General features: G+C 34.6%; 98 protein-coding genes and 1 pseudogene (2 of these 99 cut by a window edge). 23 read left to right on the top strand and 76 right to left on the bottom strand.

The window, feature by feature from the left end:
• The 6 genes from HC728_RS10090 to HC728_RS10065 all read right to left on the bottom strand — a co-directional run.
• Positions 1-1724: the 5' portion of a glycosyl hydrolase family 18 protein gene (locus HC728_RS10090; protein WP_190395409.1), read on the bottom strand. Its footprint begins 403 nt before the window's first position; 1724 of the gene's 2127 nt are visible here — the first part of the coding sequence; its start codon is at positions 1722-1724; the stop codon falls past the left edge of the window.
• Positions 1725-1797: 73 nt separating this feature from the next.
• The gene (locus HC728_RS10085; protein WP_190395408.1) at positions 1798-4056 is read right to left on the bottom strand and encodes a glycosyl hydrolase family 18 protein; all 2259 of its coding nucleotides are present in this window, start codon (positions 4054-4056) and stop codon (positions 1798-1800) included.
• Positions 4057-4155: 99 nt separating this feature from the next.
• Positions 4156-11868: a Tc toxin subunit A gene (locus HC728_RS10080; protein ID WP_190395407.1), complete on the bottom strand. Its 7713-nt coding sequence runs from the start codon at positions 11866-11868 to the stop codon at positions 4156-4158.
• A 500-nt stretch (positions 11869-12368) separates the two neighbouring features.
• Positions 12369-12920, bottom strand: coding sequence for a glycosyl hydrolase 108 family protein (locus HC728_RS10075; RefSeq protein ID WP_188863793.1), 552 nt, complete (start codon positions 12918-12920; stop codon positions 12369-12371).
• Positions 12921-12967: 47 nt separating this feature from the next.
• Positions 12968-13150 (bottom strand): hypothetical protein, encoded by a 183-nt coding sequence (locus HC728_RS10070; protein ID WP_190395406.1) that lies wholly within the window; start codon positions 13148-13150, stop codon positions 12968-12970.
• Complete coding sequence (locus tag HC728_RS10065) at positions 13128-13340, bottom strand: hypothetical protein (protein WP_188863791.1); 213 nt, start codon at positions 13338-13340, stop codon at positions 13128-13130. Before HC728_RS10065 ends, HC728_RS10070 begins: the two co-directional genes overlap by 23 nt.
• Positions 13341-13655: 315 nt before the next feature.
• Between HC728_RS10065 and HC728_RS10060 the strand changes: the two genes are divergently transcribed.
• Positions 13656-14540 (top strand): hypothetical protein, encoded by an 885-nt coding sequence (locus HC728_RS10060; protein ID WP_188863790.1) that lies wholly within the window; start codon positions 13656-13658, stop codon positions 14538-14540.
• A 47-nt stretch (positions 14541-14587) separates the two neighbouring features.
• On the opposite strand, the gene HC728_RS10055 is transcribed toward HC728_RS10060, so the two are convergent.
• The 11 genes from HC728_RS10055 to HC728_RS10005 form a co-directional block, all read right to left on the bottom strand.
• On the bottom strand, positions 14588-15577 hold the full coding sequence (locus tag HC728_RS10055) for a glycosyltransferase family 9 protein (RefSeq protein WP_190395405.1): 990 nt from the start codon (positions 15575-15577) through the stop codon (positions 14588-14590).
• A gap of 63 nt (positions 15578-15640) precedes the next feature.
• Positions 15641-15880, bottom strand: a complete 240-nt coding sequence (locus tag HC728_RS10050) for a hypothetical protein (RefSeq protein ID WP_188863788.1) — start codon at positions 15878-15880, stop codon at positions 15641-15643.
• A 111-nt stretch (positions 15881-15991) separates the two neighbouring features.
• Positions 15992-16615: an EAL domain-containing protein gene (locus HC728_RS10045; RefSeq protein WP_054775976.1), complete on the bottom strand. Its 624-nt coding sequence runs from the start codon at positions 16613-16615 to the stop codon at positions 15992-15994.
• A gap of 150 nt (positions 16616-16765) precedes the next feature.
• The gene (locus HC728_RS10040) at positions 16766-17068 is read right to left on the bottom strand and encodes a helix-turn-helix domain-containing protein (protein WP_054775975.1); all 303 of its coding nucleotides are present in this window, start codon (positions 17066-17068) and stop codon (positions 16766-16768) included.
• 406 nt (positions 17069-17474) lie between these two features.
• Positions 17475-17948, bottom strand: a complete 474-nt coding sequence (locus tag HC728_RS10035; RefSeq protein WP_188863787.1) for a hypothetical protein — start codon at positions 17946-17948, stop codon at positions 17475-17477.
• A gap of 45 nt (positions 17949-17993) precedes the next feature.
• Complete coding sequence (locus HC728_RS10030; protein WP_054775973.1) at positions 17994-19352, bottom strand: DUF1552 domain-containing protein; 1359 nt, start codon at positions 19350-19352, stop codon at positions 17994-17996.
• Positions 19352-24934: an Ig-like domain-containing protein gene (locus HC728_RS10025; protein WP_190395404.1), complete on the bottom strand. Its 5583-nt coding sequence runs from the start codon at positions 24932-24934 to the stop codon at positions 19352-19354. Before HC728_RS10025 ends, HC728_RS10030 begins: the two co-directional genes overlap by 1 nt.
• 180 nt (positions 24935-25114) lie before the next feature.
• Complete coding sequence (locus tag HC728_RS10020) at positions 25115-28228, bottom strand: hypothetical protein (protein WP_190395403.1); 3114 nt, start codon at positions 28226-28228, stop codon at positions 25115-25117.
• Positions 28229-28379: 151 nt separating this feature from the next.
• Positions 28380-28691, bottom strand: coding sequence for a helix-turn-helix domain-containing protein (locus HC728_RS10015; protein ID WP_054775968.1), 312 nt, complete (start codon positions 28689-28691; stop codon positions 28380-28382).
• A gap of 219 nt (positions 28692-28910) precedes the next feature.
• Positions 28911-30788, bottom strand: coding sequence for a methyl-accepting chemotaxis protein (locus HC728_RS10010; RefSeq protein ID WP_190395402.1), 1878 nt, complete (start codon positions 30786-30788; stop codon positions 28911-28913).
• A gap of 107 nt (positions 30789-30895) precedes the next feature.
• Positions 30896-31615: a DUF4344 domain-containing metallopeptidase gene (locus HC728_RS10005; protein ID WP_190395401.1), complete on the bottom strand. Its 720-nt coding sequence runs from the start codon at positions 31613-31615 to the stop codon at positions 30896-30898.
• Positions 31616-32208: 593 nt separating this feature from the next.
• On the opposite strand from HC728_RS10005, the gene HC728_RS10000 reads away from it, so the two are divergent.
• The 3 genes from HC728_RS10000 (at position 32209) to HC728_RS09990 (ending at position 36618) form a co-directional block, all read left to right on the top strand.
• Positions 32209-34173 carry a hypothetical protein gene (locus HC728_RS10000; RefSeq protein ID WP_190395400.1) on the top strand — a complete coding sequence of 655 codons (1965 nt, stop codon included), beginning with the start codon at positions 32209-32211 and terminating at the stop codon, positions 34171-34173.
• A gap of 68 nt (positions 34174-34241) precedes the next feature.
• Positions 34242-35447, top strand: coding sequence for a hypothetical protein (locus HC728_RS09995; protein WP_190395399.1), 1206 nt, complete (start codon positions 34242-34244; stop codon positions 35445-35447).
• Between the two features lie 22 nt (positions 35448-35469).
• Positions 35470-36618 carry an anthrax toxin-like adenylyl cyclase domain-containing protein gene (locus HC728_RS09990; RefSeq protein ID WP_190395398.1) on the top strand — a complete coding sequence of 383 codons (1149 nt, stop codon included), beginning with the start codon at positions 35470-35472 and terminating at the stop codon, positions 36616-36618.
• Between the two features lie 132 nt (positions 36619-36750).
• Here the strand turns inward: HC728_RS09990 and HC728_RS09985 are convergent, their stop codons facing one another.
• From HC728_RS09985 to HC728_RS09940, 10 genes are all read right to left on the bottom strand, one after another.
• Positions 36751-37527 carry a hypothetical protein gene (locus HC728_RS09985; RefSeq protein WP_190395397.1) on the bottom strand — a complete coding sequence of 259 codons (777 nt, stop codon included), beginning with the start codon at positions 37525-37527 and terminating at the stop codon, positions 36751-36753.
• Positions 37528-37637: 110 nt separating this feature from the next.
• Positions 37638-38798: an outer membrane beta-barrel protein gene (locus HC728_RS09980; RefSeq protein WP_190395396.1), complete on the bottom strand. Its 1161-nt coding sequence runs from the start codon at positions 38796-38798 to the stop codon at positions 37638-37640.
• Between the two features lie 24 nt (positions 38799-38822).
• A complete protein-coding gene (locus HC728_RS09975; protein ID WP_190395395.1) occupies positions 38823-39260 on the bottom strand; it encodes a lipoprotein in 438 nt (145 codons plus the stop codon).
• Between the two features lie 350 nt (positions 39261-39610).
• Positions 39611-40308, bottom strand: a protein-coding gene (locus HC728_RS09970) for an IS1 family transposase (protein WP_190395394.1) whose coding sequence is annotated in 2 segments (ribosomal slippage) — positions 39611-40059 and positions 40059-40308 — 699 coding nt in all. Because the reading frame shifts where the segments join, the coding sequence is not laid out codon by codon here.
• A gap of 170 nt (positions 40309-40478) precedes the next feature.
• Complete coding sequence (locus HC728_RS09965) at positions 40479-41648, bottom strand: EAL domain-containing protein (RefSeq protein WP_190395393.1); 1170 nt, start codon at positions 41646-41648, stop codon at positions 40479-40481.
• Positions 41641-42501, bottom strand: coding sequence for a helix-turn-helix transcriptional regulator (locus HC728_RS09960; protein WP_190395392.1), 861 nt, complete (start codon positions 42499-42501; stop codon positions 41641-41643). Before HC728_RS09960 ends, HC728_RS09965 begins: the two co-directional genes overlap by 8 nt.
• Positions 42502-42657: 156 nt before the next feature.
• Positions 42658-44979 carry a hybrid sensor histidine kinase/response regulator gene (locus HC728_RS09955; protein WP_190395391.1) on the bottom strand — a complete coding sequence of 774 codons (2322 nt, stop codon included), beginning with the start codon at positions 44977-44979 and terminating at the stop codon, positions 42658-42660.
• 9 nt (positions 44980-44988) lie between these two features.
• On the bottom strand, positions 44989-45321 hold the full coding sequence (locus tag HC728_RS09950; protein WP_190395390.1) for an Hpt domain-containing protein: 333 nt from the start codon (positions 45319-45321) through the stop codon (positions 44989-44991).
• Positions 45322-45463: 142 nt separating this feature from the next.
• The gene (locus HC728_RS09945) at positions 45464-46087 is read right to left on the bottom strand and encodes a hypothetical protein (RefSeq protein WP_190395389.1); all 624 of its coding nucleotides are present in this window, start codon (positions 46085-46087) and stop codon (positions 45464-45466) included.
• A gap of 43 nt (positions 46088-46130) precedes the next feature.
• On the bottom strand, positions 46131-47633 hold the full coding sequence (locus HC728_RS09940) for a hypothetical protein (protein WP_190395388.1): 1503 nt from the start codon (positions 47631-47633) through the stop codon (positions 46131-46133).
• 187 nt (positions 47634-47820) lie between these two features.
• On the opposite strand from HC728_RS09940, the gene HC728_RS09935 reads away from it, so the two are divergent.
• Entirely contained in the window at positions 47821-48738 is a 918-nt protein-coding gene (locus HC728_RS09935; RefSeq protein WP_190395387.1) for a helix-turn-helix transcriptional regulator, read from the top strand.
• Between the two features lie 48 nt (positions 48739-48786).
• Here HC728_RS09935 and HC728_RS09930 read toward each other — a convergent pair whose 3' ends face one another.
• From HC728_RS09930 to HC728_RS09850, 17 genes are all read right to left on the bottom strand, one after another.
• The gene (locus tag HC728_RS09930; RefSeq protein ID WP_190395386.1) at positions 48787-50643 is read right to left on the bottom strand and encodes a methyl-accepting chemotaxis protein; all 1857 of its coding nucleotides are present in this window, start codon (positions 50641-50643) and stop codon (positions 48787-48789) included.
• Between the two features lie 144 nt (positions 50644-50787).
• Positions 50788-51717, bottom strand: coding sequence for an EscU/YscU/HrcU family type III secretion system export apparatus switch protein (locus tag HC728_RS09925; protein ID WP_190395385.1), 930 nt, complete (start codon positions 51715-51717; stop codon positions 50788-50790).
• On the bottom strand, positions 51717-52373 hold the full coding sequence (locus tag HC728_RS09920) for a flagellar biosynthetic protein FliR (protein WP_190395384.1): 657 nt from the start codon (positions 52371-52373) through the stop codon (positions 51717-51719). The genes HC728_RS09925 and HC728_RS09920 overlap by 1 nt, the downstream gene beginning before the upstream one ends.
• 196 nt (positions 52374-52569) lie before the next feature.
• Entirely contained in the window at positions 52570-53214 is a 645-nt protein-coding gene (locus tag HC728_RS09915; RefSeq protein WP_190395383.1) for a flagellar biosynthetic protein FliP, read from the bottom strand.
• Between the two features lie 33 nt (positions 53215-53247).
• Positions 53248-54138: a hypothetical protein gene (locus HC728_RS09910; protein WP_155660149.1), complete on the bottom strand. Its 891-nt coding sequence runs from the start codon at positions 54136-54138 to the stop codon at positions 53248-53250.
• Between the two features lie 2 nt (positions 54139-54140).
• Complete coding sequence (sctE, locus tag HC728_RS09905) at positions 54141-54641, bottom strand: type III secretion system translocon subunit SctE (protein WP_190395382.1); 501 nt, start codon at positions 54639-54641, stop codon at positions 54141-54143.
• Positions 54642-54649: 8 nt separating this feature from the next.
• Complete coding sequence (locus HC728_RS09900) at positions 54650-56557, bottom strand: FHIPEP family type III secretion protein (RefSeq protein WP_190395381.1); 1908 nt, start codon at positions 56555-56557, stop codon at positions 54650-54652.
• Entirely contained in the window at positions 56554-57090 is a 537-nt protein-coding gene (locus tag HC728_RS09895) for a hypothetical protein (protein ID WP_190395380.1), read from the bottom strand. The genes HC728_RS09900 and HC728_RS09895 overlap by 4 nt, the downstream gene beginning before the upstream one ends.
• On the bottom strand, positions 57087-57605 hold the full coding sequence (locus HC728_RS09890; protein ID WP_190395379.1) for a hypothetical protein: 519 nt from the start codon (positions 57603-57605) through the stop codon (positions 57087-57089). Before HC728_RS09890 ends, HC728_RS09895 begins: the two co-directional genes overlap by 4 nt.
• Positions 57562-58914 carry a hypothetical protein gene (locus HC728_RS09885; RefSeq protein ID WP_190395378.1) on the bottom strand — a complete coding sequence of 451 codons (1353 nt, stop codon included), beginning with the start codon at positions 58912-58914 and terminating at the stop codon, positions 57562-57564. Before HC728_RS09885 ends, HC728_RS09890 begins: the two co-directional genes overlap by 44 nt.
• Positions 58911-59456, bottom strand: coding sequence for a hypothetical protein (locus tag HC728_RS09880; protein WP_190395377.1), 546 nt, complete (start codon positions 59454-59456; stop codon positions 58911-58913). Before HC728_RS09880 ends, HC728_RS09885 begins: the two co-directional genes overlap by 4 nt.
• A gap of 54 nt (positions 59457-59510) precedes the next feature.
• Positions 59511-60464 (bottom strand): hypothetical protein, encoded by a 954-nt coding sequence (locus HC728_RS09875; RefSeq protein ID WP_190395376.1) that lies wholly within the window; start codon positions 60462-60464, stop codon positions 59511-59513.
• Positions 60465-60470: 6 nt separating this feature from the next.
• Positions 60471-63107: an Ig-like domain-containing protein gene (locus tag HC728_RS09870; RefSeq protein WP_190395375.1), complete on the bottom strand. Its 2637-nt coding sequence runs from the start codon at positions 63105-63107 to the stop codon at positions 60471-60473.
• Positions 63107-64102 carry an OmpA family protein gene (locus HC728_RS09865; protein ID WP_190395374.1) on the bottom strand — a complete coding sequence of 332 codons (996 nt, stop codon included), beginning with the start codon at positions 64100-64102 and terminating at the stop codon, positions 63107-63109. Before HC728_RS09865 ends, HC728_RS09870 begins: the two co-directional genes overlap by 1 nt.
• Position 64103: 1 nt before the next feature.
• Positions 64104-64325, bottom strand: a complete 222-nt coding sequence (locus tag HC728_RS09860) for a hypothetical protein (RefSeq protein ID WP_190395373.1) — start codon at positions 64323-64325, stop codon at positions 64104-64106.
• A gap of 1 nt (position 64326) precedes the next feature.
• Complete coding sequence (locus HC728_RS09855) at positions 64327-64539, bottom strand: EscF/YscF/HrpA family type III secretion system needle major subunit (protein ID WP_155660138.1); 213 nt, start codon at positions 64537-64539, stop codon at positions 64327-64329.
• Between the two features lie 3 nt (positions 64540-64542).
• The gene (locus HC728_RS09850) at positions 64543-65073 is read right to left on the bottom strand and encodes a hypothetical protein (RefSeq protein WP_190395372.1); all 531 of its coding nucleotides are present in this window, start codon (positions 65071-65073) and stop codon (positions 64543-64545) included.
• Positions 65074-65220: 147 nt separating this feature from the next.
• Here HC728_RS09850 and HC728_RS09845 point away from each other — a divergent pair, with 147 nt between their 5' ends.
• Both HC728_RS09845 and HC728_RS09840 read left to right on the top strand, forming a co-directional pair.
• Positions 65221-65400 (top strand): hypothetical protein, encoded by a 180-nt coding sequence (locus tag HC728_RS09845; RefSeq protein ID WP_190395371.1) that lies wholly within the window; start codon positions 65221-65223, stop codon positions 65398-65400.
• 269 nt (positions 65401-65669) lie between these two features.
• Entirely contained in the window at positions 65670-65960 is a 291-nt protein-coding gene (locus tag HC728_RS09840; RefSeq protein ID WP_190395370.1) for a hypothetical protein, read from the top strand.
• Positions 65961-66066: 106 nt separating this feature from the next.
• On the opposite strand, the gene HC728_RS09835 is transcribed toward HC728_RS09840, so the two are convergent.
• Positions 66067-66858: a RecX family transcriptional regulator gene (locus HC728_RS09835; RefSeq protein ID WP_190395369.1), complete on the bottom strand. Its 792-nt coding sequence runs from the start codon at positions 66856-66858 to the stop codon at positions 66067-66069.
• A gap of 634 nt (positions 66859-67492) precedes the next feature.
• On the opposite strand from HC728_RS09835, the gene HC728_RS09830 reads away from it, so the two are divergent.
• Together HC728_RS09830 and HC728_RS09825 are read left to right on the top strand one after the other, a co-directional pair.
• Positions 67493-68209, top strand: coding sequence for an ABC transporter ATP-binding protein (locus tag HC728_RS09830; RefSeq protein WP_190395368.1), 717 nt, complete (start codon positions 67493-67495; stop codon positions 68207-68209).
• Positions 68209-69081: a hypothetical protein gene (locus tag HC728_RS09825; protein WP_190395367.1), complete on the top strand. Its 873-nt coding sequence runs from the start codon at positions 68209-68211 to the stop codon at positions 69079-69081. Before HC728_RS09830 ends, HC728_RS09825 begins: the two co-directional genes overlap by 1 nt.
• A gap of 52 nt (positions 69082-69133) precedes the next feature.
• On the opposite strand, the gene HC728_RS09820 is transcribed toward HC728_RS09825, so the two are convergent.
• The 3 genes from HC728_RS09820 to HC728_RS09810 form a co-directional block, all read right to left on the bottom strand.
• Positions 69134-70429: a hemolysin family protein gene (locus HC728_RS09820; RefSeq protein WP_012534626.1), complete on the bottom strand. Its 1296-nt coding sequence runs from the start codon at positions 70427-70429 to the stop codon at positions 69134-69136.
• A 191-nt stretch (positions 70430-70620) separates the two neighbouring features.
• Positions 70621-71172 (bottom strand): sugar O-acetyltransferase, encoded by a 552-nt coding sequence (locus HC728_RS09815; protein ID WP_012534807.1) that lies wholly within the window; start codon positions 71170-71172, stop codon positions 70621-70623.
• Positions 71173-71280: 108 nt separating this feature from the next.
• A complete protein-coding gene (locus tag HC728_RS09810) occupies positions 71281-72651 on the bottom strand; it encodes an MATE family efflux transporter (protein WP_065603598.1) in 1371 nt (456 codons plus the stop codon).
• Positions 72652-72854: 203 nt separating this feature from the next.
• Here HC728_RS09810 and HC728_RS09805 point away from each other — a divergent pair, with 203 nt between their 5' ends.
• Complete coding sequence (locus HC728_RS09805) at positions 72855-73298, top strand: dCMP deaminase family protein (protein ID WP_190395366.1); 444 nt, start codon at positions 72855-72857, stop codon at positions 73296-73298.
• A gap of 40 nt (positions 73299-73338) precedes the next feature.
• Here the strand turns inward: HC728_RS09805 and fre are convergent, their stop codons facing one another.
• The 7 genes and pseudogenes from fre to HC728_RS09770 all read right to left on the bottom strand — a co-directional run bounded on the left by fre (position 73339) and on the right by HC728_RS09770 (position 80396).
• Complete coding sequence (fre, locus tag HC728_RS09800) at positions 73339-74049, bottom strand: NAD(P)H-flavin reductase (protein ID WP_190395365.1); 711 nt, start codon at positions 74047-74049, stop codon at positions 73339-73341.
• Positions 74046-75188: a long-chain fatty acid--CoA ligase gene (locus HC728_RS09795; protein ID WP_190395364.1), complete on the bottom strand. Its 1143-nt coding sequence runs from the start codon at positions 75186-75188 to the stop codon at positions 74046-74048. Before HC728_RS09795 ends, fre begins: the two co-directional genes overlap by 4 nt.
• An 80-nt stretch (positions 75189-75268) precedes the next feature.
• Positions 75269-76249 carry an alkanal monooxygenase gene (locus HC728_RS09790; protein ID WP_190395363.1) on the bottom strand — a complete coding sequence of 327 codons (981 nt, stop codon included), beginning with the start codon at positions 76247-76249 and terminating at the stop codon, positions 75269-75271.
• Between the two features lie 38 nt (positions 76250-76287).
• Positions 76288-77352, bottom strand: coding sequence for an alkanal monooxygenase (locus HC728_RS09785; RefSeq protein ID WP_005423453.1), 1065 nt, complete (start codon positions 77350-77352; stop codon positions 76288-76290).
• A 30-nt stretch (positions 77353-77382) separates the two neighbouring features.
• Positions 77383-78306, bottom strand: a complete 924-nt coding sequence (locus HC728_RS09780) for an acyl transferase (RefSeq protein WP_190395362.1) — start codon at positions 78304-78306, stop codon at positions 77383-77385.
• Between the two features lie 15 nt (positions 78307-78321).
• Positions 78322-79761: pseudogene (locus HC728_RS09775) on the bottom strand (aldehyde dehydrogenase family protein).
• A 53-nt stretch (positions 79762-79814) separates the two neighbouring features.
• Positions 79815-80396: an acyl-homoserine-lactone synthase gene (locus tag HC728_RS09770; RefSeq protein WP_005423459.1), complete on the bottom strand. Its 582-nt coding sequence runs from the start codon at positions 80394-80396 to the stop codon at positions 79815-79817.
• 218 nt (positions 80397-80614) lie between these two features.
• Between HC728_RS09770 and luxR the strand changes: the two genes are divergently transcribed.
• Positions 80615-81367 carry an autoinducer-binding transcriptional regulator LuxR gene (gene luxR / locus HC728_RS09765; RefSeq protein WP_238933800.1) on the top strand — a complete coding sequence of 251 codons (753 nt, stop codon included), beginning with the start codon at positions 80615-80617 and terminating at the stop codon, positions 81365-81367.
• 41 nt (positions 81368-81408) lie between these two features.
• Here the strand turns inward: luxR and HC728_RS09760 are convergent, their stop codons facing one another.
• The gene (locus tag HC728_RS09760; RefSeq protein WP_190395411.1) at positions 81409-82239 is read right to left on the bottom strand and encodes a mechanosensitive ion channel family protein; all 831 of its coding nucleotides are present in this window, start codon (positions 82237-82239) and stop codon (positions 81409-81411) included.
• A gap of 484 nt (positions 82240-82723) precedes the next feature.
• Between HC728_RS09760 and HC728_RS20285 the strand changes: the two genes are divergently transcribed.
• The 5 genes from HC728_RS20285 to HC728_RS09740 all read left to right on the top strand — a co-directional run bounded on the left by HC728_RS20285 (position 82724) and on the right by HC728_RS09740 (position 88229).
• Positions 82724-82858, top strand: coding sequence for a hypothetical protein (locus HC728_RS20285; RefSeq protein WP_255507826.1), 135 nt, complete (start codon positions 82724-82726; stop codon positions 82856-82858).
• Positions 82859-82945: 87 nt separating this feature from the next.
• On the top strand, positions 82946-85498 hold the full coding sequence (locus HC728_RS09755) for a dermonecrotic toxin domain-containing protein (protein WP_190395360.1): 2553 nt from the start codon (positions 82946-82948) through the stop codon (positions 85496-85498).
• Positions 85499-85890: 392 nt separating this feature from the next.
• Positions 85891-86628, top strand: a complete 738-nt coding sequence (locus tag HC728_RS09750) for a nucleoside recognition domain-containing protein (protein ID WP_005423467.1) — start codon at positions 85891-85893, stop codon at positions 86626-86628.
• Complete coding sequence (locus HC728_RS09745; RefSeq protein ID WP_155688780.1) at positions 86628-87095, top strand: YjiG family protein; 468 nt, start codon at positions 86628-86630, stop codon at positions 87093-87095. Before HC728_RS09750 ends, HC728_RS09745 begins: the two co-directional genes overlap by 1 nt.
• Before the next feature lie 9 nt (positions 87096-87104).
• Positions 87105-88229, top strand: coding sequence for a M20 family metallopeptidase (locus HC728_RS09740; RefSeq protein WP_190395359.1), 1125 nt, complete (start codon positions 87105-87107; stop codon positions 88227-88229).
• Between the two features lie 103 nt (positions 88230-88332).
• Here the strand turns inward: HC728_RS09740 and HC728_RS09735 are convergent, their stop codons facing one another.
• The 3 genes from HC728_RS09735 to HC728_RS09725 all read right to left on the bottom strand — a co-directional run bounded on the left by HC728_RS09735 (position 88333) and on the right by HC728_RS09725 (position 90148).
• Positions 88333-89118: a helix-turn-helix transcriptional regulator gene (locus HC728_RS09735; RefSeq protein WP_190395358.1), complete on the bottom strand. Its 786-nt coding sequence runs from the start codon at positions 89116-89118 to the stop codon at positions 88333-88335.
• A 23-nt stretch (positions 89119-89141) separates the two neighbouring features.
• Complete coding sequence (locus HC728_RS09730) at positions 89142-89660, bottom strand: YbhB/YbcL family Raf kinase inhibitor-like protein (protein WP_065595240.1); 519 nt, start codon at positions 89658-89660, stop codon at positions 89142-89144.
• Between the two features lie 257 nt (positions 89661-89917).
• The gene (locus tag HC728_RS09725; RefSeq protein ID WP_238933799.1) at positions 89918-90148 is read right to left on the bottom strand and encodes a hypothetical protein; all 231 of its coding nucleotides are present in this window, start codon (positions 90146-90148) and stop codon (positions 89918-89920) included.
• Positions 90149-90383: 235 nt separating this feature from the next.
• Here HC728_RS09725 and HC728_RS09720 point away from each other — a divergent pair, with 235 nt between their 5' ends.
• Complete coding sequence (locus tag HC728_RS09720) at positions 90384-90773, top strand: nitrous oxide-stimulated promoter family protein (RefSeq protein ID WP_072054118.1); 390 nt, start codon at positions 90384-90386, stop codon at positions 90771-90773.
• Entirely contained in the window at positions 90770-91651 is an 882-nt protein-coding gene (locus HC728_RS09715) for a LysR family transcriptional regulator (RefSeq protein WP_190395357.1), read from the top strand. The genes HC728_RS09720 and HC728_RS09715 overlap by 4 nt, the downstream gene beginning before the upstream one ends.
• Before the next feature lie 69 nt (positions 91652-91720).
• Here the strand turns inward: HC728_RS09715 and HC728_RS09710 are convergent, their stop codons facing one another.
• The 4 genes from HC728_RS09710 to HC728_RS09695 all read right to left on the bottom strand — a co-directional run bounded on the left by HC728_RS09710 (position 91721) and on the right by HC728_RS09695 (position 93802).
• Positions 91721-91894, bottom strand: coding sequence for a hypothetical protein (locus tag HC728_RS09710; protein ID WP_190395356.1), 174 nt, complete (start codon positions 91892-91894; stop codon positions 91721-91723).
• Between the two features lie 8 nt (positions 91895-91902).
• Positions 91903-92190: a hypothetical protein gene (locus HC728_RS09705; protein WP_190395355.1), complete on the bottom strand. Its 288-nt coding sequence runs from the start codon at positions 92188-92190 to the stop codon at positions 91903-91905.
• Positions 92191-92380: 190 nt separating this feature from the next.
• Positions 92381-93034, bottom strand: a complete 654-nt coding sequence (locus HC728_RS09700; RefSeq protein ID WP_155657487.1) for an HAD family phosphatase — start codon at positions 93032-93034, stop codon at positions 92381-92383.
• Positions 93035-93187: 153 nt separating this feature from the next.
• The gene (locus HC728_RS09695) at positions 93188-93802 is read right to left on the bottom strand and encodes a LysE family translocator (RefSeq protein ID WP_190395354.1); all 615 of its coding nucleotides are present in this window, start codon (positions 93800-93802) and stop codon (positions 93188-93190) included.
• A 77-nt stretch (positions 93803-93879) separates the two neighbouring features.
• On the opposite strand from HC728_RS09695, the gene HC728_RS09690 reads away from it, so the two are divergent.
• Positions 93880-94404 (top strand): outer membrane beta-barrel protein, encoded by a 525-nt coding sequence (locus HC728_RS09690; protein WP_011263758.1) that lies wholly within the window; start codon positions 93880-93882, stop codon positions 94402-94404.
• Positions 94405-94478: 74 nt separating this feature from the next.
• Here HC728_RS09690 and fruA read toward each other — a convergent pair whose 3' ends face one another.
• The 3 genes from fruA to fruB are packed head-to-tail and all read right to left on the bottom strand — an operon-like array spanning position 94479 to position 98363.
• The gene (fruA, locus tag HC728_RS09685) at positions 94479-96212 is read right to left on the bottom strand and encodes a PTS fructose transporter subunit IIBC (RefSeq protein ID WP_065639900.1); all 1734 of its coding nucleotides are present in this window, start codon (positions 96210-96212) and stop codon (positions 94479-94481) included.
• Positions 96213-96242: 30 nt separating this feature from the next.
• Entirely contained in the window at positions 96243-97223 is a 981-nt protein-coding gene (pfkB, locus tag HC728_RS09680; RefSeq protein ID WP_065622531.1) for a 1-phosphofructokinase, read from the bottom strand.
• A 3-nt stretch (positions 97224-97226) separates the two neighbouring features.
• On the bottom strand, positions 97227-98363 hold the full coding sequence (gene fruB, locus HC728_RS09675; RefSeq protein WP_190395353.1) for a fused PTS fructose transporter subunit IIA/HPr protein: 1137 nt from the start codon (positions 98361-98363) through the stop codon (positions 97227-97229).
• A gap of 285 nt (positions 98364-98648) precedes the next feature.
• On the opposite strand from fruB, the gene cra reads away from it, so the two are divergent.
• A complete protein-coding gene (gene cra / locus HC728_RS09670; RefSeq protein ID WP_190395352.1) occupies positions 98649-99626 on the top strand; it encodes a catabolite repressor/activator in 978 nt (325 codons plus the stop codon).
• Positions 99627-99670: 44 nt separating this feature from the next.
• On the opposite strand, the gene HC728_RS09665 is transcribed toward cra, so the two are convergent.
• The 6 genes from HC728_RS09665 to HC728_RS09640 all read right to left on the bottom strand — a co-directional run bounded on the left by HC728_RS09665 (position 99671) and on the right by HC728_RS09640 (position 106475).
• Positions 99671-100288: a DUF2931 family protein gene (locus HC728_RS09665; protein WP_190395351.1), complete on the bottom strand. Its 618-nt coding sequence runs from the start codon at positions 100286-100288 to the stop codon at positions 99671-99673.
• Positions 100285-102087: a DUF2235 domain-containing protein gene (locus HC728_RS09660; RefSeq protein WP_065621484.1), complete on the bottom strand. Its 1803-nt coding sequence runs from the start codon at positions 102085-102087 to the stop codon at positions 100285-100287. Before HC728_RS09660 ends, HC728_RS09665 begins: the two co-directional genes overlap by 4 nt.
• Positions 102084-102884 carry a DUF4123 domain-containing protein gene (locus HC728_RS09655; protein ID WP_190395350.1) on the bottom strand — a complete coding sequence of 267 codons (801 nt, stop codon included), beginning with the start codon at positions 102882-102884 and terminating at the stop codon, positions 102084-102086. The genes HC728_RS09660 and HC728_RS09655 overlap by 4 nt, the downstream gene beginning before the upstream one ends.
• Positions 102885-102888: 4 nt before the next feature.
• On the bottom strand, positions 102889-104925 hold the full coding sequence (locus HC728_RS09650; protein WP_190395349.1) for a type VI secretion system tip protein VgrG: 2037 nt from the start codon (positions 104923-104925) through the stop codon (positions 102889-102891).
• 142 nt (positions 104926-105067) lie between these two features.
• Complete coding sequence (locus HC728_RS09645) at positions 105068-105586, bottom strand: Hcp family type VI secretion system effector (RefSeq protein WP_005423511.1); 519 nt, start codon at positions 105584-105586, stop codon at positions 105068-105070.
• A gap of 238 nt (positions 105587-105824) precedes the next feature.
• On the bottom strand, positions 105825-106475 hold the full coding sequence (locus HC728_RS09640) for a tRNA (adenine(22)-N(1))-methyltransferase TrmK (RefSeq protein ID WP_065596970.1): 651 nt from the start codon (positions 106473-106475) through the stop codon (positions 105825-105827).
• Between the two features lie 100 nt (positions 106476-106575).
• Here HC728_RS09640 and yidA point away from each other — a divergent pair, with 100 nt between their 5' ends.
• Positions 106576-107385, top strand: a complete 810-nt coding sequence (gene yidA, locus HC728_RS09635; protein ID WP_190395348.1) for a sugar-phosphatase — start codon at positions 106576-106578, stop codon at positions 107383-107385.
• A gap of 90 nt (positions 107386-107475) precedes the next feature.
• Here yidA and HC728_RS09630 read toward each other — a convergent pair whose 3' ends face one another.
• The 4 genes from HC728_RS09630 to HC728_RS09615 all read right to left on the bottom strand — a co-directional run bounded on the left by HC728_RS09630 (position 107476) and on the right by HC728_RS09615 (position 113061).
• Positions 107476-108774 carry an MFS transporter gene (locus HC728_RS09630; RefSeq protein WP_005423518.1) on the bottom strand — a complete coding sequence of 433 codons (1299 nt, stop codon included), beginning with the start codon at positions 108772-108774 and terminating at the stop codon, positions 107476-107478.
• Positions 108775-108815: 41 nt separating this feature from the next.
• Positions 108816-109559: a glycerophosphodiester phosphodiesterase family protein gene (locus HC728_RS09625; protein WP_005423519.1), complete on the bottom strand. Its 744-nt coding sequence runs from the start codon at positions 109557-109559 to the stop codon at positions 108816-108818.
• Positions 109560-109930: 371 nt separating this feature from the next.
• Positions 109931-111901 (bottom strand): GGDEF domain-containing protein, encoded by a 1971-nt coding sequence (locus tag HC728_RS09620; RefSeq protein ID WP_012534790.1) that lies wholly within the window; start codon positions 111899-111901, stop codon positions 109931-109933.
• Positions 111898-113061: an extracellular solute-binding protein gene (locus HC728_RS09615; protein ID WP_190395347.1), complete on the bottom strand. Its 1164-nt coding sequence runs from the start codon at positions 113059-113061 to the stop codon at positions 111898-111900. Before HC728_RS09615 ends, HC728_RS09620 begins: the two co-directional genes overlap by 4 nt.
• A 257-nt stretch (positions 113062-113318) precedes the next feature.
• On the opposite strand from HC728_RS09615, the gene HC728_RS09610 reads away from it, so the two are divergent.
• Both HC728_RS09610 and HC728_RS09605 read left to right on the top strand, forming a co-directional pair.
• The gene (locus tag HC728_RS09610) at positions 113319-114845 is read left to right on the top strand and encodes a YjjI family glycine radical enzyme (protein ID WP_065596973.1); all 1527 of its coding nucleotides are present in this window, start codon (positions 113319-113321) and stop codon (positions 114843-114845) included.
• Between the two features lie 8 nt (positions 114846-114853).
• On the top strand, positions 114854-115343 hold the 5' portion of the coding sequence (locus HC728_RS09605) for a YjjW family glycine radical enzyme activase (RefSeq protein WP_017019709.1). Its footprint extends 422 nt past the window's final position; 490 of the gene's 912 nt are visible here — the first part of the coding sequence; it begins with the start codon at positions 114854-114856; the stop codon falls past the right edge of the window.

Below are 115343 nucleotides of genomic sequence, written 5' to 3'. Positions count from 1 at the left end.
GGGAGCTCGTTAAATCCACCAATAGCATAATAATCCTCTAACGAATCAACACCACGTAATTGATAATAAGGTTCCATATTAATGTTAGCTTCATTAGGGGTAAGACCTAATCCCTCCCAGGCAGCATTAGCCAATAAGCCATTATCTTGATCCCCAGTCCAAATAAATAAACCTCCTAATCCATTATTTTTTACATATTCTGCTTTTGCTTTCACTGTTCGCGGCGTTTCAATTGACATAAACAGGCCAGTTTCTGGATTATGTAAAAAATCGGCATCGGCAATAGTATCAGTACATAGTACAAAACCAGTCGCAGCAAATTGAGCTTTATTAGCCTCAATAATATCATCAGTATCTTTTAAAACGGCCAGCATCCCTTCTAAATCTAAATAATTACTGAGCAAGTCAGGAAGCTCAGTAACACCATGCTCAAAAGTGCCAACAGTTAACTGTCCCTGAGTGTCAAAATTTCCGCTTAACGGTGAAACATTAGTTAAGGTTGAATTACGAGCATTACGAGTGTAACCAGCAAAACCAATAAAAATATTAGCCTTATTCACTCCACACTCAATTAGATACTCAACAGCAGCTTCTGTTGAATGTTCGGATGAACCATTACCAGAAGGCTTCTTAAGATTTGTATGATGTCCAATCGCACCACGCTCTCCTGCCGCCCCAATAGTAAATAAATCGTAAGACATGAGATTAAAACGCACACCGCAATTATTTAGTCTCTGGGCTGTCTCGTCAATTTGAGCAGCCGCTAAAGTATCAAGATTGGCCGATACCGCAATGCTGATCCCAAGATCAATGCTTGTTTCTTCGCAAGCTGCAGTTAACTCTTCAATAAATGTTGCAAAATATACCCCATCGCCCTCTTTAAATGGATTTCCAGCTCCACGGCTACCAGGGTACTCCCAATCCAGATCAATATGAGTAAACATTGGAAATTTATTTTTAATTGTTAAAATACTCTCGACTAATGTATTTCGCAAAGAAGCACTAGAACAAATATCACTAAAAGCATAACTCATGCTCCAGCCACCTAAGCTAAATGACAGCGACTTACCTTCATTATAATGAATAACTCTTAATGCTCCCAAAAGGCCTTGACAGTTATCTTGATCATATTCAGAGCCTGGAGCAGCCATCCAGTATTTAAATCCACAATTACGGTAGTTGCCAGCATCCCCATCAGGATCAGTAAATGTAGCACTGCCTTTCGTTCTAACACCAAAATGCTGGCCAGCCTCACTCACTTTTTCTGGCATGTCTCCAAGGTCATCAAATCCAACATGGCCAAGAAATCCCATCACGATTTTATTATAAGGTAGTGTTCCTAACCGGGTATAATCAAAACCACGGCCACCCACAACTTCACAAAAATCTTCATAACGGTCATCATATTGCGCCCAATCACCTACATAACAAAATACGCTGTGAGCCGAATTTTTTGTATCATAAGTATTAGGTACCATCTTTAATTTACGAGCAGACGTATAACTAAGGTAAGGATCACTGTCTTTATCGCTTTGCCAAGGTTCAGGGTTACTAGGAGCATCATCATGTGATCTAATACCTGGTGGATCCGTTCTTGGATCAAATTGATTACGTTCATAAGTTTTCTCTGTCGCACCAATTGCCTCTGAACCATGACCATTACTATCTGTACCAGGATCTGAATCATGTATTAAATCGGTTAAATTAATATGTGGTCTAGCCATCTTTTTTTCCTTTAAAATATTTCAAATAGGCAGGACTAATAAAATCTAATCCTGCACTTACCGTATTTTCTTACTACTGGAGAAGCCACGAGCCATTTTTGAAAACAAATTCAATAGTGTGACCACGAGTTATTCTTGATTTTTGACCATTGTAATGAATGTCCGAGTATAAGGCAGCTCTTGAAGTAAAAACTACAACTTTACCCTCATCAACATTTTCTGGTAGATAGAAATTACGAGTCCAAGCACCATCTTTTGTAGAAATAAATAATTTTTCATATTGTGCAATAAGGGCAGTAAAATTATCTTTTAGCTGCTGAATCGCATAGTTACTTGATACATAACCATATAAATCAGTAACCGGAGTTAGAGCACACTCCTCCCCTGGGTTATATAGCGGCCCCATATCAATCACTTCTTCATTTGCCAAGTAACCAGCCCCTTCACGAGCTGCATTTGCTAGTAAGCCATTATCCTGATCTCCTGACCAAGAAAATATACCACCAAGCCCTTTATCCTTAGCGTATTCCGCTTTCAATTTAACGGTACGAGGGGTATCTAGAGAGATAAAATGTTTTTTATCACTATCTTTACTATAAAGAAAGTCAGCATCCATTGTTGTATCAGTCATTAAGGTAAAGCCATTTTTGCCATAAGCTAATTGCTGATTCAAATTCAAATAATTGTTTACAATATCAAAAAACTCAGGAGCTCCATTTTCAAATGTTCCAACAGAGTTTTCTGCTCCTGCAACAGTATTATCGTATAAGCGAGTATGCAAATCAGCGCCTGTACATGCACGACCATAATTGGCATATCCTAGGTTAATCTTACTTGGAGGGATCCCTTCATGTTCAATCAAATAACAAATAGCTAAATCTGAGGATAAATCCTCTTCCGTATCAGCTGATGTACCCTCAGGGCTATACAAGTTCGTATGATGACCAATGTGAGAGGCCCAAGGAGTACCAAAAAGATCATAACTCATCAAATAAATGTTATCGACGCCATTATCAGACAACTCTTTTAAGTTCGACCTTTCCATCTTAGCTTTAACGGCACTGCAAGCGACACTTATCTCCTTACGATTACTACCTTTAAAACTATTATCTAGCGCGATACGCAATTCATTAATTAACAAGGCATAATTAGCACCATCTTTTTCTTCATCAAAAACTTGATATCGCTCATCAGGCTCAAGATGGTCTGTTGCAGTATTATCATACATCCCCCCTCCGCCAGGATATTCCCAATCAATGTCCACACCAGTGAACATCGGAAAACGAGTGAAAAAGTCAATAATACTATTTATAAACTCTTTGCGTACTTCTGAATGAGCCGCCATATGAGAAAAATAACTAGATAAACTCCATCCGCCAATACTGAAAGCCAATTCTAATTTATGGCCTTCTCGACGTGCCTGTTCTTTAAGGTCTCGTAATCCCCCTAATAACCCCGATGCTTTCTCCTGCTTGTAATAAGGAAGAAATGTTCCATAATCAACGTCGGTATGAGCCTCACCACCACCAACATTACGACTGCTTCCTAAGTCCCCATAAGGATCTACAGGTACAATATGACCGACTTTAATTTTATCATTTATGTCATCAACCTGCGCATTCCACCCATCCATTGCTCGCTGAACTTTATCATCAGAAAATAATCTATCTCCAGCAACCCCCATAAAACTAAATATCAACTTGTCGTAAGCTGTACATGGAATATTACCTAAATCAAATCCTCGACCAAAATCGGCACTTTTATCTGCTGTAATATCATCTAACTCTAAATCTAAACGCCCATCAAATTGACACCAATCCGTAATATACGCACAAACTTTTGGTCGACGAGTTGCAGGTTCACCAGGTTTAGGATCTGGATCATTACGATTCGGATCTGAGTCATACCGATTATACATATCATGGCACACCCTGCTTGCTGTATAAGATAAGTTTTCCCCACTCCCATCAGAGATAAATCCCATCACCTCGTACGTTTTATTTGTTTTGCCATCATTCGCTAATACCCCACTGTTACTTGAATCGATTGGCGACAAATCTACCTCCTCAGGAGACACATTTCCGATAATATTAATTTCTTCCGGTTCCGCATCGCGCAAATACTCCCACGCGTTATGAGGTGTTGCGGTTTCTTTTCCATTAGGGACATGCCAACGCTCAACCCAATATTTATTTTGGTACACTTTACCATCAAAAATAACGTTAAATGTTTCTCCACCTGACTGCTGCTCCCAAAGCTCTAGCTGTGAACCAATCTCACAAGTAGCATTAGACATCGCTCTAACAGATGTATAGGTATATTTAATGCTCATAGCATTCTCCCTCATTAAAAATCTAATTACTCAGTTAAAAATATATAAATTAATAGTAAGTTAGCTGGGTGCTAATCACACCCAACTAGTATTTATGGTTTAGCGAGTTCTGGCTGTATAATTTACGTGAAAGATCACATCATTTAAGCTTTCGTAAATATCTTGCTGCGCTTGGTTTGTATTGCTAAATGTTAATGACCATGTAGAAACAACTCCCGTACCTTCAAAAGGTAAAAAGCGTTCATCATCATAATTCAGCGTAAACAAACCGTTATCTTCAACTCCATGAGACAAGACCACCTGCTTACTTTCCGTTCCGATACTGCCATCAATTGTGCTTGACTTTTGGGTTAAAGTGGCACAAATATCTTGATAAGGTCCAATCAATGCTGGTAGTGATACCGCTACCGATTTGATTCTAAAGTTCGTCAAATCAGGGAAATCGTTAAAGTCATTATTTGTAAAACTAAACTCCATGCTTCCTGTATTCTTCAAACTATCAAAACTTACCTGGCCATTCTTCTCACAATGCTCCTTCAATGAAATAGTTTTTGTTATCTCCTGACGACGAGAGTTTTGATAAGTAAAGGCTTGCTCCATCTGCACCAACCCTAACTTCATACTTTCTCCGACTAAAAGCCCTTGATACAAATCATTCCACACTCCTGGTTGAACAAAATTACTATCAAATTGACCTATCTCATATTGCCAAGCTGCTTCCGTTGTTAAGCATATCGACATCACTGAGTCATACGCTTTTAAGTACAGACTTGATAACTGACTCGTCATCCAAGTATAAAGATTTTCATTCGTAAAACGGCGACTAAAATACTCAAATAAAGTCTGAGCTTGGTCATATTCTGTTTTAATTTGTTCCAGTTGCGTTTGTGCAGCCTTCACTTGACGCTGCTGAACTAGAATCTGCTTATCAATCGTATTCATTTCTAATTCAGCTTGCTGATATTGAATTTGCCACTCTTGGCGTCTACGACGATAAGATTCAGAAACGCTTAAACTATCCGCTTTAGTACTATCAGAATGATAATTGATCATCGTTCCTTCGGCTAAAGCGTTTAACGGTGCTCCCCATTGCATACCACCAACGGCTAGTCCGAACATATTAGGCATCATATCCAACACTGCTGCAGAAGTTCTCAAAGCTTGAGCTGTAATAATATTACTAGCAGCACTAGATTGTAGCTGAATAACATCTTGCTCTGTTCGTGAAATATCCTCATCATATAGTTTCTTATAATGTTGATAGCGTTGCTCTGCTACTTCACGGCCAGCTTCACTCGCTTCTAATTCTGCCTCACTAATCTCAATTGCTTGTTGTTGTAAATTGATAGTAAAACTATACATACTCAGATGTTGATTCATTTGAAAACTATCAAAATTCAATCCATCTTTACGCTCCAATAAACTTAGCAATGTACTGCCAAATTGAATAAGAGTTTCCACCCCATTCATTGCCTTATTTAGCATAGAAGCAAAACGATAGTTAGGAACAACAAATTTAGAAGCTCCAGCATTATTTAAAGCAACCACTCTTTGATAACGTTTAGATTGTAACGCCATAGGATCCATAACAGTGTCATAGAGCTGAGTTGACATCTCTTTACCATCAATAGTTAAATTATGACGTAAATTGTAAAGTCTACGCTCTAGCGTATCCCAAAGCTCAGTTAACTTAGAGTTAAATGGATCTAAAAATAATCCATTATCCTGATTAGAAACAGACGCATCATGAGTTACAGGAAGTAACTTAAGTGATGTTGTCTCTCTCTCCAACATACGACGTTCACTGTCGTTATTATTTGCTGCATCTAATAAAGAGCAAGTCTCCCAATTAGATATCAACTGCGTATCCGGTCTCTGATCTAGTAACGCACCAGCTGTATCATAACTTAAACGAGCAACTATCTTTGAAGTTGGAGATTGTTGACGGTACGCTTTATCCCCTTCATCGATAAGATTATTTACATAGAATCGAAAAATAGACTTACGATAATGAACAGGATCTGATTCAGCAATAGCATCAGGATCTGAAGGTTGCATTAAAGCACGCCCAAGACTTTCATCTTCTAATGGACTTAATGGACGACAATTCCAATAACGAGGTTTCCCCTCCTGTAAATCCAACAAATCTAGCGTCTCATTAGGATTAAAAATATAGTTTATCCATTCAGCCGCTTCTTCATAGCGCTGTTCTATATTTAAGCGCCAAGCGACTAAATAAGGCATATGGAAAAATAATTCCCAGAAGTAAATACCGTTCGCCCCATTAAAATCAATAGGTACTGATTCACTATTTGTTGTCACTGGTGGCTCAATTAAATTCTGTGTTTCCCAATCAAGTACATCACTAATACCTTTATTTGCTCTAACAATAAGCTCCTTAGCAAATAATGTATTTAAGCGAATAGTTCCTTGGGTCTTACCTCCTTGATACTCTTTTGGAAACTGTAAATACTCAACTTTTTTATTACGCTTATTTTGCAATAAAGGTCGCATCTTTTTGCCAACATAATAAGTTGATGTATAACGACCACCAGGATCATCAAAGTAAGGAGTAGTATTAGGATCCCAATTTTCATTATCCTTAACAAGACTAAAACCACTTTGAATAACTACCTCACCCCAACCAGGCTCAAGCTCTAAGGTCGTGGTTAATGTTAAAGAACCATTTTCGGGATAGGCTTTAGTCCCAGGTAAAACACCAGCCTCTGAGGTACTATCACTATAAGCTTCATATTCTACATAACGTAACTTTCCGTTATTAAGTCGATTTTCACTATTAGTGTCTCCCTCAATAGGTGACCCTTTTTCCCAAACCCAAATACACAATAAAATCGTATCAAGATTTTCAGATCCAGTCGTCGGTTCTTTAAAATAATGATAATCATCACATTTAACAGTGATATATAATTTATTAATATTATCATCAACATAACTTACCGTCTGAGTTAAATTATTAGCCCCTAGCTTACCCGATAACCCATCAACAGAGCCATTTATAAGGGTTGGGTCACTAATAATAAAGTCTGACACATTCACATATGGATAAAGTATTAACTCTCTTGCCACCTCTCTACGCGCGTAAGCTTCATCAGGCGTTGTTGCTGAATGCCCTCCGTCCGGATATAAATTTCCGTGATCACGAGTATAAAACCACGCAAGTTTATCGCTATAGTAATCAATATCACTTACCCCTTCTTTACCAGAAGGAGGAAAATCAGTTGACTCAACAAGCATAGTGTCACAAGCATAAGAAAAATAAGTTGCATAATCATAAAACTGATTGTTATTACTCTCATCATAGCCAGTTTTCATTGCATAGCTGACTAACATCAATTTATCTTCAGCTCGTGTCGTATCCATTACCGCAATAAGATCTGTTATCTTATCAGCTAGCTTAGCTTGCTTTAATAAATTAGGTGTACTCCAACTGCCATCAAATTTTAAATGAGCAAGCTGCATCTTAGTGATAAATTCTGGTGCAGTATTATCCTCTTTTTCTTCTTCTGACGTTTCTATCCAAGCGATATATAAACGGTCATTTAAAATCACAGGACGCACAGTTCTTGGTTCAGCAGCATCAAGCGGCAAATCAATCTTTTTCCATTCTTCCCAAGCACTAGGATAAAGATCTAAGCTGTGAGCATCTCCCTCGCTCATATCCAACGAACGCCAATAATAAACATATGGCTGAGTTCTCGTTTTAGCGACAAAAAAGATTTTATCTTTATCAATTTCAACGCCAGTCTCATAACCTGACAATACCTCTAAATTACTGACCTCTTCAAAATTATTTAAATAGCCTAAAACAGCCCCTTTTACAGTATCGTCGTTCAATTTCCCTTGATTTAACACTGACTCCAACTGAAAAAATAAATCCGTTTTTCCTAATCTCAATGTAGGGTCAATATACACTTCAGGATAAATTTTAAGTTGTTGATTCGCAGCCCAAGAGCCATAACGATTAGCAAAATTACGCCAATTCACTGTTTCTTCAAGTGTTGTACTTAATCCTGGTTCAAGGTTAAGAGTTATCCTATTTATATACTGTTGTAGACTCTTCGTTACATTAGCAACTCCTGCGGTCTTTACTTTATAAGAAACTTGCGTATCTAATAATAAAAAATCATAAAGTTCATCTACACTTCTTAACCTATCTCGATATTCAACCATATCAGGATCATTAGGCACTAATTGATCTAAATAATAACCAACTAAAGCATCACGCAAAGTTTCAGCAAGTTGCTCCGCTAGAAGCTCATTTTCATCTTTACTTGCCGCAACCACATTTTCTGCTATAGATTTTAATTCTTTACTCGTGGAGGCGCTATTTAACTGCGATGCAGAAATGATAGATAAAGCAGAGATTCCAACTTTTGCCGACAGCTTTTGAACTTCTCTTAACCAATTAACCTGTAACAAAGTCTTAGCACGCCCATCAGCAAGCATTTTGGTCGAATTTAAAACCTCTTCGCCCTCCCATGCTAAAATATCAGCCAATAAATTTGCACATCCTAAAGGTTCTAAAGTCTCATCCAAATTAGCACTAGCGAAATAAGCTTGCACTTCCTCTTCAGTATAAGAGCTACTTACTAACAACTTTTTATAATCATTCCATAACCAAAGTTCAGCCAATGTAAGATCCGAGGTTAATACCTCCTCTACCCCATCTGACTTATCTAAATTTAACCACTCCGGCTTCGATAAACGCATAAATAACGCATCAAAACTCAAGTTAAATTGAGAAACAACTGTCGTACGTAATAGTAAATCATAAGCAAACGTAAATAATGTTTCTGAAATAGCTATGGAAGGATCCGTAACTAGCAATTCCGAACAAAGCTTCATTACACTTGTTTCACACCAACTTAAAAGTGGATTAACTAATTCGCGAGAAACTCCATATTCATTAGCGACAGCCGTTGCTACCAAATTATCTTGAGTCGACTTTGCCTGAGTAATAATTTGCTCAAGAACAGCCACTGTATCAGCAGAAGTCTCCTCACCTAGGCCCATTGATCCTACAATTACCTTTAATTCTTCTTGCAAATACTGAGCATCAGTTTGCCCCCAAACTTCAGGGTAAGGAGTAACCAAACCATCAGCTGTAATTAAATCAGATAACGAACTCATCCAACTACTGGAAAGCAGAGGAAGATCTGGACGCATAAAGCTCTCTTCACTCAGAAGTACCTCACTAGTTAATTGCTTTTTCATGCTATTAAAAAAGTTAACCATTCCCTGAGTTGCGACCAAAGGAGAAGGAGATACCTTCAATAAAAGCATAAGATCAGATGTTGTAAAACCAGAGCTTTTCATAAAATCAGATAACTGTTCTAACTGAAGAACAACATCAAGCGTATCCCACTCTCCATCAATTATCTGAGGATGAATAATGAAGTTCTTTACAAATGTTTTATATTCATTTTCATTTTCATTCCATTTGTCGTTCACGTTAAGCTTCAATGATAAGACTTTACTTAAGATCTTTAATAAATCCAGCCCTTCTTCTGGTGATAAATTAAACAAAGCAGGTAACTTAACTAACCGATACAAAGAAGATAAGACAGATGCAGAGCGTCTTAATGTATTTTTATCTAACTCAAGCGCCTCAGACACTAATGGCGCCAACAATAAAAATGTAGTTGTCGATATAGATAATCCAGAGCAAATTTGCTTAACACTAGGGTCTAACGGATCTGTATAATCAAAGGCTTCATCATCTTGAATAAACGGCGTATCAAATAGCTGAGGTTGATTAAATATATAATCGAAAAATGAAATTTCAGGACTAATACTATAAACGTTAATTACATCAAACATCGCACTAAAAGCTTCTGGTAATACAGAATATTTGTCATTAAGGTAACAAAATAAACCATACCCCCTTACTGTACGCTCGGTAATAATTCCTAATTCTTCAGCCCCCTGCTCTGCTTGCATAATTGAGCTAAGCAGTAAGTCCAATTTATCATGAGGCAATTCTGCCCAACGCGCAAAACGCAAGAACCGATTAATCCTTTCATACCTAGCCTCTGAGGTTCCACCAATTTCTCTCCATCCATTATCACCGTTCCTTACAATTTCAATTGATAAGGGAGAAGACTCAGCATTGTTTATATATTTAGCACCATAATGATAAGAATCAGGAAAAACTAGATCTGATGATTCATTATTAAATATGCTATTTTTAAATACCACATTTGGGGATACTTTAGGCTGATAATCACCTTGAGCTAATAACTGCTCAACTTCAATAGCAGAACCATTTATAGACTGGCTAAAGGTTGTTACCTTTTTTAGGTCATTATACTGTTCTAAATGCACACCATAATTATCATAAAAGTATTGATCAGCTTTCGGCCATAAGTCACTAGAATCGATATTTTCATCAGCGATTGCAAAAGCAAAATGAAGTTGTGAAAAAGAACTTTCTTCATCAAGAGCTTGTGCATTAATATCCAATTTCCCAAAATAAGGACCATCACTTAAATTAGATAGATTATCATCAAGAGTTAACCTCAACTGCCGATGGTAAGCGGTCTTGTTTTCGTTATCATCATTTATTTCAAATGGCACCATACGCGCTTTTACACGATGGTAAGTAAGCACACTTTCACATTTTAATGTAATATTAATCGTGTTAGAACCGTCTTCATTCGTACAAGGCACAACGATATTTTCAAAGTGCTGAGGAAGAATATCTTTCGACGCACTTCGCAACACTAAAGTGGTTGGTCCCCCCAAACCTTGAGAGCCTACAATATAACCATGCTGCTCTAAATTAGCATTTGGTAATATTTCAGTTGTGCTACTACTCTCAAAACCATTTGTTTTCAAATCATCTATTGTTAATTGATATTGAGAAAATACAGCACCTTCAATTAAAAGATTACACTCACTTTGACTTAGTTTCGTCGCAGATAACAATACATTATTACGTTGCTCTTTACTTATATCCCATGGAAGGTATTCAAATGATTCTTCTGTTTTAACTAACTCACTTAACGTAGAACCCTTTACAGATAAACCTAAATGAACTTGATCATTTGAAAAACTATAAGGTAAAGAAAAAGGGAAATGACAGCTTTCTAAAGCTTGATAAACATCTCCTCCTTGCAAAAAGTTTTGAATACTAAGCATCAAAATAACATTAACCAAATCGAGTTCAGGCAACTCTTGATAAGTGCTATCATAATTTAGTGGAAGCTGAGCGATATCTGGTCTACGTTTAGCTAACGTAATCGAATCCGAGCTACCATCAGCCTCAATTTCTTGTATAAAACGAAAAAGATCGACTAAGTAACTAACAGGGGAGTCAATAGACTCAACAGAGTTCTCTCTACAAAAATCTAACCATGATTCAGGAAATAAATCCGCATAGCAAGGTAAATCAGCTGTACTCGTATCACTATCATTCGTAGCTGTAAAATTACGACTTCTAACATTTTGAGATTTATTAATATTATTGCGTAATTTCTGCTTTCTATACTTATGAATTACTTGATTGGTAAAACTTGCAGCACGATCATATATTTCACCAGCGTTACCACGCAACTGCTCATCGTAACGGAAAATAAAACGAGAGCGAGATAATCGAGTAATATCAAATATCGAGGTATACCCCATCTTAGTTAAAGTATCTAACAAATTCTCATCTTTCTTAAATGACTTAGCAGATGATCGACTCATCGGAAGAACTGGCATTAAAGACTCAGGAATAGATGCCTTTAATAATGAAGACATTGGTAATTTAGAAGGTGATTTATTATAATCACTAATTGTACTACTCATGTTGTACATCCTTTCGTTGCCTATAAATAAAGGTAGTAAACTTGCTATTAAAAAATAGGAGTCATACCTTAATTTATATGAATATATGATGATTTTTAACTAAACTTCTTATAAAGAGAAATATTTAATTAATTATCAATAAAAGTTTCATTGTTTTTCTAAAGCAGCTTAGTAAATCAAGCTATTGCCTACTTAGCTTTTTGTTATACTTTTCAGCTTCGTTATACAACCTTTTAGCTTCCAAAAAAGAAAAAACATCTCTTGTATTCTCACGAAATTTATAAAAACTATCAGATGTTATATCAAGAACAGTATAATAATTTTTAGATATTAACTCTTTATAATACAAGTTAAAAAGTTGAAAACTAAATAAAGTCATAAATCTCCTTTTCATAGTTATAATTAAAGAAAATATATAGTATCTTTTTATCGCACTTAACAAATAGCACTCTAAATTGTATTTCAGTCCCACCATGCTAAGAACATAAGCAATAACATTATTAATCTCTAAGACTTAAAATATCTTCAGCAGCATAATGTAAGTTCTTCGCAACCCTTCGAACCCAACCACGTCCAAATACATCATATGAACTTAAATCTGTAAAAAATCGAGTCCTTACAGCTAAAAACTTCATCAAAACATACTCTACATTAAAAGATAAGACACTACGCATAGTTATGATTCCTATAATTCCATCATCTTTAACCCCAACAGCACGCTGTAAGAAACGATTAGCCCACTTTTGACCATGATTAAAAGCAGCATCAAATAATTGATATTGTAATGGCTCCCTAAATTGATAAATTTTAGATTTTTGATACCATTTAAAATATTCAACTTTTGCTTCTTCTAATGTTATCGATTTTATATCCCAGTTAGGATAAGAATGTGCCGATAACCCATATTTAGTACCATTTAGCTTCCCCTTATTAACCTTTCCCCCAGTCCAATTACCAGGATCTTGTGAATTACATTGATATTCACCTTCATGCTCAATAACGCGTTTAAAAATCTTTAAAAAAATGGATGGGTACTGATTAATTTCATTCATTATTTTTACTCTTCATATTCAATGTTAATCATGAAATTTTAATAAATTTAAGTATTATGAAAAGTTCTTCGCTCTAAATCTCGAATTCTCACTTCTTGATCATTTAATCTATTTTTAATCCATGTAACATCATTTTTTAACGTTGTCACTATAACACTTCCCGAGACCATTCCAGTTCCAACAGAAATAGCAGCGGTTAACAAAATACTAATTACTTGCTCTTTTTTCATTTTTAAACTCATCTCTGATTGCTTCATAAGCGCCAATTACAAAAGGAACAGCAAGACCGATAACACCACCAAATTGAATAGAATTCTCATGACTTAAATCTAAACTAAATAGATGCCCATAACCAGTTGCTGCCGCGATAACACTACCAATTAAACTTAAACCTTTAATCGTAGAAGGTTGAATTTTCATATTAAATATCCTTACATGCTTAAATAAGATGAGTATTATAAAAAGCAATTAATAATTTAATGTAGCATCAAAATAAAAATTTCATTTACTAATGCCAAGATTCACAATAATGAAGCGATTAATAACAAAAAAACAGAAGAAATAATTATTATTAATTTAATGTCGCGAGATAAAATAAAAACCTATAACACATTGAAACAAATAACCTAAAGGTAATAAAATAAGCAAAAAAAAACAAATATAATTATATAATGCTAACTTTAATAAAAAACAAAAATATAAAGTTAATTATCAATTTAAAACTAGGCTTTAATTATGAAATTTAGCGAATACTTATTGTTAATGATAAACAAAAACAAAAAAAAACAAAAAGAAATGATTTGCGATCTAAATTTAAAATATAAAAAATTAAACTCACTTGATGAAGTTACGTTTAGTCGCTGGATTAACTCTAAGACCTCTCCCTCCTTAGAAAAACAGTTATTAATCGCACACTATTTAGAAAAAGGGGCTATCAAATTTATAAAAAATATAGATATACCTAAAAATAAAAAGGCTGTAGAGGTAGCCAAAAAAGATGCTTTTATGAAAATAAACAACAAATATCATGATATTTATTATAGTAAGCCATTAAAAAAAGAAGAATCGCTCCATTTAATTTATGTAAATAAAAATATGCATATTCCATCACTTGAGTTTTTTTACAACCCTTCCAATTTACATCGTTTACTATTATCACATAAAGAAAATTCAAATATAAATATCACAGTTCTTGCAATAAAAGACAAATGCTCATTTATTGGTCATTTAACATTAATAAGAAAGATACACAATGCACATTTATTTTTAAAAGAAACTAATATAAAACCTAACGAAGACTCAATTTTAATAGATTTTGGTTACTTTCCTGATGAATCAACATTTTCATTACTTATTGGACATATGTTTGCTCATCTAATGTCGGAAAAATTAAAAAACCATGATGTATACATCATGTTAAGAGGGAAAAACTTTATCAATCTTTTAGAAAAACTCGGAGGTATACTAATAACAGCAATAAAAGAAGATAATTATGGAAATATTTTCATATTAAAATTCAATTTTATAAAGCTATTAAGTGAACCATTTATACTTAAAAAAGTTCAATTATGTTATGAACATCATAATGAATTAAAAGAAAAACTTAAAATTAAAATATAAAAAAAAGCTTAGATACTAGTTGTATCTAAGCTTTTTTTATATCTCATTTATAAAAACTGTCTAAAATCTAGATTATCAATATCTTCTATTTGAACATTATGTGATAGTTCATTTAATACCCCGAATACTTCAGGATCTGTTTTATTATATAAACCAAGGCAGCGACAATTAGACGCATCGGCTAAATGCAAAGGTCCTGTATCACAACTAATAAATATATCAACATTTTTTAAGAAACTCGATAAAATACGCATGTTTGAATTATAATAATATAATGAATCATCATTCAAAGGACTTGTTATATCTGGGCTTAATATCTCTATCCATTTAACTTTCTGTTCTAAATCATGTTCAATTTTAGATAAAATCTCTCGCCATTGTAAGTCAGATAATCTTTTTGCTCCTCTTGCTCCTCTAAAGTAAGCAATACATAATTCATTACCATCATATACATCTTGCCTGTCTAACAGACCAGTGACTAATTCTTTATCAGTTAACTCAAGAAAATGAGATACATTTTTACATTCAAAACCTAGCTCTGAAATTAAATATAACCGACTCAGCGCAGCATGCTTTAATTTATCTCTTTTCTTAAAAGTATGAGTAAAAACAAAATTTCGGCGCTTGTGAAAAGGAGCTATTTTATTTCTAGCACTAAGCATAGAACAGATCAAGGTATCTTCAACAGATGAATAAGGCTGAAAAATAAGATCGAACTTTTTTCTTCTTGTTTTTATAATAGAAGAAATAAACTTAAATGCAGCTCTAGCAGAGAAATGAGAAAAAACAAATTCATCAACTCCCATACCAAGAAAAATCTCTCTCTGCCATTCATACTTTAACATTAGTGTGATATGTGCATCTGGATAATTTTTTCTTATCTCCTTAACAAAGGGAATAAGAAAATACATATTCCCAATTCTTTTATTATTCCTTACGATAAGGATATTTTTAACGACGTCAGGATTTAATAAAGATACATCATTATATTTTTTATTATTAAAAATATAAAATAAAAAAGGTTCCATCCACTTCATTTTATCTCTACGTACTTTATCCAGTTTACGCAGTAAATCATTAAACAAAACCATAATATCCAACTATTTTTTTTTAACTTGGTGATAGTACTTCAAACGTTTATTATTATAAATATTTGAAATTATATAATCTTTTCTACCTTCACCTAAAAAATCAATCGCTTTTCGCATTAAAATTCTATCTATGTAATTCAGGTAATAAATTTTATTCATAATTACCTTTATTCCATTATTTACTGTTAAGCCTTCCTTTTGCAAACATTTCAATATCTCCATATCTAACTCAGTCAAATCATCAAACATCTTTCACCAATTTTATAAAAAACAATAGAGTATTGATTCTACTAATCATTAAAAGCTTGTCACATAGCACTTATAAAAAAAACATAACAAAAAAGCCTATAACATACTATTTTATGAATAATAATTTCCGATACCAAAACAATAGTGCTTTGAAACAAAATCTAGCATAAGCTCATTATTAATACCTGAAACAATGAGTGTAATATTTTGGGCTCTTAGTGCTTTAATTACATCTGATAATAGTGATTGATTAAACTGAAACATTTCTTCAACAAAAGCCTGACTAAGCTTTACAACATCAAATGCTTTTACTTTCTTTATAAAGCCAAGGTTAGTTTCCTTATGGCCAAAATTACCCATCCAAATCTGGAAACCTTTTGTTTTTAAATTCAATATTTCAAAATCATAACGCGCTACAGATAAAGTATCCTCACCTATAAATTTAAGTGAAACCATCAGATCATTTTCCGTTTTTAAGGCTTCTAAAATAGGTAAATACTCAGAATTAAACCAATCAAGCTTTAACAACCTTAAATTAACATTTATGCTGATCAAGCATTCTCGAAAAGTGGACAAATACTCAACCTGTTCAATTAAAATTGTTTTGAACTCCATATCTGAAAGATAGGAAAAATCTACAACTTCAAGATTATTTAAAATAACTAATAAATCATAGGCCAATACTTTTCCAGAAGAAGAGTATATTTTATTTACTTTATATGTATACTTTGACATTTTTCTATCTTATACTTTTATATTCGAAATAACTATCGCACAAAAGAAAAAAAGTATACATAGCACATTAATTTACAAATAAATAAAAACGCCTAAAGTCACCATAAGTATTGAATTCAATAATATAATTTAAGCCTTTAGGTGATAAATTTACTCCTCTAACACAAAGTAGCCTACACCTCTTACATTATAGACTTTTACATTTTCTGGTAAAACTCGCCTTACATTGTGAATCAATAACAATAAGCTGCTTTGACTTACAATAGAATCAGGCCATACTGCTGCATATATGTCATCATAAGAATGTATATGTCCTACTGGTTGACTTAACATAAGAGACATAAAACGACACACCTTCTTATTAACATATACAGTGGAGGCTAAACAACTAATACTGCTATCTTCTTTTCTTTCTAAGCATGTCGTACACATACTTTTTAAACGACCTTCCATTTAGCGCCTACTAACATTCTAATATACAAATTAATAATAATATTTATTGATTTTATTAAACGAAGCATTTAACAAAACCATCACGATCAAATTACGATTTTATCTATATCTCTACAACACCAAAAGCTAATAATTATTATTATAACAAAGACAAACAAATAGCACAGTTTAGTTGCGAAAATTAAACCATTAAAATCAAAAACTTAAACACATAGTTGTACTTTTTAAATATCAGATTAAATTATAAAATAAATAAAATGCCTACATGGAGAGTGAGTTGCAAATTCAATCTGAATTTATTTATATAAAAAAACCAGCACTTTGTTAAATAACAATGTACTGGTTAGTATGATTTATACATATCAAATATTAATTAGAGCTTTATCATAGATATAGTTACTTTTAATCACTGAACAATAAAGTTTAAAGTATAGTCCTTTATTAATGAAGGGAGCTTAGCTTTCATTTTATAATTCTCCCATAACGTCTTGCCGTCTTTTTTAGCCTCAATATGTACAAATAAAAATGCTTCTTTATCAAACTCTTTCGTATTTATTGTCAAACTATATCGACCAACAAATCCTGTTTCATATGTTGCTTTAACATTTTGCTTCACTATAGTTTCAACTTTTCCTTGTTTATCCATACTCTGAATAGATGCTATCGCAGGCACTTCAACGAACGGTAAACTTTTATCTTGTGTATAAAATGTACCATTAATTGTAATTAATCTATGACTCCTCCCGCTATCATTTTCTAGAGCACTTACTTTTTTATTCTCCATCATCTGATTTTTAGTTTCTCCTTTGGATAAAGCAGAGATATCTTCACATCCAAACAGCAACCACGCATAAAATACAATAATTAATTTCTTTTTCATCCTTTGAAAAAGGCCAGACAGTAACTACTGACTGGCCCAACCTCCTTAAGTCACATTATTAAAAATACCAGGGATAACACTTACGTCACCACTGTAAGGAACATTTGTTCCCATCGCTTGTGCTAATGTTGCCCAAACACGTTGAAAATCGACCTGTTTACCTGCTTGCCAATGGTTTCGGTCACCATATTGAGAAATGTTATAATAACGCCCATTTCCAGTACCATTATTAAGTAACCCAGATGCTCCACCAACCATAAGCATTGGCATATTATATTGATGTTCTGGTGCACCATCTGACATCTCAGAAGTAATAACCACTAATGTATGATCAAGTAAAGAATCTCCAGGGACATCAGGATCCGCATGACTTGCTAATTCATCTAAAAATAATTTAGCTTGCCTTGCATACCACTTACGGCAGTCTTTCCATTCTTGTTCACTTTTATAACGGTGTGCTAAATCATGTGGGTTCGCATTCAAACTTGCATCTTTAATAACAATTTGGTCTGCTGAACGTCCAACTTGGATTGTCGCCACTCGCGATACTCCGCAGCTTAATGTCGTTGCTACCACTTGGTGATGACTTTGTTGAACAACATTACGATAATCAGGGGACATTATTGGACTATCCGCTGGCGGAATAGGGTTACATTGCGCGGTAATTTCTCCTGTATTATTCATATCCGTGACGACCTTTTCCATGGAATCCAAATGGGTATCCAGTTTCTGCTTTTCAGCCCCACTCACTTTACTTCTTAACAGCTGAATGTCTTCATTAATAGGATCAAACAAGTGTGTTCCTTTTGAGCCAGTTGAGCCTGCCGTTTTATTTTCATTGATATAATTCACACCAAATACATTTTCAAACATCAATCTAGGGTTCGCATGAGGTGTACGTTTATTCCCACCATTCCACGAAACATACCAATTAGTATGATCCACAGCATGAGGGCCTGCAAACAGACTTCTTTGGGATGGATCGGTTCCAACCATTGACTCCCCAAGTATGACATCAATTGAAGATTGGCTTTTATTTCTATCACGTAATACCTCAGCCCATCCTCCATGACCAGCATTCCCTCCACCAAGCATCATTCCTTGTAAATATAAAGATTGACTTTGATAAGCTGCTAATTCTTGACTCATCTCATTTAGTAAAAAGTTTTCAGACTCTACTGCGTTCCCTATATTTTTAGGAAACCATAAGCCTTCATTATATTTCCCTTGAAAGCTATCGGTAGCAAAACCATCTCCAATAACAAAGAAAACAACTTTTGTCTTTGCCTTTCCCGTTGTTGATGCTTGCGCCATACGGGTTAACCCACCTAATGATAGCGGAGCCACCACACTTGATGTAGCAGCAGCTTGTAGAAAACGTCTACGGCTCTTTAAAAATGTCATTATTCATCATCCTTTTTAAATTTAAACATATGAGAAGTGGCTAAAGTTTTGAGCATTTCATGAATCGATCCACTTTCCTTTAACTCTTGGGTCATATCTTGAATACCAGCGGTTGATTCTGCATCAGCTTCTACTCCCATAGCGTAACGGAAGTAACTGTCAGCTAAACATTGCATAACTGTTGTATTTGTTGGGAAGTGAGCAGAAATATCTCGTGCATTCTCAAACTCTAAAATCACGTTCATTCCTGTATTGTCACGTAATGGACCTGAAGCATCGATTGATAGTACTGTACCTGGTTCGTTATATGCCACTTCTTCTGTTCTCCATTCACCAGTTTGACTATAGTTTTCCAAAGAAGCTCCCGTATCATTCATAAACTGATGACATTCCCAGCATTGACCGGCAGAAGCAAACTCTCCGTTAATCGTATCCCAACGCTCACGTGTGGTTATTGCTGTATCTGGTAACTCAATAGAATCTGGGTCGACATCAACCGGCACTCCAATAGTTCGGCATAGTAGATTTTGACGAATCATTAACCCACGTTTAACTAAAGAAGTCGCAGCATAATCCGAGTTAATCACTTGTGTTAAACCATGATGCAATAAGCCACCACGCTGACCTTCTTTTGAGCCTACTTTTTCAAACTCATCACTCACTACCCCATCAATACCATAATGTTTAGCAAGGGTCTCATTAACAAAAGTAAAGTTAGGATTAAACAACTCTGTAAGTGTTCCTTCTCCTTCCGTTAAAAAGTAACGAATAAACTCAGCTTGCTCTTGAACCATCGCATTCACAACATCAGGAGTTAACCCAGGTTTCTCTGGTAGCTCCTCAACTTTGGTATTAATGTAATATCCAATGAAATCAGTAAAGCGCTTTATGCCTTTTTCACTTTGCATCATAGAAGCAACTTGATCGGCAATCTGAGTATCTGTGTCTAATTCACCTTTCGAAGCTTTAATAAGCAATGATGTACTTGGTGTTGTACCTAAGAAACTGTATGACAAAGCAGTCGCTAATTCATACTGAGATAACTCATATGCTGATTCGTCTGAATTCCACGAACCTAATTCTGAACGATACAAGTAATTTGGTGACAGCAACATAGCAGCAACTAAATCACGCGCATCATATTGAGATAAGAAAGAAACAAAACGCGACGTTTCAGCACTATCTAACGGTCTACGATAGACCTTCAAACCAATTTGGTTCACAAAGTCAGTTGCATTGATATTCTCGGAATAACCTATTGACTCTAAATCTAAGCGATCCGCAATATCTACCGCCATACTATGGTATTGCTTCATATCTTCTGGGAGAATAACACCATGATTTGCCTGACCTGCGAATATAAATTCACGCTCATATTTATCTTTTGGTAACTTATTTTTATCAATAGTAATATTAAATAAATCTTTAATACTATTAGAATATTCATAAGCAGTTAACAAACGTACTTGTCGATTACCAAATGAGTCTGTTGCATTTAAATAATCATTCCAAACATCATCATATAAATAATCAGCAATTTCTTCAGCACATGTCCTATCACAATGCCCAGAAACATTCATACTCATGATTTTATCTAATAACGCATCATAGCCAGCATTACCCCATACAGAAGCTTTATTTGCATTATCAAAAAACTCGCTTACACCACCATTTTCACCCGCACCGTGACAACTAGCACAATTTTTATTAATTAAATCCGCACCATCATTAAACGCTTCATAATCAAATGTTAATTTATGCTCTAAGTTTGACTCATTAATAATCACTGTTTGTGCCGATGGGCTTGGTAAATAGTTATTAAAATAAGGGTATTGTATTTCATACGAACCGTATTTTAGTTCTTCTGATAGCGACTCCCCCCAAACTAACGTACGTGTAACCTCCTCTTGTGTTTCAGTATTAATAATTAAAACATCAATATTATCAACACTAATATTAACCGGCTTTGATGGCGCGGTAATAGTTGCCATACCAACTAGATCTACGGGTTTTTCTTTATATGCTAATATAATATTTTCACTTGGGTTAGAATCAGAAATAATAATCTCATATTCACGAATTTCAGGAATATAGTCACCAACATCATTTAAACGAACGTTGTAGGTACCGTTTTCAAGGCCATCAATATCCATATCTCGTGCACCCCACGCCATATGAAATTTACTTTCATGCCCATTCTGATGAATAAGAGCACCACTTATTAACTCATCGCTAATACTACGATCTGGAGCCTCACTTGGTACAGAAAAACTGACTTGCTTAACATTTGCTCCACTTGGGTTTAGAGTTAGACGATATAATACACTCGCTTTATCATCCGATACCAACATAGAACCATCTTCTAATTCAAGAAACTCTACTGGTCGCCCAATACAAGCATCCGTTAAGCATTGGTAAGTCTGAACACTAGAGCGATCACGCATCCACCCAGTAATAAGCGGACGTTCATGAATAACTTTTGTACCATTCTCTATCGTCACCATACGTAGTTCTAAGCCAGGATATTCAGTAGAGCCATTAGCATGCGTTGCATAAACCAAATATTGCAATTCATCTTCTTTAGAATAAGCGTCCCAGAATTGAACCCCTAGCGGTGCATTACTACTAAATACATTAAATGCAGCTGGTGAATAATCCGATGGTTTTATAATACTATAATCCACTTCTGGAAGAATTGAATTTGGTGGAATAATATTTGTGTATAACAGATTTTCTTTCCAATTAGCCATTTCTTCATCTAGCAATCCGCGCACTTTTTTCCCAAAGAAATAAGGGAAACCAAAGTGTTGCTCACCTGGAGTAGAAATACGGTTAATTTCGCCAGGGTTAATAAACTGTTGTCGATTATTATCACTAAACCATATTTCTCCCGTTTTAGGATGCCAATCAAACCCTACAGCATTACGAATACCACGGGCCATGATCTCATAACCTCCAGTATCAAGATCAATCGCAATAATCGTTCCGTAAAGCTCCTCATCGGGAGTCTCGCAAATATTACAAGGGTTACCAATAGCCGTGTATAATTTATTATCACTCAAATCAACGGTATTAAACTTAATTGGGTGCTTCTGATGTTGCCAACGAGCCTTCCAATGCGTCTCTGGCGGAATAGGCACCTTTGTGCCATCTGCTGGGTAAGTAAAGATTTTCTCAGCTTTTGGACGGTGCTTAAATGTTTCTGAAATATTAGGGATCTTATATAAAGCCCCAACAGTCGCATAATAAAGCGTATTATCACGATAAGCGACACCGTGCGGCTCTTCACCTTCAGCGACAATATAAGTTCCAATAGGTTGTTTAGTCTGAGGATCTAACTCAATAGCATAAATAACACTACCTAGGGGATCATGATCCAATTTAATACCCGATGAACCAACAAAAATAATATTATCACCCTGAGCTAATGCTCTTGCTTGGTAAACGCCTTCAGCAAATAAGTCAACATTTACATCACCAAGCGGAAATAAAGCGTCTGTTTTAATAGGGGCACGGTAAAGAGCATCGATTGAAACCTCACGCTCTTCGTTTTTAGTAAAATCAACTAACCATGGTGAAAAGCGAGGTAAATACCCACTAACTTCGTCTAAAATCAGCTGATATTGACACTCTTTTAGTTCATCAGTATAAACCGTTTCTCCCCATGAGCCTCTGATTTTAATTCGCTCTTCTGTTGATGGGCAATATAATTCACCAGTTAACTCTTGAGTACTTAATTCAGATGGAGGGTTCAATAAGTCTTTATGAGAAAACTCAGGGAACGTTAATGTTAAACGATTACCATTAAATGATTTATTTACAGTTAAATTCTCAGCAGCGGTACGAGTTTGAGCTCCCTCATCATCCGTCGCGACAGCAAATAACTGATAGTTTCCTTCAGGCAAGCCTTGATGGGCTAGAATAAATGGAGCCTCTTCTGATGAACCAACTAACGCACTATTTAAATAATAGTCAACACGAATTACTTCACCATCATCACTTGCTGATGCACTAAATTCAAAACTCGTATCAGCAAACACCTCGGGCATTAATAAAGAAATAGTTGGCGCAATATTTTCAGTTGCTTCACATGTTCCTTCAACGTCCCAGGCATCTTTCCAGTATTCATTACCATTCCATGCAACACCGGGTTCATAAGCATTTTGCCCACACCAACCAAACTGTTTACAAACATAAATGGAACCGTTATTTTGAACACGGTCTCCTGAGTTATACTGCTCTCCATTTGCATAAAATGGCAAATCACAACCAGCTCCCTCATCTGATTCATTCAATTTACTTGCCGTTATTTTAATTGAACTAGAACGAGTAATATTACCTTCTTTATCAACGGCCTCAGCAAATAAAACACTTTCACCTTCAATAGCAGTAAAAGTCGCGGTATAAGGTGATGAGGATAAGGATTTGAATAATTGATTGTCACTATAAAAACGAACTTCTTTTAAATCATTGTCTTTATCTGACGCGTTAGCAATAAGAGTAAAAACCTCACCAACGATAGTTTCAATATCCCCCTTTGGTGATAACAAAGAAACCACAGGAGGATGAGTTTCAATTATTGGTTCTACTACCTTTAGCGCGTAAACTTTAGATTCTGTTCGATTTTCTTTGCCATCAAAAGCGACAACATGAAAACTATACAACCCTTCTGATGTTGGTGTAAATTGATAAACAAAAGGCGCCTTCGTCAATGTCTCAACCTTCTGTCCGTCGATGTAAAACTCAACCCCCTCTAAATCACCATCAATATCACTAACGTTTGCAGAAATCACCACCGAATCACCCAATACGATTTCTTGCTCAGCAATAGGAGCAACGACCTCAACCACAGGTGCAGTCCCTTTATCCGCTTCAACCGTAATTATTTGGGTTAAGCTTTGTGTAACATTTCCTTTTTCATCATATGCATGTACGTAAACAGGGTAAGTTCCTACATCAATATTACTTATAGGTGTTGTAAATGGCGCTCTCTTAACATCAGCGACTTGACTATTATTTACAAAAAACCTTACACCTTCTAAGTCATTGTCTATATCAGAGGCAATTGCCGCAAGCGTATAATTACCTCCTTCCTTTATTGTTATGTTGGTATTTGGCTTTGTTAATGTTACCGACGGTTTATTGTTATCAGAAACCTCATCTTCAACGCTTAATTGAAAAGACGACTCAACCACTTCCTGATTTAAAATACCACCATACCCAAATGTCATTGTAATCTTATTTCCAGGAGCTAACAGTACTGATGATCCACTGTATGAATTAAATCGAACCACATTTCGATAGCCTTCATTCTCTGCATTTCCTGCCTCCAAATTTAAGCCGGCCCCTTGTACTCCCCAAGGGGCGCTATACAATTGAGTTGGAGTGACAAAACTAAATGTCTCATCATTCAATTCAATGGGGTTAACACCATCATTCCTGATACTTATCTGATAATTATTCCAATGATTAGATACGGTAGAGGGAGCTACCAAACGCCCCAATGTACTTTGGTTTAAGTTTACTTCCGCGTTAACAGAACTAGCTATAGCGATTGACATGGGCAATATAAATTTATTCATTCCTTTTCCTTTCATTCATCCAACACAAACGAAAGGCTAACAATAAAAAATAAACATTTCTTTAGCATAAAAAAGGATAAAAAAAAGCAAATGCCAAAATATCCTAACATCCCATAAAAACAAAAAACAAAATTAACAGGAGGAAATATAAAAAAACCGACATTTCCTCCCTGTAACTAACTAAAAACTAATAAATGAATTTTTTAAAACTAAAGCCTTTGCGATAGCCCCAGAACTAGGTAAAGAAAGCCCTTCGTTAAATCCAATGACAGCATTACCTTCATCATTTAATATTCCTCCCATGCGTTTATATTCACTCCGACCGATAACAAGAAAGTCCAAACGCTTTTTTTTCTGCGAAAAATACTCGCGACAAATAACTTGATCTTCTTTACCTATTTGAAATGATGCTCCCTTAATAATTTTTTTATACTCGCCACTTGCGGCGACATCAGGAGCCAAACTATATAACTGTCCACGGCAAAGCTTATTATTAGATTGAGGTGTAGTCATCTTACCCTCACAGTATCTGACCAATAAATTAACTAAACCACCACCAGATAGTAATTCCACTTTCTCAATAGTAGCTCGGTTGCTATGAGTAAAAATATCAGAGTCGATAACACTCGCTTTATACCATTGACTTATCTGATAAAGGCTTCTGTCAGATACTGCTATTAATACCGGATATCGTTTATTATCCACAACCATAATATCTTGAATCGAATCTTTCTCATCTATCCCTTTAATAATTCGATCATTACTTCTAGGTGCAAACTCAAGCCCTCGGGTTAAATAAAGAGCTCTTTTTATTTTTCTATCCAATTTTATATCACACAAGAACAAAGCATATACCTCGTTATACATTGTCATATTTTCTACAGCCGATATAACCCTAATAATTTTGCTATCAGCTTTGCTCCAATCAATTGTGTTCTTAAACCCTTTAGTATTAATATATTGAAGCTCTCCGAAGCTTGCATATTTATAGTTGTCATTAACACTACGTTCAAAAGAGTATATACGCCCAACTTTGTCTTTTGACGCAACAATCGAGTTAGGGTAAGAAACACCATACCTTAACTCTAAATCTGCATTATTCTCCCCAATAAAATCAAGGGTCTTTAATGACATTCTTTTTACATAACTAAATCCACTTGAATCCTTAACGACTGATAGGTAATAGCCAGTGTCTTTATAAATACATCCTCGAGGTACTAGCAATTTTTCAGTAAAGTCTGCGATAGGAGGTAATATTTCAGGTCTAGGTTTTAATACGTCATATATTAGCTTTGCAATTATCAATACCCCACCAATAACCATTAATGCAATACCTAATGGGCCAGCAAAAGCCATGCCTTGGAATACAGCAAAACCAAGAATAAAACTAATTGCAGTTATTGTTGTATTAAGAGCTTCAAAAATAATATCAGCTGTATTTCCATCAAGGGTAGCCGTTTTTAAAGCATCTACGGCATAATAAAGTCCTACGACAGAAAGGAAAAAAGTCACTTTTGTCGTTAATTTAGCAATAATACTGGTATTAAATAATGAATGAGCAATATTAACGATAGGCCGATTAATCAACTTTTTAGTATTTTTAACACCTAACCAAAAATCTGAAAACGCAGAAAACCTGATCGTCGCATTTTTTAAGCCAGTAGGCGTCATTCTTTTCATATAATTAGAAATAGCTTTAACACCAGCATAATAACCAATACTTTCAACAGCACCAAACATAGTAGTCCCTAGTCCAAGTTTATAACTAAAGTTAATCTGCTCTTCATTTGATGCTGTTGTGGCCCACACATAATGAGTACTGCTAGTTAAAAATAGAAATATATTAGCAATTGCAGATGGGGCAAGTATAGAAGGCTGACCAGACATTTTGACAATTCTCTTTGTCATTCGATTTTGCTTCCATTTTACAACATTACCAATTATGCTTTTTCCCTTAGAGCGAAAACGTCTCCTCATTAATAATTTAGAATTTCGTGCATCTTCCTCCAATAAAAGCAGCTCTTCTGATTTTTTAATCTCAGTTCCAGTTCTAAAACGCTTTCTTTCCTTAACATAAGAAAATTGCTCACCTTTTATAGGGTCGATAAATTCAGGAAATTTACTTTGTAAAATTTTAAGGCTTTTCTCACTATATACACTACAGTCAGCCCAATTCACTTCTTGTAAAGTGTTAATAAAATCATTTTGATTGTATTTATTAAAAAAACTTTCCCAAAACCCTTGAATTTCAGAGTTACTGTTTGTGCGAAGCATATTTAAAGTTTCATGCATATTATCAAGATTATTTACCGTAGAATAAGCATCCTTTTTATACCCCCACTTAACACTTAATGACGTAGCTAAACAAATAGCGCCATATATTGTTTCATCAAAACGCTGAATTTGAGCTTCAGTTAAGGTTTTCAGCCCTCTATTTAGGCAGGTTTGATTCAAAGATCTAAGGGTCGTAATCAAACTATTCGCATTTTGATAATGATATTCATCTCCCCCTTTACAAATATCCATCCCATCAATACAAGCCTCAATTTTACCTTCTTCACAATACCATTCATGTAATTTTTCTCCCCATTCATCAGGCTTGTTAAGCTTGTATCGATGCAACTTATCGCCTTGAGAGCTAGTAGCAAACGATGTCGCTAAACAATATAAATCGTCCATCACTAACTTAAACGCACTACTTTCTTTTTCTCTATTTATTGATAAATTAATCGAGGTCATATCCCATGAGTTTAAACTTTTCCTCTCCTCCCTAGATAACTCATTGAACACTTGAGGGGCTTGGTAATTCCCTTGAATGAGTTGAGCAATAAACTCAGGCATAATTTCAGAAATATAATCATAATGCTTCATAACAAGAGAATGAACATCAGTAATACTATCAGACATACCTAACACCTTCTCATTAGGTAAAATATCACCGCCAATTTGCTCGGCAATGCTAGGGAAATCTCTTTGAAATACAGATTTAACCATCTCGTTAAACATAACATTTGAAATAAATTGAACTTCATCAACAGCTTCATCAAATGTGATCGTTTGAGCTATGCCAACGCAACGTAATGCATTCGTTTTCCTTGTATAGAAATTAATACTATCAAGGTCAACAAGTGTAAGCCCTGAATGCGATGTATTAATTTTACACTTATTAACAATTGCAGAATATACAGGCTTTGGAATAAATGCGCAGCTAACAGCCGCTAATGTTGATAATGAAGAATAAGCTAAAAAGTTACGTTTAGATAAATCGAAATCAATATTCATCTTTTTTTTCATAAGAACTCCATTATAAATATAATTGTAATAAAAAAATGTAAATAAAATCATTACTAATGATATAAATAATAGCTCCAATAAAAAATAAAATAATAATCATTTTTAAAACGATTATTATTTTATATTAAAGATACACTAATTATCTAATATATTAATTCTTAGACAAAAAGTACCCTTTACCTCTAACATTATAAATTTTTAGTTCATTTGGAAGGACTTTTCTTGCATTATGAATCAAGAGAAGTAAGCTATTGGAGCTTACAACAGAATCTGGCCAAACAGTATCATAAATATCATCATATTTATGTATATAACCGATAGGTTTACTTGTCATTAACGACAAGAAACGACAGATTGGTTCATTAACAGGATAATTATCTTTAACCTCATGCTTAACACCTTTTTGATCATTTGTTTTTTTATCACAACAAAGCTTACATGATAGTGTTAAATGCTCACTCATAATTACTAATCCTTATCATAAAACCCACATACTTAAAAAAGCATTAAATAACATTTTTATTAATACAGAGTATGGATTTTACAAGAACAAAGAATAAAATAGCATAAAATAATAATTATTTAACCTAGAGGTAAAAAATCAAAAAAATTCACAATAATAAAAAAGAAAACGTCCCTTCTATTGCATCACGTCACAGCACAACAATCGAAGGGAAATTCATTACTTCACTTTAAAAAAGTCAAGCTCCATTTTTTGATCTGCAAGTAATTTAAATAGATCGTTTGAAGACAACCTAGTTTGGTTAATAGCTGCAACATTCTTAGCCACAAGGTCGAAAGTATGCGTTGTATTCCTTGATATATCTTCAGTTACATGAAACTGTTCTTGTGAAGCAGTAGCAACTAACGTATTTACATCAGAAATTGACTGTACAGAAGAGACAATATCATCAAATGATTCTTTAACATTTTCAGCTAACTCTACCGATTCTTGAATTAGATTAACATTATCCATCATATTTTTATTCGCTTTTTCGGATTGAGCTTGTAACTTAGTAATCATCTCTTGAATACTCGTGGTTGATTGCTGAGTTTTTGCGGCTAAACTTCTCACCTCATCTGCCACCACAGCAAAACCTCTCCCAGCTTCACCTGCTCTTGCTGCTTCTATTGCCGCATTTAACGCCAATAAATTAGTCTGTTCAGAGATACTATTAATGACATCAGTCACCTCTCCTATATTTAAAGTATCATGCTTCAACATACTGATCATTTGAGCCGTTTCTTGAACTGATTCATTTATATTTACAGTCAGTGAAATCGAATCTCTTAACATTTTTTGGCCAGTTTTGACACTTGTTATTGCTTTTTGAGCTTCATCCTCAGCATACGCAGCATTTGTTGTGACCTCTTTCGAAGTACTAGATAACTCACAAATTGCTGTTGATATCTCTTCAACTTGTTCTAACTCACGTTGTGAATTACTTTCAGCATCAGACATAAATTGCGTTAATTCATCAGAAGAGCGTTTTACATTGTTAGAAATAGAGTGGCTCGTTACGACAATATTTCGTAATTTTTTATTCAACTTAATGACGGAGTTGTAAATACCACAGTCCCTCTTCGAAGAGTCTATTTTTTGTGTTAAATCACCATTTGCTATATTTAGAAGTATTTGAGATATTTTTTCTGGTTCTCCACCTATTGGTTTATAAATAAACACATTAACCATATAAAGGACAGTAAACAAAGAAAGAAAGAGTATAGTAAAAAAAATAACAATCGATTCTTTTAACATTAAATCACTAGGCTCATACACATCACTTTCATAATCGTATATGATAACAGTCCAATCATAACGAAATAAATGTGAAGCGCTAGCAAGAACATAATCAACTAAGTTTTCATCAAAGAATCTTATATAACCACTATCAAATTGAGAATAAATAGGCTCAATATCATTAATATTTTTACCTACATTTAAAGGGTCTTTAGCTGCAACAATATAGCCGTCATTATTAAAAGCAAATATTTGATTCTTTTCTGTAAGCGTATCAATAAACTCATTAATCACCGCTCGTTCAACCTCTATTCCTACAACAGCAAAAATCTCATCACCTTTGTATATAGGAGTGACGAAAGCAAAAACATTAATATCATTGCTATTCTTATAAACATCAGTAATTATTTCTCTTTCTCCCGTGAACCCCCTAATATACCACTCTCTTTGCATTTTTTTTGCATTGAAGTTAGGAGTAAATCGTCCATTTTGCTCAAATGTAGAGCCATCCTTAAACCCTATAAATGCACTATCAGTATTATTAACCTTCGCTAAATTATTAAGATAGTTAGCTGTCGTTGTATGATTAAATGAGCCATCATCATGATAAGCAATACCAAAAGAATATAATGAAGAAAAATAACTATCTAACTTCTCATCTAAAGCTATCGATATCAGAGTCGCTCGACTCTCAGTAGAGTTTTTAACTGTCTCATTATTAAAGTGATTAAACTCTCGATAACCATTCCATGTTAAAGCAAGAGAAATCAGTAATAATAGCACTAACGTAAAAAGCAATATTTTATTTTTTAATTTCATAAAACCAAACCTAATTAATTGTTATATTAGCATTCTTCATATCTATATACATTACTAAAAACAACCGTAACATATAAAAAGATATAAATTAACAAGCCACATAACTTTTAATTATTATTAATAATGTCAATCCAGTTATATTTTACTTTAAGGTATTTTTCCTTACAATAATTTTTAACTTTCGACAAATTCTGCTCATCAATATCATTAAGTAAGTCTTTATGTTTAATATCGTTACTCCCATAAACTAAACACAACACTGAAAAGTAACGCTGTAAATCTAAACTATGCTCACCTGCAAACTCACCAATATGATAATAATCTGGCTTATAACTAGACTCGAAATAAAACATCTTCGCAGCATTTATCGCCATTTCGTCACCCTTATCGACATAAGTTAATAACATCATTGTTGCAAAATCATCGACAGCATCTTCTTCTTTACCTAAAACCTTTATATTATATTCTGAAATTATTGCATGCCCTGCTTCATGCAATAAACTATGTAGTAATGTATCTATAGCACCTCTATCTGGTGATATCTCACTATGTCTTGAAAAATACAACTTGGTTATCTTAAAAAAATCATATGAAATATTAATTGAATTATCTACAGGATCATAAAATACAGCATTAAAACAACCATATCGAACAGTTAAGTTATCTTTAAACGAAAAATAATTGTTAAATAGTGAGTAAAAAATCGAATTCACACTGCTATTTTTAATTTCAGTCGCAATTTCTTTTTCGGTTTCATTTTTTAAATCAGTGTATGTAATCTCGACATTGGAGCTCCTTACATAAGAACTAAAGAATAACAAAATCATAATAAATACTCTCATTATTCGATAATTCCAAGATAAGAATAAATATAATAACAAACGGATATGATCATTATTATGCTCATTAATCCTTTTCCTTATTACATAAACTAAATACTATATTAAATGCGGGGAATTGCCCACTGATCAGCAAGTGTTGGGAGTCTAACTTTATGATCAATAATTGATACCCCATTTAATGATGATTTAAATGGTTCACAATAAAGCTCACCATGAGCGTAAGCTTGTCCCGTCATCGTCTGTATTAACAGGTATCCTTGATCACGACTAGAGTCAGTAATATAGCTGCCAACCAGCAGCAAATATGGTATTAGACGTGAATATTGAAGCTAATATCACGAGATTTAATAACTTCATCAATTAATCCCTCTTGATAAATACAGAAAATGGTTTATTACTAATAAAAAGTAGTCAAATAATGCCTCAGAGATTCAAGGTTATCAATCAAATAATTATTAATAAAAAACACTTAACTCAAACCCAAAATAAGCATTTCATTTTCAAAAAATAAAAAAGTGCTCATTGTTTTCATTGACTAATTTTAATATCTTCTTTTTTTTAATTTATGGAGATTTAATATGTTTAATACAAATTTAAACAACATCAATAGCACAATAAAAAAAGTCACCTACAATAAAAATGCTATTAATTCAGACCTTAGTTTAATGCCAAAGAAAAATAACGGCAAAGAGGAAAAGCCAAAAAAAGAAAATACAACTAAAAATAAAACAGATTTGCCAATTAATGCTATGATAAAAAGATTAAATATTAAAAATATTATATTTAAACAACCTAACATACATAATATGATAGCTGATAAATTTAAAAGCAATCATAACATCAAACATAGATTTCCAAAAATAGGGTCACTTGATAAAGAAATAAAACAAAATTATAAGCAACTAGTGAATATTAATGAAATAAATAAGCAAAGAGATTTTTTGTCTAAAACTATAGGCGATAATAGCTTTTCAAAAAGTTTAGAACAAGGGGCCAAATTCGGCATATCTGCAGTTTATGGTAACAGTAGCTACAATAAAGAATTTCAATCGTTTTTTGATGAAATAATGACTAGTTCTGTCAAAAAGCAAGGACAATACGAAAAGGTTGATTTTGCGATTCCAGACTCAAAAACAGGCAAAGATAAAAAAGAATTACTATTAGACTCTAGGTTTTTAAAAGCGAAATTAAGTGATAGCGACATTATCAGAGCATCCTATATGCTAGGAAAAACAAGCCCAATCTTAACAAATTGTAGGTTTATGCATAATCCACCATCCAAATCAGATGGTAAATATCGTGAGTGGATGTACCACTTTGACAATAGTAACTACGCAGAAGAGCTAAAATTAATTTCAACTCGAAAAGCAGGTACAATGCATGCTAATAAAGAGCAATGCTTAGCTGCTTATCCTTACGACACAACCCAAAACATTCGTTTTACACAAGATGAAGCATCGACTAAATTTTCAACTTTTAATGAAATAAGCACAGAAATAAGCCAAGCAAAAAATGCTTCTTATATAGTAGTAAGCAACACAAAAGGTACGGAACCTATTAATGTAGCAATTCGAACCGAAATGATACCTCATCACAGATCCGCAAGTGGAAAAAATGAAACAGAAGCACGAGATGCTGAGTTATTAACTTTTCATGCCGAAGACAGAGGTACACTCAAGCCTTATTTATCCAAACATGCTCTCGATAAAGCTACCGAAAAAGGATTACTAACCCCTTTACAACGGCATGTTTTAGGAGGATTTCAATATGATAAAACCGACTTTAACCAACTAGTGATAAACGCCAAAAGTGGCATAGAAGAAACAGCAGAATCATTATCACATGATGTTGTTTCTTTAGAATCTATGACCGTTTCTAAATTTAATAAAGACGGCACATCAACTCTTATTAACGAAAAACTTTTTAATCACCAAAGAAAAATTTATGACGACTTACCTGAAATTATAGATTTATTACCTAAAACGACAAACTATAACCCTAATGATAAAAAAACATGGGCAACTGTAATTTGTGGTCTCATGAATTATGACCAAAATTCAGCCTTACTGCCTGACCTATCAGAAAATTTAGCCTTCCCTGCACGAACCTTTATAAGGGAGCGCTCCGAAAAAGAAATTATTACTCCTTTCTTTATAACTTTAGATGAGGTATTAGGTCAAAAAGAAGTCATGACACCTCAGCAAAGTTTCAAAAACATGATGCACATTGATGACCTCATTAATATAAATAAGGAAATTGAAACCATCTATAAAAATGCTAATAAAGACAAAAAGAACAGTTTATATTCTTCCTGCCAAGCATTAGCTAAGGACTATCAAACACAAATACCAGAAAGAGCAACACAACATGAAACTCACCAAACTTTAACACTATTTACTTATTTTTTACTTGATGATTTGCAAGTAAAAGGAATAATCCCTAAACATAAACTTAATTTCATCAATGAGAGCAAAGAAAAAACTGCAAAACACTTTATAGCCTATAGAATACTTTCACAATCACTGAAAGACAATAAATCCTAATTAATAACCGAGCATACTTACTTATAGTAAGTATGCTCGAATACCTAAAAACAAATCAGGCAGACAAAATGAAAATACGAGCGAACTTTAAAATTTTAGAATCAAATACAAACCTCAAGCAACGCTCTCGGTTAAACACAAAAAAAGATTTAATAAAAAATCATTATAAAATAAAAACAAACAGCCCTCATGTAGCTAAACTATATGAGACAAAATCAAAGAGTAGCTATATAGCATTAGAAGAGGTCCCAGGAACTTGTCCAAGCCAAATAGCAAAAATGTTACAACCAACATCAAGTCACGATTTAGTAAACTCACAATTTCAAATACAATTGCTAAGTCCCCATTGTTGTTCGTTATTATTTGGAAAAGAGCAAAATTCAACAATGATGAATATAAAAAATGTAACGGACCACCTTATAAAAAATACATACGATAGACATGGCTTAGACCCTTGTAAGATTATAAACACTAAAAACAACAACACAGAATATGCCAAGGTTATTTATGAATTCTATAAAAATGATGATGATAGATCAAAGAGTATTTTATTAAATAATCATAAATATTTAGAAGTAATCCCAACCAAAACTTACATTAAAGGACAAAAATTAATAGTAAAGGACTTCACTATCTTTAGAAGTAAAGATGACAGAATAAAAAAACTTGTAATAGGAAAATCCAATGATGACAATGGCTATAATACAATAAATAAAGTAGAAATAAATAAGATTATAAAATATTGTTCTAAAGTTAAAATTAAAGAAACAGAACTTTTTACTAAAGGTGAATATAAAAACAAACCAAAATATATTAAAGAAATGGCTGAATACTTAATACAGTATGCAGACATTGGCGGTATGATAACTCAAAACCCAATGAATACAAGTTCAGATAAAAATATGATTCATTTTCAATATATACCGAGTAACTCAAACCTACCATTTGTTAACTATTCTATTTCAAAAGGAGGTAAGGATTTTACTTGGCAAAACTTAAAAACCCAGTCAAAAATAATTAAAAATGACATTAACTTACTAACAAAAATAGAAAAAATAAGACTAACAGAGCAAGACTACCCAATTATGATTAAATTAAATGTTAATGGAGATATATTACTAAACATCGTAAGAATAAAAAGCACTAATGAACTAGATAAAAAAGCGATAGATGTGATGCCTGGGTGGCTTGAAATATGTGGTGTTTTTATAGAAGGAACAAATAAAGCGAATGCATTTAAAAAAGACAGTGCGTACTATAAAATATATGCATAATAAAATAAGCCACTTTTAATTTATGAAAATAAACCAATACAACAAAAAAACAACAGCTCCACTCAAAAAAAACTTAAATTCAAACAGCTATGACATTACTAACGATTCATTTATTTCCATTTTAAGCAATAGTAATTGCGGAATACCTATGAATCATGTGATTAAATTAGCTCAAATAGCCAAGAAGAATAATGTAATTTTTGGAATAAGGCCTATACATAAAATGCTAAGCACTCTTCTCGAAGAAAATTACCCAACAAAAGGGATAGAGATTAAAGCCAAATCATCAAACTTTGGCCCAATGCTAGGGTTTATTCCCATTAAGCAAGAGCTAAGCAAGCTACAAAAACACATACACCAACCAGAAGGGAAAGAAAAAGTTAAAAAGTTCAACCAACAAGTACAAGAAGCAATTCAGTTTGGTTACGCAACAAAAACTACACTTATTTTAACTAAAAAAAGAATTAATGAACTCGCTGATAATGGCTACATAACTAAACGTTGCTGGTATAACAATAAACTTACACTGCAATCTCGCACTTTAACTAATGATATACTTACCTTTGAAGCTCATGAAAGTAGCAAAGGTGATTTTACTCTATATGAAAAAAAACCAGATCAAAGCTTAGCGCCTCTCGAAGTATTATCAAACAATCACACAACACCAAAACCGTTAATTGCAGATTACGACCTACTTCTTATTGCGCCTCATATTAGTGACTATGGCGTTAAAGATTTAACTCGCACAGACTTTAGCAACAATAAATTAACCCTTGAGCATTTAACGAAAAAAAATAACATAAAACAAAAAAGAAAAGGGTTTCATACACAAAGAAGTAGCCGATTAAGTGATATTATAAACAATAGTTTAAGAGGGGCTGAACACTCAGTCATACAACATGGGGAAGATACGCTAAACCCCCAAACGGCTCCCGATGACAACTACCCTGCCATGTTTTTCTTACCCAGAAAAATAGGCAATTTTGGTACAATAAACGATAATAATGAAGGTGCCTTCACAATTATTGAAAAAAAAGACATGATTCAATTTATACAAACAATAAAAAACGCTAATTATCACTTCAATATCCCAGCGGCGTGGGGAGAAGAGTTAGTAAATATAAAAAGAACCTCTTTTCAAAGTGCGAAGAGGGGATTTGAAGAAATATAAAAACAGAAGTAATAGCGAGATATTTAATGCATTACCTCGCTACTAACTTTTTATCATTGAAAGTTTTTTCAATAATTTTATCTTTTAAAGCTAGACCCTTACCATTAGTCAGAAGGGACATACCCACCTATATTAACTACCTGGAATAGCCCATTGATCTGCAAGTGTTGGTTGTCTATTATCATGATTTATGATTGATACTCCTTTAAGCGTTTGCCTGCCTATGATACAATCAAGAAGAACATGAACATATGCTTCTCCCGTCATGGTCTGTATTTTTATGTGTTCATCGTCAGCAGTCGCTTGAACACTATTAACGGCTTTATCACAAGAAAGGGAACTCTGTTCAATATCATTCCAGCTCATAATTTTTAACCAGTCAGTAAAGTTATTGCCTGTATACTCCAAATCTAAACTCTCAGTAGGATTAGGATTAGCATCAATTATCCAAGGAGAAAATACCTGCTCCCCGACATTCCCTCCGTCAAAATTTGAATGGCCATAAAGAATGCTATCACCATGATAAATCTTATTAATTAAGAAAGACTCACCAGTAATTACATTCCAACCACCATTTTTAATAATTGTATCATTAGTTAACCCCGAAGAACTAAATGGGTGAACACCTGTTTTTGTTTGAACTGTCGTATCTTCATCAATACTTACAGAAACAATTTCAAAAGCTGAAGCTTTGATGTTTAACCATACATGGAACTTCCCTGACGTATCTTCCAGCGTTAAAACACTATCTACAGTCTTGTCACCTGTAACGGAAGCTCCTTGAAGCGACTGATAATCAGTTAATTCCCATAAGCTACCATCTGGATGATAAAATTGTTGCCAACCAGCTGCTTGTACTGCAACTGGCGCAAGCATTGATACTAACATTGCTGTTTTTAATAATTTCATTTTCTTATTCCTATTTTTTACTTAAATTATACTGCTCTTATTAACTCTGGGTTAATCGCACTCTTATTTACTGTAGTTAATCAATTGAAAAACGGCTACCCATTCAATCATTACTTAATGCAATCATCACACGTTATCACTAAATCAACTCGACGGTCTTCTGGGTTATTTACCCCTGTCGCACTCATCTCTCCCATGCCTTTTACCGTAATACGGTTACTTGCTACCCCTTGCTTTTGTAGCTCTGTTGAAATGGTTTGAGCTCGTTTCTCTGATATCCATAAGTTATATTTTGCACTGCCACTGCTGTCTGTGTGACCAATAACATAAACTTTAGATTGCGGAAACTGCCCCATTAAATCACCAACTTCACTTAAGTCTTGTTGTAGCTTTTGTTTATCTTCTTTAGCAAGCACACTGCTGCCGCTATTAAACTTCGCCGTGATTTTTTTCGACTCAAGAACTTTAACGTCTTCATTTAATTGATTTGCTTTTTTTAACGCTTGCTCTGCTTGCAGGCGCTTCTGCTTTTCCGCTTCAATTTGACGCTTTAATTTTGCCTCATTTGCTTTGCTTTGCTCTTGTGCTTTTTGCGCCTGGCGCTGTAACTCGGCTTCACGCGCTTGACGTTGTCGTTCGGCTTCTTCCGCTTTACGCTGCTGCTCTGCCAATGTCTCATTTTTTTGCTTTGACTTACCTGTAAATTGGTATTTCAAACCAAACATCAATGCATGACTGTCCATTTGACCTGTATTATCATCACCAATACCACTGATGTATTGATAGCCTACATTCCCTACCCAGTTAGATGTTAATGCATAATCAAAACCCACTTCTAATAGCGGAGAAAAACCATCAGCATTGTCCTCTATTCCCATACTGGTCTTCGTCACATTCCAGCGCGCAAAACCTAAACGACCATAACCGCTCCACTTACTTTCATTAAAAAAGTAATTGTATTTGAATGCTGACTCTATAAGTGAATTAGCTACCGCTACATCTTCTGTTTCTAACTTACCTAACGATTGATAGCCCAGGTCCCAACTCCAGTTTTTGTTAATTTGATAACCACCAAAAAAACCATAACCAATAGAGGAGGGGCTATTATCTAAATTGTTGTCTACCGATTGCTGATAACTGGTTTTTGTACCAATAAAAAAGCCATTTTCAAATGTTGATTTCTCAGCCTTTGAGGCTTCTTCTGCTTGCACCATATTTGTGTGACTCAATAAAGCACACAATACACTCAGTGACAGAGCTGTCTTTTTCATCTTCTCACTACCTTTTCTGCTCTATTAATATGCAAATTGCACAGGTCCTGTTGCACTAGCTGGATAACGAGGTAGAACACGTAGCCCCTCCCCTTCTTCTGTACAGACCTCATCGTTTCCACCCACCGATGCACACACAGTTAATATTTTAGGCCAATCAGCATTTTTAACCGTATAAGTTTGATCAGTTTCCCCAACAATTTCGCTTTCATTAATTTTCCATGAATATGAAATAACTTCATTGCTATTCCCACCTATAACTTCTGCTTCTGCAGTTACGTTATCATTAACAAGTACGCCATTATCATTAGGTTCATCTTGCGACATAGAGACTCTCAGAATAACAGGCTCACTTGGAATTATAGGATTGATTGGATCTACCGTACTACTAGTGAACATATCTTCAGAATTACACCCAGTTAAACCAATAACCAAAAGTGCAGGTACTATATATTTCTTCATAACAACCTTTATCAAAGTAAATAAACGAACAACACTTTAGAAGCGTTATATTAGTTTTGTGAATATTAACAAACTCACTCAACATGCAATAGGGCTTATTTAAATTAACCCATCCTAAAATGCCAATATTCAGTTTTATAAATAATTAAAGTAATGGCTACAAACTTCAGACACTACATAACTACTCAATGAGAAGTTATTTAAATAAGTAATACCCTAAACCATTACATCTGATTCTTGAATATTAACTATTGCATTCTACTTATTACAGGGCTAATTAAAATAAAATAAAAGTAAAGTGCCAGTAAGTGAAATATATAAAAACTACGGTCATGACGCCAATCTGTTGATTACAGATAATACTCACGCTCTATAAACGTTCCAATAACCTTGTCGTGCATTTCTTCACTTTTAGAAAAACCTATTGTTTTACGCACTAATCGCTTAAGCCGAGTTCGTAACGTCAGGTTTGTTCTTTCTATTCTCTGTGTGTATATCTTTCCTATAATGTGCTTCTCTTTCGGTAGATTCGCTGAGTACACGCTATAGTTATCGGTGCAGTAAAATGGGATTGTGAACGTTGACAGCAGCCTTTGCAGCTCGTTAAATGTTTCTGTATCTCTTTTTCCAAAGGCATGAGCAATAACACGTTTATATCTTGGCTCCCATGCGTACCAGAGCCAACGTTGGTTCTTCTTATTTCTAACAAATGACCATTGCTCATCAACTTCACATATCAATTTAATATTAGCGACATCAAAGGGGATAGTAGTTATTTGCCTAGGTGAGAGTTTTTTAAAGTGCGTAATACCGTGTTATAGCCGACTTTTAAGACACGGCCTGTATCTCTAACGCCTGAGCTATTCATTGCCATATCAACAATCTTTTCTTTTACACCGACTTTCCAGGCTTCGTAAGCATAGTCTAATTGGAATGAACGCTTACAATCGAGACATCGAAATCGCTGAAAGCCAGCAGTGCCAGTACCATGTTTACGAACAGGAGTAGTTTGATTACAGAATCGGCAATTAACTTTAATGGTAGCCATAGAATAGGTTTAGAAAGAATGGTTTCTTATCTTAGCATGGAATCAACTGGTTGGCATCATGACCAAAACTACCTACACATAAAAATAAATAATATAAAATAGCTTTCAAAAAAAGGCTTTAGTTATATAACTAAAGCCTATAATAAACAAATCTCTTCTACATTAAATATCTACATCATATTTTCATTGTTATTCATTAAATACGTCGGTAACAAACTAGGCAGAATTGGAACACTATGAAAATAACCTTGCTGGTAATAACCCTCATGCTCTTCAAGTAAATTTTTAACTTTAAGAGTTTCAACACCTTCATATACTACTCTTGCATTTTTAGAGCTCGCTAACGACACTACTTTTTTTATATAATCCATATAGTCTGCATTATATTGAAAGCCTTTTGTTATTTTTTTATCTACTTTAATCTCATTTATAGGCAACTTAATAACCCTATCTACGTTTGAGAAATCAACCCCAAAATCGTCAATAGATAATTCCACACCTTGCAAGCGTAACCTTAAAACGCTTGTTAAAAACTCTTTTTGAATATCATCACTTATATTATTTTCGGTTAACTCTACAACAATAGGGTTCATCACACCAAACTCTTTAAGAGCAACAATACAATTTGATACATCATCATCTACCAATAAATTAGGATCTATATTTATGGCGAACCGTATTGATTTATCTACACCAGAAAAAAACTGCAAGTAATCTTTTACAAACTGCTCCAACACAAGCTTAGTGAAATTCTTTTGTTTATTAAATTGATTAATTAAAGGCAAAAATGAGCTAGGAGGCAACAAAGCACCATCAGAATCTAACCAGCGGGATAAAATTTCAAAACCAACAACGCCCCCCGTACTTGTGTCAATTTGCGGTTGATACATTAAACATATTGGATAATGATCATCTTCACTTAGTACTTTTAAAGACTTTACCCCCTCTTTTTTACTTCCAGAGTTCAGTTCGTTTCGAATAAGCAATAACATATCCTCTGCAACGAATGGTTTTTCAAGCGAAGCCACAATATTTAACTCATACAACTTGCCTAACATACTGGCTGAACTCAGAATATTCTTATCCAGCCCTGATAACATAATGATTTTAGAGCTAATCTTTGCCTCTGACATGATGTTTAATAATTCAAAACCATCGCCATCTGGCATCATGATATCCATAACAATAAGATCATACTCATTTTTATTAATCTTATCTTTTGCGTCATACGCATTAACTGATGTATGAATAGATACCTCTTCATCCAAATCTGAAATCACATTCATCAATATCTCTAATGACAGCTCTACATCATCTACAATTAAAATTTTCTTATTCATTATATATCGCCTTATACTCTAAGATAATATCGATTAAGTTTCTTTGGTTTCTGAGCAATACTTGATTCATTATCAGTACTTTTTCATTCATTAACTCTGCGCTTACCGTTTTATACTCAAACCCCAAACCTGTTAATATGTCAAACATTCTTTTACTTGTGGTATAGATACAAAATACTTTTTCGGGATTCGAACTGTACAAATAACTGTATAATTTCTTCCCGAGTGTTGGAACAAGCGTCTCCTCATGCGTTAAATTCATACTTAAAATGAATTCATTTTTAAAACAATCTAAGTGAGTATACTTTTGCTTTAAATCATTTGTTATTGATGAATCAACACTTAAAATATGAGCCAATAATCTGCCATTACTCATGACTATTATCAATTCACCAAAATATTGATTAATCACTTTTTCAAAAATCGTTTTTATCTCAAGACCTTCATTTAAAAAATGAGAAAAAATGATGTTTTTTTCATACTTAATAATGAGCTCTAGAAAAGGTAAAAACTCAGGTAAAACAAATGAATTCATCGCGTTTATTTTAACAACCTCAAACGCTGAGCACTCTCTCTCAACAAAATACCCATCGACATGAATCTTATTAATTAAACTACCTATGTTTTTGCGGTAATCATCTTTACCCCAAACATCAAGAAACTTTATTCCAAGCAAACTCAGCAATTCATTTTTTCTGCTAAGGTGTGGTTTCGTGACACCTCTTTCCCAGCGACTTAAGGTTACGACATCCAAGTTCATGAAGTTTCGACTGCTTTTTTGAATAAGCTCAACAAAAGCAGCTTGTGACAACCCATTGTTTAACCGAAAATTTCTTATGATTTCACCAAACATTTTTGCTCTCGCACTTTAAAACATAGGCTAATTTTGAATTAATAAATCAAAAAAAGCTAAGGGCACATTAATATTATCTTTTTATAAAAAGCCCACAAGCTATAACAACTTAATTTTAAAGACTATTCTTATACTTAAAGCCCTATAAAGCAAAAGTTAACAGCCGCAAGAGCCAAATTTTAATGCGCAATTCAACGCTGTTAAGATATCACCCTCACTAATTGGTTTTGTAATATAGCATTCAAAATGCGAACGCATTAGGAGTTCTTCTTGTAGAGTTGCTCGTGCTGTTACTGCAACAATGGGCACTGTAGACCCTGTACTTCTTAACCGCTTGGCTAACTCTACGCCACCCATAACAGGCATTGATATGTCAGTAAAAACAATATCAATATCAATATCACTATTAGAAAAGATAGCCAAAGCACTTTCCCCACTGTCAGCCATAACAGTAGATACACCAAGTGACTCCAATTGAAATTGTAATATTTCTCTATTGAACTCTACGTCATCCACAATGAGTGCTCTTGTCCCTTTGAAATCATATTTAAAGTCAACTATAGCTCCTCCCTTCTCAGCATTATTCTTCTGCTCTTCTCTAAGCATGTCACTTGAAAAAACCAGTCTAAAAATAGTACCCTTACCTAATTTGCTAGACACGGTTAACTCACCTTTCATTAAATCCACTATGGTTTTTGTAATAGCGAGCCCCAAACCGAAACCTTCATTTTCATCTTCTTTATTAACTTGTTCAAAACTGTTAAAAATGGTTAAGAATTTACTTTCTGGTATCCCTACACCGGTATCAATAATATCAAAACTTATTGTTTTACCTTTGGAGTCTAAAACTACCCTAAGCTCAACTTTACCTACTTTCGTAAATTTAAACGCATTTGATATAATATTAGTCAATGCTTGTTTAAAGCGCAGCTCGTCAACGAAAAGCAAACGGTTACTATCAATATCAAGTAAAGTGACTTTAAAACCTATGTTTTTTTTCATGGACAATGGTTTAAAGACACTCTCAATATCACTCAATAATTTATTGATGGGAACATGTGTTGGTTTCAAGACGTAATTACTGGCTTTAACCTTTTCTAAATCTAAAAAATCATTCACCAACTGAAGAATGGTGTCACCTGACGTTAATATTGAATCTATAAAGTGCTCATGGTTAAATTTGCTTTTTTTCATCATGGTCGCGTAACCAATTACAGCATTTAGTGGCGTTCTTATCTCATGAGAAACATTCGACAATAGTATTGATTTTTGCCTGTTTGCTTCATTTGCGACATTAACGGCTTGCTCGTATTGACGAGTTCTCTCTTCTATCTCATTTTCTAGCCCATCAATTAAATCTCTTAGTGAGCTACTTGCTTCACTGTAGGCACTGGATAGCGCCTCTATCTCGTCACCATTACTTTTAATCACAAGCATTGATTTTTCATAATCTTGCGCCTTTAATGCTTTTGCCTGTTTCACTAATTTTTTAAGAGGGGAGGTCAAATTATTTATGATTAAAGTATGCAAAATAATAAATATAAACAACAAGATAACGCTTAAACAGAAAATATAAACAAACAGGTGTTTGTCTGTTTTTAAAATATATTCCTTAATATTTAAAAAGTTACTCATCGTGATTGATTGCGGTGTAAAAAGTATTAGAATGAGTCCTGTATCATTACTCCTATAAAACGAAAAAAGGAATTGATTTTTACCGTCATCAACAGAGATAAAACCAGAATCATGTGAAAGCATATGTGATAAAGCTGTTTCTTCTTTTCCATCGTACTTCACATAACGATTAAGTAGTCCCGTTATGTTTTTATTGTAGTTATAAGCAACTAAATAACCACTTTTATCCATTAAAAAGTATTGATAATCTTCAGATGAGTTTATATTATCAATCACTAAAGAGTGGCTTAAGTAATCAAGATCTAACTCAAACCTTAATAACCCATTATTCTCCATGTAAGAGTACAAAAAAAACTTTTCTATGCTCTTTCCTTTAACTACTTTTTTAAAATAAATACCTTTATAGCTAGTGAGCTTTCTTGCTTCAAAAAAATATGGTGAAACGTTATAGCGCCCATTTTCAAGAAAATGCCTTTCATTTTTTTCTACATTAATAATAGATAATTCTTTTATATAACCTTTAGAATAACGAATCTCTTTAAGCAACTCTTCAGCAATATTATTAAATGAACCTCCATTCAAAATAAATTGATTATAAACATCACCTGTAATGTGTTGCATGTTCTCAGAAATTAAATGAATCTCTCGCTCTAAATTCCCATTTTGCGCTTTTAAAAAGTTACTAAGTAGCTCTCTATCATGTTTATTTACACTTTCTTTTATTTTATCAAACTGTTTTTGGGAAGTATCGTTTACTAACGTAAACAATGAGAGTGAGAATAGCGATACAAAAATAATAAAAAAACAAGCATTAAATACTATAAGGCGATTTTTTATCTTCATAATACCCCCTTAATCTAAAGAAGAAATCAAGTTTTGAAGTAAAAGATCAAGATGTGCATATATACTTGCAGGGCATAACACCTCTTTATATTGCTCTATTTTTATACATATCCTTGTGATATAAATAGCACCAACAGAAGAAACGATGCCCTTTAATTTATGGACAAGTTGAAGACAAAGCACATTACTGACACTCGCTTCCCTAAATTCCAATTGAATAGATAGTAAACCTTTCTTCGCTATCTCTCGGAATCGCTCTCCTTTTGTTGATAAATATTCAACACCAGTGGTAAGCAAAAACACATGTTTATCTATATAACTTATCTCTTGATTACTGTTCATTAACCAACCTTACTTAACTTTATTTTAGTTTGAATGATATAACATCATACTACAAAAAAGAAATATATAGATAAGAAACGAAAAAACTGTTTAACCTAACAACAAGGCTAAACAGTTTTATGTTAAGCATTGAGCAATGACTCTACAGTTGGTTTTTATTGGATTTGAGAATTTCACTAATTTTTAAAATAGAAAAATTTCTATTTTCGTAACTTTCAATTTTCTTTAATAATTTAATGTCATTTGCTCTTTTCTTTTTACCTTCAATTAGCCATTCATTAGCTAAGGCAATTTCTAAGCTATTATACAAAGAAAGTAAAGAACATACTCGTTTATTGTCAATAATTGAAGATGCTTCTAATGTACCAAACTTGCCGTTATCCTCTAATATATCGACAATACAACCAGTTTCTTTATGCTGAATCCATCCCGACCCATACTCTTGACTAAAAGAAGATGCTGTATAATTAAATTTATTGCTTAATATCAGTTTACGCTCAACTTGAAGGAAGTTCTTAACTAAAAAATCCATATCGTTTAAATTTCTACTAAAATCAACTTTCACACTTAAAGCGTGTAAGAATAGGGCACAACTCCCCGTAATCGCAAACTCATCTCCAAGTATAGACTTCAAATCACAATAAATATGATTTATTATTTCTTTAGAAACAACCACCACCGCTTTCGGCTTATTAAAGAGCAATCCATTATTATCCAATGAAATTGGTAATTTAGGCCCTTTAAAACCCTGAGAAGTCAACTTCATCCGAACCTCACATTTAATATAAATATTAGATAATCTGATGCCATTAAATATTACGCTCCCAATCTACACCATTAAAAGTATAAGATAAACGTTCGTTAGTCTTCAATATATCAGAAAGCGAATTATAATAAATTCTACTATCGTAACTAGCCGTTGATTCAAACTCTACCACTTTATTCTTACTTACTCCTTCACTTGGTAACGTGAAACTTCCTGAGTATGCACCATTTCTTATACTAACAAAGACTTTATCATACGTAGCTAACCACGTTGATATATTCTGATCAAAGCTTTGTATCTCGGTATCTGATGTCACTTCTTTCACAAAATCATTCAATATCGTACTTGACATTTGTTGTGACTTTTCTGAATAAGCAGATAAATAAATATCCGTCGTTGGTAACACTTCAAACTCAACTAAAAATTCCGAACTTGATACTTCTTTTACCCTTGCATTAAGTCGTTGAGTCGATAATAACCTTAACTTGATGTCACTCAGCGCATCAGATGCTGAAAGCAATTGTATTCTATAGGTTGCAAAACCTACTTTTTCTTTATTCAACAAAATATCTGGCAAGATAAGCGTATTACCAATACGGTTTCGATAATCATTGACGACTTTCTCCCCAAACATATCATCAACACCATGATCTGAAGGCCAACCTGACTCATGTTCGAAGCCGTGATTATGATAAAATTCATGTACAAAACCTTGCCATGCATCTGTAGAAGTCGAATAAATATCACTCTCCATATTACTCAGTAAACTAGGACTCATCCATAAACGCAGTGACTCACTACGCTGTGATGAGGTTAATTCAAGTGACGGTCTTTCAGCTAATCCCCATACTTCATCATCTGCCCAAAGATTAATTGTTAACCCAGAGACCGATTTAGCAAAGTACGTATCTAAGGCGTATTCTTCAGGGGTACCGTTATACTGATTACAGTGAGAGAAATAATCATTAACATAACACTCTTGGTTCATTAATTGCACAACTTCACTTAACGTACTAGGAGCATTTATCATAAAACGATCATAAATTTGAATTAATTCACCCAAATTACGTTGTTGCGCATCAAAATGTACAGCATTTGGGTGATGATTTGGATCTTCTGTTTGAGATTCATACTCAAATAGATGGTTAGATAAGGGCGTATAGTTAAGTACTTCAGAACCGCTCCAACGCTGATCAATTTCGCTTTGCGAATACGCAGGAATAGGTGTATCAAACTTAATATATTTAGTAACGGAGTCTTTTTTTACATACAACTCAGATATTAAATAAGGCGTTGCGTTAATTACAACTCCATTATCTAAAGTGATGCTATCTAAATCCACTAACGTAGGGGGTTGAATTGAGCTACTTGCCCCATTTTGAACGTAATCAAGGGGTAAAATCTGTGGTTCAATCCAAGTTAAAGGTAATGATACAGATTTTGAATCAATCTCGAATGATATTGGTCCCCCCGAAGATGAGTTGTCTTCTGGCTTATCACAAGCACAAAGCAATAGGGACAAACTACAAATTAAAAATAAGCGCATTTTAGAACAAGGCCTTTGAAATATTTGATGTATAATAATTACAACATAAGATTAAAACAGTCCAAAGAGCACACCATAATAATAAAAATACAGACAGCCTATATTGACGAGGGGATTAATTATGACTATAAAATAACTGTAGCTTGATTCTAAAACAAAACTAACTGGCCCATACATTTAAGGAAGAATGATGGTTTTAACTTTTTCTGAATACTTAAAAAACGTTCGTTCACAAAAAAAGCTGACTCAACAGGCTTTACTTGACATACTCGTTGATGGGCATGAAAGCTTTTCTAAACTCGACTTAACAACATTAAGTCGCTGGGAAAGAGGAGCGACATCTCCTAAACTAGAAAAACAATTAATTATCGCTCGATTGTTGGATACCGATATAACGCAACTTGTTGATCCTAACATTGATGTTACAAAAGCAAAAACAACATCAATCGTGAAATTTAAAGACAGAACGCTTAACCCTTATTTACCTAGTGATGCTGATTTTAAGTTAACGAAATATACATCGCTGAAAGCAGAGAAAGAGCTATGTAATAATTTAGTGAACTTTCATAATGATTATTTGGGGATTAACTTTAATGAGGACACCTTCAACAACTCCCCACTAAGTGCTTATGTATACAAAAATAAGCAAAAAGCACTAGTTGGACATTATCTATTTGGTTATATGGATATAAATAACGCAAAGAGTCAATTAGAGCCTAGCAATATAGACACGCTGCATTTTTTAGATTTATCCGAAGTTCAAAAAAGAAATGTGGTATTAAACATAGTATCGAATTATAGCTCTTTAACTGAACCAAGAATGCTAAATATGTTAATCACAATAAGAAAACTGCATCGATACCCTAATATAAAAGAAATCTATATGACGGTACAATATCAAGAAGTTTTCGATTTTTTTGAAGCAAATACTAACTGTGAAGTGGTTTTTAAAGGTAGTGAAATACCAACTGGTGGAGTGAAGTATTTAGGTAAACAATACCGCTATGTACAAATAAGGTTTAATGCTGAAAATTTTTTAGCCGCCAGGGCTATTGCTGACTTCGTTCACCATGTTGATGATTATATTGACGCTCTACTGTCTTAAGTAAGAGCAGAGCAGCCACCAGACAAAGGTAGCCGTCTTTATTTAAAGCTACTTAAAAAAGGATAATTCTTTGCTTAGCTTATTAGTTTGCTGAGATATATCACTGTTCGACTCTAGTGTTAATTTTACATCATTAACATTGTGTTGCACCATCTCATTAATAGATACAATGCGTTGAGAGATATCGCTAATAACTGAAGATTGCTGATCTGATGCTGTTGCCACTAATGAGTTTATTTCAGAGAGATTGCCAATTTTATCAGATATCTTAACAAAAACAGCTTCTATTTCATTTGCAACGGCCTGAGATTCATTTATTAAGTGAGAATTACTTAACATGTAATCATCCGCTTTTTTTGATTGAGCTTGAAGTTTACAAATAATATTTTTAATATCAACTGTTGAGTCTTGCGTTTTCTTTGCTAACTCACGAACTTCATCCGCAACAACTGCAAATCCTCTCCCTTGCTCTCCGGCTCTTGCTGCTTCAATGGCGGCATTTAGAGCAAGTAAATTAGTCTGTTCTGATATTGAATTAATCACATCAACTATCGAACTAATATCATTTGAGAAATCCCTTAACTCATTGACGATAATAACAGATTCATTAATTGATGTATTGACTTGATTAGAAATATCTTGCGAACGATTTAAAGTGTTTGACCCCTGATTAACTACATCAACCATAACCGTTGTTAACGATTCAGCACTATCTGCATTTTTAGCAACATCTAAAGCTGTCGCTGATAATTCGGTTGCTGCTGCTGCTATCTGCTCCACTTCTGTCAGTTCAATCTCTACCTTATCAGAAACATTTTTTATCATTATTTCGATATCTTTTTGATTACTATCTAGCTCATTCATACTAGTTTCGGCAGATTTTGTAATCTTAGATATAGTAGACTGCAGGTGAGATAGTGAATCAGATATATTATCAAATTCATTATTTGATTTCGTTAAAGAAAACTCACTAAAGTCGCCACCTGACATTTTATCAATGATTGAAACCACCTCTGGCATCACCTTTAGTTCTTTATCAATCAAGAACTTGATGAGGAAAAACATGGTAAATCCGATAAATGACAACAAACCAACAATAAGAATAATAATTAAATTATTTGCTTTAATGATCTCAGTCAAAGGAATAAATGAAAAAAGCTTATATCCGTTAAAAATCGTATTTTGAGTAACACTATAATACTCATTATTGGCATTTTGATATTTTAATGGCGTTTCATTTGCATCTGCAAACCAAGGTCTTAGTTCAAATAAGTCTTTAGAAACCCACGACTGATTAATCTCATCAGTTAATAACACTTTATTGTCATTATCTGTTATTGCAAACTCAACGCCTAAATCAGGCAGCAATGCGGAAAGCATAATATCACTTGCTAATACGCCTACTATTTCACCATTATCTCGTACTGGTACGGAAAGAGAAATGATAAAATCTCCAGATAAATTGGTTGTTGGTGTCGATATATTAAAGTCTTTTTTATCATCAACAATACGTGTAAACCACTCTTTATTTAACTTTCTTGCATTATAGCCGGTGTTGATATATCCGCCTTCTTGTGCACTAAACACATAGCCCTGCATGTCAGAAAAATAAATATCTTTAGTTGATTCTTCTTGACTAATTATTAAGTTAAACCTTTCTAAAAAATCATCTTCTGATACAGCCAACTTATCAATAAAAAATAAACTAGATAGCTTTTTTAATGCTACGATATCTTTCTTTAGAGATTCCTCAAATAAAGATGATACGCTTGACACAACAACTTTATCTGCCTTAATAGTTTCATTTTTTTGAACATTACTCATACTGTAAAAAATAGAAGCTGTTGATATTGCTAACAAAACTAAAAAAGCAATGATATAAATTTTATATATTTTCTTTATCATAATAAAAACCGAATTAAGTTAGTAGTTCACCTGTAATTAACTATAGGTAAAGAATGTAAAAGTAAAAGTAAAAGTAAAAGTAACGGGGGGGACCTTAAAAAGACACAGCATAATAATAATTAATATTTAAAAAGTGCCTAAGTATCATTTATTGTGATAATACTCAACAAAGTCACTGTAGTACTTGCTTGGAAGATTCTCTCCTGCTTTTAACCTTTTAACTCCTTGAGCAAACTTAATGTTTATATGATATAAATAACGGTTATCAAAAATAATTTTTCGTGCATATTCAGCTTTAAGCTCTTTTGCTATGAATGAAATATAAGGTACAGGTGATTTTTCAATATCATATTTTATCGCTACCACAATATGTATAGGATTCAAAATAATAGCATCGGCTTCTTTTAACTCTTGAATCTCATCATAACTTAATAAGGAATTTTGTACCCCTTGAATATGGCTTTTCACTATCGCCTTCCCTTCTTGGTCTTCATGTTCTTTCTTAATATCATGCTTTGACATTCTATTATTTTTTTCAAAAATTGCTCTTTGAATGAAATAATCAAAAAATAATGAGATCAAAGATATTATGATAAATCCTAAAATAATAAAAAATAGGTATTCCTTACTATTTCCTTTAACTAAAAAAGTCGATATACATATAACATATATACTAAAAAAAATAGTTATAAAAAAAACATTCATCCACGGAAACATTTTTTTTAATGAAAGGTACTTCATATTTTCTATAGGGTTAGGCATTCTAAATATCTTAAAGTTTAACACCACCCCTCGATTTAATAAGGCGTCAGTCACAATATTGATAAATAATCCTAAAAATAACAACACTAGAATAAACTTTATAATAAACATTAAGTTATCATAAAAATCAGGATTAGTGATACTTAAGAACTCTATTTTAAAGCTATCAATAAATAAAAAAAACACGTAACATAAAAAACAAATCAAACAAGCCGCTACAATATTTTGCAATCCAAAGTTAACGCTAATTTTCTGCCCTTCTGAACGTGATTTTTTCTTCTTTCTCGGTGTTGCGTCTTCTGTTTTTTCCATTACATTCCTTTTGATACAAGAAGGTATAAAACTAAAATACTTTTAATTGGCATAGAAAAAGTCAACATATTTATATTACTGTTAAGCTTGGATATAAAGGCAATCGATACATCAACAAGAATTAAAGGAATAATAAAGTATAATGCTTCTTTCATATATAAATGATATATCGATAAAAAATCCTCAAATAGGTACTCAATAGGGTCAACTTTTAACTCAATTAAAATATTTACAATAGATTCTATATGTATAAAAAATGCATCTTTAAACATAATATGTGCGAGGTAATACATAAAAAAAAGCTTAGCGAGCGTTGATTCACCTTCATCACTTAACGAAGATATAGAGTCTACATAACCTTCCCCTCTCATTGTATCCAAAAGGTCACCAATACCCAGTAGAATATGTACTGGTAAAACAAATAGATAACCAAGAAAAAGAGAATATCCAATAATAATGATACGTGTCTCTAAGTTTAGAGAAACGGCTTCACCAGAGGTTCCAAATGAAATAAAGCATGAGACGCCTAGAACAGCCGCTATTGATATTTTATAAAGAAATGCTTTGCTATTATCAAAAAAGGGAACAAAAAATATAGCTGCTAAGAACACCAATATATAAAAAATAATACTCTCTAAGATTAAGTCATATGCCATAAGCTCATTAAACCTTGAATGACAGCAACATAATTCTTATTTATATAAAAGACAGTGACAATGATCTTGTATAACAGTGCCAATGATTGATCTTGTACTTGAAATATAGATAATATTAGAGATATTAATACTGAACCTATTGCTATTAATAAAACATAATAAGTTAAATGCATTAATATTTCATAGAGTACTTCCTTCATAAGTATCCTTCAATCAAAATTTTTGAAACCCAATTCCAACCGTCTGCATAAAAGAAGAAAAATAATTTAATTGGTAAAGAAAAAGACGATGGTGGCATCATCATCATGCCTAATGCCAAAAGAATGACAGAAACTAAAAAATCGATAATAATAAATGGTATAAATATTTTATATGCCAGTTGAAATGCAATTGTTAACTCACTTATCGTATAAGATGGTAATATTTCATGAATTTTGCACTTCTTCTCATCATTAATACACTCTTCTGATTTAAACTTATTCATAATTTTCGACTCATTTGTTCTATTTTTAATAAACTCCTTATACGGAGTAAAAGAACGGTCAATTACTTCATATTTACTTAATATATTTTCGGTTGAGTATAAAATTTGAGAGCTACTATTTAAATTAGCTATGGATTCAGATACTGGATCTTGAATTATTAGCACTGTTAACGCAGCACTCAACCCATATAAAACAAAGTTCGGAGGTGTTTGCGGCGCACCTATTGCTGTTCTTAATATTGAAAAGCAAATGCTTACCAATAAAAAAGGTGTTCCTATAACAAACAAAAACGAAAAAAACATTAGTAAAATAACACTAAAAATTAATCCGCCATATTGTGCATCTACTGAAAACAATATTTCCTCCTTACTTTGTATTATGCTTTTATACTATGAACGAACAATTGTTTTTAATGATTCATTATATGAGTCATTAATTGATTTCATTGCTGACATATAGCTTGATTTGGTATCCGAGAATGATTGCTTAATGTCTGTTGCTTTATCTTTATGATGTTGCTCAACAGTCGCTTCTCGTTCAGATTGATTAATTGAAGGTTCAAAACAACCAGAAATAACCTGAGTTGAACTTTGAGAAACAGCCATGAAAGCTCCAGCTTCTGCAACGCCTTTTAATGATTCAGCCTTGTTTAGATTGCTGTCAATAATGGACTTTTGCATAGTCGTTAGGTCTTCTGAGTGTTTAATCTCATTCAAAAAGCCATTTTTTTCGATAGCGTTTTTACTTTGACCTTCTTCTATCTTTTTCAGTACTTGAATTTTCTCATTATCAGCAAGCTTACTCCATTCTAGCTTACTTTCCTTATCCATATTATGATAAATCCTTTCTTGACCTTTTGTGATATGAGTATCTTTCATATCATATGGTTTAGACTTCATGCCTTCAAAAGAAATTTTATCTCCAGAGATAGAGAACTGCTCTTTGAATCCATTATGTTTATTATTTGAAATGAACGAATCTTTGACTTTTGTCATAACAGAGCTGTCTGTGATTTTTTTAACACCTTTAGTTAATAGCCCACCAGTCATGCTACTCATCGCACCACCAATAACTAAACCACCAACAGAAGACCATATAGCTTGAGACATGCGTTTATGCGCTGCTTCTTTTTGTGCATCAAGTTGTTTATACATAGCTTCAACTTCTTTTTCAGAAGATGAGTTTCTTTTTTCATCAGCTTGAATCATCAGCTTACTAATGCTAGATGTTAATTCGCCAACACTTTGATTACTTGATGAAATTGTAATTGAATTTTCCATAATTAACCTTTAATAATTTGAGATAAATTTTGCTCAATACCTTCAACAATTGAAGAGGTATGTCCATACATCGAATCAGACTGACCAATAGTGTTTGATACCGTTTCTATCTGCTTTTGCATTAAGTTATTATTCAATTTAATATTAGCCTGCTCAATCTCAATAGATTTATCTTTTTTAGAACATCTGATCTCTTGAGTCGCTTTTGACGTAGCAACCGCAGCGGTCAAACCTAATGAAGCACCACCAGAAAAAGGAGCGGCAACCACAGCAGCAATGCCTGCAACCCATCCAAATATTCTAGCAAAAGGGCCTCTTCTAATATCATTTTTCTCCATCTGTTCTTGAAGTACCTTATTATTAGACTCAATCACTTGTTTATTATAGCTATCAATTTGAGCTTTAGAAACTTCTGACGATTTATATGACTGCTCTACATTATTCACAGCTAACTGAGAAACGAGCTGTTCAATGGATAGATTATTTGTATCTATAGTAACCATAACTTACCTTAATCTTTTAATTTAATTGTTCCCATATTTTCTACTTTTATCTCTTTTACCAGTTCATGGAAAGATATTACTGGTATTTGTTTATAACTTTCTCTGTCTTTATTAATTGTGCTCCATACAAACCTCCTTATATCAGTATCAGCCAGTATTACAAAACTTCCAATTTTTTCAGATAAATTATTAACTTCATTAGTTAACCAATAATCAAAAGAAGGATCCAATTCTAAATAAGCACCAGTAGCTGAATGCTTAATCGCATTATCAATTGCTTTCGATGTATCACTACATAATTGCACGGCTTTAATTGTATTATTGATAGCAATTTTTTTACAAAGGCGCTCTTTAATTTCAATTCTTACTAACTCAGCTAGTAATAACTCATCTTCTTCTTTAGAGGACCATGAATGCAATGCTGTAAATATTTCTTTAATATTAAGTAGTGCTATATCTTCATTTAATAGCCTTTTTAGAACCGATGTTATTTTTTGAATTGCTATTTGCTGTTGTAAACTATTAACTAAATCAAAATTACTAATCGAAACAAAGTCAAGTAAAAACTTTGTTTCTTGAATGCCAAAGTTATTCTTAATGTTTTTAAAAATTTTATCTTTATACCAATCTAATATAACTTGCATACTTTTAGTTTTGCTTGTATCAGAGCTAATATTTATATTTTGCCCTAATACATTAGCTACTGTATTATCATCCCCTTCATTATTATCACTTGAATAATTGTAAAAATGCATTGCACTAAATGGGCACTCTACATTGTAGCCTTGAAACATAAGTTCAAATTCATTATGTTGAGTGTGAGCAATAACAGGCTGAGTTATAATAATTCCAAATTTTTCATAAACAGCTGTTTCGATATCTTTCGCTATTTGTTTTTTTTCAGCCTGACTATAATATTTAGTGGGTAACTTTATTACGATATCAGACTTTAATAAATCTAGATCAGAGTATCCTGTCACTTTAGGTGTATTTCTAAAAAACCAGCCAACGATTAAAGGAATAACAGCAAGAATTAAGAAAATTACTGATGGCATTCCAGGAATACAAGCTAAAACGACACAACACACAGCTGACATTATAAGAATGTTTAAATTACCAAATAATTGTAATGATATTTGTTCTTCCAAAGATTCTGTCGTCTCATCCATTACTCTTGATACAATAATTGCAGCACCAATAGAGATAATAAGAGCAGGGATCTGACCCACTAAACCATCTCCAATGGTTAATAATGTAAATGTGCTTACCGCTTCGGAGAGTGCCATATCATGGTATAAATTACCAACAGCCAAGCCTCCAAATATATTAACAAAAATAATAATCAAGCCAGCAACAGCATCGCCTTTTACGAATTTCATTGTTCCATCTAAAGAACCAAAAATTTGCGCTTCTTTATCTAATAGTGAACGTTTATTTTTTGCTTCAGCTTCAGAGATTAATCCCGACTTTAAATCGCTGTCTATTGAGATCTGTTTACCAGGCAATGCATCTAGAAAAAAACGAGAAGACACCTCACCAATACGTTCACTACCTTTAGTTATTACAACAAAATTAACAATCGTTACAATAGAGAAGACAACTCCCCCAATGACCATATTGCCTCGTGTTACAAACTCTCCAAACGTTTCAATAATATTACCAGCATTCGCTTCACTCAATATCAATCGAGTACTACTTACGGTTATAGCCAGCCTAAATAAGGTTGATATCAACAGTAAGGCAGGGAAAGACGAAAACTCAACCAATGATGATGTTGTTAAGGCCTTTAATAACAATAAAATAGCAAAAAATATGTTTATTCCGATTAATACATCTAATACGGTTGAATTTATTGGTATAATAAATAACATTATTATCATACAAATAAACCCAACAATTAATACCTGTTTTATCACATAGTCACCAATAAGTATTTAACTAGTTCTTTCTTTTTATTTATTACATTTGCATCTGTCCTAATTATAAATTTAGCGACATCATTTTTTTCACTCAATTTCAACTTTGTGTAATCCTTACTTATTATTGTTTTCATTATCGCGAGATCACTTGCCTCTAATAGCTTATGAATAAGTGAGGTAACATTATGAGGTAGATCCACTTTATCTAACTCTCTCGTAATTCTATTTAAAGACGCTGACTTATGTCTATCAACTATCTGATTTCCATCATTTAAAGTATTGTTAATACCTGTTTTATGATTAGAGTTAGAAAATAAATTACGAATGCTTGTTATTTCTTTCTCTTTTTTTAAAAGTGAAATTAATCCTTCATTGTCTTTATGCTCATAATTTTTCTTTTTTTCACTTTCCCCCTTATTATTGCTTGATATTTTTTTAACATGAGCTTGATTTTTTTTATTTTTATTTTCTATATCTTGTCGTGCTTCAATGTTTCTTTGAACATTGTTAACTCTATTATTAACTTTCAATATGTTAAAACCCTTGTCTTTCCATTTTTATATTTAATTTTAATCTTTCCTTTTATATAACCCAACTCATATTTAATCTTGTTTTTCTTTAAGCTTTCTTCAACATGTTTATTTTTTTCTAGCAGGATGATTTTTTCATTTAATATTTTATACTTAGTATCTGGATTTAAAAAATCATAACAATTAAATTTAAAATTTATATTTGATTTATCATCAATAAAATCAACAACTTCCTTATTTGTTATAATACATATATTTTCTGAATTTATTCTTGTGTTAGAAATAAATTCAACGATACCATGATTGTAAAGTATTGTTTTTATATAGTCATTTAAGAAAACAACATCTTTAACTTCTTGAAAAAAATCAATTGAATCTAAGGTATCTACCGCATTACCATCACTTATAATCAGCAACCCACTTTCTTTATTAAAAATGAAATCTGATTCGGCTTTAGCGATAAATGAAATATTAAATAGGAGAAATGTTAACATAATAGTAAATATATTGTTCATTATTTATCATCTCATATGAGTTAAATAACCCTCCAACCCAAGGTATATAACCTAAGATTGGAAATATCTTCTCTTGTTCGGTCTCTTTATTGGAGATGATAGAAAACAACTTCTTTTCTTCTTGATGTTTAACTATTGCATCTCCTGTATTCTTTATTCTATTTACAGCAATGACACCATCATTGAGTTGCTCGATATTCTGCTCACCATCTTGTAGTGAATAGCTCACTTTTGATCTATTTTTATTAAAGTAATTTATTTCCATATCTAATGAAAAACCACTTTCTATTGTATAAATATCTGATTGATAAACTGCCTCGTCATCATCTACATTGCTGCTATCTATGGTTCGGTTTATATTATTTTCATTACCTTGCGCAATATTTAATATGTGTGATTCAATTAATTCAGCTTTAGTTTCTGCTATCGAGACATCTAACCCTTGCTTTCTTAAAGCAAATATTTTGTTTATATCTTTATGTGGGCTTAAGTTTTCTAGATAACTGATTACCTGTTCTTTCTCACATTGTTCTGCACATATATCTTTGAGCATTTTACTTTCTAAATTTGTGTTCGTATTATAAATAAACTTTGCAATTGAATCAGCATTTACAACAAGTTTAGTTAGCATCAATTTATAAAGTTTTTCCTCTTTATCCATGGCTAATAACTTTGAATTAATGTTTTTATTTAAGCTCCCTAATGAATAAAATAATGTTCTTTCTTTTTTATCATAGAATGCTGATTCTCCACCAGAATCTAAAATAAAATTAACTAATGTATCTACATAAGCATCTGAAGGAGTTCGATTAACAAATTGAAAATGATGTAATTCAGAACTTTTACTTATCGTATTACTTTCAATTAGTTCTTTTTTATCTTTTGCACTGTTCTTATTAAACATATCCCACGCATCTTTTGGCATGGTTACATCTATATCACGGCTTAACAATGATCTCGAATTTAAAATTGGTGTTACTTTTCCTTCTAAAAAGTCTAGATTAGGTAGATTTTTAAATCGCTTCTGAATCAACTTTTCTTTACATGAAAATTTAATTTCTGATTGTGTTACTACGCTTGTTATCCCTTCGTTATAAAAAAGCTGCTGTAGAAAATCTTCATCAAAAAGTATCACTTGTTCATCGATTTCTTTCTCAATTAAACAACGGTCTAATTTTACATCTCGACCTCTATCTTTACCATATTGAGTTAATAATACTTGGATACCTGAATAATCTATTTTTTCATTTTCTTGTTTAGCAAAAGAAGATGCACTAAAGATAAGCAGTAATAATATTAATACTTTCATTTCTCATCCTTCTTTTTGTTACTCAATATATACTCATAATTGTATTTAATAATACTTTTAACGGGGTTGTATTCCGATAATATAACTCTAAATCTTTTTTTTGTTTTATCGCCAAGTAGTTTTTTTACTTCTTTTTCTAATTTGACTTTTTCTACTAATGGTGTGGTTATCACATTAACTAATATATCGCCTTCTAATTCAACAACTTTAGTTATATAGACTCCATTTATTGTAGACAAAAGATTAGATAATTCTGTGTACTTTTCACTCTCATGTTTATGTATCTTTTTTTTCTCTTCTTTATATTTGCTAAAAACGTAATTACTTCGAGCTAAATCTACCTTACTAACTCGAATTGTGTATACACTGTCATTATCTTCTAATTCATATTTTACATTTATATTATCGAGCAGAAAAATAGTTTCATTCACTTCATCAAATGTTATTCCTTTATTTAAAATAATACTTTGTTCTGTTTCACTTCCACATGCTATACAAATTGAACAAAGTAGAATCAAAATGATTTTTTTATAATAACTCATCTTATCCTACATATTGTTTAAATTTAGGGGCATTAATTATGCCCCATATTAATATTATGACTCTAAATCTTCTAATACACTATTAAGTTTATCAATATCTTCTTGTACTTCCGCTTTTTCCGGACTATCTGGTAATGCATCTAGCTCTGTTTGCATATCATCAAGCTCTGCTTGCATTTCATCAATTTCATCTGGTGTTAACCCACCCTGAGAAATTTCTGATGTCATGTCATTCAAACTATCATGCATATCGTCAAGTATCGCACTTTCATCTGGACCTTCTGGACCTTCTGGACCTTCTGGACCTTCTGGACCTTCTGGACCTTCTGGACCTTCTGGACCTTCTGGACCCTGTGCTCCATCTTCTCCGTCTTTAGTGGTTAATGCTACGACTAAGGCACTCGCACCTAAAACTAGAGCTGAACCTCCCATAAGATTTTTTAACTTATCATTTTTTAAAGTATTATCTATCTTTTCACTTAGGCTATTAATAGCATCCTGCTGTGCATCTTGTTTTTTAGTTAATCCATCTAACTTACTTTCATTAATATTAAGCTTATCTTTTTGCTTATTGAGTAAAGTATCTAAACTTTCTAATTTATTACCTTGCTGATTTATTGCACTGTTCAGTTCAGTATTTTTTGTCTGTAGTTGAGTAATACTTTGATTAAAATCACCAATCTGCTTGCTAATTCTATTACTTTGTTTTTCAACCTGATTAACTAAATCACTAATTTTTTTTCCTTGCTCATTCTTTAAATTAGCGATTTCTTGTTTATCCGCTTTTTTAGCCTCTAAATTTTTTATATCATTCTGGTTCTTCTCGATTTTATTTTTATTACATCTTTGAAGCCCCTCAGGAGAATGTTTTACACTATGGATACCATCATGTATTCCTCCTCTAGATTGCCTTTCTAATCTTGTGTTGTTCACCCCTCTAGGGGCTACATCACCATTATTTACGAATCGAGAGTTTCTATTCGCTGATGTTAAATTTATATTAGTCATTTTAACTTAACCTTTTTTACAAATACTATAGTGACTATTAGCATCGGTTGTTGTTGTATTACTAGTGCCTAAAATATCTACTAAATGAGCGTCATTATTAAGAACTGTACCATTATCTATAATACCATTCATAATCCAACCATATCCTAAAGGATCGTTAGGCCACATATTCTCATTAAAACGGATATTTAAACCTGCTAAATAAGTATTTAAGTCAACTAGAATATCATTATTATTTGTATATTCATTAGTAGCACAGGACACATCAGGAGACATCAATTCATAACTACTTTTTGAAACTTTTTTAAATTCAGTGTCTTTGTAAGCAATATAAACAACACCAGAATCATAATAATAACCGTTCGCTAATTTGGCGTTAAAACCTTGAGTTATTCCACCAAAGCTATAATTTAAAAATTCATTATAACTATCTCGATCCCAAGGAGGGTTATCTGATGATGTTGGCAATATAATAGTACTATACTGTTTCTTACTATTTATATATTCAATATCGGAGTCACTATTAAATAATGGTTCAATATTTTTATACTCGTTAGTGAAGATAGAATTGTCAGTTGTATATGTAGCTTCTAGTTTTACTTTGATTTCTTTTGCTGCATATAAATCAATGTCATCGTTATCATTAATTTTAACATCATCTATATATATATTTAACTCCGTAAGCTCTCTTGAAGTAATATCTAAATCAGTATCTTGACCTTTATAGCTAGCTGTTAATGTTATTACTCCATAACTATCAGGAGTAACTGTCGCGCTGCTAGCATTTTGAGTTATGCTTGCAGCGCCACTACTTACTTTCCAGGTCACACCGTCTAAAACTTCAACGTCATCATTTTTAAGTACATATACATATGAATCATCAGTAGAATTTACATAATAATCAATAGGTTCATTGGTGCTATCTCCTGATTGTCTTTCAATAGTCAATGCACCAATCGCATCACTTACTTGAACGGTTACGGATTCTTCAATTTTATTTTGATCTACATCGTCATATGAAGTGCTTATGATTCCTTGTGCACCTGATGTACTTCCCGTAACTAGACCGTTATCACTTACCGTTATTTCTGAATTATTAGAGCTCCATGTATTTGTGATCATGATATTTTGTGAATCTGGATTATTCTTGTCTATCCTAACCAGCCTCAACTGATAGCCATCATCTTTAGTAATACTATAAGGTGTTGATGGCTCAAGTGGTCCTCCGTTATGCGATATAAAATAGTCATAATCTGGTTCACCATCTAAAACAGTGACTTGAGAGCTACTCTCAGTCAAATTCGCATAATTTGCAGATACTGGTGTAGGGGAGCTAGTTAAATTAACGCCATAAATAACCCCCAAGCTTGAAACCATCACAGTGCTATTATCTTTTGAACTCCATTTGACTTCATCAGTAACATCAACAAGATTACTATTAAACGTTACCTTTGCCTGCAACGAACCTGTGCCGCCTTTATTTATGCTGGTAACATCAGGAGTAACTGTTAAGTCGTCTTCTGGCTGCCCCGATAATACCTCTACAGGTATTAAGTTTGACCACTCTTGATAGTTAGCTTGGACCTCTGTGCTGCCTTCTGCGATAGCTACAAATTCATTTGATTGAACTGGGCTTAATACTTCTAAATCATTCGATAGATAACGCGTAAACTTGGTTACATCTACGCTTTGTTTATCAAACTTTGCAATGGTATTTAGCTTAAGCTCTCTACCCACCCACATGCTTTTTTGGTTGGGCGTGGTTTCGATACTAACATCAATTTCATCTAGTCCTTTCACATGCGCTGTTGATGATGAGTTAACAGGACCAAACTCTGCAATTAGCTCTGCATCACCAATGGTCTTTGCCAGAAAGTGTGGCCCATACAAATGCTCTACACTTCCAGAAGTGCTTCGCCATGAAGCAGAATCGGTCAAGTCGTACTCTAATCCATTAGAAAACAGGCCAGCAGCAGTTAATGAGAACTGATAACTTAAAGGTACATTGAGCTCCTGAGGCTTCGTAACAATATTAACGGGATAAGCATCAATTACATAAATGTCAGTTTGGTCATTAATGTTCTTATAATTCGCCGTAATTGTCTCTGTACCTGCTTGAGCTGGCTTATATTCACCTTGCTCGCCGATAACCGTTCCCATATTTGAGCTAATATCACTTAATGCTGTAATATCAACAGCAACGTTGTTCTCTATCGCTCCCATTACTTTTAAGTTTTGCTCTACATTAACTGGTACTGCAGGATACTCTACTTCTATCCATATAGAGGTTATTGCACCAGTAACATTTACAATAGCAACATACTTCTCACCTAGATAAGAAGCCGTCACTCTTGCGAGTCCTTGTTCAATACCTGTCACTTCATTGTTATTTAAGGCAATGAAGGAGTCACCACTTGATACACTCCAATCTGCATCTTTTGTAACATCTATTTCTTCTCCGTTTTCATATTTAATAAGAGATAGAACTAAACTATCCCCTACTGGAATATTTGAAAATTCAGGACTAATAAATGTGTACCCTTTGGTATTTCCGAATAAAGGTGCTCTATTACTGTCACAGCCGCTAATAAAAAAGATAGCTATAAAAAAAAATAGAGCATAACTTTTTATAAAATCACGCATTAGATATCATCCTTAAATAATACTTCTACACGACGATTTTTTGCTCGGCCTTCTTTCGTTGAATTAGATGCTACAGGCTTGCTTTCACCAAGTCCTTTACTAATTAAACGGTCTTTGCTTATCCCTCTTTTTGAAATATACGACGCTACTTCTTCTGCTCTTTGTTTTGATAACTTCTGATTAAAAGTACCTGAGCCTGTTGAGTCGGTATAACCTGAAATCACAGCTTTGCTACGAGGGTTTTTAGATAAATAATCATAAACAAAATTAAATCGACTTGGATTTGATAATTTATATGAACCAACAATAAACTGATCATCAGATGGCACTACATAAACATTATTTTGTTTCGTAATTACTTTTTCTTTTGTTACTACAGTCTCTACATTATGAATCTTGTATGATTTATTAAAATAATAAGTAAAACCTATAGTAAATTCATTTATGTCTGGACGAATAGATACATCGCCATTCATGTTTGTGTCGTTTCCGTTATAATAGGTATAATCTAAGTTCATGTACCAGTCATTATTGATTTTATACGATAAACCTGTACCTAAGTAACTGCTCATATAGCTGTCACTATTTTCATTAAAGTCTTGATTAAATACCCCAACCCCAAATGAGCCTGTAAGTTTTAAATGCTCACTTAAAGGCAGTTTAACTTGTGTTCCAACTGTCCATGCATCTGTGCTAACACTTTCATCGCCATAGCTACCTTTACCTAAATAGCGATAATCCATAGTTAGTGCCATTTTATCCAAAATATCATAACCCATACCTATTCGGCCTGATGGTGACTTATTATCACAATCTTCAGATACACTTAAAGAACATAAGTTTTGATAATTATTGAATCCAACTGCTGCTGTAAAATGAAACGGGCTTTTTTCATTCTTTATTACCGTTTCATCACCTTTCACTTCTTTTGCCATTAATGCTGTAGAAGTAAGTAAAAAAAAGCTAATGCTATATGAGATAAAATTTAACTTCACTTTATTGACCTTTCATAAGTTGTTCAATCGAGCTTGCACATTTGATTAGTGCCGATGCTTGCAATGACTTCTCTAATGTTGAATTCGTGATCATTTTTTGAAAATCTAACACATCGGTTGTGCTTATTTTTTCAATGTCTACCGTTTTATTAATGTCAACTAAATTACTAGAAAATGTATTTTCACTTAACTTACTAACAATAGATGTAACACCTAATTCCATATCACACCCTATCTATTATTTTACTTAATGTGTCCGAGGCTTTTTTAGTTACTGTGCTCTCTAAATTAACCATTAGCGCCCATTTTTCACTAAGAGCTTGAACTTCTAGCATGTCGCCAGTATCTGAAACATCTGCTGTATTTAGCTTTGTTCTTAACTGAGCTTCTACATTATCTATTTGCGTATTTAATGAACTAATTGCATTATTAATCATAATCTACCTCATATTAGACACTACATTAGATAATGAACTGTTATATTTAGAAGCAAAATTCGAAGCACTTGAGTATGCGTTATTGTATTTATCCATTGCTGATTGCAGATCAATCATCTTCATTTGAGATAGTGAGTTCAATGATGATATTTCATTGTCTAATGCGGTATTGATCACACTTTTGTTTTCATCAAAGTCTTCTTTTTTTCCATTAATTTTAACGTTATAAGTTCCATCGCTATTTGGATATGCTGTATATGTATCACTATTTTCTTCACCGACAGCTGTCTGTAATGCGTTAAACTCTTCTTCACTTAACGTAAAGTACTCTTCCTGTTCAGCTCCCATTACCGCTTCTTTTGTTTCGTTATACACATCTAGCTGCTGGTTTTGAGCATCAATTTCATTTGCAATAATTCGAACGGTTTCTTCACATTGGTCTGCTCTTTCAGACATGACTGTCAACATTAGTGTATCTAGGGGGACTTCTGTTGCTTCTGCTGATACTGAACTTGCTGCTGGATTAACATTCATAATTTAACTCTTCCACAATATAAAAATGAATAATCATTCTCTTGAATGCCTTTCTTTAAATCAATTGGCAACTTATTTATAACTAAAAAATATTTGCTAATAGCTTAAAGCTCATTTAATGTAATATTATGATATTGGAGGAATTTTATGCCAAATAATGAATATTTAGGAAGCCAATTTTATAAAAGGTTGAAAAAAACCTACCTTAAATTTAGTTATGTATCATTAGATACTTTGGTTGATGGGCAGTTTGCATACGTAAAAAAAACACCTTCTACCTTTACTCCTTTTAAGCAACGAAAAATCATAGAAAGCACTAAAAATTAGTATTTACTTTCTATAGGTTAATGTGCTTCACTTTCATTTCGCCATGAAAAATAATGGTTTCGCACCCTACACCTGCCTTCTCTATTTCTCCAGTTCATTAATAGCAATAACTATATCAATACTAACGCCCCTAAAGATAGGAAGCATCAATGCTTTTGTTTTTTTTATTCTGCCCATTTATTTCTAGCATTACTGCACTATATTTATAGACAAGTTATTGGAACTATCGATTAATCATATGGAATATGTTTACTATTGAAAGGTTAGATATGAAATCAAGTAAACTTACATTTTTAGATAAAAAAATTATTAAGCTACTTCAAGATAAAGGTTTTATTAAAAGTGAAGCGCTTAAACTACTTTCTTGTGAAGTATATGAGTTAGACCATAAAGAGCGTTCTCAGATTTTAGAAGAAAGTAAACATTTTGGTAAAAACTATCAAGAAGCGGCAATATTAAAACATATAGAAACAAAGCGTGAAAACTATATTCTAAGCTTGTTAGATCAAGCTAATTATGTTGTAGCAGGAAGACACATAAATGATTTATTAATTCAATAAGTTAAAATGGTTTTAGGGCATTAAGTATTTATTTTTAGTGACTACTCAACGAGCCCAAGTTGGCCCTAAAAACTAAGCCCACACTTAGGTGTGGGCTTTTTCATTCTTATAAGGTTTCTTTTATCTCATCAGAACTGAATCCATAAGAATACAAATAAGAATAAGCTTTACTCTTCTCTTTTGAATTGCTCAAATCAAAACGTTTTTTATCTAATCGTAGTTGGCAGTTTTCATAGAAATCTATAGAACCATCCTTTTCTAATTTTTCAATTTCTTCATCAAAATTTGAAATATCAATCAACTTTTGTTTAAGCTCTCGTTTAATTGCGGTTTTTCCTTTTAGCTTACGAGCCAACTTTTCTATTTCTTTAACGATATCAGCTTTATCTGCTTTGATTTGCATTTTAGAAGGAAGCGTTGATGCAATAGGGTGAGACTTAATGACTTCTCGTACGTCAGAGGATTTAAAACCGTATTTCATTAAAGTTGAATATAGCTTATCGCTTGAATACGAATCTAATGTCATATTACTTAAACGATTGTTCAATATAGTAAACTCGCAAATTTCATCACGATTAATCACATAATCAATCGCCTCATTTACACATGACTCGTGAATCCCTTTTTCTTTTAATTTAAATAAAATAAATTGGCTGCCTTTCGCTGAATTGAATGCCATCTCAGCAAAATTAATAGCAAAATCCTTATCTGATTTAAGGTAACCTCGACCAATAAAATCAGACAAAACCGTCTCAATCCATTCTTGATTATCCGTTTTTGCTTCTAGTTTTTTTCTCAATTCATCAATTGTGCGATCTTTTACCTCAAGCTTATAAAAGGCATAACTATAAACGTCCCCAATCATTTTTGCTTGCTTAACAAGGCATTGATAAAACATAAAAACCTCAAAGACAATAAAATACCCATTTAGATTAAAGCAACTGGCCTTTGACTACTATAGTCGAAAATACAAAACTATATGCATTCATTATAAACTCTACCTCTATTCCCCCCAAAAAAATGGATAACAATTAAGCAAAATGCAACTTTTTCGCAGTGTTTGCTTTTTCCAGTGAGGACAATACTTGGTTTAATCGTTGCGGCGATAGCTGGGTTCTCTGATGACTAACTGGGATAAAATCTCGTTGTTTGTATGGAATAAAATCTGAATATTCTGTACGGCATTGATAATAGCTCTTTACTATTGAATCTAGTGATACGTAGCCAAATCGTTGATAGGTTTTTTGCAGCCTCTCTTCAAACCGTTTTGTTTTGCAATTTTTACTTATCATAAAATTAAAAGACCATTACATGATCTACTTACTCTCTTTATTACTTATGTTAGGGGCATATTTTGCCATATGCAACTAAAAAACACTTGAGCATTACCAAGTATATTCTTAAAAAGAATGCTAAATATCTATTCTTTCTTATTGATAAATTGCTAATTTCGGCGCATTTCTTTATTTATGGAACTTATCATGGTATTGCTACTCAATAACTATAATCAATTCAATCAGCTAAGGCATAGAATGAACCTTATTATTACAGTGAATGATGTATCAAAATACTACCCTGACTCGAATCAAGCTCAACAAGCCCTTGATAATATCAGCTTCACCTTATCTTCTGGTCAAGTATTAGGCCTACTTGGACACAATGGCGCAGGAAAATCGACACTTATCAGTGCGCTTTTAGGTGCACACCGTTATAACGGCAACATTGAAATTAATGGTTTAGATCCAATCGAAAACCACGCAGAGCTAATGAAGCATTTAGCGTATATCTCAGATGTAAATGTATTGCCTGAATGGATGACAATAAAACAGATATTAACATACACATCAGGCGTTCATCCTTGTTTTGATATTAATAAAGCATTATCTGTATTAGAAAAAACCAACATTAAATTGAACAGTAAAATTAGTGGTTTATCTAAAGGAATGAAAGTCCAAGTTCATTTAGCTCTTGTTATCGCCACCAATGTAAAAGTGCTCATTCTGGATGAACCCACTCTCGGCTTAGATTTGTTATATCGAGATAGCTTTTATAGCAACTTGATGGAATGGTTTAATCAAGGAGAACGATGCTTAATCATTGCAAGTCATGAGGTCAGTGAAATTGAAAAGCTACTCACTGATGTTCTGATTCTAAAACAAGGAAATTGTGTCAAATTCGACACAATGCAGAATATCCCTCAGGGAACACTCGCTGATCTATTTATCACGTTACAAAAGGAGCCAGTGTAATGCGCCCTTCTTACTATATGCTACAAAAAGAGTTGATTGAACATAAAACAGTAACCCGTGTACCACTGTTTATTCTGCTATGTGGTGTGCTACTTTTTTTAAGTTTAATGATGAATACCAACTTGCAAGATAATCTGTTTATTTCTGTTCAAACTCAGGGCGATTTTACGCCTTTTTCTACCGAATTCTCAAATGATGTGCAACTCATGTTAAGTTTTATGGCGGGGATCCTATCTCTTGCTTTAAGCACAACATATTTATCTAAAACCTTACGCAAAGAACGTAACGAAGGAAGTTCTGCTTTTTGGCGCAGTATGCCAGTTACAAGCCAACACACACATGCAGTTAAACTTACTTTTGGGCTTATTGTTATTCCACTAATTTTCTCTATTTTAGTGCTTATTGCCAATTTATGTTTATGGTTTATTAGTTTATCCAGTGATTCCGTTCTCATTCTATTACATGAACATTCATCGCTTCTTTACGTGATAACTAGCTGGTTTCAATTTTTAACTCGAATGCTATTAGTCAGCATTGTTATGTTACCAATAGCAGGGTTAATACTGGCTGTATCTCAAGTATCTAATTCACCATTAATTGTATTGTTCTTGGGAGGATATGCATTAAAGATTTTGTCCAATTGGGTGCTAGGTTGGGATGGAATTTCTCAGTTTCTTTCTCATATATACCAAATACCAACGACCGTTTTATTATCACACAACCCATTAGCCAGTTTTGAACATGCTGGCATAGGTTTTTTAAGTCTATACGCTTTGCTTGGGACTCTCGCTCTATTTGTTAGTATTTCTTTATACCGAACAACAGAAATCTCGTGGCAATCATTAAATCCAAGTTGGTTATTTAAAAAATAAAAACAAAAAAAGGAGATCATATGATCTCCTTTTATTTATTATTCTATAATTTCTATACCAATTCTGGCTGAACTTGAGTCACTCGAACTTTATTCGCTTTATTATTATCAATAGATAACACTTCAAAACTCCAGTCTTGGTATTCTAAGGTATCTCCAACAGCTGGTACATTGCTTGTTAACCACATAAACATACCTGTCAGTGTTTGATAATCCCCTTCTTTCTCTTCAGGCAAGGTCGCCAGATTTAAGGTATCTTTTAGCACTGTTGTCGGAATTGAACCATCTAAAACCCATTCAGTTTCTGATACTTGATCAGCCCATGCATCGTTCGGGTTTTCAGATTTAAACTCTCCCGCTAACGCTTCTAACAAGTTCTTTTGCGTGACAATACCTTGAGCATCACCATATTCATCAACAACTAGAGCAATCTCCTCACCTGTCGTTTTTAGCAACTCCAACAATTCGCTGCCGTATTTATTTTCTAGAATCGTTAAACAAGGTAATAAATTACGCATTAACCACTTAGTACGGTGATCTTGATGCGCCGCTTTTAGTAAAAAGCGTGATGTAGTAAAACCAAGCACATTATCCATTCCACCACGAGTTACAGGGTAAATAGAATATTCTGAGCGCAGTAGTTTTGGTAAGTTCTCATCCCACGATTGCTCGGTGTCGAAATAAACCAATTCATTTCTTGGGATCATTAATGATGCAACTCGTCTATCATCTAATTGTAAGATGTTTCGCACCATACTGTGTTCATGTTTTTCAATAACACCTTGCTCAGAGCCTTCTGAAAGCAAAGCGTGAATATCATCTTCAGTAATCGATGCTTCATCGCTATTTGAGCGACCTAATAAACGTAAAATCGCATCTGTTGAGATAGATAATAAGAATACAAATGGTCGAGAGATAGAAGCTAGCATGCTGATCAATGGCGCTATCAGCGTTGCAATGCGTTCTGCGTGAAACTGAGCGATACGTTTTGGAACAAGCTCACCAACAACGATTGAAACATAAGTGATGATCACAACAGTCGACATGGTCGAAACGGTAGACGCTAATCCTGCAGGAACACCAAATGAAATAAGGAAATTTGAGATCGGGCCAGAAAACGCGGCCTCACCTAAAATACCATTTAAGATACCAATACCGGTAATACCTATCTGTACCGTAGATAAAAACTGAGTAGGCTCTTCGCCTAATTTAATCGCTTTAGCGGCTGACTTACTGCCTTCTGCGGCTAATTTCTGTAATCGACTCTTTTTTGCCGTCATGAGAGCAATCTCAGACATAGCAAACACACCATTAATCACAATTAGAAAAAGTAATATGGCAATATCCAATGTAAACCTCGAATTATTAAGTAATAAGAACAACGTACATACGTTATTATTTTCCTACTCTTATATGCTTGATTTACAATAAGGTCAATAACTATATTGACCTTATTTTAAGCACTTGTTAATGAATAAACATATAGTTACATTTCGTTATACTTATCCATCTCAAACACCTAATTTTTAACTAACTCTTTTTATTTTTGATCAAGTCGTTTAATTAATTTGGCTGGCGTTCCACCGTACAAACAATCAGATGGAACATCATGGTTCACCACTGAATTTGCAGCAATTACCGAACGAGCGCCAATAGTAACGCCTTGATTAATCACTACACTACCACCAATCCACACATCATCTTCAATGACAATCGGTTTGCAATAGGTTTCCCAACAACGACGGCTTTTATAATCTAAAGAATGTGAAGCCGTATAAAATTGAGCATTAGGACCAATTAATACATTATTACCAATCGTAATTTCTGCACCATCGAGCATGGTCACGTTCATATTAATAAACGTTTCGTTTCCTATAGAAATTGTCTTTCCAAATTCACAAAAGAATGGTGCTTGAATAAAACTCTGACCAAAGGCATTAAAGACATTTGGTAAAATAGATAGCTTTTCTTTCGTTTCTGTACTTCGATTAAATTGTTGAAGGTATTTTTGTGTTTGATTACGAATAGCGTCAATTTCAGGATCACCGCCATCAAATACCAAACCACTTTTCATTTTTTCAAATTCGGTCATGCTAACTCCCTACAAAGCAAAAATCGAATAAACCCATTAAAGTCTATTCGATTTCTATAAAATAAAAAGAGTAAATATTGGAATAAAAAATTTCCTATTTTAAATACTCTAATGACTCATGACCGATGTAGAGGTCAATGGTAATGGCTTGATAATCTTCTGAGTTTTCAAATGATTCCATACCATTGGTGCAATACAGATAATCAATGCAATATTTGATACTGGCATCGCTAACCAAACTCCATCAATTCCAAACCACTTAGGCAATATAAGTAAGAACGGTAATTGAATTACAATATTACTAATGGAAATTACCATGGCTTTTTTGCCTTCATTTACGGACAAAAAGTAAATCGTAATCAATACAATCATGCCATCCAAGAACATCGCAAATAAGTGATAACGAATACCAACAATAGTTTCAGCAATCAAAGCTTTATCACCATTAGTAAACAATGCCGTCGTTAGCTCTGGTGAAATATTTAAAATAGTTACCCAACCAATGCCTGTAATGACTACCCACTTCAATGCAATCTTGAAGATTTGATACACTTTTTTATTTTCTCTCGCACCAAAATAATAACTGATTGGTGGTTGAGCCCCTTCTGCAATACCTTGTGCAAGAAGGTAGTAAAGCATAAATAAGTAACCAACAATGGCATAGGCTCCCACTGTCGTTGCCGAGCCGTAATGCATCATTAACGCATTATGCATTGCAACAACAAAGCTACCATATAAATACATCACTAATGCTGATGAGCCCAAAGAGAGAGACTGCTTCGCTTTATTCCAAGAAAACAGCACTTCTTTTGATGTAATTTGAATACTTGAGCGTTGAGTAAAGAAATAACCAATACCTAAAACGGTGACACAAGCTTGAGCCAGTAACGTTGCTAATGCAGCACCAGAAAGCCCTAATCCCATCACACCAATAAACACGTAATCTAAAACAATATTAATTAATGCGCCAATAACAAGCAGGAACGTAGCGACATTTGGCGACTCATCATTTCGCACAAGCATAGGTAACGCTGTCGCACATGCAGTAAAGAAGCCTCCAAACATAAGTACATTGATATAATCCATGGCATAGGCAAAGTTTTGACCTTCCGCACCTTGAGCAAGCAAAATGTCTTTTGCGAGTAATACAATGCAAGTGATCGCAATGATGCTTAATATCGCAAGTAACCAAAAGCCTGTAGTTAAGGCCACTTTTGTTTTTTCTAGTCTATTTTCGCCACGGTATATGGACATAACACTGCCAGTTCCCATACCAACCATTACGCCAATAGCACCTAAAATACAAATCGCAGGCCATGCCATATTAATACCAGCAAGCCCCTCAAAACCAATATAGTGACCAACAAAGATCCCATCAATAATTTGATACAGTCCACTCACCACCATTGCTGCAATAGAAGGGATGGCATAACGCCAAAAAGTACGAGTGATGGATGAATCTGCATGAAATGTTGTCATTTTAACCTCGGTAACAACAAAGAATGGCGTGATTCTATGCTACAATTTAAGATTGAAAAAGTTAGTATCCATCTCTTTTTCGGATGATTGAGTATAGATTGTACACTATTTCTATTTTCCTCTTATTGACACATAGAAACTGTGTTATAAGCTTATGAAATAGATAAAATACTTCTGTAAATACAGACACAAAGGGCAACGTTATGATTTCTAAATGGGCAAAGCGATTCTTCCAAATGGCTGAATTAGTCGGTTCTTGGAGTAAAGATCCGTCAACTCAAGTTGGTGCAGTAATCACTAAGCATAACCGTATTGTTTCTGTTGGATTTAATGGCTACCCACATGGTGTATCTGACAGCGCAGATACTGATGAGCGCGAAATTAAATATTTAAAAACGCTTCATGCTGAAGAAAATGCCATTTTATTTGCGAAACGTGATTTAGAAGGTTGCGATATTTGGGTTACTCACTTCCCTTGTCCAAACTGCGCAGCAAAAATCATCCAAACAGGAATATCAAAAGTATATTGCCCTGAACAAACAGAAGACTTCTTATCTCGTTGGGGTGAAAAAATTCAAGTTAGCCAAGATATGTTTTCTCAGGCGGGAGTTGAAGTCACTTGGTTACCTCTGGAAATATTGAAATAATAAAAAAGCCGGATTAATAATCTGGCTTTTTATATACTCTTTATACGTATGCAAAAGCATCAGCAAACATCTGTTCTGACTTTGCTTTTTTCTCTTCAATTAATTTTTCTTTTGCCGTTTTAGCCATCATATAAGGGCCGCACATATAAATATCAAAATGAGCAAGATCTGCAAAGTCTCCCATAACGGCATCAAGCACCGTTCCTTTTTTTCCTATCCATTCTTCATTTTTATCTTCAATAACAGGAATATAATGAAAGTTATTATTATTTAATGATAGTTCCAGTAACTCTTCGTCTTCATACAAAAAAGAACTGTCTTTTACTCCCCAATAAAGGTAAATATCTTGTGGAATATTCCGATTTAAACAATTTGTTAAAATACTATTTATGTACGACAAACCTGTACCTCCCGCAATTAATAGCAATGGATTACCACTTTCAGACCTTAACCAAGCGTCTCCGTAAGGAGCATCAACCTCTATTTGTATTTCCTCAATTAACGCATCAACAAAATATTCAATTGCATCTAGTGAAGTGTCTTTATTTGAACTACCTATATGTAACTCTATTTCTTGATCCTTTGTGGGGCAATTTGCTATTGAGAAAGGGACCCCCTTACCATTAATTGAAATAAGAACGAATTGTCCTGCATTGAATTTAATCGGTGTATTTAAAGCAATATATACCTTATAGATATTATTCTTTATTGATGCCAATACTATCTTTGAAACTCGGCCCTCTACGATCATACATTACTCCCAATATCACTCTGTATTACATTCGCCATGGAGAGAGCACAACCTTTTTGTGCACGTGTATTTAAGCGCCGAACAATCTCAACGGTTACCCCTGGGTAAGGATCTGGTTCTCTAATTTCTTTTACAATACCGATATCATCAGTAACAATAAAAGCAGGATAAGCAGTTGATGAGGCGTCCATATAACTTAACAACCCGATCTCACCATCTGCTACGGGTTTCAAGGTTTCAGGATCAAGAGCCCGAGCATATACCCACGGTGGAACATGTTTTCTTTGAAATTCATCTTCAAAAAAACACGTATTAAGCTCAACTTGATTAAAGGTATCTCTAATTTGATTAATCTTGTCGAGTTGAAAAGTATCCATTAATAATTGATTAAAATCAGCACGATCTAAAGAGTCATTCTGATTAGATTTCCACCCTCCACCAGTTATAATATGTACTCTATCCCCTCCTTTAAATTCAATATTGTTTTCTTTCATATATTGGCACAGAAGATACACAAAAAATGGTGGCCCAATTAAGCAAATGTCTTTCTTACTATTCTTAATTCTAAATAGATGTTTTACTGTTTTTTCAAAATCTATTTGATCTTTATCAACTGTAAATTCAGTAGGGTAAAGTAGCTCAACCAAGCTCATGACATATTTGAACCAAATATTATTTGTATTGAATCTATCTGGTCCTAAATTTATCAATTCCATTTGATGCTCAAACCAATCTCCAACGTATTTCATTCCGAAGTTCACAGAACCAAGTAAGCGTTCAATGCTAAGGCGATCACGTGCAATATGGCTTTTTACTCCACGAGTTCCACTACTTGTATACCAATTTTCAATGTCATCAGCTGTAACAGTATGTAATTTCTTATATTTAAAAACAGATGTTGGAAACACGGGTATTTCATCAATAGTGTGTAAATTATCACTCACATGCTGATTGATACAATAATTTCTATATTCTTCATTTCTATTGTAATGAAAATAAAAAGCCTCACGAACTAATTTATCTCGTATGTCTTTTTGCTCTTCAAATGACCACTCCTGTGGTGTACTCATAAAAATAAGATCATCAATTTCTGAACTGGCAATAATCTGATTTCTTTTATATTCAGTATGAACAGTCATACCATCCCCTCTCCAGTAACACCTAATATCAACAGAAATGCAAAAAAGACAATCTAATATATAAATTGCCCTTAATTTTATTAGGGTTGATTCTTTTCAATTTTTTGGTTCAACATATCAATAATTTCTTTTACACCCTTAAAATCAGCCATTGACTCAAAGGATAATAAAATATTTTTAGACCCTGTTTTTTCCACAGCTAATTTTGTCGATTCATAATAGTCATCATGAGACCCTACTGCATTCTCTTCAATAATACAGTTAATTTTTTCATCCCTGTCCATTTGAGGGTAAGTTTCAGTGATATAGTATTTTAAGTATTCTCTCACTTCTTCTTGAGCCGTACTTCTATCAGAATTTAAGTTCGCAATTACAGTTAATTGATGATCAACACCCGAAATATCAACACCATATTGTTGTGCTGTTTTATTATATAGAGTTGCATAACGCTCTTTAGTTTCTAAATTATCCTCCCACTTAAATGTTAAAGGCAATGCCTTTTTCGCTGCCCACATGACGACTTCTTTTGATGTTGCGGATACATATTGCTTAGGCCCATTCTCACTGTAACAGTGTGGATTAATTGAAACCTTTGGAAAATCATAAAAATCATTTTGGGGATGACAATAACCTGTAGTTAATGCGTCATTAATTATTTCATAGCATGCTTCAAATTGTTGTTGCCTTGATGGAATGTGACGTTTAAAAAATTCCATTTCGAAATCACTTTCACAGTCACTAAAACCGAGAATAAAGCGCCCCTCTGACATTTGATCTAATAAACTGGCTTCTTCTGCTACACGTACAGGGTGATGGGTGGTAATTACTTGATTTAATGAACCAATATGCAATTTATTTGTTAACCCTAATAAAAAACCAGCTGCGGTAATAGGTGCTCCAACAATACCATTTTTTGAAAAGTGATGTTCATTAACAAAAGCAGTATTAAAATGATATTTAGTTGAATCAATTAACGTGACAGTCTTTACCATATTATCCAACGTTTCTTCAGATGTCGTTCCATCTTTCTGAAAGTTTAGAAAAAATAATCCAAATTTCATAACTTGTTCCTTATTATCTCTAGTATCAAATAAGTAATTTATTTAGGTTCTTTTAAAAAAGGGGCGACTTGTGTCATAAAGCGTCGCATGGAAGCAATTATTTCATCTTCAGTTCCATTAGCTTCAAATCCGCATGTAATATTTGTAATACCTGTGGCATCAATATCACGTTGAATTATTTCAATACACTGCTCAGGAGTGCCTACAGGGTTAATACCATTGCTATAATCAACACGTCGATTGGTGTTTGTATGCCCTTGTAAAACAAAATCACGCCATTGGCCTTTATGATAATCATAACCACGAGTTTGATTGCTATCATTAAAGATATTGGTCGCATTTACATATGAATCATACCAATTTTTCAAAAACTCCCGACAAACATCTTGCGCCTTTTGTGCATCATCATCAACAGAACAAATATAAGTCATACAATGATCTATTTTAGATATGTCATGGCCATATTCTGTCGCAATTTCATTATAGAGTTCCATCTGTGCTTTTTTTTCATTAGTACCAATAATCCAACTAAGAACCATTGGTAGCCCTTGTATTGCTAGCCATTCAGTCGTACTTGCGGACTCAGCAGTCATACAGGTTGGTACATTTTTTGAGTACACTTTGGGATATACATCAACCTTAGGAAATTGAATGTAATCACTATCAGAGCTAATGGTTCCTGTCTGTAAGCTTTCCATTATCATCTGGTAGAAATTTTGAGTAATCGCTCGAGACTCTTCCATATCAACACCAAATACTCGAAAATCTTTATGGTATAGCCCTCGAACGGTTCCAAAATTAAAACGCCCTTTCGACATTTGATCTAATAATAAAACGTCTTCTAATTGTCGAACAGGATGAGCTGTTGGAATAACAACCCCCATAGTACCAACATTTAATGTTTTAGTTCTTCCTAACAGATTTGCCGCAGCAACAAATAAATTTCCCGTGAGACCAAACTCTGTAAAATGATGTTCTAAGGTCCAATATGTATCAAAGCCTACTTCCTCTGAGGCGATACCAAGTCGAACAAAGCGATCCATTACTTGCTTATGAGTTTCACCTGGTGGTTGATACGAAAAACAAATATTTCCAAACTTCATACTCTATCCCTTTTTGGTGATTTTATTTAATTAAGCTAATTCTAATAATTCATTTTCAATTTCATTTTTTAATCTACGCTCCTTAACAGTAATACTTGTAACGTCCTCAAATCGAGGTTCAATAATATCTATATCTAAATCCAATAAACCAACATCTAATGCTAAAGCTGCTTTCGTTACTGATTGATAAAAATTTCTTAATACAACCAAATTTTCCCCAAGATCATGTGAACTTCCAATTAGCGAATAGAGCTTACAATTATTAGATTCAATACTATCAATGAGCTCTATAACTTCACTTTGCTTTACCCAGCTATCATCGTTTGCAGTAAAAGCAATAAATGGAATCGTTAATCCTTTAACACTACTAAGTGTCGAGTCTAATGTGTCCCATTTATGTTTAAAGCAATCTGTAACAAAGACCTCAGCTCCTAAATTATGACCTTCAAAGTCAAGATCTTCTGGTAGATCTGAAATAGGTAATTGCAAATAGTCATACCCCAATGATTTTTCTAATGTATCTCTAAGATTAACAACACCTACGGCCGTAATTAAAAATGATAATTTAATTTTATTTACTACTTCATAAGCGATTCTCGCTGACAAACTAGCAGCTATCAGCCCTATTCGTTCGACACCATGATCTTTAAGCCAATCTACGACTGTAAGCAGGCTATTTTTTCCAATCGACATCGTAAATTCATTTATACATCCACTGCTTAATCCAACATGATGCAAAGAATCGTAGCGAATGACATGAAAACCGTTAGTAGATAAATACTCAGCAAGACCTGCAAAATGATCCATTCTTCTAGCAAAACCCGAAGCAATAAGTATTGTATGTTTTTTCTCTGGTACGTTCTTTTTAGGGAGTGTTTCCCAAACTCGGATAGACTGACCATTATCAAGCTTGATAATGTGATCAATCGTAAAAAGAGCACTTTCATCTTTCATATAATTTCCTTTTAACTATGGGACAAAAACTAAAAACTTATCTTCCTCTAAGTAACGTGTTTGTTCGATTTCAACCGCAACATCTTTGGTCGTATAATTAAATGGTCTCTCATGCGATACAAACCTAACTAAGTACTGGAGAGGAGATAATGAATCATGAGCCCCTCCAACTCTGAAAATATTATTCATGCCTGATTCAACAATTCTTTCAACACCACTTCTTGCTAATTTATCTCGATATTTTAATGACGCTTCCCAAGGATAAATAGAAACAGTCTGTGTTCTATTTTTATTAACAAAAGGAATTACCTCATTAATATCAGACACTTGATGAACATACACACTTCGTGATAGAGGTTGATTTCCAAAGCTATTTGTAGGTGATACGACTATTAACCAAGCTTGCTTATCTCCCTTTCTCACTTCATATCCAGCAAATAGATTTTCTTTTTCAGTAAGAGTAAACGCCGCTTTTTCATCAAAACTGTTTGAACCTTTTGGTAAAATTTTCGCGTATCGATCTAGCTGTTTTTCAAGTTCATTTAAAAATAAAGGTAAATTATCTCCGATATAATAAACGTCTTGAGTAGAGAAGCAGGCTTGCTGGTCATAGAAACAAATATCATGAGCAACCCCCATTGCTGCTGCTTCTATATCTTTAGGAGCTTCAATAATACTTAAGCTTTTCTTTGGTCCAAATTTCAGAATATCGACATGCGGTGGTGAATATTTTACCGCCCATTTAATCGCCTAGTCTCCACCCCAAGCAATAACCACGTCGGCATGATTCATTATTCTTTGAGATAGAGTCATATCTTCATCATGCGGCCAATACATAACAGACATTGATTTGGTTATTGGATGGTCTGCATTAACATCAATAAAACTGGAAACTAAAGCGTTTGCAGTAAAAGGATCTGAAGACGAAGTTTTAATAATGCACTCATTTTTTGTTAAAATAGCACGCAAAATAGATGTCACTCCTGATAATGGAACATTACCAGCTAACAAGTGAACAGAAACACCTTTCGGTTGTGCTTTAACATAACAATCACCACGTGGAAGCCATTCATCTAATATGTGTATAGAGCCCAAATCATAATTAACAATGTCATACAAAGCACTTTTAGAGCACAATAACATTGCAATCCAATTCGCTTCTAACCTTGCCATTTCATCAGAATAACCAAGATATGTTTTTAACTCACGGATATAGGTTCGTCGCCGATTATATTCTTCACTTTTCCATCGTTGACCAACGGTATATAAAAAATTCACAATCTGATTTAAATTAAGATTAATTCTATCTTTGATATTTAATGTTTTTGAAACTGAACTTTCAGTAATGACAGATAATTTCACTCTATTATCATTATTTAGTTTAACTTCTTTATATGCATAATTATCAAAATCTTGAATCATTCCATTAATTATCATTGGAATACATTTATTCATTATTTTCCCTATAATATACTTAGTATTTGAAATAAATTAACAATTTAACAATATTAATTTAAGACTGCTTTTTTAAACTGTTCATTAATAGGCATAGACAATACAACCGATTTAGTATCACCTAATACATGAATTTCTTTGTCTCCAATACGATGACAAGGAACTTTAATACGCTTTAAAAATCGCTCTATTGCTGTTGATGTTACTGTTACATATTCTGTAATACCTTGACTAACAGCGTGTTTATATATAGCTTCAAATAGTTTCATTGTAATTTCACTAGCAGAGTTATTTATCTTGGAGCTATTTTTACCTACAGCAAAACGACTTAATTCGACTATATTAGGATCTTTGGGAGCACTCTGTTGACCAAGCAATTCAGGAAAAACACTTTTCAGCATATAATCACCTGTTGTAGGTAATAAACGCCAGCATCCACTTACATTTTCAGTATCATCACAAGCATAAATATATTCTGCATTTGAGTTATCATACTCATCTGATTCAAGGTTATTTTCTACAACTAAGTCCCACTCAAGTCTTTGCTTAAACACTTGATAACGAAGACTTAGAATACCTTTATACTCCTCCGATGGAATTGCCAAAAAATCCGATTTTTTTATCATTATAGTCATACCAACCTCCCTTGCGTTTAGTCGACTATAACAAACCATTTTCTTGCGTAAACCTGTACGATCCTACAGGTACTTATGTTAATCAATTGTACTCCTGGCGATACAATAGTGTGACAAGAATCCAATTTATTAGAATCAAATGCCAATCCATTACCGTTTTAATGATATATAACACGCAAAACTTGCGATAAACAATAGGTAAGGATAAAGAGATGGGTATGAAAGACATAAATGCCGACGACACTTACAGAATAATTAATAAAATTAAAGCTTGTAGAAACAATAATGATATTAATCAATGCTTATCTGATATGACTAAAATGGTACATTGTGAATATTATTTACTCGCGATCATTTATCCTCATTCTATGGTTAAATCTGATATTTCAATTCTAGATAATTACCCTAAAAAATGGAGGGAATATTATGATGACGCTAATTTAATAAAATATGATCCTATAGTAGATTATTCTAACTCCAATCATTCACCAATTAATTGGAATATATTTGAAAACAATGCTGTAAATAAAAAATCTCCAAATGTAATTAAAGAAGCGAAAACATCAGGTCTTATCACTGGGTTTAGTTTCCCTATTCATACGGCTAATAATGGCTTCGGAATGCTTAGTTTTGCGCATTCCGAAAAAGACAACTATATAGATAGTTTATTTTTACATGCGTGTATGAACATACCATTAATTGTTCCTTCTCTAGTTGATAATTATCGAAAAATAAATATAGCAAATAATAAATCAAACAACGATTTAACCAAAAGAGAAAAAGAATGTTTAGCGTGGGCATGCGAAGGAAAGAGCTCTTGGGATATTTCAAAAATATTAGGCTGCAGTGAGCGTACTGTCACTTTCCATTTAACCAATGCGCAAATGAAACTCAATACAACAAACCGCTGCCAAAGTATTTCTAAAGCAATTTTAACAGGAGCAATTGATTGCCCATACTTTAAAAATTAAGTACGTAAGTAAAGCTTTATACCTATAGGGTTTTCTCTTTGTTACTCTGTTTTTTGTGGAAAATTGATCTCATACATTTCCATGAAATCTTGACGAATAACCTGTTCTAGGTGAGAGGCTTTTTCTGTTGGACAAAAGATCATGTAATGTACTTTTTGATCGCCCATTGAAGTGGTCGTAATATGGATATGAGGCTCTGAACCTGGAAGATCTACACCTGCGTGCTTCTCTATTACGCTGTTATAGCGGCGTGCTACTTCAATAAATTCTTCACAATGAACATCTATCTTTGCTAATAAATCCGGCAGCATTGGATATAGATTGACAAACTCTTTAACGCAAATTGAAAAGTTATGATAAACATAGCGTTTCATGAAATTCAGGTTTTTTACCGGATAAGTAAAAAACATACTGTTTGGAAGCGTGGCTGTTTTTCCGGTGTAATCGTATTGACCGTGATGCAAGTCGATCTCTTGAATCACAGTTGCCATCATATTGTGCTCAATAACTTCCCCACACAAAGCTCCTACTTCAATCCAATCTCCAATTCGAAATGAGCGAGAACTTGCACGTTGAATTGAACCAGTAAAGCACAAAATAATTTCTTTAGATGCTACCACTATTGCAACAGCAATAGCTGTAACAGATAAAGCAAACTCATTAATCTCTGATTTCCAAAGAATAAATAATATAATAAGCAAGAAACTAAATGAACCATTCTTAGTTCGAGAAATCCATTTACGCTGATCCTCAGTTAAAAATGCAACATCACCTCGGATATGCTTCACGGCATAATGACGCAACAAAAAAATAAAGCTAATAATCAACAAACTAAAAATTATTTTATTTGTTAATAAAAACTCCATGCTCATTAATAACCCACTCACTGACACCTCCTTCCCGTCGACAAATTGTAACTTATTATCTAACAGATAAATCTCGTTACTACATAATAAAGCCACCAGCTACTATCTATTTACACGGACTTAATTAGTTTTATCATCGTATTTAATAATCGTTTTCACTATACACGATTCACCTCTGCACACTCTCCTTCTTCGTATAAACTGGCACTACTTTATCACTTGACTTTTGACTCTAAAATACCCCACTTATAAATATTTCAAGATACTATAAACAAAGGTTATCTTTTTTTATTCTCTTTTACTTATTTAATAAAACCTTAGCTCAAACTATTCATAGGAGCAATATTTTACGTAAAATCACGAAACGTCCCTATTGTAAAAAAAATGTAAATAATATACATTCTCAATTGGGATCATTCCCAAAAATCTGCCTTTTCTAGCCTATAGAAAAGGTAAACAAAAAAACTGGCCAAACAAAAGGATAATACCTATGAATAAATTACTTCTTACTTTACTTATTTTTACAGCTTCACTAGCTCCACATGTTTCAGCAAATGACGGAGATACTGACGATACAGATATCATCTACCACCAATGTTATTTAAACCCTGTTAGCTGCTTCTAAGGGTTTTAATCAACATAAATTTATCTCGCCTTAAAATAGAAAGATCTATTTTAGGGCGAGATAATTAAAAATAAACAAGGTTAATCTATGAACAGAAAAATAATTAAAACATTAGTTTTAGTCCTGATATTCACCTTTTTTTATATTTCTTTTCAGGCTAGTGCAAATGTAGAACCAACAAGTAACAATAACGAAATTCCTTCCCACCGTTTTGATGCAGCATGGAAACTTCATTTTGTTCATGACTATGCAAAATTAATGAAAACGCTTCCTGACCCTCTTTCGGTAACATCACGAGAACTTAAAGCAGCGTTAATAAAGCATGGTCACACAGGTATCGATCCAGATGCCGTTTTTTATAATGAGTTCCAAAGTGCAATGAGTAGTTCGCGTAGCTATAATGGCTGGGCACACCATGAATCGCCCCATAAATCTTACACGCTCTCTCAAGCAGTTATGCTCAATACTTTTAATAAATTCAGAGATACTTTTCCAGGAACCATTAACGTAGATACAGGTATTTACACTCAAGGGGCTGATGGTGATATTTTTGATGAACGAAATGAGGTTCGTCTTCTCTCATCGGATTTATGGGACATTGCTTATTACGATCTGGATATTCAAACCACTTACACAGCAGAATTAACCCAATTTTGGAATGAAAATAGTGAAAGTTACACTCAATTAATGCGAGACAGCTTTGCTTTTTCTGCTCACCAGCAATATCAATTAGGCTTGTTAACGCAAGGTGACTATCAACTCGCCATCTCTCTTCTTAAACCCATTCGTCCTAATAATATAAATGTTTATCGATTCGATATTTATGGGTATGACTCTACGGATATTCTCGTCATTGAACAAAAAGGAAGCACTGGTGGTTTATTATATATTCCAGGAAACGCACAACCATTTATTACCTATAGAACAGAACGACAATTAAGAAAAACCTTATATAAACGATTACAACATCCTGAAAGTAAAAATACATTATTAAGCCATTTTAGCCTGTATTTACGCCAAGATGGCGGCACATATTCGGGAGTCGAAAGCGCTCTTACTGAACTAATTAATGGCAATTGGGATAAACGCTATTTCATGATGAAGCACCACCTTATTCATGGCAATGTCTTTGCTAGAATGACAGAGCAAAGAAAAGCTCGAATGGCGAGTGATGGCGATACCTCTATAAAGTCCAATAGCGAATCTCAAAGGGATTACATACTCTCGATTGCCAATAGTTTAGTAGTCTTTTTTCCCATAGTTGACATTTTAGTCCCTGAGCTTGGGATCCCGTTAACAATATCTCTTAGCAGTACACAACTTGGCCTGAGCGTAAATAAAGCCGTTACTGGTGATTCATTATCAGAACGATTAGCCGGTACTCGAATGAGTGCTGTGAATGCCGCCATTCTTGGTACTGCAGCCGTACTTCCAGTGATGGTAAAATATGGCCAATCTCTCGCGATATCGGTTGAAAGAGAGGTGGATTTATTGCCCAACCGCATACTCTTAAACGAGGGAGTTTCAACTGAAACATTGGATCAATTCACATCAATGCCTAAGATCGTTAATCACCCTCAAACAGGTGAAGACTTATTAGGTGTTCGATTAACTGATTCAGGCAGAAATACACTATTAAGAGCTGATGGTTTTGGGTATTTTCGAGAGGTCGATCCTGCCAGTGGTCGCTTAATTTTAGACAGTCAAGTCGTTCGTACTATCAACATGGAAACCAGTGAACCCCAATGGCTTGAACGAGGTGGACTTAGAGGAGGAAATAACAGTGGTGATGGAATCTCTTCTACTGAAGTAAATTCAGACGGTTCAACAAATCACAGTCAAGCTTCTGAAATTCTATTACCTGAAGATCTTCCTGAGCATCCAGGCTTAGGCGGTTCAGGTTATGCAGATATGACTGGAGGTCGAGATCTTGAAGCACTAAAAGATTTCTATGAATTAGAACAACAAGTTGATCCTTATGCTTATCTTACTGATACAAAAAAACTGCATCGTTTAGGTATTGAGGCTCAAAGAGAAATTCAAAATGTTCCTTTTTTAAGAGGCTATCAATCCGAAGTAAATGGCTCATTAGTTTTTAGAGGAGATACCCGACTTCCAGATGAGCTATTTCATTCTGGATTTACACGTAAAATTGAACCCGTTTCTTATGTTCAATTAGCCCATCATACAAAAGCAATTCGAGGTGTTATTTCGACAAGTACGGAAGAAGCCGTCGCAGTTAATTATGCATTAGACAGCCAACGTGGATACGTTTATGCCATTGAACTTAACCACGGAGGACAAGTTGTCGATACGCTTCTACGAGATGAATCACTCAGTGAGATTGCAACATTAAATATTCCACCGGAAGACATTATGTTTGCTGTTGGCCCATTTAATCGTATTAATTCCAGTTATCGAGAAGTGGTTGAAAATGCGGCTTATCGTACCGCTGAACTTAGAATAAACCCTCACGCAACCGCATCACCAGAAGTTGCCCAACAAGCTTTTGACCGTATTAAAAATACGTTGAAATATGAGTTAAGCCCTAACATGTCATTTACAGATCGTTACGCTAGCCGCACAGATCTGTTCTGGTATGAAGATGAGGCGGTATCAACACCTCTAAATAGTGACTAATTCAATAATTTTCACCGAATATAAGCACTCTTGATACATTCAAGGGTGTTTAACTTTTCGTCTTGAAATATGCACAAGATATAAAAGTAACAACAACTTGCTTACATTTACCTTCAATTAATCATGACTATAACTTACAAAATAAATTGAATTATCCATCCCAAAAAAACAAGTCTTCATAACCTCCAGTCAAACGTACAATACTCTAACGAATTAACATAAAAATCTACATTTTCAGATAGATCACAAAATATAAAACTATTTATACAATCTTTTATTTATAGAAATACTTTTTGATAATTATCAAACCACCCAAAATCGATTCACGCAAAATACCCCTAAATGATTAATTCAATACAATTTCTAATCTTTAAATTTTAAACGAGGTATTTATGACTCAATCGGCTGATAAAGCACGTAAAGTCGGTATTGGCAGCTATGTGGCTCTGGCCTTTGCTGTTGTGTTCTTCTCTGGCTTTATGCAATCAAATGAATGGTATGGTGTTTTTGACTTTACAACTCTAAATGGTTCATTTGGTAAAGTGGCGTATTCTGTTTCTGAAACTGCGGATGGTGTTCAAGCTGCAACAACCTCTCTTCGTGGTAAAGGCGGTAGCGGTGCTCGTGACGGTTTCATTTTTGCATTAACTCTTATTCCTACCGTTATGTTTGCATTAGGTATGATTAACGTTCTTGAGCATTACGGTGCACTTGATGCAGCTCGTAAGCTTCTTACTCCTCTTCTACGTCCATTAATGGGTATTCCAGGTAACTCTGGTTTAGCATTAATCGCATCATTACAGAGTACCGATGCGGGGGCTGCGATGACTCGCCAACTAAAAGACGAAAAACATCTAACCAAGCGTGAGACTGACATTTTCACAATGTTCCAATTCACAGCTGGTGCAGCAATTGTAAACTTCTTCTCCTCTGGTGCGGTGTTATTCACGCTAACTAACCCAGATGGCTCTTTAGCTGTTCCATCATCAATTGGTCTAGCTGTTGTTGTTATGTTTGCTTTCAAATTTGTTGGTGCAAACCTATTCCGTATTTACCTAAATATTACTGAAGGTAAAGAAGGACAAGATGACGACAAACAAGATAAAAAAATGACTGAGGAGACAGCATAATGAGCGACGTTAAAACAAAAAAACCTATGGTTACAGACATCTTTGTTGAAGGCGCTAAAAAAGGCTGGGTTATTGCTACCACTTCAACGGTTCCTAACGTATTAATGGCATTTGTTATTATCAAAGCACTGCAAATTACAGGTGCACTTGATTTAATGGGTTCTATCTTCTCTCCTATTATGGCTATCTTTGGTCTTCCGGGTGAAGCTGCGGCAGTATTAATTGGTGCTTGGATGTCAATGGGCGGCGCAGTTGGTGTGGTTATTACTTTGTTTGACCAAGGCATCCTAAATGGTGCTCACATTGCGATTCTTGCACCTGCAATTTACCTAATGGGCTCACAAGTACAATACATGGGTCGTATCATGGGTCCTATTGGTACTGAAGGTCGCTACATTCCAGTAATGATTGCTATCTCAGTATTAAACGCATTCGGTGCAATGTTTGTTATGAACATGATTCTATAAGGATTTCAGATGAACTTTTCTCTAAACGATTATCTAGAAGAACTACGCCCTCTTATTGATGTGGACTGCGGTACTTACACTGTTGAAGGCATTGAAGTTATTGCTAACCAAATGGCAGCTAAATACGAAGCAATGAACGGCTGGTCTGTTAAGCGTATTGACTGTGGCAAAGCAGGCGTTGGCCTTGAAGTTCGCAACAAACCTGAAGCTGAACATATTGATGTGATGATGATTGGTCACATGGATACGGTTTTCCCTGTAGGTACAGCAGCTGAACGACCAATGTCTTTGGATGCTGAAAAAGCGTATGGTCCAGGTGTTTCTGATATGAAATCTGGATTATTAAACGTGGTATATGCACTACGCAACCTAGACCAAGCTGTATTAGATAAACTGTCTATCTGCGTGTGTATGAACCCAGATGAAGAGACAGGATCACTAGATTCAGTTGATTGGATCCAAGAAACAGGGAAAAAAGCGAAAAACGTATTGGTTGCAGAAGCAGCTCGTGCGGACGGTGGCTTAGTTAAAGCTCGTAAAGGCATGGCTCGCTACAAAATGACCTTTCACGGTAAAGCAGCTCATGCAGGTAACGAGCCAGAGAATGGCCGCAGTGCAATCACTGAAATGGCTAACTGGATCTTAGCGACAAACGCGATGACTAACTTTGAATCAGGCACTACGTTAAATGTAGGCGTGGTTTCTGGTGGTGCTGGCGCAAACATCGTTCCTGATTTAGCGACTGTTATCGTTGATGTTCGTTTCTGGGATAACGCAGAATATGACCAAGTAGATACAAGGTTAAATGGCATGATTGAGACGCCATTTGTTGATGGTGTATCAATTGAACTTGTTCGTGAAGCGTATAAACCTTCTATGGTACCATCAGAGCTAACTGAATCACTAATGGCGATGATTGAAGAATCAGCTCAAGAATTAAACATTGATATCAACTGGAAAGAAGTAGGTGGCGGCTCTGATGCTAACAACACTGCGATCTTAGGTGTTCCAACATTAGATGGTCTAGGTCCTATCGGTGCTGGCTTCCACAGTGCTGACGAGTACTTACTGCTTGAGTCAATCGAACCGCGCATTAAGTTATTAATGAGCATATTGACTAAGTTAGCTAAGTAGCATTTGTGATATAAATATAACAACGCTTTAGCTAGGTAACAAAATAAAACAGCGAGCCAAGTGCTCGCTGTTTTTTTATCTTTTTCAATCGATACGTCTTTAATTAATAAGACACGGTTTTCATATATTGTTTTGGGGTAATACCAAACTGCTGATGGAAACGTTGACTAAAACGTGTTTCAGATTGATATCCACACTGTAATGCCAGATCTAGCTGACTTTGCTTTCTCTCTTGCATTAGAGAGAGTGCATGACTCATTCTCACGTTCGCTAATACCGTTCTAAAATTGGTTCCATCTTGATTCAATCGACGAATCAATGTCGCTCGACTCATAGAGAAAGCATGTGATACTTCATCTAACTGATAATTTTCTGCGGGATCTTTTGAAAAATAAGCACTCAGTTTATTTTGCAAAGAATCATGTGATTCTGAAAATAAAATATGCAATGCCCCTACTTCTATTAATTGCTGATAAAAAGCCAATAAATGATATTTCTGCACATTAGAACTTAAATTCTGAGAACTCATCTCGATTAGTAAAGAAAAGCCATACGCTAATGTTGAAGAAATCTTAATAGCGTTAAGATGTTCATGCCTACGTCGATTCTCTTTACTCGCCTCTATCATTTCAAGAGTAGGTGGGAACAAAAAGCAGAGCTGGACAGAATAAAAATGATCTTTTGTTGGCTTATTAATAAAACTCAGACCTTGATTGGCAGCAGTTAATAACCACGATTGAGCATCAATATCATAATTTTCAGTGCCTTGAATTACTCTTTTTATACCAGATTTTACCCAAATAATACTTGGAGCATAAATATGAACATTACGTAAATGTTGATCATTAACGCCTGAATACGTTTGTATCTTAAGCAATGATTCGTTCATTTTATGCTCCTAGTTCTTATCAATTAACGCACATACGTTGCTGTTAATACCGCTTTGTCTAATGCCATGCTATTTAAAGTATAACCAACTACTGCAGGTGAAATGTCTGCTGGTAAATCGATTTTTTCTTGTGGTAATGCCCACACTGTATATTGATATCTGTGCATGCCATCACCTTCTGGAGGACAAGCACCACCATAGCTCATAGTGCCGAAGTCATTCTTAGTTTGTAAGATATTTTTCATTGGTGAACCTTGCTCAATACTGTGTACATTTGCAGGAATATTTAGAGCCAACCAATGCCACCAACCACTACCTGTAGGTGCGTCTGGATCAAACACAGTTATAGCAAAACTTTTTGTTCCCTCAGGTGCATCTTTCCAACTTAATTGTGGAGAGATATTATCACCAGTACAGCCCATACCTGAGAAAGTAAACTTGCTATTCATCAATTGACCTTCATGCACATCTGTACTTGATACTTCAAAAGCTTGGCTAGAGAATGATGCAAGAGTAAGTAACACTAATAATGCTTTGTTCATAATAATTTCCTTCACTGTTTATAGAGTGTTCTAATTAAGTACAGGAACATTATTACGAATAAAACAAGCTAAAAACCAACACAAAGTATCAAATGATAATTAATTTAAACTTATTTTGATACTTTTAGCAAAAAAACATTAATTACGAAGTTCTAAGGTATACATCATTGTAGATGCCATCTCATCACCACCGTCTGGAGGCGCTACTACCCCGAACTTTGTATTTTCAAAGAAAAGATAAAAAGTGGTATCTGCAGTTAATCCACTTCCAAGCGGTAAGCAGCTTGATCAATAATATAAGATTCAGACAACACATGATTAATGTCTTGTACTGATATATTCACTTCTTGATTTGGCTTCAATGTGAACTCTACAACTTTGTAATCATTTGGAGAGATTAAAATTGAATCTATATTATTTTCATCTTCTGTGTCACACCCAACCAATAGCCCTAGAAGTGCAACAGGTAACACTTTCTTTATATTCATAAAATCAATCCAACATATAAAAACAAGTCATATTAAGTATGGTATGTTTTTTCATAAAAAAAAGCCACTTAGGACTAACTAAATGGCTTTTGGCGCATACACTTTAGGAGCAATATGCTTTTGGGGATACGGTTATACTAGGCTAAAAATAGCACATGAAAAAGTGAACACTTCACCCAGTATCCTTTCCCCTTTATACTAAGAGCAATAATAGTATTTTACGCATAGGCAAAACATGAAAAGTAGTGATATTTTACTTGGAAAACTCAATACAGAGTTCAAAACCGTCTCTGCAATGATTGAGATTTATTGTAAAAAAAACCACCACTCTGAAACACTGTGTGAAGAATGCCAACAATTAATGGACTATGCAGAAGTACGATTAGATCGTTGCCCCTATGGCGAAAACAAACCCACCTGCAATACTTGTCCTATCCATTGCTATAAGCCTGAACCAAAAGAGCAAATGCGTTTAGTGATGCGTTTTTCAGGCCCAAGAATGCTACTGCATCACCCAATACTAGCGATTCGTCATCTATTATCAGAAAAAAGAACCGTTGTAGATAAGCCACAACCTAATGCTTCAAACCGCCATATTCGACTTAAGAATGGAAATAAAGAATGAACTGGACATTAGATCAATTAAACGCTTTTGTAACCTCAGTAAAATGTGGTTCTTTTTCTGCTGCAGCACGTCAAATGGGGAAAGCTCAATCACGAATTAGTACCGCAATTTCCAATTTAGAGACAGATCTTGGATTTGAACTGTTTGATCGAAGTGCTCGTTTACCTGTTTTAACTCAAGATGGCAAAGATATGTTTGTAGAAGCTCAAGCTATTTTAGAGCAATGTGAACGGCTACAAGCTCGAGCAGATACCGTCTCAACCGGTGAAGAAATAGCACTCACTGTCGCATTAGATGAAGCTGTACCTATTGACGTATTTGAAGACTTCTTTCAAAAAATCTCAGCTAAATTTCCATTATTAAAACTGACAATTATTAATGGCTCCCAAGCTGATATTGCACGATGGGTAGATGAGAAAAAAGCAGACCTTGGATTTTTATTTCGAGTTAATGTTCTGTCAGATTCGTTAGAATATTTATCCCTTGGCTTTTTTAATCAGGCATTAATTGTCTCACCAGAACACCCTTTAGCTCAATTTGAAAAGCCGACGTTGATCCAGCTAAATCAATATCGACAATTGGTTATTCGAGATCGCGTAGGCCACTCTCAAGAAAAACCGATTTCTGCTAATCACTGGTATATCGACAGTTATTATTATATTACCGCTCTAGTTATTCGCAGTGTTGGCTGGGCCTTAGTTCCTGAACACATATTAGAATCAGGCTGGTATAAAAACCAAACTCAAAAACTATCTACTGATCATATCCTTGATACATTACAAATTGAGTGGGGAGTAGTAAAACGTAGAGACAGCGGTATGGGCAATGTTATGAAGTGGATGATAGATGAAATCGAACACACATTTAAAAAACAATAACAATCACTCTTTACTACTCAAATTATTTTATATATGTAATAAAGAGCGATAACCTTTCATAGAAGTCTATTATCTCAGATAATTATGGTCTTTCTCTATCTCTTTTAATTTCAAATCATATTTTTTTTGCTCAATCCGTAGCTTTGTTTCTGGATCCATCACATTAATTGATTTGTTTATGTCTTTTCTCATCGCAGTTATCATAATAATTGCTTCTTGAAATTCTTTTTCGGTCATACTCATAATCTCACCTATAGAGCAAATAAATAGTCATTTACAGTACTGTTACTTTTTGTTTTTTTTCTTTCTAACTCTAAAAGGTATTTTTTTCTTTTTCCGGCATAAACATTTTCTGTTATCATTTTTTCTTTTTTATTACCAAGAAACGCCATAGCTTGATTAATCTTTTCTTTATCTTTATATGTTAAATAGTATATTTCGCATATTATTATTTGAATGGCTTCTTCAACTGTCATGCCACGGCTATTTAAATATTTAAAAATCTTTTTATCTAAATCTGTAAGGTTAGCTAATTGCATGTTCTCTACCTATTTAATAGTAAGAACACGTCCCTGTGTGATGTCTAAGTCACAAATAATATCACCCAAACCTATAGCTTAAAGGGCATGTATAATCTTAAGTAATTCAACTTGCCTATCAATATAAAAAAGAGAATAAAAACGGCTCATCTACTAAATGAGCCGTTTATTTAAATAAGACTTGAAAATATTAGCGAGTTTTTAGTTCAGCTAAAACCTCAACCATAGAAGGCAAAATACGATGACCAAGTTCAATAACATCTTGGCTTGGTTGTACTAAATCAGGGATTTGGTAAGTGATCATTGTTGCGGCAACCGCCGCACGAGTTCCATTATTAGAATCTTCAAATGCTAAGCACGTTTCAGGAGCAATACCTAAACGTTCCGCTGCTAAAAAATAAATTTCTGGATGTGGCTTACTGTTCTCAACCTCACACCCCGTAGCAAGTACATCAAAATAACCATCAAGACCCGCTAATGCTAATTTCTTAATAGCGATATCATTTTGAGTTGATGTAGCAACAGCCATTGGGATCTTATTGGCTTTTAACCACTCTAACAGCTCAATAACGCCTTCTTTAACAGGAATAGCTTGATTCTGAACTATAGAAAAATAACGAATACGCCACGCTTTATTTAAAGCAGGGTAATCGATATCAGGACCATAGCCAGCACGGAAAAGCTCTTCAATACGTTTAGCGTTACAGCCAATCCCCGACAGATAAACATCTTCAAGAAATGGAACATTCTCTGCTTCACATGCTTGTTGAAACACGGACATACACACTCTTTCTGTATCGAGAAGTAGTCCATCCATATCGAAAATTGCAGCTTTAAATGTCATGAGAAACCTTACTGTATGAATAGCAAAAAAACGTTACGTATACCTATAACTCACTATACGTGGAGAATTGTCATAGTAAGCCAAAATGAGAGATGAAAAAAGTGAACTCTTAATTTAAAAGCACTTCCTCTTTAATTACAACCAACCGATAAACTAGCTATAAAAAACCACTCGCATTGCTAATAAAATCAATACGACACCAGATAACCTGTCTATCCATTTCGCTTTACTACGGAGTTTATCCACAATTCTAGGGGAAGATAGCAAACAACTAATAATCGTATACCACAACCCATCAACAACAATAGGTGTGATAACAATAATGGCTTTATCTAAAGGGTCATTACCTACTGCGACAAATTGACTAAACAAAGCTAAGAAGAACAACGCGATTTTAGGGTTTAGAAGTGAGATAAGTAGCCCTTCTTTTGCTGACTCAACAATCGTAACTTGTTGTCCAGATTCAAGCTTTGCTGCAATTCCGCCAGTGGAACGCAAGGCACCGAGACCTAAATAAGCCAAATAAGCAGCACCTAAATAGCTAATCCCTTTAAATAGCATAGGTGATTGTTGTAACACTACCGCTAAGCCAATCACGGTAATAAAAGCATAAAACCCAATACCAATTGAATGAGCCCAAGCGGCTGCTATACCATTAATTCGCTTACCAGATAAGGTATGCTTCGCTACTGTCGCTAAACTTGGTCCTGGAGACATTGCTCCCAACAATGAAACCAAAAATAATGAAATCCAAATAGTTAATGTCATTTCGCCTTTAATTCCTCTTTACAACATTGTCTCATTCACAATAAAATCGCACATTCGGTTAAATAGACGAGTTTATAATGAAAAGGTTACTACCACTTTTGTTGCTAGGGGCAACTGCATCAGCGCAAGCAACAGACACTTTACACCAAATCTATATTCAGCCAAGTCTTGCAAACCTAAAAATTGATGGCTCCCATGGTAGCGCTTTAATGACTCAAGTGGGTTATAACTATCATTTCGCACCCATGATTGCGATGGATCTAAGCTATTACATGACGGCATCGATGAATGATATCGCAATGGATAATGATAAAGCATCGGCTACGGGTGCGACTATCGCAGCAAAAATGTATTTCCCAATGTCTTATTATGGCTCTTTCTATGGGAAATTCGGTTTAAATCGTACCAATGTTGAATATCAATATAAAGAAGGTAATCAAACATTAAAACAAGAAGCGGTATCAACTAAACCTTATGTTGCAGTAGGCACAGTAATGAAGCTGTTCCCTTCCGTTACCTTCAACGTTGAATACCAATATATGCCATTAGCTTCTGATGATTACATCTCATCTATTGGTGCTGGTGTGAACTTTATGTTCTAACTTTTAAAAGCATAAAAAAGGGCGCTTCCAATCACCTTGGAAGCGCCCTTTTTATATCAATATAGCTTCATTTATTAAGCCGCTGCAGCTTCTTTCGCATCCGCTTTATTTTTCAAGAAAGCGTAAGTGAAGCCAGTTACTGCTGTACCCGCTGCAATGGCTACCAAGTACATAAATACTGGTGTGATTGCGTTTGGAATAAGTAGAACAAATAGACCACCGTGTGGAGCAAGTAGTTGAGCGCCAAACAACATAGACAGACCACCAGTTAATGCACCACCCGCCATACAGCTTGGGATAACGCGCATTGGATCTTTCGCTGCAAATGGAATCGCACCTTCAGAGATAAAGCATAAACCAAGTACAAATGATGCTTTACCAGCTTCACGCTCACCCGCTTCAAACTTGTTCTTAGCAAGGAATGTCGCTAAACCCATACCTAGTGCAGGAACCATACCTGCTGCCATGATAGCCGCCATTGGACCGTACGTTTGTGAAGCCAGAAGACCTACACCAAATGTATATGCAGCTTTGTTTACTGGACCACCTAAGTCGAAACACATCATACAACCAAGAATCACACCCAGTAATACAGCGTTAGTTGAGCCCATGTTGTTTAGGAATTCTGTTAACGCTGACATGATGCCAGATACAGGACCACCAACGATGTAAATCATCACCAGACCAGTAAATAAACTCGCCACAAATGGAATGATTAAGATTGGTTTTAGCGCTTCCATTGATTGAGGAAGAGATACTTTATCCGCAATGAATTTAGCAGAGTAACCCGCAATGAAACCGGCAGCAATACCACCAAGGAAACCGGCACCTGTTGAGCTCGCCAACATACCACCGATTAGACCCGGAGCTAAACCAGGACGATCAGCAATCGAGAACGCGATAAAACCAGCAAGAACAGGGATCATTAACGCAAATGCAGCGCCACCACCAATGTCCATTAAGGTTGCAGCGATAGTACCCGGTTCTTTAAATGCTTCGATGCCAAATACAAAAGACAATGCAATCAACAAACCACCCGCGATAACAACAGGAAGCATGTGTGATACCCCTGTCATTAGGTGTTTGTACATGCCTTTTTTCTCTTCAGTTTGAGAAGATTGTGTATTACCAGACGCTTGGAAAACCGTCGCATCAGCGAACGCTTTATTCATCTCTTGTTCTGTTTTCTTTAATGCTAAACCAGTGCTTGTTTTATATAGACGTTTACCATTAAAACGCTCAAGAGGAACCTCAATATCAGCTGCGATAATCACCAGATCCGCTTCTGCGATTTCTTGATCCGTTAATTGGTTTTTCGCACCCACAGAACCACGAGTTTCTACTTTAATAATGTGACCTTGGCGTTTACCTTCTTCTTCTAGCGCTTCAGCCGCCATGAAGGTATGTGCAACACCCGTTGGACACGCCGTAATCGCTACAATTTTTTTAGCGCCCGTATCTTCAGCAACCGCTGTTGATGTCACTTCAGAAGCGGTTAATTCTTTTGCGCTGTTCGCTGCGTTTTCTAACCACGCTTGCGTATCTGTAGTACATTCCGAAATAGTGCCTGTATATACTTTTTTACCCACAAAGCGAGCGGTATCTACTTCTGTATTTGCAGCGATGATAATAGCATCTGCACCATCAATCACTTCTTGGCTTAATACATCAACAGGTAACACGCTTGATTGACATTCAATCGACGCAGTCCAATTTAATTTTTTTGCAGCTTGTTCTAATAAACCCGCTGCAATAATGCTGTTTGCTACACCACTTGGGCATGCTGTTACGATAGCTATGTTTTTCATATTTTGTCCTTAATCTATCACTAAGCGTTATTACACGTTGCTAGAAATAGGGTTGTGTAGGGTTACTTGTTGTTGTAATTCTTGTACGTTTTTAATATCTGGAACACCAACGCCGACCTGCGATACAGCTAAAGCAGAAAGAGCGGTAGCAAAAGATAAGATTTGTGAACGATCCCAATCTTGCTGCATGTGACCCCAACATAGGCCAGCAACTAACGTATCACCAGCACCAACCGTGCTTACTACGTTCATTTTAGGTGGTTGAGAATACATCCATTCAGCTTGCTCTTGATTATTTTGACCAAGCCACATCACGCCTTTTGAACCTAACGATACGACGATATTTTCAATGCCTTTTTCAGCAAGATCTTCAGCCGCTTGTTGACATGATTCTGGTGTATTTAATTCACGTCCTACAAATTCCGACAGCTCTTCATCATTTGGTTTAATTAACCAAGGGTGAGCATCTAAACCTGCAGCTAGTGCAGCACGACTGCTATCAAATAACACTTTCTTGCCCATTTGATGCAGTTTTTCAATCCACTCTGCACACTGCTCTGGAGAAATACCTTTTGGTAAACTGCCCGCTAAAACAAAGAAGTCATGATCTTTTGCTAATTCAAATAGGCGAACTTCAAACTCAGCAATCGCCTGTTGTGATACCTCAACACCCGGGAAGTTAATGTCACTCACTCGCCCATCTGATTCAACTAACTTCACATTGATGCGAGTTGCACCATCAACACGAATAAATTCATCTTTAGCCTTCATCTCTTCAAATAATTGACAGAAAAGCTCTTCATTATCACGGCCTAAAAACCCAGTAACCGTCACCTCTGCACCTAAGTCAGACAACACTTTTGCCACATTAACGCCTTTGCCTGCGGCATGAAGTGAGCCTTTACTTACTAAGCTCACAGAGCCAACTGATAACGCATCTAAACTACCGGTTAAATCTAAAGCAGGGTTCAGGGTGATAGTTACAACTTTGCTTTTTAAATGAGTACTCATCAATTAACCCTCGCCCAAACCAGAAGCAATCGCAGCACCAATACCAGCAAGCGCTTCTTTTGCATCAGCACCATCTGCGGTAAATTGCAGTTCATGACCGTGTTTAACACCAAGCGCTATCACTTTCATTAAGCTTTTCGCATTCACGGCTTTGCCATCACCATTTACGTTTAATACGGTGATTTTTGATTCGTATTTTTTCGCTTCAGCAACAAGCATTGCACCCGGGCGAGCGTGTAAACCGTGCGCATTTTTAATTTTAAAGATTGCAGTGTTATCCGCATCAGCATTTACTGTTGTTTCTTCAGTAGAAGTAGAGAACATCGCAAGTAACTGTTCAGAAGTTGCAGATAGAATCGACTCTTGTTGTTGCTCAGCAACCGCCTTAGTGATCGTCGTTAAAAACGCTTGGTGAGAAGCATTACAAGAAGCAATGGCAATCAAACCTTTCACTGGTAATTCATTAAACTCACAACCATTTGCCGTAGTAACAATGGACATGCCAGAGCGTTTTACGCCTTTGTCCGTACTTACTAACCATAAGCCTTTGCCTAAATGAGTCGGTTCTTTAGTTACCAGTTCAGCAACAAATGCGCTCTCTGCGTTGCCGCTATTTTTTAATAAACCGCCAGCAACTGCACTCATTTGGATCATGTCACTTGCAGGGAAAAGTAATTGAATAAGTGATGCATCAAAATCCGCTTCAAACTGAACTTCGCCATTTAATAATGCAATAATGTCAGCTTCGGTTTGTGCTTGTTTTAATTTCTCTTCTACACCATCGGCTGACAGCACTTTCGTTAATTGCTTAAGAATACCTAAGTGCTCATCTGATTTAGCCGCAATACCGATCGCCACATAAACCACATTATCATCACCCCAATTTACGCCTTGTGGAAAATGATGAATGGCTACACCCGTCTGATTAACCAGTTCACGGGTATCAACAGTACCATGTGGAATAGCAATACCATTGCCTAAAAATGTCGAGTTTTGTTGTTCACGATTAAGCATTCCATCAACATAATTTTCTGCAACTAATCCTTTGGTTGCTAGCTGTTTTGCAATCGCTTTTATTGCTGTTGTTTTATCCGCTGCTGACTGCTGCAGCGTAATGTCATTCTTTGTTAATGTCAGCATGGGTCTTAGCCTCTCGCTATCTATGTTCACTGATAATTAATCGTATTTATTGCCTTGCATAACAAACTGAATCGATTCAGCAAAGCATTCAAAAAAAGTTCAACAAATTTATTTCTACGCATTAAATTCGCATTTATGAGTAAAAATAGCGCAAATATCACGCTTTTCAAATTTGCTGAATCCTTTCAGCTTTTATACTGAATCGATTCAGCGTATAATTCAACACCTAAGCTGATTGGATCTATATTTCTATGATCCGAACCACAAAATTAAGGATCCTTACCCATGACATTAGATGAAATTGCCAAACTTGCTGGCGTCTCCAAAACCACTGCAAGCTATGTCATCAATGGTAAAGCACAGAAATATCGCATCAGCGAAAAGACACAATTAAAAGTCATGGCAGTGGTTGATGAGCACAATTACCGCCCTGATCATGCTGCATCTGCATTGCGTGCAGGCAGTAGCCGTTCGTTCGGATTAATCATTCCTGATCTTGAAAACACCAGTTACGCCAAACTTGCTAAACTTTTAGAATTCAATTCAAGAAAAGCCGGTTATCAAATTTTAATTGGATGCTCTGATGATGATCCAGAAACAGAAATGAATGTCGCTCATGCACTTATTAGTCGTCGTATTGATGCACTATTCGTTGCAAGTTGCTTACCTAATGGCAGTGATTACTATTTAGGTATTCAGGAGAAAGGCACGCCAATTATTGCCATTGACCGTTCATTAGATGACGAGCATTTTGGTTGTGTGATCAGTGAAGATTTTGATGCGGCTTACGAGTTAACTAAATCGGTAGTTAATGAGAATGTAAAATCAATCGGCTTAATTGGTGCGTTACCAGAGCTGAATATTTCTCGTGAACGTCAATTAGGATTTGAAGCAAAGGCCAAAGAGAAAGGTTTAGCAAGCATCACAGGTTATGGAGAACACTTTAATAGTGAATCTGGCAAAGCTATTTTTGAACAATGGATAAAAGATGACGCTATTCCAGATGCGATTATCACAACTTCTTATATTTTGCTTGAAGGGATTTTAGATGTACTCATTGAAAAGCCTGAGTTAATGACCAAAATAAAATTAGGCACGTTTGGTGATAACCGTCTATTAGATTTCTTACCCATTAAAGTTAACTCTCTACCACAACAATTTGAGTTCATCGCAGACAGTGCATTAGCATTAGGGTTAAATGCCTCAGCAAAACGCTATCAAGCAGGAATAGAGTTAATTCCTAGGAAGATTATTATTCGCTAGTCGAAAAATTGGCTGTTGCGGCAGCCAATGTATATTCTAATTCTTTACCAAATGCCTGTAGGTACACCATGCTCATCAACATAAGCTTGTGCTTCTTCGCTTAACTCTGGGTAAACAAAATCATCAGCAACTTTATACTCTACGGCTTGTACTTTGAATTGAAGCTCATTATCAAAGCATGTTCCATTCAAAAATACGGAAATCATTCCATCTGGGGCTAAACCTAATAAAATATTATCTTTGTAGGGATACAATCCATTATTAAAGCCACATCTCATTTCATGATATTCACGCATTTTACGTCGAATATCTTCTGATACTTTAATCGTTTTATTATATGTTTTCTTGTTCGCTAATGAATGCCAACGAATATAAAATGAAGCAGGTAGTTTTACACTACGAATGGTATAACCTGAATGATATCGTTCTAAGCCTTCCCAAGAGTTTGGATGCTTAGAAAATTTAGTGGATGTTGTAACCATCCCCTTCCACCCGCCTTGCTTTTCCTCATCTACAATAAGTAAGATATCAACATACGCAGAATAATATTTTGGTGCCATGGTAGAAATAGTCCATTCACCTAATTGTTGAGGTTTTTCAAGTTGACTATCAACACATCCACTTAAAAATAATCCCCAAATAATCAATAACAATCTATTCAAAATGGATACCCTTTCTGTTTTTTATGAAGCCAAACTTGTCTTTCACGTTCACCGTATTGATTAATTTTAGGTTTCATCGTGTACATACCACTATCTAAAGCCCAGTGATCTGAGCAATGGACATAATGTTTTAAAACATAAGATGATAAAGATTCCGGTACTTCTTTTATAATAGATAAGCCTGAGATATTTTTTGAATGATTATAAGTGTCTTCATAACATAAATAGAGTTCTGCTAACCTTCCGTCAAAAATTAAAGTATTTGTTAAAAGTGGAACATTATTATCAGTTGCTATCTTATGCATTAAATTAAATGAAAGTAACTGAAGATCTGGTGAAATATCTCTTGTCATTGATAATGTTGCTCTAAATCGATAATGCTTATTAGTGAGCCTTGTTTTAATAACATTGTTTTGTGAAAAACAACTTGAAGAAACGACATAAGGTAGAAACTCTTGTTTCATCTCTTCTATTTTTTCTATCGCTTTATTATTGAAGTTCTGTGCTGCATGCCAATCATCCTCACTAATAGTACGTAGATATGGTTTCATGATTAGTACACTATCTTTTGGATCTTTGTAACCACCACCAATATCTGAATGAACACCAAGTAAAGCGATTTCTTGATGCTCTGGGGCAACCGAATTTAGAGCGAAATTATCTCTACACTCATGATGAGCGGTAAAATGCACCACTTTATTGGCAATATCTTTAGGTAGATATAAATTAATACCATGATTATTTTCATCTGTTGTATCGAGTAAATCTTTAATACAACCAATTGCTGCAACTGTATCGTATAACCCAATAAAATTAATACTTACTTTAGAAGAACTATTTAATTGTAATTTTTCATACACCAACCCACTCACTTTTTTATGTATTTCATTAGCAAAATGTCGAGCAGTCGCAGCTCCTCGGCTAAAGCCAAAAATATCAAACACAAACTTAGACAAATTATGGTTAATTTTATTTTCAACTATAAGAGCAACTAGTTTTTCACCCGCTAATTGGGAAATCGAAATAACTCCACGATCACCAACACCTAACCCCATATCAGGAAAACGTTGATCTTCTTCAAGAGCTTTAGTGCCAACACCTTCCATATATATACTAAAAATGTTCTCTTTTTCCGAATCATAAGCTTTACTTAAACGCCCAATGTTCGTAACCGAATTATCGTAACTCCCTCGATTTTTTTCTGAAAACTCAGATAAATCGTCGCATATATCTTGAACTTCATCAGGAACAGACGCTTCATCTTCGCACATTGCACCAAAATCAGCATTAAACGAGTTGTTTCCTGTTCCATCAAAGAAAACACCAAAGCGAATTTCTTGCTTAGTAAAATCCAGAACTTCAATTACATAACTCTCGTTATGAACAAAAGTAATATTCCCTAACTTCCCTTTATTATGCTCTTCAAGAAATTCATAATCCGGATTATTACTCCATAAATCTCCCAATGTTGCATGTAGGTACTTTTTACTTTGGTTTTGTTCTGGACCACCCAGAGCTTCTTTTGCAAACTCTGGAACTGGCGATGTTTCTGAATCTAATCGCTTATCTCGCTCTTCGACAGCATCTATCAATGTCTGAGTATCTATAGTAACTTTTACAGGACCACTCGCAATTCCTTCAATATGATTTATTCCAGAAGTCAAATTTACAGTCTGAATAGCTCCGGAAGCATCTTCGATAATGACATCAAAACCCTCATAAGACTGATTATTTTCATCTCTAAAATCCAATTCAATCCAGTTTTTACTCTTTTCACAGGGAATACAACGATCACTCATATCTGGGTTCCTTGTTGTAATTCAGATCGAGTTACTAAGTTCTCTACCTGCTTAACGGTTTTTATTTGCGCGCTATCTAAATACCAGGCTTCATAGATGTCGTGACTTTGTTGTTTACTGTTTTTAATTAGCATGTTCATTGAATATGCTTCTAATTCTTCATTTTCAAGACGATGGGCTCGCCCCTTTGTTAGATGGTTAATTAACTGTGATTGTATATCTGAATTTTTTTCGTATATCTCTTTCATTAAAGAAGGAAGACGCTGCCACGCTAATCGCTCAGTAATCCATGCATGTCTTTCAACTGAATATGATGAATGGTGTTTTTCTATCTTCCACCACGGCTCTGATTTATAACTCACTTGAGAGGAACTATTTTCGTAAGAACACAAAGAACCGACTGACGATATAATTTCTATACACTCTGAACTACCAAGAAATAACGATAATTCTTTCTGGTTAAATGATACAAGCATGGCTTCTAAAACAACTCGGTCATAATAACGAAATAAAACCAACTCTCCATCAAGACCTGCAAACGTTAAACTTTTCCAATGCTGTATATGTGTTTCAATATCATCGGAAAAATAAATACGAAAGCCTGATGGTTTATTGGCAAAATAAGCTAAAAACTCTTTAGGTGGATATGGCAATAACCATGGACCAATCTCTTTCTGTGCATCAAACTCAGTATCTAAATACAAAGGAAAAGCATTACCACCACCATAATGATAAAAGCGCTCAATAACCTCTTTATCTTCAAGAGAATTAACTACCAGATAGCTCTGTTCATGCATTCTATTATTCCCCTCCGCAAGGTTTAACAGCAATGGCATTCAATTTTTGAGCGTTCTCTAATGCATTTTGAGGGGCTTTCATTGGTAAAGATCCCGCCTGCTCAACTTCTTTTCCCATTGGTAACACGGCTATTTTTCCTGCATAACCACTACCACTTCCTGCGCTTCCGCCAGAGTTCAGGTTAATTGCAGAACCAATAAGATGAACGCCTGCTGGGTCAATTTTTACAACACTACCACCGGCTTTAATGGTGATTTCAGTACCTGCTTCTAACACTATTTTTTGACCTGATTTTAAATGCAATTCAGAGCCGATCTCTTCTAGCTGTTTTTTACCCACTTTTTTATGTAAAGAGCCATTAACTTGATGATGAGCATCACCCTTAATCGTTTCAAACTGGCTTCCATTAACGGTGGTATGGCGATTGTTTTTTATCTCATTAAACTGATTGTTATGTACTATTTTATGCTCATCATTAAAGACTTCTACTGTGTGATCATTTTGGATCTGACTGTCCATGTCTTTTGCTGCATGAATATAAATTTGCTCTGCGTCTTTTTTATCTTCAAAGCGCAGTTCATTAAAGTTTTCACCGCCTAGTGAACTTGAGGTTTTAAAGGTACTGCGTGTTTTATGCTCAGGTAAGGTATAAGGTGGTTTATTAGCACCGTTATAAAGTGCTCCAGTAATAATGGGCTTATCTGGATCACCATGAATGAAACTGACAATCACCTCGTGTCCTATCCTAGGTAAAATAAACTGCCCATATTGGTTTCCAGCCCAGCCCTGAGATGTTCGTAACCAACAACTGGTCTTTTCATTTCTTTGACCATTTCTATCCCAGTGAAACTGTACTTTTACACGACCATGCTCATCACAATATATCTCTTCGCTTTCAGGACCTGTTACGATAGCGGTATCAACATTATGGATAAGTGGCTTAGGTTGAGTAGTAAGCTTAAAAGGAACTATCCATGGCATACAACGAAAACTTGCATTATATTCAGAGCCACCATCAGCCAATTCTTCAAGTACCTGTGGCTGACGCCCGCTATGAAACACTTGAGTTAGCAACCAAGTATCGTTCCACTCAGGGTTAGGATGTTCTTGAATAGGTTGGAAATACCCTGCGGTCAGTTGTGCGCAGTCGCTCTCGCCGAAAAGCTCAATACTCCTAGCTCTTTGTTGCTCTAGTCGTAATGACGCTTGTTTTGTGGCTTTTTCTGATGAGGTTTGATTAATTGGGTATTGATAATGTTCTAATGCTAACTCAGAAGCACATTCACCTTGATCATCGTTCTGCATAATCCCAGCAGGAAGTCGTGTCGGCGTTTCAAAATTAAAGTCTCTTACTGATACTTTACCGACGCTTACTTGCTGCTTTTTCATTAAAGAAGTAATGGTGTTGCCATCTTTCGTCATTCCATTATCAGCAACAACGCACAAGGGAGGTAATTCGGTATATATTTCAGGTCCATCCGAAATAATCTGTTTAACCCCACTCTCTGTATGTTCAAAATAATATACTAAGCCTTCTTCAGACAATAAGCGCTGAACAAACATGGCATCGGATTCACCGTATTGAACACAGTACTCTCTTGGTTCATGAGTATTAAACAGCTCAATAGTAAAATGATTACTCAAGATCCCCGCTTGTTGATAAATCTCGGTAATGATGTCTGGTACGGTTTTATTTTGAAATATTTGATAATTGGTTCGATAATTGAGAAGTGCAAAAATAGGAACCAGACTTAATCGGTAGGTACTGTTTCGAAAAGAGGTGTTGATTTGCTCTATCGATTCAATAATGCCATGCACATACCTTGGCGCAAAATCGGGATTATTGTCATGATGCAATGTCAAGCAAGCTGGCAATTGTAGCCATTGAGCTAAATTCAATTCAGGCTCTTCACAAATAAAAGTAACATCAAACTGATAGTTTTCTCCCAACGTTTCTTGCCCTGAGAATGAATACACTTGAAGTGGAATGTCTATCGTTGCAACGTTAATTTCAAATTGAGCTTGGTTTGCATCCTGCATAATGATCCTTCCTAATACACGACTCTATTTTCATCGCGTTAAACACGGTGACTTAATTAAATAAGCTAAAACGCAAAAAGGGAGAGCCATCATAAACAGCTAGGGGTGCTTATGATATTGACTCTCCCGAAAATGCGAGCGATTACGCTTTCATTGCTGTACGCCAGTCATCGTTACCTGATGTACCTGCGACTTCGTGCGTCCAATCAATGGCACGATATGTCATAAATACATCTTCTAGGTGTGTGAAATGCGCTTGTGATGGATCTTGACAGTTAGGCATTGACGCTGTGATATCAACGATAATCGCATCGTGTAGAACTGTTGTGAAATAGTGCTCTTGTGTACCTGTTGCAGAAGTACGGTACCACTTAATCTCAACTTTAGGCAGTTTCTCACCAGACGTTAATGCGTTATACATTAGTGGTGATGCCTTATCGAATACTTTTGTAATACGTACAGGCTTATGCACACGTTGACCAGTAGGCTGACCTGATTGAGGATCACGAGGTAATAAAACCTGGTGTTCAAATCCTTGAACTAACACTTCGTCTTCATGACCTTCTTGGTAAATGTTACCTACTGAATCTTCAGTAAATGTACCTGCAGTAATTAGTCCCTGTTTTTCGCCTTCAATGCGCATATAAGCTGGAGTTGGCATACTTTCTTCCTTTTAAACAATAGTAAATGAATAATTCCCTATCCCTATTGCCAAAGGTGTGCCAATTTTTTAACCGTTAAATATCAATAAGATAAAATGATAAAAAACATAAATTATAAAATAAAAGTTTGAAAAACAATCAAAGATTCTTGAAAATCAATCAAACTAATATCCGTGCCAAATTAAACTATCTTTCGTACTGAATCACGATTTTCCGATTCAGTTATCAAAAAAACCATTAATTAAGTAAATGAGCATAAAGGTGACTCACTTTTTCACTACATTTAGGGTTCGCTTCCATTCTTTTATAATGTGCGATGGTTTTATGTAAATACTCTCGGTGCTCAGTATTACTCAAGTTCCACATTTCAGAACCTATGCAATGTAATGGCTGTGTTGCTCGGTTGCTCACATGCAATACTTCATAAAATCGTTGGTTTTCTTTTACAAGCGTTTCAGAGATCAAACCAAAGCCCATTTCAATCAATTCCCGTCTTACTCTGTGATTATGCAAAACTGGGCAAAGAATAAACTCTAAATCAGCATCTTTATTACACTGATAAATAGACCGTACTAACTCAATGAGTAAATCTCCTCCAACACCAGCAATAATAATTAAATTTTTAGAATCATTAACTAATGGAAGGTGCGCCACATCCATACAATGAACCTGCCATTGAGGTTGAATATCAGCAGCGTATTTATTAAGTCGAGTTTCTAGCTCTACCATTAAGCTATCTACCACATCCACAAAATGAATCACGCTTTTGGGCTGTGAGGCTAATAAAGCCATACCTAACTGACCATGGTCACAGCAACAGTCCCAAATATGATCATAATGGGTTGTTACTTTATTTTTAATAGTATCTAAACGAGAGCTTAATTTCATGAGTTTAATCTGTAGTAAAAATCAGACACAGTATATAGTATTTTTTTCATAAAAATCAGGTAAGCTACCCTATAGAATTCTTAATCAAATGGTAATGATGATGTATAAACTGATCGCGCTTGATATGGATGGCACTCTGCTTAATTCCGACAAACAAATCTCTGCAGAAAACAAAGCTGCAATTGCCGCTGCTCGTGAAAAAGGTGTCGTTGTCGTATTGGCTTCTGGGCGCCCACTAAATGGCATGAAACCACAGCTTGAAGAACTTGGAATGACAACTGAAAACGACTACGTGCTCAGCTATAACGCATCATTAGTTCAAAAAGTAAAAAATGAAGAAGTGATCCGTAGCCAAATCATTACTGGTGCAGATGCCAAAGCCATTGCAAAACTTGCACACGACCTGGGTGTGAATGTTCATGCATTTTCTCAAGAAAAAGGCTTAATTACACCAGCACTAAGTCACTACACAGAGCATGAATCAAAAATCACAGGTATGCCAATCACAGTTATTGATTTTGAAGAACTTGCTGATGATGAACAGATACTTAAAGCAATGATGATTGATAAACCAGAACTGCTTTCTGCAGCTATCAAACAACTTCCTGAAGCACTTTATAAACAGTTTACCATTGTTCAAAGTGCGCCTTTCTTTTTAGAGTTTTTAAACCCAAACAGCAACAAGGGTGTAGGTGTAGAAGCACTGGCTGATCATCTAGGCATTACTGCCGATGAGGTCATTTGTATGGGTGATGCTGGCAATGATTGGCACATGATTAAATACGCAGGTTTAGGCGTTGCAATGGCCAATGCGACCGATGATGTAAAAGAGATTGCTAATCACATTACCGTAAGTAATAACGAACATGGTGTAGCAAAAGTGATTGAAGAGTTTGTATTAAACGCTTAATTCCATCACATAAATACAACTAAAAATAGCCCCTAGCATGAAGAGACATACTAGGGGCTATTTTATTTCTGATAAAGACTGATTAAATGATTACGCTTCTGATTCAACCATGTGTTTTTCGTTATCTCCACCACTGTTCTTCTTCTTCAATGAAATAAGAATAAGTGAACACACCATACCAACAACAGCAACAGTTAAACCAATACCAAAGATCATTTGATATGCCTGAACTGCAGGATAACTATCAATAATCCAACCATTTAATGCATATGCCCAGAATACAGAAGCATAAGCTGCAAACGAACCGACACTCATTGCTGAACCACTGTAATCTTTAGGTACGCCCGCTTCTGCTACTGGCGCTAAAATAATACCTTTTGCTAAGAAAATGCTAAATGAGAAGCACATTAATAGCACCATGTTCATCATTAGCATACCTTCTGATTTAGGCAGAGCAATCGTCACACCTAAACATACCGCAGTTAATCCTAATGCAAAGAACATCATCTTAATGGAAGATTTAAATACAAAATCAGCAATTGAACCCGCAACAAGACCTGCAACAACACCCATTGCACCTGTATTTATGATACCGAAGATCGCAGCTTGAGCCGTAGACAACCCGAACACAGCTTGAAGATAAGGAACCGTATAAATTAGTGTAATGTAAATCCAATATACAGTTAGAGATGTAATTGCAGCTAGCCATACCGTTGGCATTTTTAAAACGTGAATTAAGCCTTTTAACGCTTCTTTGTTTTTGCTCTCACCTTGCTTAATTTCCATGTGGTTATCTGGTACGAATTTCCATACACAGAAGATCATTGGAAGAATAAGTAATGTATAGAAAACAATTGCACCTTGGAATACAAGAATAGAACCACCAACCAATGCCATGATACCTACGATAACCGCATTCATGCTCATCTCAGCTGCACGTCGCACAGACTCTAGTAACCCAAATGCCATCCCTTTATTTCTATCGCCAGACATTAACGTCACACCATTCACAACGGCAGGCCAGAATGCAGCATCAACTAAGCCCCAGATTCCTGCAATAACAACCAGTACACTAAAGCCAGGCTCTAAGAAGATGATCGCCATCATACTTAAAAAACGAATCGACAAACTGGTTATTAAAATGGATTTAACAGAAAAACGGTTATTGACCCAACCAGCTGGAATATAGAAGAACATTGCTGAACCTATCAGCGTAAATAGGATACCCATTTGGGTATTATCTATTTTTAGTACTTCTAATAATAAATTATAAAATGTCCCTTTAAAGGCTTCAAAAGCCGAGTAAATAATTTGCCCTGACATTACGACAGAGAAAAAACCGAATAGCTGATTTCGACTGGTAAACCCAATCTTTTCAAATAAGTTCATTTGAGCAATCCTTTCACGTTATTGAATTATTAGTTTTGTTATTATTGTTTTGCTTTGTATTTAGAAGGAAACTTATGAGCTATATCAGTACAAATACCATCTACACCCCAATTGAAAAGTTCATTTGCACGAGCCAAATCATTCACCGTCCAAACATTCACTTTAATGCCTGATGCTTTAAATTTTTGCACCATATCGCGAGTTAGCCCTTTCTCTTCAGGGTGAATATAGTCAGCTTGGCACCACTCAATAATCGAATTCCAGTCATCCCACAATGTATGGCTTTCAAAAAGACATGCTACTTTCGTTTCTGGGCTTTTACGCTTAAATTCGGATAAAACAAGGTGGTTAAAACTTGAAATAATCAATTCTCGTTCTGGGTTTAATTCTTTAAGTGCAGAGATTAAATTATCAATCAACAAGTGACTTAACTTAGCGCTAGCTGAACATGATTTAATTTCAATATTGAGATTTAGCTCTTTTTCGTTCGCTAATGTAATTAATTGCTGAATCGTCGGTAAACGCTCATCAATATAGTCATCACTAAACCAACTGCCAGCATCAATAGAAGATAAATCAGCGCTGCTAATATCACATAGGCGACCACTTTTATCTGTACAACGATCTAATGTATCGTCATGAGATATGATCACAGTGCCATCTTGTAGAATATCGACATCACATTCAAACCATTGAACACCATGATCTTTACATAATGAGAATGCTGAAAGCGTATTTTCAGGAGCCAGAGAAGACATTCCACGATGAGCTATTAATGTTTTCATTGTTAACCTATTTCACGTGTTAAAAGATAGAAATAATAATAACGCTTAGGTCATTGCATAAATGTGACAGAAACGAACAAAATGCGCATTCGAACGTTCGAATTAGAACTTTTATTACTTTTTGCAGCAAAGTTAACAATATTAATCACTAAAAATAAGCAGATACAGTAAATTTATCACCTATTAGCTCCTACCCATTTAGTAGTAAAAACTGTTTTTACCCTAACTTTCAACAAAATAAGTAAACTCTTAATTCATTAGTTAAATATATAATTGAATTTATTTTCCATGAGTTCTATCGCTAATACTGCTTTTTAATAAATAAAAAAATGGCACTTCATCAATGATAAAGTGCCATTAATTTTATTATTTTACTGCTGGTAATACACTTTCTTTTCACGATACATATGTTCATCAGCAACTGTAAACATTTTGAATAACTCTGTTTTATCTGAACATGCCCAACCAATAGAATAGTGAGCAGGATAAGAGTTCCCCTCTTTATCTAAAAATGAAAGTCCTTTTTGATTCACTCTCAACTTATCAGATAACGTAATGCACTCACTCTGCGTAACGTTTTCAACAAGTAGAACAAATTCATCACCACCAATACGATAAAACTTAATATCACTCGATAATAATTGAGCGATATTGTGACAACTGGCTTTAATTAGCTCATCACCAGTACTATGTCCATATTGATCATTGATGGTTTTTAACCCATTAACATCTAAAATAAATAATCCAAAATGCCAAGTTGCTTTAGAATCTCTATAACGTTGCTGATAATGCGTTAAGTCTTCATCAAACGCTTTTCTGTTTCCGCATGCGAGTAATACATCCGTTCTTGCAATATCAGCAAGCTCTAACCAAGACGATAATTGCTTTATAAATAGCTCAAATACCAGTACCTGCTTTTCTAATGCTTCTGTAGAAACAAAATGCAAACTCGCCAGCACTTTATAATTGCTAGCAACTATTTCAATGCCTGCATTATCACCTAAAGGATCAAAGCTGAGTTTCCAAACCGTCTCTGGAAACAATTTACTCAGTTGTTGTTCAACCTTTGCGGGTACATCATGAAAATCTAATGCTTTATATTCCGAGCCAAACTCAATCACTGCGGCTAAGTTGTTCTTGTTTACCTCTTCACGAAACAAAGCATCGCTAATTAAAGCCGTTTGTTTTTTTACTTGAACCTCCAATTCTTGATTAAATGATGATAATTTTTCATTACTTAATTCAATTAAGTTCTTAGATTCATTTAACTCTTCGTTTTTCTTCTTAAGTTCCAGTAGTTGATTACGAATCGTTAAACTCATTGTTTTTAATACGATTGCCATTCGTTCAAATTCGCTAAACTGAAAACGTTTCTCTCGTTTATTCGGTTTATTAGATGCGTAACTAACAATGGTATCTTCCATCTCAAGAAACTCTTTTGAAATCCAACGAGTGATCCCCATCGCTACAAAAATGACGGTAATAAGTGTCCAACCAATAACGGTAAATAGAGCTAATAAAGACGATTTCATGTCCTTCAAGCGTGACACATCAGAAAATTGGTACGTTATATCTAATGTCAGCGATGATGAAAATGAAGGATTATTTAATATAAAGATACGCTCAAGTGCACCATCTTTTGTTTTTGATTGCTCAATTTCATGTTCTTCATGACCAACATGTTGATTTAATTTAAAATTTTCATCTTTAAACAGGAAATGTTGGAAATGCTGCTCAATGGTCTCAAATGAAATAAGCACAACAACATAGCCAGATGCTCGATATCGTCCAGAGCCTTCCAAATTATATGCCAGCATAGGTGTTACTAAAGCAATACCTTTCGTAGATGGAAGTCCTTTGATTAAATTCGACTCTGAATAAAAAAGAGTTTTAGTTAACCCTTTCTCATATATTGTGTTATCGACACTTATAGCCTTTAATAGCTGACTATTCTCAAAGTGATATGGGCGGCCATTTAAATTATAGAGTGGCTCCCACTTATCATTAAGAATATAAACACTGTTTATCAGACGTGATAGTTCACTAAAGCGCGTTAAATTGTGTCTAACCACACTTGAATAAAGAATATTATCTAGCGCCTGAATGTTGAATCGATCACGTGATAACCAATTCAAACTTTGTTGAATACGATCAAACTCCACCACTATCTCTTGTGCAATGGTAGATACGGCATTTTGGATCTGTTGTTCTTTTTGATTAAATAACGTTTCACCTATGCTATTAGTTAAAAATTGACTAATAAATATCAATGGCACAAGCGAACAAATAATCAAGACGTAAGTGAATGCTTTACGTAAACTCACATATGGGCGAGAAATCATGATCCTTCTACCTTTTTAGAAAAACGATCAATTAATTGATTAATATAAAGCATGGTTTCTTCTTTAGGCATACCATCAGAATAACGAGATACGCCTCTTGATAGAGCTTCCCAAATAAATGAAACACGTACACTTGTTGGCATTGGTTGTGATCTCAAATACTGCTGATACACGGCATACATCACTTCTTGTTCAGGTTGTATCGAGATTTGGTTTACTTCCGTTGAAGCAGAGATATATTGATGCTCATTAATTAATTTAGTCAAAAATGCTTTATCTTGAACCATAGTCAATAGCTGTTTAATCATCAATCTTTTAGCAGGGTTCTGTAATGCTGTTTTCGTGATCATTAGTACCTTACCTGCAGATAGAGATTTCATTGGTATACCACGATAACTTGGTAATGAGGCAATGCCGAGATTACTACCGAACTTTTCACGCAAATCACTTACAGCCCAGTCTCCATCAATAAGGTATGTCGATTTTCCATCGATAAATAACTGTCGACTACATAAACTATTACATTGAGAGCCCAAGTGATTCAATCTGACTAATTCATGAAAGAAAACTAATGTATTCATACATTCATGATCTTTAAAATGAATCTGGTCAAGCGGTATCTCTGGATGAAATAAACTAAAAAAAGCCGAAAAGAAATACATATCACGCGAGCTAAATGCAATGTGTGTTTTCTCTGGTTCTTTTTCAGATAACGCTTGTAATTGCTCCCACTGAGTAACAGGGTTAGGAGTCTTACTCTTATCGTAAAAAAGCATTAAATGATTACCAAGAAACAGAGGTAAGCCCATATAACTATCACCTACCATCGCACTTTGGCGCGCAGCAGGTTCAAGCTGATCTTGTTTTATCCAAACTTTTGGAATAGGTGAAATACCTATAAATTTATGCAGCCCAAGAAAATCAGAAGGCACCCACGCCACATCTGGCATGTAATTTTTAGATCTTGAAGCTAACAAGAGTTCTGCTTTCATTTCATCAATTGAGAATTTACGAATCATCAATTGATTTCCTGTTCTAGCTTCAAATTCTACAGCTAACTCCTGATCAACGTTATCACCAAATGCACTCCAAAATTCAAGCACTTCCGCTTTCGATACAAATGAAATAGATAATAATATAAAAATAAAGAATTTAAGCATGGGAATGTTATTTAAAAGTCAGCTAAAAATAGAAAAAATGCAGAATAAATCAATATAGTTTAAGGTTGGGGATTATATCAGATAAAGCTTATTTTACCTCTTTCTATTTATAAAATACCTCTTTAGGAGTTCATATTAAGGGTTGAACTTCGCCCTTTAAGTTTCCAAAAAAGAAAAGACTATTTGAATTAATTTCACTAACTGAAACAGCAATAATTTCATTAGAATATAACCATACTAATAAAAAGGGTTTTATCATGAGTCAAGAACGTTTCTATAGCATCATTACCGATGCCAATTTGTCACCAAAACAAAAATCAAACTACTTAGCATTAGAAGCTGAAGCAAGTTTGCCTTATATGGACATTAATCCAGAAACTCGCAAAGCAATGGATGACGGCGTTCTTTGTGATATGTTTGAAGGCCATGCCCCTTTTAAACCTCGCTATGTATTACCTGATTACGCTAAGTTTTTAACTCAAGGTTCAGAATATTTAGAGTTAAGCCCAGCAGAAAATTTTGATGATGCATTAAATTTACTCACCATCATTTATCATCATGTCCCTTCTGTTACTTCTATTCCTGTTTATCTTGGTCAACTTGATACTGTGCTTCTGCCTTATGTTGGCGCCCTTAGCGATGAAGAAATTTACCAAAAAATAAAACGTTTTTGGATCATGTTAGATCGCACGCTTCCTGATGCATTCATGCACGTAAACATTGGCCCTACGGACAATATCATTTGTCGTACCATCTTACGTGTCGATGCTGAGCTAAAACAAATTGCTCCAAACTTGACCTTTATGTATGACGCAGACATCACGCCTGATGACCTACTGCGCCAAGCGGCATCTAACATTTGTGAATGCAGCAAACCTCATATTGCTAACTACCCTGTGCACGCACAAGCGTATAATAATACAGGCTTTGGCATTGTAAGTTGTTATAACTCACTGCCTCTTGCTGGTGGCTCCAACACCTTAGTTCGTATGAACTTAAAAGAAGCCGCTAAGAAAGCAGAAAATAAAGCCGATTTCGTTAACCATGTTCTGCCTCATTACTGCAACATCATGTTTGGCTTAATCGAAACTCGTAGCGCTTTCTTGCATGAAAAATCAAACTTCTTTGAAGGTTTCTTAACTAAAGAAGGCCTTATCAATGAAGACCGCTTTGCCCCTATGTTCGGTATTTATGGCATGGCTGAAGCTGTTGATATTTTGATGGAAAAAGAAGGTATCGAAGCCAAATATGGTCATGATGAAATTGCAAACCAATTAGGCCATGCGATTTCTAAACAATTATCAGAAATCGTTGATGCGACAGATGTGAAATATGGCTATCACGGTAAAGCACTGCTTCATGCTCAAGGTGGTATCAGTTTAGATATCGATGTAACACCTGGGGTTCGTATTCCTTATGGCACAGAACCTGATCCCGTTAGCTATGTACAAGCAACCGTTGGTCACCACCAATACTACACATCGGGTATTAGTGATATTTTAACGATTGATGAAACGGTAAAATCAAACCCTGAAGCCATGTTTAATTTAGCTAAAGGCGCATTACAATTAGGTTACCGTGAGTTTACCGCGAACGTTGCGTCAAATGATTTAGTTCGAATCACAGGTTACATGGTGAAACTGTCTGATATCTCAAAGTACGATGCTGAAGGCTCACGAACTAACACCACCTTCTTGGGTGCAGAAGCGGCGAAAAATACAGAAGTATTAAATCGTACTCCGCGTGTTGCTGCGTTAGAAACAACACCAACCTACGCTAAGTAACGGTATTTATGGTTAACACTGCCCTTTTAAACGGTGATAGCGTCAACTATGAAAAAACAGGAATGGTCAGTAAAGTGCTGACCTTTTCTTGTGTTGATGGGCCGGGTAATCGCCTTGTGATCTTCTTACAAGGTTGTAACTATGACTGCATTACTTGTCATAACCCTCATACCATAAACCATTGTGATCACTGTGGTGATTGCGTTGCTCATTGCCCAACTAACGCATTAACGTTTGATGACTCACCAAACCAAAAAGTCATCTGGAATGAATCTCTGTGTACTCAATGTGACCAATGCATTGATGTTTGCCCAAGTAAATCGAATCCTAAAATCACCCTATATTCGGTTAAACAATTACTTGAGTTAACTAAAAAACATGCACCTTTTTTAAGTGGTGTGACGGTTTCAGGAGGAGAAGCGACACTGCAACTTCCCTTTATTATTGAGTATTTTAAAACAATTAAAGGCACTGATTCGTTACGTCATTTAACCTGTT

The organism is Aliivibrio sp. S10_S31, assembly GCF_014694495.1.
Taxonomy (GTDB): Bacteria; Pseudomonadota; Gammaproteobacteria; order Enterobacterales; family Vibrionaceae; genus Aliivibrio; species Aliivibrio fischeri.
This window is presented reverse-complemented; position numbering and strand designations above follow the sequence as displayed.

Excerpts from the sequence above, each read along its gene's own strand:
- HC728_RS10085 (WP_190395408.1), bottom strand. The coding sequence starts at position 4,056 with ATGAGCATTAAATATACCTATACATCTGTTAGAGCGATGTCTAATGCT.
- HC728_RS10080 (WP_190395407.1), bottom strand. The coding sequence starts at position 11,868 with ATGAGTAGTACAATTAGTGATTATAATAAATCACCTTCTAAATTACCA.
- HC728_RS10075 (WP_188863793.1), bottom strand. The coding sequence starts at position 12,920 with ATGAATGAAATTAATCAGTACCCATCCATTTTTTTAAAGATTTTTAAA.
- HC728_RS10070 (WP_190395406.1), bottom strand. The coding sequence starts at position 13,150 with ATGAAAAAAGAGCAAGTAATTAGTATTTTGTTAACCGCTGCTATTTCT.
- HC728_RS10065 (WP_188863791.1), bottom strand. The coding sequence starts at position 13,340 with ATGAAAATTCAACCTTCTACGATTAAAGGTTTAAGTTTAATTGGTAGT.
- HC728_RS10060 (WP_188863790.1), top strand. The coding sequence starts at position 13,656 with ATGAAATTTAGCGAATACTTATTGTTAATGATAAACAAAAACAAAAAA.
- HC728_RS10055 (WP_190395405.1), bottom strand. The coding sequence starts at position 15,577 with ATGAAGTGGATGGAACCTTTTTTATTTTATATTTTTAATAATAAAAAA.
- HC728_RS10050 (WP_188863788.1), bottom strand. The coding sequence starts at position 15,880 with ATGTTTGATGATTTGACTGAGTTAGATATGGAGATATTGAAATGTTTG.
- HC728_RS10045 (WP_054775976.1), bottom strand. The coding sequence starts at position 16,615 with ATGTCAAAGTATACATATAAAGTAAATAAAATATACTCTTCTTCTGGA.
- HC728_RS10040 (WP_054775975.1), bottom strand. The coding sequence starts at position 17,068 with ATGGAAGGTCGTTTAAAAAGTATGTGTACGACATGCTTAGAAAGAAAA.
- HC728_RS10035 (WP_188863787.1), bottom strand. The coding sequence starts at position 17,948 with ATGAAAAAGAAATTAATTATTGTATTTTATGCGTGGTTGCTGTTTGGA.
- HC728_RS10030 (WP_054775973.1), bottom strand. The coding sequence starts at position 19,352 with ATGACATTTTTAAAGAGCCGTAGACGTTTTCTACAAGCTGCTGCTACA.
- HC728_RS10025 (WP_190395404.1), bottom strand. The coding sequence starts at position 24,934 with ATGAATAAATTTATATTGCCCATGTCAATCGCTATAGCTAGTTCTGTT.
- HC728_RS10020 (WP_190395403.1), bottom strand. The coding sequence starts at position 28,228 with ATGAAAAAAAAGATGAATATTGATTTCGATTTATCTAAACGTAACTTT.
- HC728_RS10015 (WP_054775968.1), bottom strand. The coding sequence starts at position 28,691 with ATGAGTGAGCATTTAACACTATCATGTAAGCTTTGTTGTGATAAAAAA.
- HC728_RS10010 (WP_190395402.1), bottom strand. The coding sequence starts at position 30,788 with ATGAAATTAAAAAATAAAATATTGCTTTTTACGTTAGTGCTATTATTA.
- HC728_RS10005 (WP_190395401.1), bottom strand. The coding sequence starts at position 31,615 with ATGATTTTGTTATTCTTTAGTTCTTATGTAAGGAGCTCCAATGTCGAG.
- HC728_RS10000 (WP_190395400.1), top strand. The coding sequence starts at position 32,209 with ATGTTTAATACAAATTTAAACAACATCAATAGCACAATAAAAAAAGTC.
- HC728_RS09995 (WP_190395399.1), top strand. The coding sequence starts at position 34,242 with ATGAAAATACGAGCGAACTTTAAAATTTTAGAATCAAATACAAACCTC.
- HC728_RS09990 (WP_190395398.1), top strand. The coding sequence starts at position 35,470 with ATGAAAATAAACCAATACAACAAAAAAACAACAGCTCCACTCAAAAAA.
- HC728_RS09985 (WP_190395397.1), bottom strand. The coding sequence starts at position 37,527 with ATGAAATTATTAAAAACAGCAATGTTAGTATCAATGCTTGCGCCAGTT.
- HC728_RS09980 (WP_190395396.1), bottom strand. The coding sequence starts at position 38,798 with ATGAAAAAGACAGCTCTGTCACTGAGTGTATTGTGTGCTTTATTGAGT.
- HC728_RS09975 (WP_190395395.1), bottom strand. The coding sequence starts at position 39,260 with ATGAAGAAATATATAGTACCTGCACTTTTGGTTATTGGTTTAACTGGG.
- HC728_RS09965 (WP_190395393.1), bottom strand. The coding sequence starts at position 41,648 with ATGAATAAGAAAATTTTAATTGTAGATGATGTAGAGCTGTCATTAGAG.
- HC728_RS09960 (WP_190395392.1), bottom strand. The coding sequence starts at position 42,501 with ATGTTTGGTGAAATCATAAGAAATTTTCGGTTAAACAATGGGTTGTCA.
- HC728_RS09955 (WP_190395391.1), bottom strand. The coding sequence starts at position 44,979 with ATGAAGATAAAAAATCGCCTTATAGTATTTAATGCTTGTTTTTTTATT.
- HC728_RS09950 (WP_190395390.1), bottom strand. The coding sequence starts at position 45,321 with ATGAACAGTAATCAAGAGATAAGTTATATAGATAAACATGTGTTTTTG.
- HC728_RS09945 (WP_190395389.1), bottom strand. The coding sequence starts at position 46,087 with ATGAAGTTGACTTCTCAGGGTTTTAAAGGGCCTAAATTACCAATTTCA.
- HC728_RS09940 (WP_190395388.1), bottom strand. The coding sequence starts at position 47,633 with ATGCGCTTATTTTTAATTTGTAGTTTGTCCCTATTGCTTTGTGCTTGT.
- HC728_RS09935 (WP_190395387.1), top strand. The coding sequence starts at position 47,821 with ATGATGGTTTTAACTTTTTCTGAATACTTAAAAAACGTTCGTTCACAA.
- HC728_RS09930 (WP_190395386.1), bottom strand. The coding sequence starts at position 50,643 with ATGATAAAGAAAATATATAAAATTTATATCATTGCTTTTTTAGTTTTG.
- HC728_RS09925 (WP_190395385.1), bottom strand. The coding sequence starts at position 51,717 with ATGGAAAAAACAGAAGACGCAACACCGAGAAAGAAGAAAAAATCACGT.
- HC728_RS09920 (WP_190395384.1), bottom strand. The coding sequence starts at position 52,373 with ATGGCATATGACTTAATCTTAGAGAGTATTATTTTTTATATATTGGTG.
- HC728_RS09910 (WP_155660149.1), bottom strand. The coding sequence starts at position 54,138 with ATGGAAAATTCAATTACAATTTCATCAAGTAATCAAAGTGTTGGCGAA.
- sctE (WP_190395382.1), bottom strand. The coding sequence starts at position 54,641 with ATGGTTACTATAGATACAAATAATCTATCCATTGAACAGCTCGTTTCT.
- HC728_RS09890 (WP_190395379.1), bottom strand. The coding sequence starts at position 57,605 with ATGAACAATATATTTACTATTATGTTAACATTTCTCCTATTTAATATT.
- HC728_RS09885 (WP_190395378.1), bottom strand. The coding sequence starts at position 58,914 with ATGAAAGTATTAATATTATTACTGCTTATCTTTAGTGCATCTTCTTTT.
- HC728_RS09880 (WP_190395377.1), bottom strand. The coding sequence starts at position 59,456 with ATGAGTTATTATAAAAAAATCATTTTGATTCTACTTTGTTCAATTTGT.
- HC728_RS09875 (WP_190395376.1), bottom strand. The coding sequence starts at position 60,464 with ATGACTAATATAAATTTAACATCAGCGAATAGAAACTCTCGATTCGTA.
- HC728_RS09870 (WP_190395375.1), bottom strand. The coding sequence starts at position 63,107 with ATGCGTGATTTTATAAAAAGTTATGCTCTATTTTTTTTTATAGCTATC.
- HC728_RS09860 (WP_190395373.1), bottom strand. The coding sequence starts at position 64,325 with ATGGAATTAGGTGTTACATCTATTGTTAGTAAGTTAAGTGAAAATACA.
- HC728_RS09855 (WP_155660138.1), bottom strand. The coding sequence starts at position 64,539 with ATGATTAATAATGCAATTAGTTCATTAAATACGCAAATAGATAATGTA.
- HC728_RS09850 (WP_190395372.1), bottom strand. The coding sequence starts at position 65,073 with ATGAATGTTAATCCAGCAGCAAGTTCAGTATCAGCAGAAGCAACAGAA.
- HC728_RS09845 (WP_190395371.1), top strand. The coding sequence starts at position 65,221 with ATGCCAAATAATGAATATTTAGGAAGCCAATTTTATAAAAGGTTGAAA.
- HC728_RS09840 (WP_190395370.1), top strand. The coding sequence starts at position 65,670 with ATGAAATCAAGTAAACTTACATTTTTAGATAAAAAAATTATTAAGCTA.
- HC728_RS09835 (WP_190395369.1), bottom strand. The coding sequence starts at position 66,858 with ATGTTTTATCAATGCCTTGTTAAGCAAGCAAAAATGATTGGGGACGTT.
- HC728_RS09830 (WP_190395368.1), top strand. The coding sequence starts at position 67,493 with ATGAACCTTATTATTACAGTGAATGATGTATCAAAATACTACCCTGAC.
- HC728_RS09825 (WP_190395367.1), top strand. The coding sequence starts at position 68,209 with ATGCGCCCTTCTTACTATATGCTACAAAAAGAGTTGATTGAACATAAA.
- HC728_RS09815 (WP_012534807.1), bottom strand. The coding sequence starts at position 71,172 with ATGACCGAATTTGAAAAAATGAAAAGTGGTTTGGTATTTGATGGCGGT.
- HC728_RS09810 (WP_065603598.1), bottom strand. The coding sequence starts at position 72,651 with ATGACAACATTTCATGCAGATTCATCCATCACTCGTACTTTTTGGCGT.
- HC728_RS09805 (WP_190395366.1), top strand. The coding sequence starts at position 72,855 with ATGATTTCTAAATGGGCAAAGCGATTCTTCCAAATGGCTGAATTAGTC.
- fre (WP_190395365.1), bottom strand. The coding sequence starts at position 74,049 with ATGATCGTAGAGGGCCGAGTTTCAAAGATAGTATTGGCATCAATAAAG.
- HC728_RS09795 (WP_190395364.1), bottom strand. The coding sequence starts at position 75,188 with ATGACTGTTCATACTGAATATAAAAGAAATCAGATTATTGCCAGTTCA.
- HC728_RS09790 (WP_190395363.1), bottom strand. The coding sequence starts at position 76,249 with ATGAAATTTGGATTATTTTTTCTAAACTTTCAGAAAGATGGAACGACA.
- HC728_RS09785 (WP_005423453.1), bottom strand. The coding sequence starts at position 77,352 with ATGAAGTTTGGAAATATTTGTTTTTCGTATCAACCACCAGGTGAAACT.
- HC728_RS09780 (WP_190395362.1), bottom strand. The coding sequence starts at position 78,306 with ATGAAAGATGAAAGTGCTCTTTTTACGATTGATCACATTATCAAGCTT.
- HC728_RS09770 (WP_005423459.1), bottom strand. The coding sequence starts at position 80,396 with ATGACTATAATGATAAAAAAATCGGATTTTTTGGCAATTCCATCGGAG.
- luxR (WP_238933800.1), top strand. The coding sequence starts at position 80,615 with ATGAAAGACATAAATGCCGACGACACTTACAGAATAATTAATAAAATT.
- HC728_RS09760 (WP_190395411.1), bottom strand. The coding sequence starts at position 82,239 with ATGAGCATGGAGTTTTTATTAACAAATAAAATAATTTTTAGTTTGTTG.
- HC728_RS20285 (WP_255507826.1), top strand. The coding sequence starts at position 82,724 with ATGAATAAATTACTTCTTACTTTACTTATTTTTACAGCTTCACTAGCT.
- HC728_RS09755 (WP_190395360.1), top strand. The coding sequence starts at position 82,946 with ATGAACAGAAAAATAATTAAAACATTAGTTTTAGTCCTGATATTCACC.
- HC728_RS09750 (WP_005423467.1), top strand. The coding sequence starts at position 85,891 with ATGACTCAATCGGCTGATAAAGCACGTAAAGTCGGTATTGGCAGCTAT.
- HC728_RS09745 (WP_155688780.1), top strand. The coding sequence starts at position 86,628 with ATGAGCGACGTTAAAACAAAAAAACCTATGGTTACAGACATCTTTGTT.
- HC728_RS09740 (WP_190395359.1), top strand. The coding sequence starts at position 87,105 with ATGAACTTTTCTCTAAACGATTATCTAGAAGAACTACGCCCTCTTATT.
- HC728_RS09735 (WP_190395358.1), bottom strand. The coding sequence starts at position 89,118 with ATGAACGAATCATTGCTTAAGATACAAACGTATTCAGGCGTTAATGAT.
- HC728_RS09730 (WP_065595240.1), bottom strand. The coding sequence starts at position 89,660 with ATGAACAAAGCATTATTAGTGTTACTTACTCTTGCATCATTCTCTAGC.
- HC728_RS09725 (WP_238933799.1), bottom strand. The coding sequence starts at position 90,148 with ATGAATATAAAGAAAGTGTTACCTGTTGCACTTCTAGGGCTATTGGTT.
- HC728_RS09720 (WP_072054118.1), top strand. The coding sequence starts at position 90,384 with ATGAAAAGTAGTGATATTTTACTTGGAAAACTCAATACAGAGTTCAAA.
- HC728_RS09715 (WP_190395357.1), top strand. The coding sequence starts at position 90,770 with ATGAACTGGACATTAGATCAATTAAACGCTTTTGTAACCTCAGTAAAA.
- HC728_RS09710 (WP_190395356.1), bottom strand. The coding sequence starts at position 91,894 with ATGAGTATGACCGAAAAAGAATTTCAAGAAGCAATTATTATGATAACT.
- HC728_RS09705 (WP_190395355.1), bottom strand. The coding sequence starts at position 92,190 with ATGCAATTAGCTAACCTTACAGATTTAGATAAAAAGATTTTTAAATAT.
- HC728_RS09700 (WP_155657487.1), bottom strand. The coding sequence starts at position 93,034 with ATGACATTTAAAGCTGCAATTTTCGATATGGATGGACTACTTCTCGAT.
- HC728_RS09695 (WP_190395354.1), bottom strand. The coding sequence starts at position 93,802 with ATGACATTAACTATTTGGATTTCATTATTTTTGGTTTCATTGTTGGGA.
- HC728_RS09690 (WP_011263758.1), top strand. The coding sequence starts at position 93,880 with ATGAAAAGGTTACTACCACTTTTGTTGCTAGGGGCAACTGCATCAGCG.
- fruA (WP_065639900.1), bottom strand. The coding sequence starts at position 96,212 with ATGAAAAACATAGCTATCGTAACAGCATGCCCAAGTGGTGTAGCAAAC.
- pfkB (WP_065622531.1), bottom strand. The coding sequence starts at position 97,223 with ATGAGTACTCATTTAAAAAGCAAAGTTGTAACTATCACCCTGAACCCT.
- fruB (WP_190395353.1), bottom strand. The coding sequence starts at position 98,363 with ATGCTGACATTAACAAAGAATGACATTACGCTGCAGCAGTCAGCAGCG.
- cra (WP_190395352.1), top strand. The coding sequence starts at position 98,649 with ATGACATTAGATGAAATTGCCAAACTTGCTGGCGTCTCCAAAACCACT.
- HC728_RS09660 (WP_065621484.1), bottom strand. The coding sequence starts at position 102,087 with ATGAGTGATCGTTGTATTCCCTGTGAAAAGAGTAAAAACTGGATTGAA.
- HC728_RS09655 (WP_190395350.1), bottom strand. The coding sequence starts at position 102,884 with ATGCATGAACAGAGCTATCTGGTAGTTAATTCTCTTGAAGATAAAGAG.
- HC728_RS09650 (WP_190395349.1), bottom strand. The coding sequence starts at position 104,925 with ATGCAGGATGCAAACCAAGCTCAATTTGAAATTAACGTTGCAACGATA.
- HC728_RS09645 (WP_005423511.1), bottom strand. The coding sequence starts at position 105,586 with ATGCCAACTCCAGCTTATATGCGCATTGAAGGCGAAAAACAGGGACTA.
- HC728_RS09640 (WP_065596970.1), bottom strand. The coding sequence starts at position 106,475 with ATGAAATTAAGCTCTCGTTTAGATACTATTAAAAATAAAGTAACAACC.
- yidA (WP_190395348.1), top strand. The coding sequence starts at position 106,576 with ATGTATAAACTGATCGCGCTTGATATGGATGGCACTCTGCTTAATTCC.
- HC728_RS09630 (WP_005423518.1), bottom strand. The coding sequence starts at position 108,774 with ATGAACTTATTTGAAAAGATTGGGTTTACCAGTCGAAATCAGCTATTC.
- HC728_RS09625 (WP_005423519.1), bottom strand. The coding sequence starts at position 109,559 with ATGAAAACATTAATAGCTCATCGTGGAATGTCTTCTCTGGCTCCTGAA.
- HC728_RS09620 (WP_012534790.1), bottom strand. The coding sequence starts at position 111,901 with ATGATTTCTCGCCCATATGTGAGTTTACGTAAAGCATTCACTTACGTC.
- HC728_RS09615 (WP_190395347.1), bottom strand. The coding sequence starts at position 113,061 with ATGCTTAAATTCTTTATTTTTATATTATTATCTATTTCATTTGTATCG.
- HC728_RS09610 (WP_065596973.1), top strand. The coding sequence starts at position 113,319 with ATGAGTCAAGAACGTTTCTATAGCATCATTACCGATGCCAATTTGTCA.